Annotated in this window: 97 protein-coding genes, 6 tRNA genes and 2 other RNA genes (1 of these 105 cut by a window edge); 61 read left to right on the plus strand and 44 right to left on the minus strand. The window is 55.5% G+C overall.

Features of this window, described 5'->3' with window-relative positions; translation table 11 throughout:
• Positions 1–649, plus strand: the 3' portion of a protein-coding gene (gene pepB / locus ACMYSN_RS21425) for an aminopeptidase PepB (protein ID WP_462496094.1). It extends 638 nt beyond the left edge of the window; the window shows 649 of its 1287 coding nt (coding positions 639–1287); its start codon lies beyond the left edge, outside the window; it ends in the stop codon at positions 647–649.
• A gap of 79 nt (positions 650–728) precedes the next feature.
• Positions 729–1505, plus strand: coding sequence for an enhanced serine sensitivity protein SseB (sseB, locus tag ACMYSN_RS21430; protein ID WP_462496095.1), 777 nt, complete (start codon positions 729–731; stop codon positions 1503–1505).
• Positions 1506–1538: 33 nt separating this feature from the next.
• Here sseB and sseA read toward each other — a convergent pair whose 3' ends face one another.
• The 3 genes from sseA to ACMYSN_RS21445 all read right to left on the minus strand — a co-directional run bounded on the left by sseA (position 1539) and on the right by ACMYSN_RS21445 (position 4942).
• Entirely contained in the window at positions 1539–2387 is an 849-nt protein-coding gene (sseA, locus tag ACMYSN_RS21435) for a sulfurtransferase (protein WP_462496096.1), read from the minus strand.
• Between the two features lie 122 nt (positions 2388–2509).
• The gene (locus tag ACMYSN_RS21440) at positions 2510–3694 is read right to left on the minus strand and encodes a zinc-binding metallopeptidase family protein (protein ID WP_462496097.1); all 1185 of its coding nucleotides are present in this window, start codon (positions 3692–3694) and stop codon (positions 2510–2512) included.
• 36 nt (positions 3695–3730) lie between these two features.
• The gene (locus tag ACMYSN_RS21445) at positions 3731–4942 is read right to left on the minus strand and encodes a hypothetical protein (protein ID WP_462496098.1); all 1212 of its coding nucleotides are present in this window, start codon (positions 4940–4942) and stop codon (positions 3731–3733) included.
• A 557-nt stretch (positions 4943–5499) separates the two neighbouring features.
• Between ACMYSN_RS21445 and ACMYSN_RS21450 the strand changes: the two genes are divergently transcribed.
• The 12 genes from ACMYSN_RS21450 to ACMYSN_RS21505 all read left to right on the plus strand — a co-directional run bounded on the left by ACMYSN_RS21450 (position 5500) and on the right by ACMYSN_RS21505 (position 23633).
• A complete protein-coding gene (locus tag ACMYSN_RS21450; RefSeq protein ID WP_462496099.1) occupies positions 5500–10446 on the plus strand; it encodes an alpha-2-macroglobulin family protein in 4947 nt (1648 codons plus the stop codon).
• A complete protein-coding gene (gene pbpC / locus ACMYSN_RS21455; RefSeq protein WP_462496100.1) occupies positions 10447–12771 on the plus strand; it encodes a penicillin-binding protein 1C in 2325 nt (774 codons plus the stop codon).
• Between the two features lie 161 nt (positions 12772–12932).
• Complete coding sequence (gene ndk, locus ACMYSN_RS21460) at positions 12933–13364, plus strand: nucleoside-diphosphate kinase (protein ID WP_041146713.1); 432 nt, start codon at positions 12933–12935, stop codon at positions 13362–13364.
• A gap of 359 nt (positions 13365–13723) precedes the next feature.
• On the plus strand, positions 13724–14890 hold the full coding sequence (gene rlmN, locus ACMYSN_RS21465) for a dual-specificity RNA methyltransferase RlmN (protein WP_123755374.1): 1167 nt from the start codon (positions 13724–13726) through the stop codon (positions 14888–14890).
• Between the two features lie 272 nt (positions 14891–15162).
• Complete coding sequence (gene rodZ, locus ACMYSN_RS21470) at positions 15163–16149, plus strand: helix-turn-helix domain-containing protein (RefSeq protein ID WP_462496101.1); 987 nt, start codon at positions 15163–15165, stop codon at positions 16147–16149.
• Between the two features lie 26 nt (positions 16150–16175).
• Positions 16176–17297 (plus strand): flavodoxin-dependent (E)-4-hydroxy-3-methylbut-2-enyl-diphosphate synthase, encoded by a 1122-nt coding sequence (ispG, locus tag ACMYSN_RS21475; RefSeq protein ID WP_123755372.1) that lies wholly within the window; start codon positions 16176–16178, stop codon positions 17295–17297.
• 91 nt (positions 17298–17388) lie between these two features.
• The gene (gene hisS / locus ACMYSN_RS21480) at positions 17389–18663 is read left to right on the plus strand and encodes a histidine--tRNA ligase (protein WP_462496102.1); all 1275 of its coding nucleotides are present in this window, start codon (positions 17389–17391) and stop codon (positions 18661–18663) included.
• A 34-nt stretch (positions 18664–18697) separates the two neighbouring features.
• Positions 18698–19318 (plus strand): YfgM family protein, encoded by a 621-nt coding sequence (locus tag ACMYSN_RS21485; RefSeq protein ID WP_174507706.1) that lies wholly within the window; start codon positions 18698–18700, stop codon positions 19316–19318.
• Between the two features lie 10 nt (positions 19319–19328).
• Positions 19329–20507, plus strand: a complete 1179-nt coding sequence (gene bamB, locus ACMYSN_RS21490; RefSeq protein WP_123755369.1) for an outer membrane protein assembly factor BamB — start codon at positions 19329–19331, stop codon at positions 20505–20507.
• Between the two features lie 161 nt (positions 20508–20668).
• The gene (der, locus tag ACMYSN_RS21495) at positions 20669–22147 is read left to right on the plus strand and encodes a ribosome biogenesis GTPase Der (protein ID WP_123755368.1); all 1479 of its coding nucleotides are present in this window, start codon (positions 20669–20671) and stop codon (positions 22145–22147) included.
• A 131-nt stretch (positions 22148–22278) separates the two neighbouring features.
• Positions 22279–23364 carry a Gfo/Idh/MocA family oxidoreductase gene (locus tag ACMYSN_RS21500; RefSeq protein WP_462496103.1) on the plus strand — a complete coding sequence of 362 codons (1086 nt, stop codon included), beginning with the start codon at positions 22279–22281 and terminating at the stop codon, positions 23362–23364.
• A gap of 50 nt (positions 23365–23414) precedes the next feature.
• Positions 23415–23633 (plus strand): zinc ribbon domain-containing protein, encoded by a 219-nt coding sequence (locus tag ACMYSN_RS21505; protein ID WP_462496104.1) that lies wholly within the window; start codon positions 23415–23417, stop codon positions 23631–23633.
• Positions 23634–23646: 13 nt separating this feature from the next.
• Here the strand turns inward: ACMYSN_RS21505 and xseA are convergent, their stop codons facing one another.
• On the minus strand, positions 23647–25017 hold the full coding sequence (gene xseA, locus ACMYSN_RS21510; RefSeq protein WP_462496105.1) for an exodeoxyribonuclease VII large subunit: 1371 nt from the start codon (positions 25015–25017) through the stop codon (positions 23647–23649).
• A gap of 158 nt (positions 25018–25175) precedes the next feature.
• Here xseA and guaB point away from each other — a divergent pair, with 158 nt between their 5' ends.
• Together guaB and guaA are read left to right on the plus strand one after the other, a co-directional pair.
• Positions 25176–26642 carry an IMP dehydrogenase gene (gene guaB, locus ACMYSN_RS21515; RefSeq protein WP_462496106.1) on the plus strand — a complete coding sequence of 489 codons (1467 nt, stop codon included), beginning with the start codon at positions 25176–25178 and terminating at the stop codon, positions 26640–26642.
• A 65-nt stretch (positions 26643–26707) separates the two neighbouring features.
• Positions 26708–28285, plus strand: a complete 1578-nt coding sequence (gene guaA / locus ACMYSN_RS21520; RefSeq protein ID WP_462496107.1) for a glutamine-hydrolyzing GMP synthase — start codon at positions 26708–26710, stop codon at positions 28283–28285.
• Positions 28286–28719: 434 nt separating this feature from the next.
• On the opposite strand, the gene ACMYSN_RS21525 is transcribed toward guaA, so the two are convergent.
• Positions 28720–29820 (minus strand): MFS transporter, encoded by a 1101-nt coding sequence (locus ACMYSN_RS21525; protein WP_462498308.1) that lies wholly within the window; start codon positions 29818–29820, stop codon positions 28720–28722.
• A gap of 191 nt (positions 29821–30011) precedes the next feature.
• Here ACMYSN_RS21525 and ACMYSN_RS21530 point away from each other — a divergent pair, with 191 nt between their 5' ends.
• Complete coding sequence (locus tag ACMYSN_RS21530) at positions 30012–30905, plus strand: LysR family transcriptional regulator (RefSeq protein ID WP_462496108.1); 894 nt, start codon at positions 30012–30014, stop codon at positions 30903–30905.
• A gap of 40 nt (positions 30906–30945) precedes the next feature.
• On the opposite strand, the gene ACMYSN_RS21535 is transcribed toward ACMYSN_RS21530, so the two are convergent.
• Positions 30946–31119 (minus strand): YfgG family protein, encoded by a 174-nt coding sequence (locus tag ACMYSN_RS21535; RefSeq protein WP_174507711.1) that lies wholly within the window; start codon positions 31117–31119, stop codon positions 30946–30948.
• Positions 31120–31486: 367 nt separating this feature from the next.
• Here ACMYSN_RS21535 and ACMYSN_RS21540 point away from each other — a divergent pair, with 367 nt between their 5' ends.
• On the plus strand, positions 31487–33724 hold the full coding sequence (locus tag ACMYSN_RS21540) for a sensor domain-containing phosphodiesterase (RefSeq protein WP_462496109.1): 2238 nt from the start codon (positions 31487–31489) through the stop codon (positions 33722–33724).
• Between the two features lie 47 nt (positions 33725–33771).
• Here ACMYSN_RS21540 and ppx read toward each other — a convergent pair whose 3' ends face one another.
• The 4 genes from ppx to purM form a co-directional block, all read right to left on the minus strand.
• Entirely contained in the window at positions 33772–35304 is a 1533-nt protein-coding gene (ppx, locus tag ACMYSN_RS21545; protein ID WP_462496110.1) for an exopolyphosphatase, read from the minus strand.
• A 2-nt stretch (positions 35305–35306) separates the two neighbouring features.
• On the minus strand, positions 35307–37367 hold the full coding sequence (gene ppk1, locus ACMYSN_RS21550; RefSeq protein ID WP_462496111.1) for a polyphosphate kinase: 2061 nt from the start codon (positions 37365–37367) through the stop codon (positions 35307–35309).
• 275 nt (positions 37368–37642) lie between these two features.
• On the minus strand, positions 37643–38284 hold the full coding sequence (gene purN, locus ACMYSN_RS21555; RefSeq protein WP_462496112.1) for a phosphoribosylglycinamide formyltransferase: 642 nt from the start codon (positions 38282–38284) through the stop codon (positions 37643–37645).
• Positions 38281–39318 (minus strand): phosphoribosylformylglycinamidine cyclo-ligase, encoded by a 1038-nt coding sequence (gene purM / locus ACMYSN_RS21560; protein WP_434583570.1) that lies wholly within the window; start codon positions 39316–39318, stop codon positions 38281–38283. Before purM ends, purN begins: the two co-directional genes overlap by 4 nt.
• A 237-nt stretch (positions 39319–39555) precedes the next feature.
• Between purM and ACMYSN_RS21565 the strand changes: the two genes are divergently transcribed.
• The 4 genes from ACMYSN_RS21565 to ACMYSN_RS21580 all read left to right on the plus strand — a co-directional run bounded on the left by ACMYSN_RS21565 (position 39556) and on the right by ACMYSN_RS21580 (position 44102).
• Positions 39556–40986, plus strand: coding sequence for a 6-phospho-beta-glucosidase (locus ACMYSN_RS21565; protein ID WP_462496113.1), 1431 nt, complete (start codon positions 39556–39558; stop codon positions 40984–40986).
• Between the two features lie 306 nt (positions 40987–41292).
• Positions 41293–41919 (plus strand): uracil phosphoribosyltransferase, encoded by a 627-nt coding sequence (gene upp / locus ACMYSN_RS21570; protein WP_123755352.1) that lies wholly within the window; start codon positions 41293–41295, stop codon positions 41917–41919.
• 97 nt (positions 41920–42016) lie between these two features.
• On the plus strand, positions 42017–43306 hold the full coding sequence (gene uraA / locus ACMYSN_RS21575; RefSeq protein WP_123755351.1) for a uracil permease: 1290 nt from the start codon (positions 42017–42019) through the stop codon (positions 43304–43306).
• Between the two features lie 94 nt (positions 43307–43400).
• A complete protein-coding gene (locus ACMYSN_RS21580; protein ID WP_123755350.1) occupies positions 43401–44102 on the plus strand; it encodes a DnaA inactivator Hda in 702 nt (233 codons plus the stop codon).
• Between the two features lie 48 nt (positions 44103–44150).
• Here ACMYSN_RS21580 and arsC read toward each other — a convergent pair whose 3' ends face one another.
• The gene (gene arsC / locus ACMYSN_RS21585; RefSeq protein WP_462496114.1) at positions 44151–44510 is read right to left on the minus strand and encodes an arsenate reductase family protein; all 360 of its coding nucleotides are present in this window, start codon (positions 44508–44510) and stop codon (positions 44151–44153) included.
• Between the two features lie 9 nt (positions 44511–44519).
• Complete coding sequence (bepA, locus tag ACMYSN_RS21590) at positions 44520–45983, minus strand: beta-barrel assembly-enhancing protease (RefSeq protein WP_123755348.1); 1464 nt, start codon at positions 45981–45983, stop codon at positions 44520–44522.
• A 226-nt stretch (positions 45984–46209) separates the two neighbouring features.
• On the opposite strand from bepA, the gene ACMYSN_RS21595 reads away from it, so the two are divergent.
• Complete coding sequence (locus ACMYSN_RS21595) at positions 46210–47277, plus strand: AI-2E family transporter (protein ID WP_462496115.1); 1068 nt, start codon at positions 46210–46212, stop codon at positions 47275–47277.
• 81 nt (positions 47278–47358) lie between these two features.
• Here the strand turns inward: ACMYSN_RS21595 and bcp are convergent, their stop codons facing one another.
• Both bcp and ACMYSN_RS21605 read right to left on the minus strand, forming a co-directional pair.
• Positions 47359–47829, minus strand: a complete 471-nt coding sequence (gene bcp / locus ACMYSN_RS21600) for a peroxiredoxin (RefSeq protein ID WP_462496116.1) — start codon at positions 47827–47829, stop codon at positions 47359–47361.
• A gap of 3 nt (positions 47830–47832) precedes the next feature.
• The gene (locus ACMYSN_RS21605) at positions 47833–48402 is read right to left on the minus strand and encodes a glycine cleavage system transcriptional repressor (RefSeq protein WP_462496117.1); all 570 of its coding nucleotides are present in this window, start codon (positions 48400–48402) and stop codon (positions 47833–47835) included.
• Positions 48403–48555: 153 nt separating this feature from the next.
• Here ACMYSN_RS21605 and dapA point away from each other — a divergent pair, with 153 nt between their 5' ends.
• From dapA to ypfH, 6 genes are all read left to right on the plus strand, one after another.
• Complete coding sequence (gene dapA / locus ACMYSN_RS21610; protein WP_462496118.1) at positions 48556–49434, plus strand: 4-hydroxy-tetrahydrodipicolinate synthase; 879 nt, start codon at positions 48556–48558, stop codon at positions 49432–49434.
• 16 nt (positions 49435–49450) lie between these two features.
• A complete protein-coding gene (gene bamC, locus ACMYSN_RS21615) occupies positions 49451–50485 on the plus strand; it encodes an outer membrane protein assembly factor BamC (RefSeq protein ID WP_123755343.1) in 1035 nt (344 codons plus the stop codon).
• Positions 50486–50696: 211 nt separating this feature from the next.
• Positions 50697–51410 (plus strand): phosphoribosylaminoimidazolesuccinocarboxamide synthase, encoded by a 714-nt coding sequence (purC, locus tag ACMYSN_RS21620; RefSeq protein ID WP_123755342.1) that lies wholly within the window; start codon positions 50697–50699, stop codon positions 51408–51410.
• A 120-nt stretch (positions 51411–51530) separates the two neighbouring features.
• A complete protein-coding gene (gene ypfJ / locus ACMYSN_RS21625; protein ID WP_462496119.1) occupies positions 51531–52403 on the plus strand; it encodes a neutral zinc metallopeptidase in 873 nt (290 codons plus the stop codon).
• Positions 52404–52415: 12 nt separating this feature from the next.
• Positions 52416–54416, plus strand: coding sequence for a tRNA(Met) cytidine acetyltransferase TmcA (locus ACMYSN_RS21630; protein WP_462496120.1), 2001 nt, complete (start codon positions 52416–52418; stop codon positions 54414–54416).
• Positions 54417–54492: 76 nt separating this feature from the next.
• Entirely contained in the window at positions 54493–55191 is a 699-nt protein-coding gene (gene ypfH, locus ACMYSN_RS21635) for a hydrolase (protein WP_462496121.1), read from the plus strand.
• 81 nt (positions 55192–55272) lie between these two features.
• Here ypfH and ACMYSN_RS21640 read toward each other — a convergent pair whose 3' ends face one another.
• The 3 genes from ACMYSN_RS21640 to ACMYSN_RS21650 are packed head-to-tail and all read right to left on the minus strand — an operon-like array spanning position 55273 to position 56990.
• Positions 55273–55473, minus strand: a complete 201-nt coding sequence (locus ACMYSN_RS21640) for a YpfN family protein (protein WP_123755338.1) — start codon at positions 55471–55473, stop codon at positions 55273–55275.
• A gap of 29 nt (positions 55474–55502) precedes the next feature.
• Positions 55503–56630: a succinyl-diaminopimelate desuccinylase gene (dapE, locus tag ACMYSN_RS21645; RefSeq protein WP_462496122.1), complete on the minus strand. Its 1128-nt coding sequence runs from the start codon at positions 56628–56630 to the stop codon at positions 55503–55505.
• A gap of 3 nt (positions 56631–56633) precedes the next feature.
• Positions 56634–56990 carry an arsenate reductase gene (locus ACMYSN_RS21650; RefSeq protein ID WP_462496123.1) on the minus strand — a complete coding sequence of 119 codons (357 nt, stop codon included), beginning with the start codon at positions 56988–56990 and terminating at the stop codon, positions 56634–56636.
• Positions 56991–57397: 407 nt separating this feature from the next.
• On the opposite strand from ACMYSN_RS21650, the gene ypfM reads away from it, so the two are divergent.
• Positions 57398–57457 carry a protein YpfM gene (gene ypfM / locus ACMYSN_RS21655; RefSeq protein ID WP_100181659.1) on the plus strand — a complete coding sequence of 20 codons (60 nt, stop codon included), beginning with the start codon at positions 57398–57400 and terminating at the stop codon, positions 57455–57457.
• A gap of 130 nt (positions 57458–57587) precedes the next feature.
• On the opposite strand, the gene acrD is transcribed toward ypfM, so the two are convergent.
• Positions 57588–60701 carry an efflux RND transporter permease subunit gene (acrD, locus tag ACMYSN_RS21660; RefSeq protein WP_462496124.1) on the minus strand — a complete coding sequence of 1038 codons (3114 nt, stop codon included), beginning with the start codon at positions 60699–60701 and terminating at the stop codon, positions 57588–57590.
• A gap of 381 nt (positions 60702–61082) precedes the next feature.
• Here acrD and aegA point away from each other — a divergent pair, with 381 nt between their 5' ends.
• The 3 genes from aegA to ACMYSN_RS21675 all read left to right on the plus strand — a co-directional run bounded on the left by aegA (position 61083) and on the right by ACMYSN_RS21675 (position 64852).
• Entirely contained in the window at positions 61083–63065 is a 1983-nt protein-coding gene (gene aegA / locus ACMYSN_RS21665) for an oxidoreductase FeS-binding subunit (RefSeq protein ID WP_462496125.1), read from the plus strand.
• A 57-nt stretch (positions 63066–63122) separates the two neighbouring features.
• Positions 63123–63719, plus strand: a complete 597-nt coding sequence (gene nudK, locus ACMYSN_RS21670; protein WP_426617470.1) for a GDP-mannose pyrophosphatase NudK — start codon at positions 63123–63125, stop codon at positions 63717–63719.
• A gap of 65 nt (positions 63720–63784) precedes the next feature.
• Positions 63785–64852: a DUF1176 domain-containing protein gene (locus tag ACMYSN_RS21675; RefSeq protein ID WP_462496126.1), complete on the plus strand. Its 1068-nt coding sequence runs from the start codon at positions 63785–63787 to the stop codon at positions 64850–64852.
• Here the strand turns inward: ACMYSN_RS21675 and tkt are convergent.
• Positions 64821–66815, minus strand: coding sequence for a transketolase family protein (gene tkt, locus ACMYSN_RS21680; RefSeq protein ID WP_462496127.1), 1995 nt, complete (start codon positions 66813–66815; stop codon positions 64821–64823). The two genes, ACMYSN_RS21675 and tkt, sit on opposite strands and share 32 nt — an antisense overlap.
• Positions 66816–67102: 287 nt before the next feature.
• On the opposite strand from tkt, the gene maeB reads away from it, so the two are divergent.
• Entirely contained in the window at positions 67103–69382 is a 2280-nt protein-coding gene (maeB, locus tag ACMYSN_RS21685; protein WP_123755332.1) for an NADP-dependent oxaloacetate-decarboxylating malate dehydrogenase, read from the plus strand.
• Between the two features lie 29 nt (positions 69383–69411).
• On the opposite strand, the gene hemF is transcribed toward maeB, so the two are convergent.
• Positions 69412–70311: an oxygen-dependent coproporphyrinogen oxidase gene (gene hemF, locus ACMYSN_RS21690; protein ID WP_123755331.1), complete on the minus strand. Its 900-nt coding sequence runs from the start codon at positions 70309–70311 to the stop codon at positions 69412–69414.
• The gene (amiA, locus tag ACMYSN_RS21695) at positions 70308–71183 is read right to left on the minus strand and encodes an N-acetylmuramoyl-L-alanine amidase AmiA (RefSeq protein ID WP_154144176.1); all 876 of its coding nucleotides are present in this window, start codon (positions 71181–71183) and stop codon (positions 70308–70310) included. The genes hemF and amiA overlap by 4 nt, the downstream gene beginning before the upstream one ends.
• Positions 71184–71394: 211 nt before the next feature.
• Between amiA and ACMYSN_RS21700 the strand changes: the two genes are divergently transcribed.
• The 10 genes from ACMYSN_RS21700 (at position 71395) to cysM (ending at position 80216) form a co-directional block, all read left to right on the plus strand.
• Positions 71395–71820, plus strand: coding sequence for a GNAT family acetyltransferase (locus ACMYSN_RS21700; RefSeq protein WP_123755329.1), 426 nt, complete (start codon positions 71395–71397; stop codon positions 71818–71820).
• Positions 71807–72256, plus strand: a complete 450-nt coding sequence (locus ACMYSN_RS21705; RefSeq protein ID WP_462496128.1) for a DUF2919 domain-containing protein — start codon at positions 71807–71809, stop codon at positions 72254–72256. The genes ACMYSN_RS21700 and ACMYSN_RS21705 overlap by 14 nt, the downstream gene beginning before the upstream one ends.
• Before the next feature lie 61 nt (positions 72257–72317).
• On the plus strand, positions 72318–72893 hold the full coding sequence (locus tag ACMYSN_RS21710; protein ID WP_462496129.1) for a DUF1131 domain-containing protein: 576 nt from the start codon (positions 72318–72320) through the stop codon (positions 72891–72893).
• 157 nt (positions 72894–73050) lie between these two features.
• Entirely contained in the window at positions 73051–73950 is a 900-nt protein-coding gene (locus ACMYSN_RS21715) for a Dyp-type peroxidase (protein ID WP_462496130.1), read from the plus strand.
• Between the two features lie 277 nt (positions 73951–74227).
• The gene (gene traT, locus ACMYSN_RS21720; protein ID WP_462496131.1) at positions 74228–74959 is read left to right on the plus strand and encodes a conjugal transfer complement resistance protein TraT; all 732 of its coding nucleotides are present in this window, start codon (positions 74228–74230) and stop codon (positions 74957–74959) included.
• Between the two features lie 398 nt (positions 74960–75357).
• Entirely contained in the window at positions 75358–76374 is a 1017-nt protein-coding gene (locus ACMYSN_RS21725; RefSeq protein ID WP_462496132.1) for a sulfate ABC transporter substrate-binding protein, read from the plus strand.
• Positions 76374–77207 (plus strand): sulfate/thiosulfate ABC transporter permease CysT, encoded by an 834-nt coding sequence (gene cysT, locus ACMYSN_RS21730; RefSeq protein ID WP_123755322.1) that lies wholly within the window; start codon positions 76374–76376, stop codon positions 77205–77207. Before ACMYSN_RS21725 ends, cysT begins: the two co-directional genes overlap by 1 nt.
• Positions 77207–78082, plus strand: coding sequence for a sulfate/thiosulfate ABC transporter permease CysW (cysW, locus tag ACMYSN_RS21735; RefSeq protein WP_123755321.1), 876 nt, complete (start codon positions 77207–77209; stop codon positions 78080–78082). The genes cysT and cysW overlap by 1 nt, the downstream gene beginning before the upstream one ends.
• Positions 78072–79166 (plus strand): sulfate/thiosulfate ABC transporter ATP-binding protein CysA, encoded by a 1095-nt coding sequence (cysA, locus tag ACMYSN_RS21740; protein ID WP_123755320.1) that lies wholly within the window; start codon positions 78072–78074, stop codon positions 79164–79166. Before cysW ends, cysA begins: the two co-directional genes overlap by 11 nt.
• Before the next feature lie 138 nt (positions 79167–79304).
• Positions 79305–80216, plus strand: coding sequence for a cysteine synthase CysM (gene cysM, locus ACMYSN_RS21745; RefSeq protein WP_174507728.1), 912 nt, complete (start codon positions 79305–79307; stop codon positions 80214–80216).
• Here cysM and ACMYSN_RS21750 read toward each other — a convergent pair.
• Together ACMYSN_RS21750 and ptsJ are read right to left on the minus strand one after the other, a co-directional pair.
• On the minus strand, positions 80213–80614 hold the full coding sequence (locus ACMYSN_RS21750) for a YybH family protein (RefSeq protein ID WP_462496133.1): 402 nt from the start codon (positions 80612–80614) through the stop codon (positions 80213–80215). The genes cysM and ACMYSN_RS21750 overlap by 4 nt on opposite strands.
• 65 nt (positions 80615–80679) lie before the next feature.
• Positions 80680–81975, minus strand: a complete 1296-nt coding sequence (gene ptsJ / locus ACMYSN_RS21755) for a transcriptional regulator PtsJ (RefSeq protein ID WP_462498309.1) — start codon at positions 81973–81975, stop codon at positions 80680–80682.
• Between the two features lie 82 nt (positions 81976–82057).
• Here ptsJ and pdxK point away from each other — a divergent pair, with 82 nt between their 5' ends.
• Positions 82058–82915 (plus strand): pyridoxine/pyridoxal/pyridoxamine kinase, encoded by an 858-nt coding sequence (pdxK, locus tag ACMYSN_RS21760; protein WP_462496134.1) that lies wholly within the window; start codon positions 82058–82060, stop codon positions 82913–82915.
• Between the two features lie 55 nt (positions 82916–82970).
• Here pdxK and crr read toward each other — a convergent pair whose 3' ends face one another.
• The 5 genes from crr to cysZ all read right to left on the minus strand — a co-directional run bounded on the left by crr (position 82971) and on the right by cysZ (position 87864).
• Entirely contained in the window at positions 82971–83480 is a 510-nt protein-coding gene (crr, locus tag ACMYSN_RS21765) for a PTS glucose transporter subunit IIA (protein WP_003861316.1), read from the minus strand.
• Between the two features lie 42 nt (positions 83481–83522).
• Positions 83523–85250, minus strand: a complete 1728-nt coding sequence (gene ptsI / locus ACMYSN_RS21770) for a phosphoenolpyruvate-protein phosphotransferase PtsI (protein WP_123755315.1) — start codon at positions 85248–85250, stop codon at positions 83523–83525.
• 44 nt (positions 85251–85294) lie between these two features.
• Complete coding sequence (gene ptsH / locus ACMYSN_RS21775; protein ID WP_000487600.1) at positions 85295–85552, minus strand: phosphocarrier protein Hpr; 258 nt, start codon at positions 85550–85552, stop codon at positions 85295–85297.
• A gap of 379 nt (positions 85553–85931) precedes the next feature.
• Positions 85932–86903 (minus strand): cysteine synthase A, encoded by a 972-nt coding sequence (cysK, locus tag ACMYSN_RS21780; RefSeq protein WP_462496135.1) that lies wholly within the window; start codon positions 86901–86903, stop codon positions 85932–85934.
• 199 nt (positions 86904–87102) lie between these two features.
• A complete protein-coding gene (gene cysZ / locus ACMYSN_RS21785; protein WP_462496136.1) occupies positions 87103–87864 on the minus strand; it encodes a sulfate transporter CysZ in 762 nt (253 codons plus the stop codon).
• A 230-nt stretch (positions 87865–88094) separates the two neighbouring features.
• On the opposite strand from cysZ, the gene zipA reads away from it, so the two are divergent.
• The 3 genes from zipA to ACMYSN_RS21800 all read left to right on the plus strand — a co-directional run bounded on the left by zipA (position 88095) and on the right by ACMYSN_RS21800 (position 91419).
• Entirely contained in the window at positions 88095–89108 is a 1014-nt protein-coding gene (gene zipA / locus ACMYSN_RS21790; RefSeq protein ID WP_462496137.1) for a cell division protein ZipA, read from the plus strand.
• 75 nt (positions 89109–89183) lie between these two features.
• Entirely contained in the window at positions 89184–91199 is a 2016-nt protein-coding gene (gene ligA / locus ACMYSN_RS21795) for an NAD-dependent DNA ligase LigA (protein WP_462496138.1), read from the plus strand.
• A gap of 1 nt (position 91200) precedes the next feature.
• Complete coding sequence (locus ACMYSN_RS21800) at positions 91201–91419, plus strand: DUF3820 family protein (RefSeq protein WP_013878164.1); 219 nt, start codon at positions 91201–91203, stop codon at positions 91417–91419.
• Here ACMYSN_RS21800 and ACMYSN_RS21805 read toward each other — a convergent pair.
• Positions 91416–92414, minus strand: coding sequence for a bile acid:sodium symporter family protein (locus tag ACMYSN_RS21805; RefSeq protein ID WP_462496139.1), 999 nt, complete (start codon positions 92412–92414; stop codon positions 91416–91418). The two genes, ACMYSN_RS21800 and ACMYSN_RS21805, sit on opposite strands and share 4 nt — an antisense overlap.
• A gap of 89 nt (positions 92415–92503) precedes the next feature.
• Between ACMYSN_RS21805 and ACMYSN_RS21810 the strand changes: the two genes are divergently transcribed.
• Positions 92504–93430 carry a LysR family transcriptional regulator gene (locus tag ACMYSN_RS21810; RefSeq protein ID WP_462496140.1) on the plus strand — a complete coding sequence of 309 codons (927 nt, stop codon included), beginning with the start codon at positions 92504–92506 and terminating at the stop codon, positions 93428–93430.
• 30 nt (positions 93431–93460) lie between these two features.
• On the opposite strand, the gene ACMYSN_RS21815 is transcribed toward ACMYSN_RS21810, so the two are convergent.
• Positions 93461–94225 carry a nucleoside-specific channel-forming Tsx family protein gene (locus tag ACMYSN_RS21815; protein ID WP_462496141.1) on the minus strand — a complete coding sequence of 255 codons (765 nt, stop codon included), beginning with the start codon at positions 94223–94225 and terminating at the stop codon, positions 93461–93463.
• Between the two features lie 273 nt (positions 94226–94498).
• Here ACMYSN_RS21815 and xapA point away from each other — a divergent pair, with 273 nt between their 5' ends.
• The 4 genes from xapA (at position 94499) to ACMYSN_RS21835 (ending at position 97812) form a co-directional block, all read left to right on the plus strand.
• Positions 94499–95332 (plus strand): purine-nucleoside phosphorylase, encoded by an 834-nt coding sequence (xapA, locus tag ACMYSN_RS21820; protein WP_462496142.1) that lies wholly within the window; start codon positions 94499–94501, stop codon positions 95330–95332.
• A 70-nt stretch (positions 95333–95402) separates the two neighbouring features.
• The gene (locus ACMYSN_RS21825; RefSeq protein ID WP_462496143.1) at positions 95403–96659 is read left to right on the plus strand and encodes a nucleoside permease; all 1257 of its coding nucleotides are present in this window, start codon (positions 95403–95405) and stop codon (positions 96657–96659) included.
• Between the two features lie 55 nt (positions 96660–96714).
• Entirely contained in the window at positions 96715–96873 is a 159-nt protein-coding gene (locus ACMYSN_RS21830; protein ID WP_462496144.1) for a DUF1427 family protein, read from the plus strand.
• Positions 96874–96927: 54 nt separating this feature from the next.
• The gene (locus tag ACMYSN_RS21835) at positions 96928–97812 is read left to right on the plus strand and encodes a LysR family transcriptional regulator (RefSeq protein ID WP_462498310.1); all 885 of its coding nucleotides are present in this window, start codon (positions 96928–96930) and stop codon (positions 97810–97812) included.
• A 62-nt stretch (positions 97813–97874) separates the two neighbouring features.
• Here ACMYSN_RS21835 and ACMYSN_RS21840 read toward each other — a convergent pair.
• The 6 genes from ACMYSN_RS21840 to ACMYSN_RS21865 all read right to left on the minus strand — a co-directional run bounded on the left by ACMYSN_RS21840 (position 97875) and on the right by ACMYSN_RS21865 (position 98584).
• A non-coding RNA gene (locus tag ACMYSN_RS21840) (RtT sRNA) lies at positions 97875–98000 on the minus strand.
• 31 nt (positions 98001–98031) lie between these two features.
• Positions 98032–98157: non-coding RNA, RtT sRNA (locus ACMYSN_RS21845), on the minus strand.
• 31 nt (positions 98158–98188) lie between these two features.
• Positions 98189–98264 (minus strand) — tRNA-Lys (locus tag ACMYSN_RS21850).
• A gap of 4 nt (positions 98265–98268) precedes the next feature.
• Positions 98269–98344, minus strand: a tRNA-Val gene (locus ACMYSN_RS21855).
• A gap of 46 nt (positions 98345–98390) precedes the next feature.
• Positions 98391–98466: transfer RNA gene (locus ACMYSN_RS21860), tRNA-Val, on the minus strand.
• Positions 98467–98508: 42 nt separating this feature from the next.
• A tRNA-Val gene (locus ACMYSN_RS21865) sits at positions 98509–98584 on the minus strand.
• 258 nt (positions 98585–98842) lie between these two features.
• On the opposite strand from ACMYSN_RS21865, the gene gltX reads away from it, so the two are divergent.
• A complete protein-coding gene (gene gltX / locus ACMYSN_RS21870; RefSeq protein ID WP_462496145.1) occupies positions 98843–100261 on the plus strand; it encodes a glutamate--tRNA ligase in 1419 nt (472 codons plus the stop codon).
• A gap of 48 nt (positions 100262–100309) precedes the next feature.
• Here gltX and ACMYSN_RS21875 read toward each other — a convergent pair whose 3' ends face one another.
• Positions 100310–100702: a MerR family transcriptional regulator gene (locus tag ACMYSN_RS21875; protein ID WP_462496146.1), complete on the minus strand. Its 393-nt coding sequence runs from the start codon at positions 100700–100702 to the stop codon at positions 100310–100312.
• Between the two features lie 4 nt (positions 100703–100706).
• Complete coding sequence (locus ACMYSN_RS21880) at positions 100707–101060, minus strand: YfeC-like transcriptional regulator (protein WP_123755307.1); 354 nt, start codon at positions 101058–101060, stop codon at positions 100707–100709.
• Positions 101061–101279: 219 nt separating this feature from the next.
• Here ACMYSN_RS21880 and ACMYSN_RS21885 point away from each other — a divergent pair.
• The 3 genes from ACMYSN_RS21885 (at position 101280) to ACMYSN_RS21895 (ending at position 103861) form a co-directional block, all read left to right on the plus strand.
• Positions 101280–101355 (plus strand) — tRNA-Ala (locus ACMYSN_RS21885).
• 39 nt (positions 101356–101394) lie between these two features.
• Positions 101395–101470 (plus strand) — tRNA-Ala (locus ACMYSN_RS21890).
• Positions 101471–101680: 210 nt separating this feature from the next.
• A complete protein-coding gene (locus ACMYSN_RS21895; protein ID WP_462496147.1) occupies positions 101681–103861 on the plus strand; it encodes a sensor domain-containing phosphodiesterase in 2181 nt (726 codons plus the stop codon).
• Between the two features lie 40 nt (positions 103862–103901).
• Here ACMYSN_RS21895 and ACMYSN_RS21900 read toward each other — a convergent pair whose 3' ends face one another.
• The gene (locus ACMYSN_RS21900) at positions 103902–105104 is read right to left on the minus strand and encodes a NupC/NupG family nucleoside CNT transporter (protein ID WP_123755305.1); all 1203 of its coding nucleotides are present in this window, start codon (positions 105102–105104) and stop codon (positions 103902–103904) included.
• 308 nt (positions 105105–105412) lie between these two features.
• On the opposite strand from ACMYSN_RS21900, the gene ACMYSN_RS21905 reads away from it, so the two are divergent.
• A complete protein-coding gene (locus tag ACMYSN_RS21905; RefSeq protein ID WP_419144713.1) occupies positions 105413–105469 on the plus strand; it encodes a hypothetical protein in 57 nt (18 codons plus the stop codon).
• On the plus strand, positions 105450–106688 hold the full coding sequence (locus tag ACMYSN_RS21910; RefSeq protein WP_462496148.1) for a divalent metal cation transporter: 1239 nt from the start codon (positions 105450–105452) through the stop codon (positions 106686–106688). Before ACMYSN_RS21905 ends, ACMYSN_RS21910 begins: the two co-directional genes overlap by 20 nt.
• A 48-nt stretch (positions 106689–106736) precedes the next feature.
• Here the strand turns inward: ACMYSN_RS21910 and ACMYSN_RS21915 are convergent, their stop codons facing one another.
• Both ACMYSN_RS21915 and mgrA read right to left on the minus strand, forming a co-directional pair.
• Positions 106737–107093 (minus strand): DUF2502 domain-containing protein, encoded by a 357-nt coding sequence (locus ACMYSN_RS21915; protein WP_462496149.1) that lies wholly within the window; start codon positions 107091–107093, stop codon positions 106737–106739.
• 152 nt (positions 107094–107245) lie between these two features.
• Entirely contained in the window at positions 107246–108238 is a 993-nt protein-coding gene (mgrA, locus tag ACMYSN_RS21920; RefSeq protein WP_462496150.1) for an aldo-keto reductase family protein, read from the minus strand.
• 176 nt (positions 108239–108414) lie between these two features.
• Between mgrA and ACMYSN_RS21925 the strand changes: the two genes are divergently transcribed.
• A complete protein-coding gene (locus tag ACMYSN_RS21925; RefSeq protein WP_462498311.1) occupies positions 108415–110076 on the plus strand; it encodes an alpha-keto acid decarboxylase family protein in 1662 nt (553 codons plus the stop codon).
• On the opposite strand, the gene ACMYSN_RS21930 is transcribed toward ACMYSN_RS21925, so the two are convergent.
• A complete protein-coding gene (locus ACMYSN_RS21930; RefSeq protein WP_462496151.1) occupies positions 110073–111308 on the minus strand; it encodes an ion channel protein in 1236 nt (411 codons plus the stop codon). The genes ACMYSN_RS21925 and ACMYSN_RS21930 overlap by 4 nt on opposite strands.
• A gap of 263 nt (positions 111309–111571) precedes the next feature.
• On the opposite strand from ACMYSN_RS21930, the gene glk reads away from it, so the two are divergent.
• Positions 111572–112537: a glucokinase gene (gene glk, locus ACMYSN_RS21935; protein ID WP_462496152.1), complete on the plus strand. Its 966-nt coding sequence runs from the start codon at positions 111572–111574 to the stop codon at positions 112535–112537.
• Positions 112538–112596: 59 nt separating this feature from the next.
• On the opposite strand, the gene ACMYSN_RS21940 is transcribed toward glk, so the two are convergent.
• Both ACMYSN_RS21940 and ACMYSN_RS21945 read right to left on the minus strand, forming a co-directional pair.
• Positions 112597–113340, minus strand: a complete 744-nt coding sequence (locus ACMYSN_RS21940; protein ID WP_462496153.1) for a LytR/AlgR family response regulator transcription factor — start codon at positions 113338–113340, stop codon at positions 112597–112599.
• Between the two features lie 11 nt (positions 113341–113351).
• On the minus strand, positions 113352–115031 hold the full coding sequence (locus ACMYSN_RS21945; protein WP_462498312.1) for a LytS/YhcK type 5TM receptor domain-containing protein: 1680 nt from the start codon (positions 115029–115031) through the stop codon (positions 113352–113354).
• Positions 115032–115343 lie beyond the last annotated feature (312 nt).

Consider the following 115343-nt stretch of genomic DNA (forward strand, 5'->3'; position numbering starts at 1 on the left):
CTCCATGAAGTCCGACATGGGCGGCGCAGCGACGGTCACCGGTGCGCTGGCATTCGCGATTACCCGCGGTCTGAACAAGCGCGTGAAGCTGTACCTGTGCTGCGCTGACAACCTGATCAGCGGTAACGCCTTCAAACTGGGCGACATTATTCGCTATCGTAACGGTAAGACCGTCGAGATCATGAATACCGACGCCGAAGGCCGTCTGGTCCTGGCCGATGGCCTGATCGATGCCTGCGCGCAGAAACCAGCGCTGATCATCGACGCGGCGACCCTGACCGGTGCGGCGAAAACCGCGCTCGGGAACGACTACCACGCGCTGTTCAGCTTCGATGACGAGCTGGCTAACCGTCTGCTGGCGAGCGCGCAGGCAGAAAATGAAGCCTTCTGGCGTCTGCCGCTGGCGGAATTCCACCGTGGTCAGCTGCCGTCTAACTTTGCCGAACTGAATAATACCGGCAGCGCCGCTTACCCGGCTGGCGCCAGCACGGCGGCAGGTTTCCTGTCTCATTTCGTTGAGAACTATCATCAGGGCTGGCTGCACATTGACTGCTCGGCAACCTACCGTAAATCCGCCGTTGAACAGTGGTCCGCTGGCGCGACCGGCCTCGGTGTACGTACGATTGCCAATCTGTTAACCGCTGAGTAAAAGTGCCGGGGCGATTGCCCTGACTCGTAGCCCCGGCCAGCGTTGCCGGGGCCATTTCGATTCTGATGTTGTGAGCATTATGTCCGAAACTAAAAATGAATTAGAAACCCTGCTGGAACAGGCGGCGATCGAACCGGGCCACCGTCCGGCATTTTTCCGTGTGCTGCTGGAATCCACCGTGTGGGTGCCCGGTGCGGCGGCGGAAGGCGAGGCGGTGGTTGAAGAGAGCGCCGTGGACTTACAGCATTGGGAGAAAGACGACGGGGCTTCGGTCATTCCGTTTTTCACCTCGCTGGAGGCCTTGCAGCAGGCGGTCACCAACGAGCAATCCTTTGTGGCGATGCCGGCACGTACGCTGTTTGCCATGACGCTTGGCGAAACGCTGTTCCTCAATGCCAGGCTGCCTACCGGCAAAGAGTTTATGCCCAATGAGATCAAGCATCTGCTGGAAGAAGAGGGCACACCGCTCAGTACGCAGACGGTGATTGAAGGCGGCGAATCGTTGCTGCTGTCAGAGGTTGCCGAGCCACCGGCGCAGATGATCGACTCATTGACGACGCTGTTTAAAACGCTCAAGACCGTCAGACGCGCGTATCTTTGTTCGATCAAGGACAGTGCAGAGGCACCGGCAAACCTGCTGATCGGCATTGAAGTGGAAGGCGACATTGAGGCGGTGATTCAGGCCACCGGCAGCGTGGCGACCGATACCTTACCTGGCGATGAGCCGGTTGATATCTGTCAGGTTGTCGAGGGCGAGAAAGGCATCAGCCATTTTATGATGGCCCATATCACGCCGTTTTATGAAAAGCGCTGGGGCAGCTTCCTGCGCGACTTCAAACAGAACCGCATTCTCTAAGATAACGGGGGCATCGCGCCCCCGTGATACTGTCTATTGCGCCGGCTCGATCGGCAGATCGCTCCGCGCACCCCATTCGCTCCATGAGCCGTCGTACAGGCAGACGCCGTTGACTCCCAGCGTGGTCAGCGCCAGCACGACCACCGCCGCCGTGACGCCCGAGCCGCAGCTGGCGATAATCGGTCGATCAAAATCCACGCCCTGGCGCAGGAAAATATCATTCAGCTCATCAACGGTTTTGAGCTCGCCGTTAATTACCAGATCGCCCCACGGCACGTTGAGCGCCCCGGGAATATGGCCGCGACGCAGCCCCGGGCGAGGTTCATCGGCCTGACCATTAAAGCGGGGGGCCGGACGCGCATCGACGATCTGCGCCGATCCCTCATGGCTAACCAGCAGCACATCGGTCAGACGTTTGATCACCAGTGGATCGAAGCGCCCGTCAAATTCACCTTCCGCCCGTTCAGGGATCCCTTGTTCCAGCAGGCGTTCCTCGCGCTGCCAGCCGGCCAGGCCGCCGGCAAGAATCGAGACGTTTGCCACACCAAAGGTGCGCAGCATCCACCACGCTCGCGGCGCTGAGAAGAGGTTGCCTTCGTCGTACACCACCAGATGTTTATCGCTGCTCACGCCCAGTTCACGCATGGCGACGGCGAATGCTTCCGCTCGCGGCATCATATGCGGCAGCGGGCTGGTGTGATCGGACAGGGCTTCAATATCGAAAAAGAGCGCTCCGGGAATATGGCCGGCGCGGTATTCCGCATCCATATCGCGCAACGCGTCCTGACCCGGCGGGGCCATTCGTGCATCGATTATTTGGATTTCCGGGTCATCAAGATGTTCCGCTAACCAGTCAGCGGCGACAAAAAACGAAGTGGACATGGCTGCCTCCGTGTCATCAATAATAGATAGATTGTTGATGTTTTTACGCTGACCGACAAGGCATTTTCACCGGAAGGCTACGGGAATGTGATACGCCCCCGAAGCGCTCCGGGGGCGGAATATCAAAACGCCTGCTGATGCAGATAGCGCCAGGCGTATTGCGCGTACAGCTCAGCGCCGTGTTTCATCACCTGCTCATCGATATTGAAGCAGCCGTGGTGGTGAGCGTAATCGCTGCCTTTCTCTGTATTGCCGCAGCCGAGCAGGGCAAAGCAGCCAGGGATATTCTGCATATAAAAGCTGAAATCCTCCCCGCCGGTGGTGGGGCGCTCGCTGAAAAGCGCCGTCTCGCCAAACGCATCACGGATCACCGACTGCGCCAGCAGGGCGCTGCGCGCCTCGTTGATCACCGGCAGCGTGCCGTAGTGGTAGTCGACCTGGACGGTCGCGCCATAGATTGCAGCGGTATGCTGGGCGTAGCGGGTAATCGCGTCTTCGAGCCGCTGGCGGGCTGCGAGACTGAAACAGCGTACCGTGCCTTCCAGCACCGCATTTTCCGCGATGACGTTAAAGCGTGTGCCGACCGTCATTTTGCCGATCGTGACCACCGCCGCGTCGAGCGGTGAAGTTTCGCGCGCCACGATGGCCTGCACATTCATCACGAACGCCGAGGCGACCACCGCGGCATCGACACAGGCCTCCGGCATTGAACCGTGGCCGCCGCGACCGCGAAAGGTGACGGTGAGTAAATCCGCGGAGGCGAACGACGATCCCACGTTGCAGGAGATGTTACCGGAGGGCGTACCGGACCAGATATGCAGACCAAAAATGTTATTGACGTTATCGAGCGCGCCCTGATCGATCATCGCTTTGGCACCTTCGGCGATCTCTTCCGCGGGTTGAAAAATCAACCGTACGTTACCGGGCATCTGCTCGCGAACGGTGTACAGCGCGCGGGCGGCGGTGAGCAGCATCGCGGTATGGGCATCATGCCCGCAGGCGTGCATTTTCCCTGGGGTCTGCGATCGATAGCTGAGCTTCTCGTTCAGCTCCAGCACCGGGAGCGCATCCATGTCGGCCCGTAAGGCGACCGTGTGGCCCGGTTTGCCGCCGCTAATGTCGGCAATCACCCCGGTTGGTACGGTACGACGGCAGGCGATGCCGATGGCCTGCAGTTCGTCGATGACGCGTTCGGTTGTCCGCTGCTCTTCCCAGGGCAGTTCCGGGTGAGCGTGCAAATCGCGACGCAGTGCAATCATGGCCTGCTCTTCGCGGGCGACGATTGCGGTAATATCAGGGTTAATCATAACGATACTCCATAAGCATAGTGATAATGGCCGGGCTTAGCCGATAGCAGGCGTCAGATAGCCCACCAGTAAGCCGGCCAGAATGACGGAGACGATGGTGACGGAGATAAACCCGCCGACCAGCATGGGACCCAGCATGTGTTGCGTGAGGATCTGGCGCTCTTTTTCATCCTGGGTGAGGGCGTTAATGGCTTCGTTGGTGATGATGTAATCCGCCGGGAAGCCATACAGCGCGGTCAGCGAGATGGCAAAGGACATGGCGCCGCTCACGCCGAGCGCTTTGCCCACCAGCCAGGAGACGATATACATGCCGACTATCGCGGTCGCGATCAGTGCTAGCATCGGATAAAGCAGGCGCAGCAGCATCTCCGGGGTCGCTTTGTTCAAGGAATCAAAGATAAACAGCATCAAGGCCATGACCGCGAAGCCGAAGCCGTTGGCCTTGTGCAGCGTATGCTTTTCGAGGAACCCCAGCGAGGTGAAGACCACGCCAAAAAACAGGCTCAGGACGAACGGACTGATGCTGACCCACGGTTTGGCCAGGTCCGACACGAACCAGGCCAGGCAGGCCACTATCGCCAGGCGCAGGAATTTAAAATAGGCGGTGTTGTAGCTGGTGGGAATACGGCGAAACAACCGCGGCATGGTCTCCTCACCGGGGGCGAGGAGCGTCGGGTCTCCGTCAGCGTGCGCGGGACGATAGTCGCCGCTACGGTAGCGCGCCAACAGCGCTTTCCCTTCGCGCTGCAGCATAATGGCGGTCAGGGGATAGCCGGCAAAGCCCTGCATGACGTACATCAGAATAGCCAGCACCGACAGGTCGACCAAACCGGCATTGCTGGCGCCCTGCGACATGATCAGCGAAGAGACCACGCCACCCACCAGCGGCGGAATGGTCACCAGCGCGGTGTTGTGATCGAACAGCATCAGGCTCACCGCAAAGACGGCCACCGTTATCCCGGCAATGCCGGCAAGCGAGATGATCACCGTTTTCCACTGCCGCATCAGCTCCCTCAGCGAGAGCAGCGTGCCCATATTGGTGATCAGCAGATACATCATCAGTAGCGCGACGGAGGTATTGATCCCCGCCTGGCTAATAATATCGGCGGGGAAAAAGGTCCAGTAGCCGGTGAGAAACAGCACCGCGCAGACAAAAACGGAGGGGATCCAGGCTTTCGTGCGGGTAGAAATAACATCGCCCGCATATAAAATAAAAATAATAAGAAAAAGTGCGACCATTTGTGGCATAAATAAATCTCGTGTTATTTATTTCATTTATTAATATGGAGCAGCGTGATGTTGCGCCATTTATTTCGCCCGCGGAACGTGCGGCAGGTTTCATCACTACCGAATGTATTACGGGGCATCGGTATTCCGGAATACCTGCACTCTTTCAGGCTACCGTGCAGATATCACCATGGGGCATGTGGTGCTTGCACGTAGCAACGCCGTTCTGCGCTCGGGTAACCAGCAATAAGAAGTATGACGGTATAGCATTGAAATAAGATAATGCTGCAATATTGTCAAATTATATTCACGTGCAGTCGTTAATTTCAGAATTAATCTTTCTGTTATCAGGAATGAAATTAACGGGACATCACCCGGCAGCGGTGGATTATTTAATTATGCTGTTTATCGCCGTGGGCATTATCAGGCTGTTCTTTGCTGGCGAGGCGTCACCTGTTTGCGGGGGCACTGGCTGTTGAACCGGCTGAAGAAAGTGTCCCCGATTGGTAATTCTGTCGCCGACGCATGATAATGAATGCACGATAGGTATCTGGCTGTTTGGGCCAAGGGGTTAAAGGATGAAACCATTTCGTTTAGCGGCAGTGTCGCTGGCGCTGCTGACCGCACTCTCACTCACCGGGTGTGACGACAGCAGTAAAACAGAGGCCGTCGCGCCTGCGGCGTCGCCCGCGGCGAAGGAAGAAGGGACTAAACTTGATAGCACCCAGCTGGCGGCGCTGGCGGAAAAAAGCAAAGGCAAGGCGCTGACCCTGCTCGATGCCTCGGAGCTCCAGCTGGATGGCGCCGCGGCGCTGGTGCTGACATTTTCCGTGCCGTTGAAGCCGGATCAGGATTTCTCTCGCAGCGTGCACCTGGTCGATAAAAAAAGCGGCAAGGTTGACGGTGCCTGGGAACTCTCGCCTGACCTGAAAACGCTGCGGCTGCGCCACCTTGAGCCCAAACGCGAGCTGATTGTCTCTGTCGATCCGACGCTGGTGGCCCTGAATGCGGCAACCTTCGATACTTCATTTGAAAAAACCATCACCACCCGCGATATTGCTCCCAGCGTAGGCTTTGCCAGCCGCGGTTCGCTGCTGCCGGGTAAAGTGGTGGCCGGGCTGCCGGTGATGGCGCTGAACGTGGATAACGTCGACGTTAATTTTTACCGCGTCAAACCTGAATCGCTGTCGGCGTTCGTCAGCCAGTGGGAGTACCGCAATTCGTTGAGTAACTGGGAATCCGACGAACTGCTGAAAATGGCCGAGCTGGTTTACACCGGGCGCTTCGACCTTAACCCGGCGCGTAATACCCGCGAGAAACTGCTGCTGCCGCTGGCGGATATTCAACCGTTACAGCAGCCAGGCGTCTATGTGGCGGTGATGAACCCGGCGGGGCGCTATAGCTATAGCAATGCCGCGACCCTGTTTACGCTGAGCGATATCGGCGTGTCGGCGCACCGCTACCATAACCGGCTGGACGTCTTTACCCAGAGCCTGGAAAACGGCGCGGCGCAATCCGATATCGAGGTACAGCTGCTGAATACCAAAGGGCAGACGCTGGCCCAGGCGAAAAGTGACGGCCAGGGTCACGTGACGCTGCAAACCGATAAAGACGCGGCGCTGCTGCTGGCCCGCAAAGAGGGCCAGACGACGCTGCTGGATCTCAAGCTTCCCGCGCTGGATCTGGCCGAGTTCTCGATTGCCGGTGCGCCAGGATTCAGCAAACAGTTCTTTATGTTTGGCCCGCGCGATCTCTACCGCCCGGGTGAGACGGTTATCCTCAACGCGCTGCTGCGTGACGGCGACGGTAAACCGCTGGCCGAGCAGCCGGTAAAACTGGAAGTGGTTCAGCCGGATGGCCAGGTAATCCGTTCGCAGGTCAGCAAGCCGGTCAACGGCCTGTATCAGTTTACTTACCCGCTCAGTAGCGATGCGGCTACCGGCATGTGGCACGTTCGCGCCAGCACCGGCGACAACCAGCCGCGCGAATGGGATTTCCACGTCGAAGACTTTATGCCGGAACGCATGGCGTTGAATCTGACGCCGCAAAACGCGCCGCTCGCCCCGAATGCCGACGTCCGCTTTGCGGTGGCTGGAGCCTATTTGTACGGCGCCCCGGCAAGCGGCAACCAGCTGCAGGGCAAGCTGTTCCTGCGTCCGTTGCGTGACGCGGTGAGCGCTCTGCCGGGCTTCCAGTTTGGCGATATTGCGGAGGAAAACCTCTCCCGGAGCCTCGATGAAGTCCAGATGACGCTGGACGAAAAAGGGCATGGTGAAGTGACCACCGCCAGCCAGTGGCAGGAGAGCCATTCACCGTTGCAGGTGATCCTCCAGGCCAGCCTGCTGGAATCCGGCGGTCGTCCGGTCACCCGTACCGTGCAACAAGCGATCTGGCCTGCGGATACCCTGCCGGGGATCCGTCCCGAATTTACCCTCAAAGATGTCTATGACTACCGCACCGACAGCACCGTGAAACAGTCGGTGGTGGATGAAAACAGCTTCGCCGCGTTTGACGTTGTCTATGCCGACGCCAAAGGCGAGAAAAAAGCGGTCTCCGGCCTGCAGGTTCGCCTGATTCGCGAGCGTCGCGACTACTACTGGAACTGGTCAGACAGCGAAGGCTGGCAGTCGCAGTTTGATCAAAAAGATCTGCAGGAAGGCGAAACCTCGCTGGATATTCCGGCCGGGCAAACCGCGAAGGTGAGCTTCCCGGTGGAATGGGGCTCTTATCGACTGGAGGTCAAAGGCCCGAATGATTCGGTCAGCAGCGTGCGTTTCTGGGCAGGCTACAGCTGGCAGGATAACAGTGACGGTACCGGGGCGGCGCGTCCGGATCGGGTCACCATGAAGCTGGATAAAGCCGCCTACAAACCCGGCGATACCATCAAGCTGCAGATCGCCGCGCCTGCCGCGGGCAAAGGCTATGCCATGGTTGAATCCAGCGAAGGCCCGCTGTGGTGGCAGGAGATCGACGTTCCGGCAAGCGGAATGGCGCTGTCGATTCCGGTTGATAAAACCTGGAACCGTCACGACCTTTATCTCAGCACGCTGGTGATTCGTCCCGGAGATAAATCCCGTTCCGCAACGCCGAAACGGGCGGTTGGCCTGCTGCATCTGCCGTTGGGCGACGAAAACCGTCGTCTGAACCTGGCGCTGGAGGCTCCTGAAAAGATGCGTCCGAATCAGCCGCTGACGGTGAAAGTCAAAGCCAACGTGCAGCAGGGCGACGTGCCAAAACAGGTGAACCTCCTGCTCTCTGCCGTGGATAGCGGCGTGTTAAATATTACCGATTACGCGACGCCGGACCCGTGGAATGCCTTCTTCGGTCAGAAACGCTATGGCGCGGATATTTATGATATCTACGGCCAGGTCATTGAGGGTCAGGGGCGTCTTGCCAGCCTGCGCTTCGGCGGCGACGGCGACGAGCTTAAACGCGGCGGTAAACCTCCGGTGAACCACGTCACTATTATTGCCCAGCAGGCGCAGCCGGTGGTGCTTAATGAGCAGGGCGAAGGTGAGGTCACGCTGCCGATTGGCGACTTTAACGGTGAACTGCGGGTTATGGCGCAGGCGTGGACCGCCGATGACTTTGGCAGCAGCGACCAGAAGGTGGTGGTCGCCGCGCCGGTGATCGCGGAGCTAAACACGCCACGCTTCCTCGCCAGCGGCGACACGACCCGGCTGGCGCTGGATCTCAGTAACCTGACCGACCGGCCGCAAACCCTGAACGTTGCACTGAACGCCGGCGGTCTGCTACAGCTCGATGGCGGGGCCATCCCACCGGTACAGCTGGCTCCCGGCGCCCGCAGCACATTGTTTATTCCGGTGAGCGCGCGGGAAGGTTTCGGCGATGGTCAGGTGAACGCCACCATCGACGGTCTGAATCTGCCGGGCGAGACGTTCGCTGCCATCCAGAAACAGTGGAAGATTGGTGTGCGTCCGGCTTTCCCGGCACAAACGGTAAACAGCGGCGTGGTGCTGCAGCCGGGAGAGCAGTGGCTGGTTCCGGCCACGCAAACCCAGGGCTTCTCGCCGGCGACCCTCCAGGGGCAGTTGGTGCTTAGCGGCAAGCCGCCGCTTAACCTGGCACGCTATATCCGCGAGCTGAAAGCTTACCCGTATGGCTGCCTGGAGCAGACCGCCAGCGGGCTGTTCCCGTCGCTTTACACCAATGCCGCGCAGCTAAAAACGTGGGGTATTGTCGGTGACAGCGATGAGAAACGCCGCGCGGCGGTGGAGATCGGCATCTCCCGCCTGCTGAATATGCAGCGTGCTGACGGGGGTTTCGCCCTGTGGGACAAAGAAGGGCCGGAGGAGTATTGGCTGACCGCCTATGCGATGGATTTCCTCGTACGCGCGGGCGAGCAGGGCTATAGCGTGCCGACTCAGGCGTTGAATAACGGTAATCAGCGGATGCTGCGTTACCTGCAGGAGCCGGGTCTGATGACCGTGCGTTACAGCGATGATACCGCGGCCAGCCGTTTCGCCGCCCAGGCCTATGCGGCGCTGGTGCTGGCGCGTCAGCAAAAAGCTCCACTGGGTGCACTGCGTGAAATCTGGAACCGGCATGAGCAGGCGCGTTCCGGCCTGTCGCTGTTGCAGCTGGGGATCGCCCTGAAAGCGATGGGGGATGCCCCGCGCGGCGATCGGGCGCTGGAGCTGGCGATGACCACTCCGCGTGAGGATCAGAACCGCTGGCTTGGCGATTATGGCAGCGCGTTGCGCGACGATGCGCTGAAGCTGTCGCTGCTGGAGGAGAACAAGCTGTTGCCGGAAGCGCAGACCCGCTTGCTGAGCACGCTGGCAGAAGAGGCCTACGGTCAGCGCTGGCTCTCCACCCAGGAGACCAACGCCCTGTTCCTCGCAGGCCGGACGCTGCAGAATTTGCCCGGCAACTGGCAGGCGCAGACCTCGCTGCAGGCGCAGCCGCTCTCCGCGGATAAACCGCTGACCCAAAACCTGAGCGCCGATCGTCTGGCAACCCTGCAGGTCAGCAACACCGGGAATCAACCACTGTGGCTGCGCGTTGACAGCAGCGGTTATCCGCTTAGCGCGCCGCAGCCGGCGGGGAACGTGCTGGGCATCGAGCGCCATATTTTCGATACCCATGGTCAGCAGAAATCGCTGAGCTCGCTACGCAGCGGTGAACTGGTGCTGGTGAAACTTGAAGTGACTGCCAGCAGAAACGTGCCGGATGCGCTGGTGGTGGATCTGCTGCCGGCGGGGCTGGAGCTGGAAAACCAGAACCTGGCGAACAGCAGCGCCAGCCTGCAGGAGAATGGCGAAGGGGTGCAGAACCTGCTGAACCAGATGCAGCAGGCGGATATTCAGCATATCGAATTCCGCGACGATCGCTTTGTCGCCGCGGTGGCTATTAATGAAGGGCAGCCGGTCACGCTGGTGTATCTGGCCCGGGCGGTAACGCCAGGAACATATCAGGTCCCGCAACCGCAGGTGGAATCCATGTATGTTCCGCAATGGCGGGCAACCGGCGCGGCCAGCGGCCCGCTGGTTATTACACCGTAAATGCGCTGGTGGTTGCGCATATCCCGCCGCTGGCGCTGGCTGGCGGCGGGCATCGTTATGCTTTGGCTGGCGGTACTGGCCGCCGACCGTCTGTGGCCGCTACCGCTCAATGAGGTGGTGCCGGCCCGGGTGGTGGTGGCAGAAGACGGCACGCCACTGTGGCGGTTCGCCGATAGCCAGGGCGTCTGGCGCTATCCGGTGACCCTGAAGGATGTGTCACCGCACTATCTTCAGGCGCTGATCCAGTATGAAGATCGCTGGTTCTGGCGTCATCCGGGCGTTAACCCGTTGTCGGTGCTGCGCGCCGCCTGGCAGGATATGCACGCCGGGCGGGTGATCTCCGGCGGCAGTACGCTGACCATGCAGGTCGCCCGTCTGCTCGACCCTCATCCCCGTACTTTCGGCGGCAAGCTGCGCCAGCTATGGCGTGCGCTGCAGCTGGAGTGGCACCTGTCAAAAAGCGATATTCTGACCCTGTACCTGAATCGTGCCCCCTTTGGCGGTACGCTTCAGGGGATTGGTGCCGCCAGCTGGGCCTATCTCGGGAAACCACCGGCGCAGCTGAGCTATGGCGAGGCGGCGCTGCTGGCGGTGCTGCCGCAGGCGCCGAGCCGCTTACGTCCTGATCGCTGGCCGCAGCGGGCTCAGGCTGCCCGGGATAAGGTTCTGGAGAGACTACGCACTCAAGGCATCTGGCCTGACAGCGCGGTGCGGGAAGCGAAAGAAGAGCCGGTCTGGCTGTTCCCGCGGCAGATGCCGCAGCTGGCGCCGCTTTTCTCGCGTCGTATGCTGGCGAGTAGCCGCGAGGAAAAAGTGGTGACCACCCTGGATGCCGGGCTTCAGAGGCAGCTGGAAGATCTGGCCCTCAACTGGAAATCACGGCTGCCGCCGCGCAGCTCGCTGGCGATGGTGGTGGTCGACCATACCAACATGCGCGTGCGTGGTTGGGTGGGGTCGGCGGATATCACCGACGATAGCCGTTTCGGCCATATCGACATGGTGTCGGCGGTTCGCTCCCCGGGTTCGGTATTAAAACCTTTTGTCTACGGTATGGCGCTGGATGACGGGCTGATTCATCCGGCCTCGCTGTTGCAGGATGTTCCGCGGCGTTTTAGCGATTATCGCCCGGGAAATTTTGACAGCGGCTTTCATGGCCCGGTCAGCGCCAGCGACGCGTTGGTGCGCTCGCTGAATTTGCCGGCGGTGCAGGTGCTTGAAGCCTACGGGCCGAAGCGCTTTGCCGCTACCTTACGCAACGCCGGTCTGCCGCTGATGCTACCGACGGGCGCTGAGCCAAACCTGTCGCTGATCCTCGGTGGGGCGGGGGCGAGGCTGGAGGATATCGTTGCGGGCTACAGCGCCTTCGCCCGCCACGGCAAGGCCGCGCGGCTGCGGATGACGCCGGATGCGCCGTTGGTGGAAAGGCCACTACTGTCGCCGGGCGCGGCGTGGATCGTCCGACGGATCCTGGCCGGTGAAGCGCAGCCGGTGCCGGATGCCTCTTTGCCACAGGTGGTGCCGCTGGCGTGGAAAACCGGCACCAGCTACGGCTATCGCGATGCCTGGGCGATTGGCGTGAACGCCCGGTATCTGATCGGTATCTGGACCGGCAGGCCGGACGGTACGCCGGTGGTGGGGCAGTTTGGTTTTGCCAGTGCGGTGCCGTTGTTAAATCAGGTCAATAATATGCTGCTGGCGCGGCCGATGAAGGGGCGCGGCGGGTTGCCCGTCGACCCGCGACCTGAGTCGGTTAGCGCGGCGACGATCTGCTGGCCGGGCGGGCAGAGCCTGGCGGCGGGAGACAACAACTGCCGTCGGCGGCTGGCGACATGGCTGCTGGACGGCAGCCAGCCGCCGACGCTGTTGCTTCCGGGTCAGGAGGGAACTCGCGGCATTCGCTTCCCGGTATGGACTGATGAGCAAGGACGACGCGTGGCGGCAGACTGCCCCGGCGCCGTCGAGCGGCGGGTCGATGTCTGGCCGCTGCCGCTTGAACCCTGGCTGCCGGCGAGCGAGCGGCGTGCTGCCCGGCTGGGGCCGGTCTCTGCGAGTTGTCCGCCGCCGCAGGTCTCGGATGTCGCCCCGCTGGTGCTGACCGGCGTGGGGGATGGCGCGGTGATCAAACGCCTGCCGGGGGCAGCTCGGGTGATGCTGTCGTTGCAGACAAGCGGTGGAGAAGGGCGGCGCTGGTGGTTCCTGAATGGTGAACCGCAGACGGCGTCCGGCACCAGTGCAACCTTGCCATTGGAACAACCCGGCCGCTATCAGCTGGTGGTGATGGAGGAAAGTGGCCAGATCGCTACCGCCAGTTTCACGCTGCAATAAGTGGAATTTGCATTTATTGGCTGGATTTGTTGTTTAAGGTCGCTTTTTTTTAAAAAAATGTTACCTAAACACATAGGCAACGGCGGCAGATGATGATTATAATTCGCGCCGTATTTATCGGTCTCATCTGCGAAACAGAACAACATATATAAGAGGTTATCATGGCTATTGAACGTACTTTTTCCATCATCAAACCAAACGCGGTGGCAAAAAACGTTATTGGCGGCATCTTTTCTCGCTTTGAAGCTGCAGGGTTTAAAATTGTCGGCACCAAAATGCTGCATCTGACCGTTGAGCAGGCTCGTGGCTTCTATGCTGAGCACGAAGGTCGCCCGTTCTTCGACGGTCTGGTTGAGTTCATGACCTCTGGCCCGATCGTTGTTTCCGTCCTGGAAAGCGAAAATGCCGTGCAGCGTCACCGTGACCTGCTGGGCGCTACCAACCCGGACAACGCTCTGGCGGGCACCCTGCGCGCTGACTACGCGGACAGCTTCACCGAGAACGGCACCCACGGTTCCGATTCTGTTGAGTCTGCGGCTCGCGAAATCGCGTTCTTCTTTGCTGAAGGCGAGGTTTGCCCGCGCACTCGCTAATCCTCGTCGTCTTTTCGGCCGTCGCTGTGTTGGCTTCGCGCGTTCACCCCGGTCACATAGTTATCTATGTTCCCGGGGATTTACTTGCTCGCCGCCTTGCGACAATCGAAAAGCCATAGAGGATTAAGTCTGCGGCAGCAGACTTTTTTATCTCCTCGTCGTCTTTTCGATAATCGGAGAGGCGTAGAGGATTAAGTACGCCGTAACAGATTTTTTCATCATTGCCGCGTGCAAACGTGGTATTGATACGCCAGAATTTGTACAATGCAGCGCCCCTGAACGAGCACTCGTTCTCAGGGGCGTTTCTTTTTTCAACCCTCCTGGGGCCATAACGTGTAACAACGAGGCCGGAATCGATTATGTCTGAACATATTGTCACACCTGATAACGCCGCTCTGCCGGTGCCGAACAAAGATGCCAAAATCAACCTGCTGGATCTGAACCGCCAGCAGATGCGCGAGTTTTTCAAAAACATGGGCGAAAAGCCTTTCCGCGCCGATCAGGTGATGAAATGGATGTATCACTATTGCAGCGATGATTTTGATGATATGACCGATATCAACAAAGTGCTGCGCAACAAACTCAAAGAAGTCGCGGAGATCCGCGCGCCGGAAGTCGTCGAAGAGCAACGCTCCAGCGACGGCACCATCAAATGGGCGATTGCCGTTGGCGATCAGCGCGTTGAGACGGTCTATATTCCGGAAGACGATCGCGCCACTCTGTGCGTCTCGTCGCAAGTCGGATGCGCATTAGAGTGTAAATTCTGCTCGACGGCACAGCAGGGCTTTAACCGTAACCTGCGGGTGTCGGAAATCATCGGCCAGGTCTGGCGCGCGGCGAAAATCGTCGGTGCGGCCAAAATTACCGGCCAGCGCCCGATTACTAACGTGGTGATGATGGGGATGGGCGAGCCGCTGCTGAACCTGACCAACGTGGTACCGGCGATGGAAATCATGCTTGATGACTTCGGTTTTGGCCTGTCAAAACGTCGCGTCACGCTGTCTACCTCTGGCGTCGTGCCGGCACTGGATAAGCTTGGCGATATGATCGATGTGGCGCTGGCGATCTCCCTGCACGCGCCAAACGATACGATTCGCGATGAGATCGTGCCGATCAACAAAAAGTACAACATTGAGACTTTCCTGAACTCGGTTCGCGGCTATATTTCTAAATCCAACGCCAACCAGGGTCGCGTCACCATTGAGTACGTAATGCTCGATCACGTAAACGATGGCACCGAGCATGCGCATGAACTGGCTGCGCTGTTGAAAGATACGCCGTGCAAGATCAACCTGATCCCATGGAACCCGTTCCCGGGCGCGCCGTATGGCCGTAGCTCCAACAGCCGTATCGACCGTTTCTCCAAGGTCCTGATGGATTATGGTTTCACCACCATCGTCCGTAAAACCCGCGGAGACGACATCGATGCCGCCTGCGGTCAGCTGGCCGGCGACGTTATCGACCGTACCAAACGTACGATGCGTAAACGTATGCAGGGTGAAGCGATTGAAGTGAAAACGGTCTGATAAATAACGCAGCGCGCGTGATAAAGCGCGTGCTGCGTATTTAAGCCTAATCGCCAGGCGAAATACGCCAGTTCAGGCAATAATTACGGTGCGTTTCTGTCGACTTTGAGGCAGTATGTAGCGGCACTACAACCGCTTAGCATGCAGTATTGATAAGTATATGTGAGAGTTAGCCAGGCGGATTTATACTCATTGTATGTCGTTTAGCAGATGTTTCGCGGCGCGGGTCTGACCGGCGCTGAACTTTAAATTCACGAACCAGTAGTTGTCGAATGAATACTGAAGCCACTCAAGACCATCAAGAAGCAAATACCACGGGCGCGCGTCTGCGTAATGCCCGCGAACAACTCGGACTCAGCCAGCAAGCGGTGGCTGAGCGCTTATGCCTGAAAGTGTCCACGGTTCGTGACATCGAAGACGATAAGGCGCCTGCCGATCTGGCTTCCACCTTCCTGCGCGGTTATATCCGCTCCTATGCGCGTCTTGTCCACATCCCGGAAGAAGAACTGTTGCCGATGATGGCAAAACAGGCCCCGATCCGTGCGGCAAAAGTTGCGCCGATGCAGAGCTTCTCGCTGGGCAAGCGCCGTAAAAAGCGTGACGGCTGGCTGATGAGCTTCACCTGGCTGGTACTGTTCGTGGTGATTGGCCTCAGCGGCGCCTGGTGGTGGCAAGACCATAAAGCGCAGCAGGCAGAGATTACGTCTATGGCCGACCAGTCGACCGCGGAGTTAAACGCCGGCGACAGCAACCAGAATATTCCGCTGGATACCGGAGCAAGTAGCACTGCGCCGGACAACGCAGGTGACATCGCCAATAGCGCACCGGTTGATACCACCCCAGCGCCAGCGGCCACCGCCCAGGCGCCGGTAGACAACAACGCTGTAGTGGCGCCGTCTCAGGCCAATGTGGATACTGCCGCAGCGACACCGGCTCCGACCACGCCGCTGCCAACTAACCCGGCTGATGCTACCGCAACCGCGGCAACCGCGGCAGCCGCTCAGGACCTGGTGCTGAACTTTTCCGCTGATTGCTGGCTGGAAGTCAGCGATGCGACCGGCAAAAAACTGTTCAGCGGTTTACAGCGTAAGGGCGGTAATCTGAACCTCAGCGGTCAGGCACCTTACAAACTGAAAATCGGTGCTCCGGCAGCCGTACAGATTCAGTATCTGGGTAAACCCGTCGATTTAAGTCGTTTTATCAGAACTAACCAGGTTGCGCGTCTGACCCTTAGTGCCGAACCAACTGCGGCGCAGTAACAGACGGGTAACGCGGGAGATTTTTCATGCATAACCAGGCTCCGATTCAACGTAGAAAATCGAAACGTATTTACGTTGGGAATGTGCCGATTGGCGATGGTGCCCCCATCGCCGTCCAGTCGATGACCAATACGCGCACCACCGATGTGGAAGCGACAGTAAATCAAATCAAAGCATTAGAACGCGTTGGCGCGGATATTGTCCGCGTCTCGGTGCCGACGATGGATGCGGCAGAAGCGTTCAGGCTCATCAAACAACAGGTCAATGTACCGCTGGTCGCCGATATCCACTTTGATTACCGTATCGCCCTGAAAGTGGCGGAGTACGGTGTGGATTGCCTGCGTATCAACCCGGGCAACATCGGCAACGAAGAGCGTATCCGCACGGTAGTGGATTGTGCTCGCGATAAAAATATTCCGATCCGTATCGGCGTCAACGCCGGTTCGCTGGAAAAAGATCTGCAGGAAAAATACGGTGAACCGACGCCGCAGGCGCTGCTGGAATCAGCGATGCGCCACGTCGATCATCTCGATCGTCTGAACTTCGATCAATTCAAGGTCAGCGTGAAGGCGTCGGATGTGTTCCTGGCCGTTGAATCGTATCGTCTGCTGGCGAAGCAGATCGATCAGCCGCTGCACCTCGGGATCACCGAAGCCGGTGGCGCGCGCAGTGGCGCGGTGAAGTCGGCGATCGGTCTCGGTCTGCTGCTCAATGAAGGGATCGGCGACACGCTGCGCGTTTCGCTGGCGGCGGATCCTGTTGAAGAGATCAAGGTTGGATTCGATATCCTGAAATCTCTGCGCATTCGCGCCCGCGGCATTAACTTTATCGCCTGCCCAACCTGCTCCCGTCAGGAATTTGACGTGATCGGCACCGTCAATGCGCTGGAACAGCGCCTGGAAGACATCATCACGCCGATGGATATTTCAATTATCGGCTGTGTGGTGAACGGTCCTGGCGAAGCGCTGGTATCGACGCTCGGGGTGACCGGCGGCAATAAAAAAAGCGGCCTGTATGAAGACGGTGTGCGCAGAGACCGACTGGATAACGACGATATGATCGATCAGCTGGAAGCGCGTATCCGTGCCAAAGCCTCGATGCTCGATGAAGCGCGTCGTATCGACGTTCAGCAGGTCGAAGAGAAATAATCTGGGGCGGTATATCACTTCCCGTGTATGATTGAACCTGCAGACGCGCGGCGTCGGGGTTCATTTTTGTATATATATAAAGAGATTAAACGTGGCAAAGAACATTCAAGCCATCCGTGGCATGAACGATTATCTGCCGGGCGAGACCGCTCTCTGGCAGCGCATTGAAGGCTCACTGAAACAGGTACTCGGCAGCTACGGTTACAGCGAAATCCGTTTGCCGATTGTAGAGCAGACCCCGTTATTCAAACGCGCGATCGGTGAAGTCACCGACGTGGTTGAAAAAGAGATGTATACCTTCGAAGACCGCAATGGCGACAGCCTGACGCTGCGTCCGGAAGGGACGGCGGGCTGCGTACGTGCCGGCATCGAACATGGTCTCCTGTACAATCAAGAACAGCGCCTGTGGTACGTCGGGCCGATGTTCCGCCACGAACGTCCACAAAAAGGGCGTTATCGTCAGTTCCACCAGATGGGTGTTGAAGTCTTTGGCCTGCAGGGTCCGGATATTGACGCTGAGCTGATCATGCTGACCGCTCGCTGGTGGCGTGAACTGGGGATTGCCGATCACGTCGCGCTGGAGCTGAACTCTATTGGTTCGCTGGAAGCTCGCGCCAACTATCGTGATGCGCTGGTCGCCTATCTTGAGCAGTTTAAAGATAAGCTCGACGAAGACTGCAAACGCCGCATGTACACCAACCCTCTGCGTGTTCTGGATTCCAAAAATCCGGAAGTGCAGGCGCTGCTGAACGACGCACCTGCGTTAGGCGACTATCTGGATGAAGATTCTAAAGCGCATTTCGCCGGGCTGTGTGCTCTGCTGGATGACGCCGGTATTCGCTACACCGTGAACCAGCGCCTGGTGCGCGGACTGGATTACTACAACCGTACCGTGTTTGAGTGGGTGACTACCAGCCTCGGCTCGCAGGGAACGGTGTGTGCTGGCGGTCGTTACGATGGCCTGGTGGAGCAACTGGGCGGGCGTGCAACGCCGGCTGTGGGCTTCGCGATGGGTCTGGAACGTCTTGTTTTACTGGTCCAGGCAGTTAATCCGGAATTTAAAGCCGATTCCGTTGTCGATATATACCTGGTAGCCTCCGGAACCGACACCCAGTCCGCCGCAATGCGTCTGGCTGAGCGGGTTCGCGATGCGCTGCCCGGCGTTAAGCTGATGACTAACCACGGCGGCGGCAACTTTAAGAAGCAGTTTGCCCGCGCGGACAAATGGGGCGCTCGTGTTGCTCTGGTGGTCGGCGAGTCAGAAATTGCTGACGGAAACGTGGTGGTGAAGGATTTACGCTCAGGTGAGCAAACTACCGTAACGCAGGATAGCGTTGCTGCGCATTTGCGCGCACTACTGGGTTAATCTCCCGGGAATCATTAGTCAGGAGAAGGACTGCGTGGAAACGTATAACAACGAAAACGATCAGGTCGATGCGCTCAAGCGTTTCTTTGCCGAAAATGGTAAAGCGCTGGCCGTTGGTGTGATTTTAGGGATTGGTGCGTTGGTTGGCTGGCGCTACTGGAGCTCTCATCAGCAGGATACGGCGAGAGAGTCGTCTTTATCCTATGAGAATGCGATTTCTGGGCTCAAATCAGACAAGCCTGAAGCGCTGACGACGGCAGAGAAATTTGCGGCTGACAACAAAAATACCTACGGTGCGTTCACCTCACTGGAACTGGCGCAGCGTTTTGTTGACAAGAACGATCTGCAAAATGCCGAAAAGCAGCTTCAGCAGGGCCTCGCCGCGGCGCCAGATGATAACCTGAAATCGGTTATCAATATGCGTCTCGCGCGTGTACAGCTGCAGCTGAAGAAACCAGATGAAGCGCTGAAAACCCTTGATGGTATTAAAGGCGAGGGCTGGGTTGCTATCGTTGCCGATCTCCGTGGTGAGATTCTGCTCGATAAAGGCGATAAGCAAGGCGCGCGCGCAGCCTGGGAAGCTGGCGTGAAAAGCGATGCTTCACCAGCGCTCAGCGAAATGATGCGTATGAAAATAAATAATCTGTCCATCTGAGAGGGACTCGATGCAATTGCGTAAATTACTTTTGCCAGGGCTGCTTTCCGTTACCTTATTAAGCGGTTGTTCGTTGTTTAACAGCGAAGAAGATGTGGTGAAAATGTCGCCACTGCCGACGGTGGAAAATCAGTTTACGCCGTCCACGTCCTGGAGCACCTCTGTTGGCGATGGTATCGGCGAATTCTATTCTAACCTGCACCCGGCTTTTGCGGACGGCGTGGTGTATGCGGCCGATCGTAAAGGCACCGTCAAAGCGCTGAATGCTGACGATGGTAAAGAAGTCTGGTCAATTAACCTGGCTGAGAAAGACGGCTGGTTCTCACGGACCCCGGCGCTGCTTTCCGGTGGTATCGCGGTCTCCGGCGGCCATGTCTATATCGGTAGCGAAAAAGCCCAGCTGTACGCTCTGAATACCAGCGATGGTACCGTGGCGTGGCAGGCGCGTGTTGCCGGTGAAGCGATTTCTCGTCCGGTCATCAGCGACGGCATGGTGCTGGTGCATACCAGCAACGGCCAGCTGCAGGCGCTGAACGAAACGGATGGCGCGGTCAAATGGACCGTCAACCTGGATATGCCGGCGCTGTCTCTGCGCGGTGAATCTGCCCCGGCGACCGCCTATGGCGCAGCCATCGTTGGTGGTGATAACGGTCGCGTGAGCGCTGTGCTGATGCAACAAGGGCAGATCATCTGGCAGCAGCGTATCTCCCAGGCAACCGGCCCGACCGAAATCGATCGTCTGAATGACGTCGATACCACTCCGGTTATCGTTAATGGCGTGGTTTATACCCTGGCGTATAATGGTAACCTGACGGCGCTGGATCTGCGTAGCGGCCAGATCATGTGGAAACGTGAGCTGGGCTCCGTGAACGACTTTATCGTTGACGGCGATCGTATCTACATGGTCGATCAGAATGACCGTATCCTGGCGCTCTCCACTGAAGGTGGTGTCACGCTGTGGACGCAAAGCGATCTATTACATCGCCTGTTAACGGCGCCGGTGTTGTATAATGGCAACCTGGTCGTTGGCGATAGCGAAGGCTATATGCACTGGATTAACCCAGAGGATGGTCACTTTGTGGCCCAGCAGAAAGTGGATAGCTCCGGCTTCCGTACCGACGCGGCAGTAGCCGATGGTCGACTGCTGATCCAGGCAACAGACGGCACGCTGTATTCCATTACGCGTTAGTCGTAGCGACATACCCAGTTGACCCGGGTTGCTTCGTGCGACCGGGATACAGCGGTATAGTGCATATTGATAAACGGCCCCTTGCACACAGGGGCCGTTTTGACTTTTTTTAAAACGTCGTTAAAACGACGTTGCATAGCAATTTGTAAGAGGCATTTAACATGATACCTGTGGTCGCGCTTGTCGGGCGCCCTAATGTTGGAAAATCCACGCTTTTCAACCGTTTGACGCGCACTCGTGATGCGTTGGTCGCGGATTTCCCGGGGCTGACTCGTGACCGTAAGTACGGTCGTGCTGAAGTTGAAGGTCGCGAATTTATCTGTATCGATACCGGCGGTATCGATGGCACAGAAGATGGCGTTGAAACGCGGATGGCGGAACAATCCCTGCTGGCGATTGAAGAAGCGGACGTGGTGCTGTTTATGGTTGATGCCCGTGCGGGTCTGATGCCGGCGGATACGGCGATCGCGAAACACCTCCGTTCTCGTGAAAAACCAACCTTCCTGGTGGCGAACAAAACTGACGGCATCGATGCCGATCAGGCGATTGCTGATTTCTGGTCGCTGGGGCTGGGTGATATTCACCCGATCGCGGCGTCTCACGGTCGCGGTGTTACCAGCCTGCTGGAGCACGTCCTGCTGCCATGGGCAGAAGAAATCGACCCTTCGGAAGAAGTCGATGAAGATGCGGCGTACTGGGCGCAGTTTGAAGCCGAGCAAAACGGCGAAGAAATTGAAGAGCCGGAAGATGACTTCAACCCGCAGGATCTGCCGATCAAACTGGCGATTGTCGGCCGTCCGAACGTCGGTAAATCAACGCTGACCAACCGTATTCTTGGCGAAGACCGCGTCGTGGTCTACGACATGCCGGGCACCACCCGTGACAGCATCTACATTCCGATGCAGCGCGATGAGCGTGAATACGTGCTGATCGACACCGCGGGCGTGCGTAAGCGCGGAAAAATTACCGATGTAGTCGAAAAGTTCTCGGTGATCAAAACCCTGCAGGCGATCGAAGACGCAAACGTCGTGATGCTGGTTATCGATGCCCGTGAAGGCATCTCCGACCAGGACCTCTCTCTGCTGGGCTTCATCCTCAACAGCGGGCGTTCGCTGGTGATTGTGGTCAACAAATGGGACGGCCTGAGCCAGGAAGTCAGAGAGCAGGTCAAAGAGACCCTGGACTTCCGTCTGGGCTTCATCGACTTTGCCCGTATCCACTTTATCTCCGCCCTGCACGGTAGCGGCGTGGGTAATCTGTTTGAATCCGTACGCGAAGCCTATGACAGTGCAACCCGTCGTGTCGGGACGGCGTTGCTGACCCGCATCATGACCATGGCCGCCGAAGATCACCAGCCGCCGCTGGTGCGCGGTCGCCGCGTGAAGCTGAAATATGCTCATGCCGGTGGTTATAACCCACCGATCGTGGTTATTCACGGTAACCAGGTGAAAGACCTGCCGGATTCTTACAAACGCTATTTGATGAACTACTTCCGCAAATCGCTGGAAGTCATGGGGACGCCGATCCGTATCCAGTTCAAAGAGGGTGAGAACCCGTTTGCCAACAAACGTAATACCCTGACGCCGAACCAGATGCGTAAGCGTAAGCGCTTAATTAAACACATCAAGAAAAGCAAATAATGGAAAACCCGCCGCTGGCGGGTTTTTTTTATCCCTCAGGAACGCATCCTGCCGCCGAATGAATCCGCAACGGACGCCGGCGCGGCGTGTATAATAACCGCATATTTTTTACTGATTATCTGGCAATCACGATGCAAGTAGGATTTATTGGACTGGGTGCGGTGGTCGAAACAGCCTATCTTCCGGCTCTCGGGCGTCTGGCGATGCCGCTCACGGCGTGCTGGGGCTTCGATGCCAATGCCGGGAGAAAACTGCCGGGCATCACCTGCTGTGAGTCGCTGGCGGCGCTGCTCGACAAACCGCTGGATCTGCTGTTTATCACCACCGCTTCACTACAGCATCTGCCGGTGCTGGAAGCGGCGCTGGCCTCAGACTGTCCGCGCATTGTGGTGGAAAAGCCGGTTGTTGCTACCCTGGAACAGATTGCCCTTCTGCGAACACGGCTTAGCGATCCGCATACCGCGCGGCGGGTTCTGGCGCTCGATCACTGGATGGCGCGTGATGGCGCGCTGAAGCTGGCCTTAGGTGAGCTGGATGCCCGTTGGGAAGGTCCGACGCTAAGCCGCCAGCCGCTGGTCTCTTCAATACGCGACATCGTCCGTATCGACGGCTTTTTGCAGGAGCCTAGCGGTTTTAACGCAAACGGCGAGCCGGCGGCGCTCAACTTTGCCACCGGTGAAGCGGACACCCGTCAGCTGCGTCATCCCGATGGCGTGATCCTCGATATCGGTACCCACGTGCTGGCCATGCTGCGCGAAACCATTCGCTACTGTGGCGGGGACGATGACATTCATCTCGCGGTCCGGCAGGCCAGCGACCGGCTCGGTCACGCCATCGCGCCAGGCGATTTTCACACTGCAGAAGGCAGCGCCCACCTGACGGGGGAGATCAGCGGCCTTGCGCTTAATATCTGGCTCAACAAATATGCCGGGCCTTCCGGAGGCCAGAAAGGGCTTCGCCTGTGGCTGCGTGACGGGCGGATTATCAGCCAGGATCGCCGCGATAACTGCGAAGTGGTGTCGTTGATTGACGGGGAGAGCGTCGATAGCTGGCAGCGCGCCGGTGCCATCTACGACCACTGCCTGGGAGAGCATATTCTGGGCGACAACAGCCTGTTTGTCCGCGCGCCCGATGAGGTCGCCCGCTTAACCCAGCGGCGGATCAACGAGGTGGCGCTGCTGCTGGAGCTACAGCAGCAATTACGCGGGCCGCACTGAAGCTGATGTCATGATAAACTGGGCAGACAAACCTTCAGTAAGGAATCACCATGGAACTTGCCTGTCCTGTTTGTCATGCGCCGCTGGAACTACAGGGGCAGAGTGCGCACTGTCGCCACTGTGCAACAGACTTTGCGCCGGAGGCTCGCTGTCCGGATTGCCACCAACCGCTCGAGGTATTAAAGGCGTGCGGGGCGGTGGATTATTTTTGTCAGCACGGACACGGGCTGATCTCGAAAAAGCGTGTGGAGTGGGTTCTGCCTGAGTAAGGCGGATGCGCCGTCAGGCTTTCTTCGCCCGTGTTTTCTTCACGGGCGTGACCGCGGTAACTTCGCTTTCTACCCAGCCGTCATTCAGGCGAGTGGAGAGCCGATCGCCGGCCTTCACCTGTTTGGTTTGTTTCAGCACTTTGCCATCGCTGGCTGAAGTGACGCTATAGCCGCGCGCCAGCGTCGCCAGCGGGCTGACGGCTTCGAGATGGGTCACCATGCTGCCAAAACGTTCGCGTTGCTCGCTCAAGCGCGCGTGCATGTTCTCGGCAAGACGATATTCCAGCTGTTGAATCCGTGACTGAATGCGATGAATGCGCGGCTGCGGGTTCTGCATATTCAGGCGTTGTACGACGCGCTGTTGACGCTGATCGGCACGCTTCATCTGCGTTTCAAGCGCCTGACGCATACGCTCACGCAGGCGTTCCAGAGTAGTTTGCTGGCGCACCAGGCGCAGCTGAGGATGCTGCTGCTGAAGGCGGTGGAACAGCTGGGTAAAGCGACGATGACGGTTGGCGATGAAATAGTCCATCGCCATTTCCAGGCGCTGCTGACCGGACTGCAGCTGACGTAACAGCTCCTGCTGATTGCGGCTGACAATTTCCGCAGCAGCAGAAGGGGTTGGCGCCCGCAGGTCAGCGACAAAATCGGCGATGGTCACGTCGGTTTCATGCCCGACGGCGCTGACGACCGGAATACGGCTGGCAAAAATCGCCCGCACAACCCGTTCATCGTTAAAACTCCATAAGTCTTCCAGCGAACCGCCGCCGCGACCCACGATCAGTACGTCACACTCTGCACGTTGGTTGGCTAAGGCGATGGCGCGAACGATCTGCGCTGGCGCGTCGTCACCTTGCACCGCGGTCGGGTAGATAACCACCGGCAGCGACGGATCGCGGCGTTTGAGCACCTGCAAAATGTCGTGCAGCGCAGCGCCGGTTTTCGAGGTGATCACCCCGACGCAGTGGGCCGGAGAGGGGAGCGCTTGCTTATGCTGTTGCTCAAACAGGCCTTCCGCCGCCAGCAAAGCTTTTAGCTGCTCATACTTCTGCTGCAGCAAGCCTTCACCGGCGGGCTGCATGCTTTCAACAATAATCTGATAATCGCCGCGCGGCTCATACAGGGTGATATTGGCGCGAACCAGCACCTGCTGCCCGTGCTGCGGGCGGAAGGTGACCCGGCGGTTGCTGTTGCGGAACATCGCGCAACGCACCTGGGCGTTATCGTCTTTTAAGGTGAAGTACCAGTGACCGGAGGAGGGCTGGCTGAAGTTTGAGATCTCGCCGCTGATCCAGACCTGACCCATTTCCTGTTCCAGCAGCATACGAACCGTCTGATTAAGGCGGCTGACGGTGAAAATGGAGGGAGATTTAGATGGCAACATGTGAGCAAGATCAAATTTTAAATCAGCAGGTTATTCAGTCGATAGTAACCTGCTGAGGGGCAATCGCAAGTATTATTTTCAAAAAAGGGTGGATGCAATCGGTTACGCTCTGTATAATGCCACGGCAATATTTATCCACCCAGGTCGAGATATTGCCCATGCTACGTATCGCTAAAGAAGCTCTGACGTTTGACGACGTCCTCCTCGTTCCCGCTCATTCTACCGTTCTGCCGAATACTGCCGATCTCAGCACTCAGCTGACGAAAACCATTCGTCTGAATATTCCAATGCTCTCCGCAGCCATGGATACCGTAACGGAAGCGCGCCTGGCAATTGCCCTGGCACAGGAAGGCGGCATCGGCTTTATTCACAAAAACATGTCAATCGAACGCCAGGCGGAGGAAGTTCGCCGCGTGAAGAAACATGAATCCGGCGTGGTTTCTGACCCACAGACCGTCCTGCCGACCACCACTCTGCGTGAAGTGAAAGAACTGACCGAACGTAACGGTTTTGCCGGTTATCCGGTGGTGAACGAAGACAACGAACTGGTGGGGATTATCACCGGCCGTGACGTGCGCTTCGTGACCGATCTCAACCAGCCGGTCAGCGTTTACATGACCCCGAAAGAGCGTCTGGTCACCGTGCGTGAAGGCGAAAGCCGCGACGTCGTGTTTGCTAAAATGCACGAAAAACGCGTTGAAAAAGCGCTGGTCGTGGACGCCGGTTTCCATCTGCGTGGCATGATCACGGTTAAAGACTTTCAGAAAGCGGAACGTAAACCGAACGCTTGTAAAGATGAGCACGGTCGTCTGCGCGTTGGTGCAGCGGTTGGTGCTGGTGCAGGAAACGAAGAGCGTGTTGATGCGCTGGTTGCTGCAGGTGTTGACGTGCTGCTGATTGACTCCTCCCACGGCCATTCCGAAGGCGTTCTGCAGCGCATCCGTGAAACCCGTGCTAAATACCCGGACCTGCAAATCATCGGCGGTAACGTCGCGACGGGTGCCGGTGCTCGTGCCCTGGCTGAAGCCGGCGTGAGCGCGGTGAAAGTGGGTATCGGCCCTGGCTCTATCTGTACGACCCGTATCGTGACCGGCGTGGGTGTACCGCAGATTACCGCGGTGTCTGATGCTGTCGAAGCCCTGGAAGGAACCGGTATTCCGGTTATCGCCGACGGCGGTATTCGTTTCTCCGGTGATATTGCCAAAGCGATCGCCGCTGGCGCCGCGGCCGTCATGGTTGGTTCCATGCTGGCAGGTACCGAAGAATCTCCGGGTGAAATCGAACTCTACCAGGGGCGTTCTTACAAATCTTACCGCGGTATGGGTTCTCTGGGCGCGATGTCCAAAGGCTCTTCAGACCGTTATTTCCAGAGCGATAACGCGGCAGACAAACTGGTACCGGAAGGTATTGAAGGCCGTGTTGCCTATAAAGGCCGCCTGAAAGAGATCATTCACCAGCAGATGGGCGGCCTGCGCTCCTGTATGGGACTGACCGGTTGTGGTACCATCGACACCCTGCGTACTAAAGCGGAGTTCGTGCGTATCAGCGGGGCTGGTATCCAGGAAAGCCACGTTCACGACGTGACGATCACCAAGGAATCCCCGAACTACCGCATGGGCTCCTGATTTTCATCGCCCGGCCATGCGCCGGGCGATTTTATTTAATCGCTACTGCTCTGGAATAAACGTCAATGACGGATAACATTCATAAACATCGCATTCTAATCCTGGACTTCGGTTCTCAGTACACCCAGCTGGTTGCACGTCGCGTACGTGAATTAGGGGTTTATTGCGAGCTGTGGGCCTGGGACGTGACAGAAGCTCAAATTCGTGAGTTCAACCCAAGCGGCATCATTCTTTCCGGCGGCCCGGAAAGCACCACCGAGCATAACAGCCCGCGCGCACCGCAGTATGTGTTCGACGCTGGCGTGCCGGTATTTGGTGTGTGCTACGGCATGCAGACCATGGCAATGCAGCTGGGCGGTCACGTTGAAAGCTCTACCGAGCGTGAATTTGGCTACGCACAGGTCGAAGTTAAAACTGACAGCGCGCTGGTTCGCGGCATTGAAGACTCCCTGAACGCTGCTGGTCGTCCGCAGCTCGACGTGTGGATGAGCCACGGTGACAAAGTTACCGCTATCCCGTCTGACTTCGTGACCGTTGCCAGCACCGAGACCTGCCCGTTTGCCATTATGGCCAACGAAGAAAAACGTTTCTACGGCGTGCAGTTCCACCCGGAAGTGACCCATACCCGTCAGGGCCAGCGTCTGCTGGAGCGTTTTGTTCTGGACATCTGCGGCTGCGAAGCGCTGTGGACCCCGGCAAAAATCATCGAAGATGCGATTGTTCGCATCCGCGAGCAGGTTGGTAACGACAAAGTTATCCTCGGCCTGTCCGGCGGCGTTGACTCCTCGGTCACCGCGATGCTGCTGCACCGCGCTATTGGTAAAAACCTGACCTGCGTCTTCGTCGACAACGGCCTGCTGCGTCTGAATGAAGCCGCTCAGGTAATGGATATGTTCGGCGATCACTTCGGCCTGAATATCGTTCACGTTGAAGGCGAAAACCGCTTCCTGACCGCGCTGGCGGGCGAAAACGACCCGGAAGCCAAGCGTAAAATCATCGGCCGCGTATTCGTTGAGGTGTTCGACGAAGAAGCGCTGAAACTGGAAGACGTTAAGTGGCTGGCACAGGGCACTATCTACCCTGACGTTATCGAATCTGCCGCTTCCGCGACCGGTAAAGCGCACGTCATCAAATCTCACCACAACGTGGGCGGTCTGCCGAAAGAGATGAAGATGGGTCTGGTTGAACCGCTGCGTGAGCTGTTCAAAGATGAAGTGCGTAAGATTGGTCTGGAGCTGGGCCTGCCGTACGACATGCTGTACCGTCACCCGTTCCCGGGTCCAGGTCTGGGTGTTCGCGTGCTGGGCGAAGTGAAGAAAGAGTACTGCGACCTGCTGCGTCGCGCGGATGCTATCTTCATCGAAGAGCTGCACAAAGCTGACCTGTACAACAAAGTGAGCCAGGCGTTCACCGTGTTCCTACCGGTCCGTTCCGTTGGCGTCATGGGCGATGGCCGTAAATACGACTGGGTTGTCTCCCTGCGTGCGGTCGAAACCATCGACTTTATGACCGCCCACTGGGCGCACCTGCCATACGATTTCCTTGGCCGCGTGTCCAACCGCATCATCAACGAAGTGAACGGTATCTCCCGCGTGGTGTATGACATCAGCGGCAAACCGCCAGCAACGATTGAGTGGGAATAATCTCCCGGCGTGATTAAACAAAACCCTCTGTTTTTACAGAGGGTTTTTTCGTTTTATGGGTTCCCAATCACTCAATCGGAAGTGAGAAAGCGGCATCTTGTTGGTGGTCTAAAAGTGGTCAATATTAAAACCATTGTATGATTATTCGGTGAAGCCATCATGAAAGTAGAGACTATCAGCTACGTTAAAAAAACGCAGAGAGGCTTGATCTGTCGGAGAAGGATAAATCTGACGGGCGCTTGTTCTCAAAAGACCAACTGCTGGATGGAATTGCGGATTAAACCCAGAGCACGCAGCGTAAAGGGATTTCCATTGAGCCGCTGGTCACCTTTGAATACACGCTTACTGTAAAGCACTGCATCGACACCATTGCGTGGCAGTTATTCCCCCAACCCCCTCAGTAAAAGCAGAGGGGGGGCGTTTTAGACCGAGTATTAAGGTGGGCTAAGCGCTGGTGATGGACGCAGAGTCTTGCCGCGGGCAATGGTCAGTGCCAATCCGGCGACCACCAGCGCCAGTCCGGCGGACACCCCTAAACTCCCCTGAATCCCGAGATGTTGATTAAGCCAGGCATAGGCAAATGGTGAGGCCGCAGCCAATAGCTGGGCCGGGATCAGCAGGATGCCGGTGCGGCGGGCGTAATCCTGGGTGGCAAACAGCTGTAGCGGCAGCGTTGCCTTAAACACTGTCGTCAGTCCGTTGATTGCGCCATACCCCAGCACAAACCCTGCGGCAGCCCACGCAACGCTGGGGGCGCTCAGGCCGAGGGCGAAACACAGCGGCATCAGGAAAGTGGTCAGCAGGGTAAGCTTCAGCGGCGTGAGCGCAGAGCCGGACGCGACCTCCAGAAATCGCGCGCCGGTTTGCCCCACGCCCCACAGCATTCCCACCGCCACCGGCAGCCCGTAGCTGGCAATAAATTCTGGCAGATGAGTGGAGGTGCCATTGGAGACAAAGGTGACCAAGGCGATCAGCGTGGCATATAGCAGGCCCATACGCTTTTCATGGTGCGAAGCAGGAAGGCGCTCGTGCTGGCGTATCGCGACAGGCTGGGTGTGATTGGGCATCCGCCAGAGCAGGAGCGCACTCAGCAGACCCAGCAGACCGTAGACCAGCAGCGCGTGTCGCCAGTCCGTCACCGTCAGCAAAGCGGCCCCCAGCGGCCAGAACAGGGCTGATGCTAGCCCGCCCGCCAGCGTGACCCGGGAGATCGTTCGTCTCGCCTGCTGGCCGTAAAGATTCACCAGCGCGGCGAACAGGGCGTCATACAGTGCCAGACGCATGCCGATACCGGTGAGCAGCCAGATGCCCAGCCAGCCGCTCAGGGAATGGACCGTGGCCATCATGAAACATCCCGCCGCTATCGTCAGCGTGCCGCAAAGCACCACCCGCTGGCCGCCAGCTCGCGCCAGAAGCGGGGAGACGAAAGGGGAGAGCAACGCCATTATCAGCATGGCTAGGGTCAGGCCGAGGTAGATGTGGGTCGCGGGCCAGCCGGTGTCCTGGTGGATGGCACGGGCAAAGGTGCCCGGCATATAAAATGAAATCCCCCAGTTAATCAGCTGATTGCACCCGACAGCCAGCGTGAGTAAAGCGGTAGGGTGGCGTGTTTGTTCAGTCACTTTTGTGGTGTTCCAGTCAGTTATGCGGTTGTCGGCAGCATAACCCGCACGCTATTGTGCTGGCAGACCGGTTTGTTTATGACCCTTATAAGAGAAACTTTGCAATGACGACGCTTAATCTGGGATATCTGGCGACCTTTCGGCTGGTGGTCCAGCGCGGGAGCTTTTCTGCCGCTGCCGATGTGCTGGGGCTATCGCAGCCTGCGGTCAGCCTGCAGGTGCGCCAGCTGGAACAGTTTCTCCAGACCCGCTTGATTGAGCGAACCGGACGAGGCATTAAAGCCACGTCTGCCGGAGAAGCGCTGTTAGGTCACAGTGAGCATATCGACCGTGCGGTCAGCGCCGCGCTGCAGTCGGTCAACGAGTGTAGCCATGAGATCAGCGGCTCGATAACGCTAGGGACGGGAGCGACGGCCTGCATTCACCTTTTACCTCCGTTGTTACAGCAGCTGCGGCTGGCACATCCGCTGCTGACGGTGGGCGTCACGACCGGCAATACGGTTGATATCGTGCGGGCCGTGGAAGAGAACCGGCTCGATCTGGGGCTGGTGACGCTCCCAGCCAGCGGGCGTAGCCTGGTCGTCACTTCGCTACTGGATGAGGAGTTTGTTTTTATCTTTGCCCGCGATGGCGACGAGTTGCCATCGCCGCTGACGCCAGAACGGTTACAGGCGCTGCCGTTGATTGCCTTTGAGGCAGGAAGTGGAACCCGGGAGCTCATCGACGGCTGGTTCCGTGCCGCCGGGCTGCTGGTGGCACCGGTCATGCAGTTGGGCAGCATCGAGGCCATTAAACGCATGGTACGCGCCGGGTTGGGGTATAGCATTGTCCCGCGCATGGCGGTTGAGCAGCCTGAAGACCGGCACGGATTATCTGTTCAGTCGCTGACGCCGTCTCTGCACCGACAGTTAGGTGTGGTCATGCGTCAGGATAAAATTCTCAGCAAAGGGATCGGTGAAATACTGCGTCTGCTACGCGGTGTGCGCTTCCCTGTTTAAGGCGATGCGACCGGCATGCGGCTGACACGACAGTGTCGGCTTATTCCCGCGGGGGAGTATCAACAGTAATCGTAGACTGCTGAGACTGGAGCTTGTCCTGATGATGGTACCAGGCGCCGATGGAGGAGTAGACGAATCGTCCAAAGAAAAAGATAAAGCTGATAAGCAGTACGATACGGGTCATGCGACGGTTAAATCGATGTCGTTTACGCATACTGGGTGCCTGACTCACAAAAGGTTCCTTAAAGTATACCCACAAGTGGGCGATATGGGTATTAAGGCACAGGAAGGGCGCAGGGTCAATTGATGGGGATGTAAAAATCCGTGGCTCAGACATTACTTAATGTTATGTAAGGTGCTCATCACATTTACATGGTTTCTCATTCGGCGGTTCAATGCCAAAAAAATAAGATTTATTAATGTTAGAGTATAATTTATTTGATTTAAATCAACTGTGCGCGGCTGTTGGTCACTAAAATCTTCTGCTCGTTCCGCATCGTTATTATTTCGCGGTCAGGATGGTTGGGTTGGATGCCTGCCTGAATATACCCTGCTGGAATCTGGGTTATCATAGAGCATCAATGACAATAATTAAACAATATAAACAGTATCGGGATAAATGGTGGGCGTTGCCGCTTATCTTACCTACGCTTTTACTGCCTCTGGCAAGAGAGGCAAATACCTACGCTGAGCTCAACGGTAGTGAAGTTTCTCTTTACTATTTACCGTTAGCGTTGGTCCTCAGCCTGATGCTTTTTTTTGGCTGGGCGGCATTGCCAGGTATTATCATTGGCCTGCTGTGCACTATTGCGCGCGGAATGAGTCCAGAGAACGCGGTCAGCGTTATTTTCCATTTCCTGATCCCTGTCGTGCTGTGCTGGGGTGGATACCGAATCTTCGTGCCACACCGGCAGCATATTGCGCATGGCAATGTGAGCCTGATGCCGCACCGATTGTTCTGGCAAATGTTTCTGCCATCACTCATTTTTCTGGTGATTTCCCAACTGGCTGAGTACCTGGGGATGCATCCGCGGCGGGCGGATCTGATTGGCGTGGATCCGTTAAGCCTGCGAACGTTAGTGACTTTTCAGGCTTTGATGGTGGGTTGTTTAACCGGCGTGCCGCTATGCTATTTGCTGATTCGTATTATCCGTAATCCATGGCATATCCGTGGGTTTATTTCACAAGCGAATCTACAGGTTGACCCAAAAATAAAATATGTCGAATTTGTGCTATGGGCTGCGTCATTGTTAATGTTATTGGCACTATTATTTATGCCACTGAATAGCAGAAGTACGATATTTAGCACAAATTATACATTATCATTACTTATGCCGGTGATGTTATGGGGAGCGATGCGTTTTGGCTATCGCTATATCTCGCTGATCTGGTCGCTGGTGCTGATTTTAATTATTCATTTTCACGAGCGCTATTTACCCTCTTCAATGGTTTATCATAATCAGATAGCCATCACCTCCTCGAGCTATCTGGTGTTCTCTTTTATTATTGCTTATATGGCCATGCTGGCGACCCAACAGCGCATGATTCACGCCCGGGTTCGGCGGATGGCATTTCTCGACCCGGTAGTCCATATGCCCAATTTACGGGCGCTGAGCCGCTCGTTAGATAACTCAATCTGGTCAGTGCTGTGCTTTTTGCGGATACCGGAGCTGGAACTGCTTGGCCGTCATTATGGCGTTCTGTTGCGTATCCAATATAAACAGCAGCTTGCCGAGCATTTAGGCGACGTTTTACAACCGAATGAAGCCGTCTACCATCTTTCCGGCCATGACCTGGTGATCCGCCTGAACAGCGGCGAGCATAAGGCACGAATTGCAACACTGGCTGAACACATCAGACGCTTCCGCCTGGTCTGGGACGGGATACCTCTGCAGCCCACCGTTGGGATCAGCTACTGCAGCGTTCGTTCGCCGGTTCAGCATCTCTATTTGTTGTTAGGCGAGCTCAACAACATTGCCGATATGTCGCTGACCAGCGGCCAGCCGGAAAATCTGCAGCGCCGCGGCGCCGTGCATATCCAGTCCGGACTGAAAGATAAAGTGGCGATGATGAACCAGATCCAGCATGCGCTGGAAAACAATCAGTTTCAGCTGGCGGCTCAGCCTATCGTCGGCATTCGCGGCGATAGCTATCATGAAGTGCTGCTGCGAATGGTGGGGGAAGACGGGGCGCTGATTTACCCGGAAACCTTCCTGCCGGTGGCGCAAGAGTTTGGCCTCGCATCGCGTGTCGACCTGTGGGTGCTGGAGCACACCATCGCCTTTATGAACCGGCACCGGCAGACGCTCCCGGGGCTGCGGCTGGCGATGAACCTTTCACCGGTTTCCGCCAGCAGAAGCCAGTTCCCCGGCGAAGTGGAGATCCTGCTGGCGCACTACGATGTTGAGCCCTGGCAGTTAATCTTTGAGCTGACGGAAAACCACGCGCTCACCAATCCGGAGCTTGCGCGGCAAACCGTGGCACAGCTGCAGACGTTAGGCTGCCGCGTGGCCATCCGCGATTTTGGTACGGGTTCCGCCAGCTATGCTCGCCTGAAAAGTCTGGATGTCGATTTACTGCGCATTGACGGCAGCTTTATCCGCAATCTGCCTTCCAGCAGCCTCGATTACCAGGTGGTGGCCTCGATTTGCCATCTGGCGCGGATGAAAAATATGCAGGTGGTGGCGGAGTATGTTGAGACGCCGGAGATTCGACAGGTGGTGCAGTCTCTGGGGATTGACTACCTGCAGGGTAGCGACATTGGTGTACCGGTTCCGCTGGATTCTCTGGCAAACAAGGAAATGGCCGAGGCTGGCTGACGGGTAAGATAAGAAAGCGGCCGGGTTGTTTCAACCCGGCCTGCGGATTAGTTGTCGGGCTCTTCCTCGGCAATCTTCAGCAACCAGTCGGGCACACCTTCCCAGTACTGCTGCTCTTTTTCCAGATCGAGCAGCACCAGTGCATTCTGGCTGAACCAGTCGTGCGGGAAGACCAGCGTCCAGTGGTTAGCTTCCGTTTGCAGACGTAGCGTAGGCGGCGTGGTGGTCGCCTGGCGCTGGTTATTCAACAAGATGCCCAAACGCAAAAGCTGAATCAGCGGCAGGAACTGCTTTTTCTTAAACAGCGTAAAGCGCGGCAAATCGTCGAGCTTGATGGCTTTACGATGATAGCGAACCAGCGTTGCCATCAGCATTTGCTGCTCCTGATTGAAGCCGGGCAAATCGCTGTTCTGCAGGATATACGCCGAGTGGCGATGCATCCCGCTATGGTTAATATTTAGCCCCACTTCGTGCAGCATAACCGCCCATTTGAGCAGTGCAGACAGGTGCGGGTTGGCAAGCTTGGGATTCTGCTCCTGCCACTGTTCGAACATGTGGGTGGTGGTTTCCAGCACCCGACGCGCCTGCTCACGGTCAATATTGTACTGATTCGCCAGGCTTTGCGCGGTGCGGCTACGGATATCCTGATGGCGGAAACGTCCTTCCATTTCGTACAGCACGCCTTCACGCAGCGCGCCGTCGGATAAACGCAGCTCTTTGATCGCCAGCGCGTCAAAAACGCCGCTCAGAATCGCCAGCCCGGGCGCGAAAACTGCTTTGCGCTCCTCTGACAGCCCCGGCAGACTGAGAGCATCGAAGTTTTTATACTTCAGCACTTCATCCACCAGCATTTCCAGACGTTCCGGGGTAATAAAGCCGTCTTTTTCTCCCATCGCCACCAGCACTTCCTGCGCGGCTTTGATGGTGCCAGAGGCACCCAGCGCCACGTTCCAGCCCTGGATACGGAATTGCCATGCCAGCGTTTCCAGCTTCTGCACGGCCGACAGGCGCGCGCGCTGGAAATTCTCTTTGTTAATGGTGCCGCCAGGGAAGTAGATCTGCGAGAAGCTGACGCAACCCATGCGCCGGCTTTCAACCAGCCGCGGTTCGAAATCCTCGCCAATCACCAGCTCCGTCGAACCACCGCCGATATCGATGACCAGCTTACGGCCCCTTTCCGGCTGCGTATGCTCAACGCCCATAAAAATCAGGCGTGCTTCTTCATTCCCCGAGATTATCTCAATCGGATAGGGAATCACTTTTTCCGCACGCTTGAGAAACTCAGCGGCGTTTGCCGCCTGGCGTAAGGTATGGGTCCCGACGATGCATACGCTGGAGGGGGAAAAACCCTGCAGGCGTTCGGCGAACAGCGACAGGCAGTTAAGCCCGCGAGCGATCGCTTCTTCGCTAAGCACGGAGTTTTCATCCAGGCCATCGGCCAGGTGAACCCGTTGTTTCAGGCGGCCGATGATCTGCATCGCGCCGTCGACGACACGCGCGATCACCATATGAAAACTGTTTGAACCAAGGTCGACCGCAGCAAACTCCTGAGGACGAGGGGTTTTTTCGTTTATTGGCATAGTTAGTCGGGCTGTTCGAGTGATTTGAGATAGTCGTAGATCGCCAGCTGTGCGCGTACCTTACGGCGGTTGCCGCGCGGTACATAGCGATTACTCAGTTCTTTATCAAGATAGCGTGCTTTGACCGTGTCGTTGAACAACAGATCAAAAATATCCAGTACGCGCTGTTTCAGGCGCGGATCCAGCAGCGGGGCGGCCACTTCAATACGGTAGTCAATATTGCGTGTCATCCAGTCTGCGGAAGAGAGCCAGACCTGCTTGTCGCCGCCGTTTTCAAAGACATAGACGCGATCGTGCTCCAGGAAGCGGTCAACGATACTGGTCACGCGAATGTTTTCGCTGATGCCTTCCAGGCCGGGGATCAGCGAGCACATGCCGCGTATCAACAGATTAACCGGAACCCCGGAACTTGAGGCCGCATACAGGCGATCCACCAGTCCCTTATCCACCAGGTTGTTCAGCTTCAGCGTGATGCCGGAAGGCTGTCCGTTCTGGGCGTTGGCAATCTCTCTGTCGATCATTTCATACAGCAGGCGGCGCGAGTTCTGTGGCGAAACCAGCAGATAATCGAAGTTTACCGGGCGGTATGGGTTTTCGATAAAGTTAAAGACGCGACGCACTTCATTGGTAATACGCGCATCGGCGGTCAGCAACGAATAGTCGGTATACAAGCGGGCGGTTTTTTCGTTGAAGTTGCCGGTACCGATATGGGCATAGCGGACGACTTCATCACCCTCTTTACGCGACACCAGGAACAGCTTGGCGTGAATTTTCAGGCCCGGCGCGGAGAAGATAACGTGCACGCCCGCTTCGGTCAGGCGTTTTGCCCAATGAATGTTGGCTTCTTCATCAAAGCGCGCCTGCAGTTCGACCACGACGGTAACTTTTTTACCATTATGGGCGGCATGGATCATCGAGTCGATGATGCGTGAATCTTTGGCAACGCGATAAATATTGATTTTGATGGCCAGCACGCTCGGGTCGAACGACGCCTGACGCAGCAGTTCCAGCACGTGCTCAAAGGTATGGTACGGATAGTACAGCAGCACGTCGCGCTCGCGAATCGCGTCAAACCCGTTACGGAATTTATCGAACCAGGTGTGGCGAAGGCGCGGCAGTGGCTTGTTGACCAGATTGGCCTTCCCGACGTTCGGGAAGCCGATAAAGTCTTTGAAATTATGATAGCGGCCGCCCGGCAGCATCGAGTCGTAGCGCGAAATAGAGAACATCTCACGCAGCATTTCGACCATGGTGTCCGGCATGTCGCGCTGATAGACAAAGCGTACCGGCTCCGCCGTCAGACGCTGTTTCAGGCTGGAGGACATCAGCTCCATCAGGCTCGATTCCATCTCGTGTACCAGGTCGTACTCGGCATCACGGGTCATTTTCATCGAGTAGGCGTTGAGCGCATCGTAATCAAAGAAGCCTTTAAAAATATCATCCAGGCAGTAGCGCAGGATGTTATCAAGCAAAATCATTGGTTTGCGGCGACGTGGTGCTTCCGGCGGCAGGTTCACAAAGCGCGGGACTTTATCTGACGGAATTTCCAGCAGGGCGTAATTGATGGTCTCGCCGCGGATGATTTCGACCGCCAGATAGGTGTAATCGTCTTTCAGAAACTGGATCAGGTCCGTTTCAGGGTTAATCAGAATAGGGGTGATATGCTGGCGCAGGTAGTGTTTGAAGTAGTTGCGTAGCCAGGACTGCTGATTGACCGAGAGCTGGCGTTCGTTGATCAGGAAGATTTGGTTACGCGCCATCTCCAGCAGCAGCTCGTTGTACAGGCTGTCAAACTCCTGGTCAGCTTTGAGGACCCGGGCCTGGATTTTACCTAATAAATGGCGAGAATGGGCGGTACTGCCTTGTTCTTCGCTAATAATGATGCGGCGCTTAAGTTCAGCGAAGCGCACTTTATAGAATTCGTCGAGATTGTTGGAGTAGATTCCCAAAAAGCGCATGCGCTCAATCAGTGGGTTGCTTTTATCCGCCGCTTCCTGAAGTACGCGTTCGTTAAAGGACAACCAGCTGAGTTCTTTCTCGATATATAGCTTTTCCTGGCCCATTACAACTCACACTCCGGTTGATTGATGTTGCTTTTTCATTATGGCGAGCTTTGCCATTGAATGTCCAACTATGTCAAAGAAGTATGACAGTTTTCTTTCAATATGCTGTGAAGAAAAAAGGTGCTGCGCGTTTGCTGATATTGTAGACAAAACCAGGTTCTTCCCGGGCGTCGACGCGCCATAAACGGCCATGGGATGAGGGTGGAGAAGACGGTATGACCAGCGAAATAATGCACCAAAAAAAACGCCTCTGAGTAAGGCAGAGGCGTTGATATTTATTCTTCGGCGGCATATCCCTGCGCCGGCAGAGGAACATTATCAAGCCATGCCTGATTGCCCTCCATGCGCAGACGACCGTCGACAAACCAGCTCACGACCAGCGGATAAATCGCATGCTCCTGAGCCTGTACGCGGGCGGTGATATCGTCTTCGCTGTCATCGGCGAAAACCGGCACTTTGGCTTGCAGAATGACCGGGCCGCCGTCGAGCTCATCGGTGACGAAATGCACCGATGTCCCGTGCTCTTCATCACCGTTTTCCAGCACCTGGCGGTGCGTATGCAGCCCCGGGTATTTTGGCAACAGTGACGGGTGGATATTCAGCAGGCGCCCCTGATAGTGGGCGACAAACGCCGGACTAAGGATCCGCATATAGCCCGCCAGCACCACCAGATCCGGTGCGTAAGCATCGATCTCTTGCATCAGCTCGCGATCGAAAGCTTCACGGTTGGCAAACTGGCTGGCCGTCAGCGCGTGGGCCGCAACATGGGCTTCACGTGCACGTTCAAGGCCGAACGCGTCGGCCTTATTACTGAATACCGCTCGCAGGGTGCCGTTGATCTGTTTCCGGGCGCAGGCGTCGATAATCGCCTGCAAATTACTGCCGTTACCGGAAATCAGCACCACGATGTTTTTCATTCAATGACCACACGCTGTTCGGAATCTGAAGCTTTGATATAGCCTATTTTCCACGCGTTTTCACCTTTCTCGCTCAGCAGCGCAATGGCGCTGTCGGCGACATCGGCCGGCAGGGCGATAACCATACCGACACCGCAGTTGAAGGTACGGTACATTTCATGGCTGCTGACGTTACCGGCAGTTTGCAGCCAGTTGAAGACTTCCGGCCATTGCCAGGAAGACTCATCGATGACCGCCTGGGTGTTGTCCGGCAGCACGCGCGGAATGTTTTCCCAGAAGCCGCCACCGGTCAGGTGAGCGATAGCATGCACGTCAACGTTGGCAATCAGGTCCAGCACCGACTTAACGTAGATGCGGGTCGGCGCCAGCAGGTGGTCCGCCAGCGGGGTACCGTTCAGGTCAGTGGTCTGAGGATCGACACCGCTGACTTCGATAATTTTACGCACCAGCGAGTAGCCGTTGGAGTGCGGGCCGCTGGATGCCAGTGCCACCAGCACATCACCATCGGCAACTTTGCTGCCATCGATGATTTCTGATTTTTCTACTACGCCGACGCAGAAACCGGCCACGTCATAGTCATCTCCGTGGTACATCCCCGGCATCTCTGCCGTTTCGCCGCCAACCAGCGCACAGCCGGACTGCAGACAGCCTTCGGCGATACCGCTGATGACGCTGGCTGCCGTATCGACATCCAGTTTGCCAGTGGCATAGTAGTCGAGGAAAAACAGTGGCTCTGCGCCCTGGACCACCAGGTCGTTGACGCACATCGCCACGAGATCGATACCGATAGTATCGTGGCGCTTCAGATCCATCGCCAGACGCAGCTTGGTACCGACGCCATCAGTGCCGGAAACCAGAACCGGTTCGCGGTATTTTTGCGGCAATGCGCACAGTGCGCCGAATCCGCCCAGTCCACCCATCACTTCCGGGCGACGGGTTTTCTTCACCACACCCTTAATACGGTCGACGAGAGCGTTGCCTGCATCAATATCTACGCCGGCATCTTTATAGCTGAGAGAGGTTTTATCGGTCACTGCGAAATCTCCACACATTTGCGGTAGCAAGAAAAATCGGCGCAATTCTAACAGGGATAGCAAACGTTTGCGAGCCTGCTTTACAGTCGGCGTGAATCAGCCGCAATATGCACAAATTTGATACTGTTCACGAAAATGAAACCGGGTACATTCTTGTGCTTGCCTCTGTCTGTGGGAATCGCCATCATGCCACTGAAACCGGTTTCTTTTTTGTGTTCAGGATAAAAGGAAGAGAACATGTCTGGATTTAAAGAAGGTTTTCTGTGGGGCGGCGCTGTGGCGGCGCATCAGCTTGAAGGGGGCTGGCAGGAAGGGGGGAAGGGCATCAGCGTGGCTGATGTGATGACCGCCGGAGCGCACGGCGTGCCGCGTGAAATCACCGATGGCGTGGTGGCGGGGAAAAACTATCCCAACCATGAGGCGATTGATTTTTACCATCGTTATAAAGACGATATTCAGCTGTTTGCAGAAATGGGCTTCAAATGTTTCCGCACCTCGATTGCCTGGACACGTATCTTCCCACAGGGCGATGAGCTGACGCCAAACGAAGCCGGCTTACAATTCTATGACGACCTGTTCGATGAGTGCCTGAAGCACGGCATTGAGCCGGTGATTACGCTCTCCCACTTCGAAATGCCGTACCATCTGGTGACGGAGTATGGCGGCTGGCGTAACCGTAAACTGATCGATTTCTTCGTGCGCTTTGCGAAAGTGGTATTCCACCGCTATCAGCATAAAGTGAAGTACTGGATGACCTTCAATGAGATCAACAACCAAGCAAACTATCACGAAGACTTCGCGCCATTCACGAACTCAGGCCTGAAGTACCAGCCGGGTGAAGACCGTGAGCCGGTGATGTATCAGGCGGCGCATTACGAGCTGGTTGCCAGCGCCCTGGCGGTGAAGGCCGCACGTGAGATTAACCCGTCGCTGCTGGTGGGCTGCATGATTGCAATGTGCCCAATCTACCCGCTCTCCTGCGCCCCGAACGATATGATGATGGCGATGAACGCCATGCATCGCCGCTACTGGTTCACCGATGTGCATGTCCGTGGCCGCTATCCACAGCATCTGCTGAACTACTTTGCCCGTCGCGGGTTTGAGCTGGATATCACCGACGCGGATAGCCAGGCGTTGAGCGAAGGCTGCGTCGACTATATTGGCTTTAGCTACTATATGTCCTTCGCGACCAAAGCGACCGATGATAACCCGCAGCTGGATTATGACGAGACGAAAAGTTTGGTCTCCAACCCGTACGTCCAGAAATCAGACTGGGGCTGGCAGATTGACCCGGTGGGCCTGCGTTACTCCCTGAACTGGTTCTGGGATCACTATCAGCTGCCGCTGTTTATTGTTGAGAACGGCTTTGGCGCCATCGACGTGCGCGAAGCGGACGGCACGGTAGACGATCGCTACCGCATCGATTATCTTTCTGCGCATATTGCCGAGATGAAAAAAGCGGTGGTTGAGGACGGCGTGGATCTGATGGGCTATACCCCATGGGGATGTATCGATCTGGTGTCCGCCGGCACCGGCGAAATGAAAAAACGCTATGGCTTTATTTACGTTGATAAAGATAATGAAGGTAACGGTACGCTGGACCGTAGCCGTAAGGCATCATTCACCTGGTATCAACAGGTTATTAGTACCAACGGTGATGCGTTGTAGTTGACCGTTCATTTCATCCAACCCCGCTTGTGCGGGGTTTTTTTTATTCTGTTTTATACCCGTCATACTTCAAGTTGCAGGTGCGTTGGCTTCCTCGCTCACCCCAGTCACTTACTTCAGTAAGCTCCTGGGAATTCCCTCTGTCGCCGCCTTCCTGCGACTCGAATTATTTAGGGTATATACTGGTTCAGGCAGCGTAAAGCATTTTGGTTGATCCCGGTCAAACATATCGGCTATGGCGCAAATGGAAAAAAGCGGTATAATCCCGCGATTTTTTTTGTGGCTGCCCCTCAGAGGAGAAAGAGAATGAAGATTGTGGAAGTGAAACACCCGCTCGTCAAACACAAGCTGGGCCTGATGCGTGAGCACGACATCAGCACCAAACGCTTCCGTGAACTTGCCTCAGAAGTAGGGAGCTTGCTGACTTATGAAGCGACCGCCGACCTGGAAACAGAAAAAGTCACCATCGAAGGGTGGAATGGTCCGGTAGAAGTCGAGCAGATCAAAGGTAAGAAAATCACCGTTGTGCCGATTCTGCGTGCGGGTCTGGGCATGATGGAAGGGGTTCTGGAGCACGTACCGAGCGCGCGTATCAGCGTGGTGGGTGTTTACCGTGACGAAGAAACCCTGGAGCCGGTTCCTTACTTCCAGAAGCTGGTGTCAAACATCGATGAGCGTATGGCACTGGTGGTTGACCCGATGCTGGCAACTGGCGGTTCGATGATCGCCACAATCGATCTGCTGAAAAAAGCAGGCTGCTCCAGCATTAAGGTGCTGGTGCTGGTGGCGGCGCCGGAAGGTATTGCCGCACTCGAGAAAGCGCACCCGGATGTGGAGATGTACACCGCTTCCATTGACCAGGGCCTCAACGACCACGGATACATTATTCCGGGACTCGGCGATGCCGGCGATAAGATTTTTGGTACCAAGTAATTGAATGAATAATAAGAAGCCGACTTTAAGAGTCGGCTTTTTTTTGAATAAAACAAAATCACAGCAACTAATCACACGACTCTCAGAGGAAAACGTTATGACGCGCCGCGCAATCGGGGTGAGTGAAAGACCGCCGCTTTTACAGACAATTCCACTTAGTTTACAGCATCTGTTCGCTATGTTTGGCGCAACGGTCCTGGTCCCGGTACTGTTTCATATCAACCCGGCCACCGTTCTGCTGTTTAACGGCGTCGGGACTCTGCTGTATCTCTTCATCTGTAAGGGCAAAATCCCGGCCTATCTGGGCTCGAGCTTTGCGTTTATCTCGCCGGTACTGCTGCTGCTGCCGCTGGGTTATGAAGTCGCGCTCGGTGGCTTTATTATGTGCGGCGCGCTGTTCTGCGTGGTCTCCTTTATTGTCAAAAAAGCGGGAACCGGCTGGCTGGACGTGATGTTCCCGCCTGCCGCAATGGGGGCGATTGTCGCGGTCATTGGTCTGGAGCTTGCGGGCGTGGCGGCCAACATGGCCGGTCTGTTACCGGCTGACGGCCAATCACCGGATAGCACAACCATTATTATCTCGATGGTCACGCTGGGCGTCACGGTGTTTGGTTCGGTGCTGTTCCGTGGCTTTATGGCGATTATCCCGATTCTGATTGGCGTGCTGGTTGGCTACGCGCTCTCCTTCGTGATGGGCGTTGTCGACACCACGCCGATTGCACAAGCGCACTGGTTTGCTCTGCCAACCTTCTACACCCCGCGCTTTGAGTGGTTTGCGATCTTCACCATTCTGCCGGCGGCGTTGGTGGTCATTGCTGAGCACGTCGGTCACCTGGTGGTAACGGCTAACATCGTTAAAAAAGATCTGATCCGCGATCCTGGCCTGCATCGTTCGATGTTTGCCAACGGTTTGTCGACGATGATCTCCGGCTTCTTTGGATCGACGCCAAACACCACCTACGGTGAAAACATCGGCGTTATGGCTATCACCCGCGTGTACAGCACCTGGGTCATCGGCGGCGCGGCTATCTTCGCGATTCTGCTCTCCTGCGTGGGCAAGCTGGCGGCGGCCATTCAAATCATCCCGCTGCCGGTGATGGGCGGCGTGTCGCTGCTGCTGTACGGCGTGATTGGCGCATCCGGTATTCGGGTGTTGATCGAATCGAAAGTGGATTACAACAAGGCGCAGAATTTGATTCTGACCTCGGTGATTCTGATCATTGGCGTGAGCGGCGCGAAGGTGCACATTGGCGCGGCGGAGCTGAAAGGTATGGCGCTGGCGACGATTGTCGGCGTTGGCCTGAGCCTGATCTTCAAATTGATCAGCGTCCTGCGTCCGGAAGAGGTGGTTCTGGATGCAGCAGACAGCGAAGATGTAAAACATTGATCCTTCAACCGGGTGGCGATCCCACCCGGTTCTCACCTGGCCTTCTTCGTGCTAAACTCTTCGCGTTTTTCTGTAAGCCTATGATGAGGTCCATCTGAACGCACCGGCACAGCTCTCTTTGCCACTGTATCTTCCCGATGATGAAACTTTCGCGAGTTTTTGGCCGGGTGATAATCCCTCTCTTCTTGCTGCGTTACAGAACGTGCTGCGGCAGGAACATAGCGGGTACATCTATATCTGGTCACGTGAAGGCGCGGGGCGCAGTCATCTCTTACATGCCGCCTGTGCGGAGCTTTCCCAGCGCGGCGATGCGGTGGGCTATGTTCCACTGGATAAGCGTACGTGGTTTGTTCCGGAAGTGCTCGATGGAATGGAGCAGCTGTCGCTGGTCTGTATTGATAACATCGAGTGCGTGGCCGGCGATGAGCTATGGGAAATGGCGATCTTCAATCTGTACAACCGGATCCTCGAGTCGGGAAAAACCCGTCTGTTGATTACCGGTGATTGTCCGCCGCGACAGCTGAACCTTGGGCTGGCAGATCTGGCGTCACGCCTTGACTGGGGGCAGATCTACAAACTGCAGCCGTTGTCAGATGAAGACAAACTGCAGGCGCTACAGCTGCGTGCGCGCCTGCGTGGTTTCGAGATGCCGGAAGACGTCTGCCGTTTTCTGCTTAAACGCCTCGATCGTGAAATGCGCTCGCTCTTTATGACGCTCGATCAGCTCGATCACGCGTCTATCACCGCCCAACGTAAACTGACCATTCCTTTCGTGAAAGAGATCCTCAAGCTGTAGCGGTCTCTCTTTAATGCTTGCGCCATCGTTGCGATGGCGCTTGGCCTGTTAGCTGACGATTTCCAGAACCTGCTCCGGCGGCCGGCCGATACGCGCCTGACCATGGCTGACGACCACCGGTCGTTCCATCAGCTTTGGATTGTCGACGATGGCCTGAATCAGCGCATCTTCACTCAGCTGCGGGTCGGCAAGATCCAACGATTTATACAGATCCTCTTTCTGACGCATCAGTTCGCGGGCGCTGACCATGCCGAGCATTTTCAGCAGCTGGCGCAGGGTGGCAGCATCCGGCGGCGTCTCCAGATAGAGCACCACTTCAGGATCGATGCCGTTAGCTTTCAGCAGGCTTAAGGTATCACGGCTCTTGGAGCAGCGAGGGTTATGGTAGATTTTTACCGCGTCAGACATCGGGTCTCCTTACATTTTTTGATAGGGGCGGAATCGTTCCTGCAGCTGACGTAGCTGGTCGATACGTGCATCGTAACGAGCCTGCTGCAAACTGCCCAGTTTCACCTGTGAGCTGGCGCTGCTCAGCAGCGTAATCGCCTGGTCGAGCTGGCCGACCAGCGCCATGCCTTCCGCACGCGCCGCCAGCTCCTGATCGCGATGGCCGAGCGCCGCTTCAGACTGGGCCAGCAGATCCCACCCGTTGGTGTCGTCTTTGTAGTTAAAGGTGTAGCGGTTGAGGATGGTCGCCGCCTGCGCCGGCTGAGCGCCCTGCAGGTAAGCGTTGGCGAGGTTCAGCTGCAACACCGGATTGGTGCGAATTTCTTTGGCGTTTTTCAGCCGGTTGATGGCATCGGCCGTTTTCTTCTGCCCAAGGTCGATATCGGTCGCCAGGTCGAGATACCAGGCATTTTGCGGATCGGCGCTCAGCAACGGCTGTAGCGTTTTGCGTGCCAGATCGTAATTGTTGCTTCCCATCGCCAGCAGCGCCCGCCCGTACTGGGCAGCATGCTGTTCACGAATATTGCCTTTGGCCCACGCGTTGAGTAAATCATCCCCGAGCTTATTGGCCCCGGAGTTATACATTCCCAGGGTTCTGGCCTTAGCCAGGTAGAAATCGGCGGAAGACTGAACCACCACCGGTCGCATCTGGTTCGCACGGTTACGGGCGTCCGACAGACGGCTTTCCGGCAAGGGGTGAGTCAGCAGCATTTCAGGCGGGCGGGTGGAATAGCGCGACTCATCGAGCAGTTTGCCCATAAAGGCTGGCATCGCTTGCGGATCAAAGCCGGAACGCTGTAGCACCTGAATCCCGATGCGGTCGGCTTCTTCTTCGTTCTGACGGGTAAAGCTGATCATCCCCTGCTGGGTGCCTGCCAGCGTGCCGGTAAGGGCTGCCATACCCGCCTGTGGGCTGGCCATCGCCAGCAGGATAGAGCCCAGTGCGCCGACCCACGTCAGCGGGGCATTGCGTTTTTGGTCTTCCATCGCGCGCGCCAGGTGGCGCTGGGTGACGTGTGAGATTTCGTGCGCCATGACCGACGCCAGCTCGCTTTCGGTATCCGAATAGCGGAACAGGGCGGAGTGCAGCACGACGTTGCCCCCGAAGAAGGCGAAGGCGTTAATCTGGTCGTTATTGATCAGGTAAAAGTGAAATGGGGTCCGCACGGAGTTAGCGTGTGACACCAGGCGCATACCTAAGCCATTGATATATTGCACCAACAGGGGATCGTTAATCAGCGGCGCGCTACCGCGCAGCTGACGCACATAGTAATCCCCCATTTGCAATTCCTGGCCAATGGAGAGGGTGCTTCCAGCAGAGGTGCCCATATCTGGCAGGGTATCTGCGGAGTCCGCAAAAGCCGGCAAAATTGAACCCAGCGTCAGTGACGCTATGACGGTTGCCACCAGCGTTTTCTTTAACTGCCTGAACATAACCTCTGTCCTGTAATGTGGGTGTGCCAGTTTGACCGATAGGGCGGCGTAATGTTCCGTATCCGCGCGTCCTGCGAGTTTAGCTGGCGCAGAGGCTATTGAAAATATGATCTTCGTGCGAGCGTGAATGTTTGTGGCTTTGCTAATAAAAGCGAAGTCTTTCAGGTGACATTTAGATACAATTCCCTCGGTTTTTTTGCCGCTATGCGCTTCAGGGAAGGGTTTTATGCTTGAGATGTTAATGCAGTGGTATCGTCGCCGGTTCAGCGATCCGGAAGCGATAGCGCTGCTGGTTATTTTGTTGGCTGGTTTCGGCATCATGTTCTTTTTCAGCGGCCTGCTGGCGCCCTTACTGGTGGCGATTGTGCTGGCGTATTTGCTGGAATGGCCGACCGTCAGACTGGAGCGTGTCGGGTTTTCGCGCACCTGGGCGACCTCGTTTGTCCTGATCCTGTTCGTTGGCGTGCTGCTGCTGATGGCGTTTGTGGTGATGCCGGTGGCCTGGCAGCAGGGGATCTATCTGATCCGTGATATGCCCGGGATGCTCAATAAACTCTCCGACTTTGCCGCCACGGTCCCTCGCCGTTATCCGGCGCTGATGGATGCCGGCATTCTCGACGCCATGGCGGACAATATGCGCAGCCGCGTGCTGACCATGGGCGATTCAGTGGTCAAATACTCTCTGGCCTCGCTGGTTGGTTTGCTGACCCTGGCGGTCTATCTGGTGCTGGTGCCGCTGATGGTTTTCTTCCTGCTGAAAGACAAAGAGCAGATGCTGAATGCCGTGCGTCGCGTGCTGCCACGCAACCGCGGTCTGGCAGGGCAGGTGTGGAAAGAGATGAACCAGCAGATTACCAACTATATCCGCGGTAAAGTGCTGGAGATGATCGTTGTCGGCGTGGCAACCTGGATCGGCTTTATTCTGTTTGACCTCAACTACTCGCTCTTGCTGGCGGTGCTGGTGGGTTTCTCGGTGTTGATCCCCTACATTGGCGCCTTCGTGGTGACCATTCCGGTGGTCGGTGTGGCGCTGTTCCAGTTTGGCGCAGGCCCGGAGTTCTGGAGCCTGTTTGCGGTCTATCTGATTATTCAGGGGCTGGACGGTAACCTGCTGGTTCCGGTGCTGTTTTCCGAAGCCGTGAACCTGCACCCGCTGGTGATTATTCTCTCGGTGGTCATCTTTGGGGGATTGTGGGGCTTCTGGGGCGTGTTCTTTGCGATTCCGCTGGCGACGCTCATCAAAGCGGTGGTACACGCCTGGCCAGATGGCCTGGTGGTGGAAGAAGAGAAGTAGGGCTTTACGCGGGATAACCGTGGTTAAAATAGACGCCGGAACGATGAATCGCGGTCCGGCGTCCTGATATCAGGTGAACGGTTAGCCGTTTTCTTTCAGCCAGTTCAGTACGATATCGTGGTGATTACTGGTTTTAAAGTTATCAAACACGTGCTCGACTTTACCGCTGGTGTCGATCAGGAAACTGATGCGGTGGATGCCATCGTAAGTTTTCCCCATAAACGTTTTTTCGCCCCAGACGCCAAACTGCTCACATACCTGATGATCTTCATCAGACAACAGCGTGAAGTTCAGCAACTCTTTTTCGGCGAAACGGGAGAGTTTTTCCGGTTTATCAGTACTGATCCCCAGAATCTCAACGCCCGCTTTCTTTAAGTCATCCATGTTATCGCGCAGGCCACAGGCCTGAACGGTACAACCCGGGGTCATGGCTTTCGGGTAAAAATAAACCAGAACACGCTGTCCCTGGAAGTCGGTCAAATTTACTTCCTCGCCGTCCTGGTCCGGTAAGCTAAATTTCGGTGCAATATCACCGGCTTTCAGTGGATTCATTACTCAAACTCCATCCTGTTCATCATGCTGTGAATAATTAACGATATTAATACTGCCTTGTGCATTCAATTCTGTACATAGGGCTTTGAACGCTTGTTCGATATTTGATGCATTTTGTGTTGCGGGACTGTGAGCGGTTATCTGAATAAACAACTGCGCTGACTCGTCATCACCGCTGACCTGGGTACGAGAAACCAGCTCGGCGATATTCATATTCCACGCATCGAACAGGGCAGTGAAACGTTCGATAATGTGTGGTGAGTCCGGTACCTCAACCTGGACCCAGACGGTGTTTGGCATGGCTTGCGGAGGACGCGCGGTTGTACGCTTCATTACGATCAGCAAATCCAGCTCGGCGCCTTTTAATGGCAGGGTCGACTCGATAAGCGTAATCGCGTTCCATGAACCTGAAAGCAGCATGATAAACGTAAACTCGTCACCAAGCATGGCCAGCCGGCTGTCTTCGATATTACAGCCGCAGCTGCTGACGTGGCGGGTGATAGTGTTCACGATGCCGGCACGGTCAACGCCCAAAGCGGTAATAACCAGATAGTGTTGTAATGAGGCGGTCAAACCTGTTCTTCCTTTAAAAAGGTGAGGTAACATTAGGAAAGCATAAAAAAAACCGGCATACAACATCCCTGATGGCGTCGGGTCTCTTGCTTTTATTACGGCACCAAACGTAACATTGAGAATCTTGTTGCACTTCTGCTCTGAGGATGGCCCATGTTCACGGGAAGTATTGTAGCGCTTGTCACGCCGATGGATGAAAACGGTAACGTCTGCCGGTCAAGCCTGAAAAAACTGATTGATTACCATGTCGCCAGCGGAACCTCGGCGATCGTTTCGGTAGGGACTACCGGAGAATCCGCAACCCTGAGCCATGAAGAGCATGGCGATGTCGTCATGACGACGCTTGAACTGGCTGACGGACGTATCCCGGTTATCGCGGGTACCGGTGCAAATGCAACCGCAGAGGCTATCAGCCTGACCAAACGTTTTAACAATAGCGGTGTTGTAGGTTGCCTGACGGTCACCCCTTATTACAACCGTCCGACCCAGGAAGGGCTGTTCCAACACTTTAAAGCTATCGCAGAACACACCGACCTGCCGCAAATTCTGTATAATGTGCCGTCCCGTACTGGCTGCGATATGTTGCCGGAAACCGTCGGTCGCCTGGCGGAAGTAAAAAATATTATCGGTATTAAGGAAGCGACGGGGAACTTAAGTCGTGTTCATCAGATCAAAGAGCTGGTTTCAGATGACTTTATTCTGTTGAGCGGCGATGATGCCACCGGAATGGACTTTATGCAGCTTGGCGGTCATGGCGTGATTTCCGTTACGGCGAACGTGGCGGCTCGCGACATGGCTGATATGTGCCGTCTGGCAGCTGAAGGCCAGTTCGCGCAGGCTCGTGTAATAAACCAGCGTCTGATGCCATTGCATACAAAATTATTTGTCGAACCCAACCCGATTCCCGCTAAGTGGGCATGTAAGGCGTTGGGTCTTGTGGCAACCGATACGCTGCGCCTGCCGATGACGCCGATTACCGAAAATGGTATTAAGGCCGTCACTGCAGCGCTGAAGCATGCCGGTTTGCTGTAAAGTTTAGGGAGATTTGATGGCTTACTCAGTACAGAAGTCGCGCCTGACGAAGGTTGCGGGCGTTTCATTGGTCCTGCTTCTCGCGGCTTGTAGTTCCGATTCACGCTACAAGCGTCAGGTTGGAGGCGACGAGGTCTACCTGCAAGCTGCGCCGCTCAGTGAAATTCACGCACCTGCTGGCATGATTCTGCCGGTTCAGGTGAGTGATTATAATATTCCGGTCGCGACCAGCACAGGCGCCGTGGGTAAAGCGCTGGACATTCGTCCACCTGCTCAGCCTCTGGCACTGGTGAGCGGTGCTCGCACTCAGTTTAACGGTGATACCGCGACGCTGATGGTTGAGAACGGTCGTAGCGGTTCGCTGTGGGCCCAGGTGACCAGCATCGTACAGTCAAAGAACTATGTCATCACCAAACGTGACGATGCCAGCCAGACGCTGAATACCGACTGGGTGGAGTGGTCTCGCCTCGATGAAGACCAGCAGTACCGTGGTCGCTATCAAATCTCAGTGAAACCGCAGGGCTATCAGCAGGCGGTGATTGTGAAGCTGGTGAATCTGGAACAGGCTGGCAAACCGATCTCCGATCCGGCATCGCTGCAGCGCTACAGCACCGCGATGCTGAACGTCATCTCCGAAGGTCTGGATATGAACGCCACCAGCGCGCAGAACGCGGCGCAGAAAAATGCCGGCGCGACATTCGACGTGCAGAGCGCTGCCGACGATACTGGTCTGCCGATGCTGGTTGTGCGCGCACCGTTTAACATGGTGTGGCAACGTCTGCCGGGTACCCTGGAAAAAGTGGGCATGAAGGTTACCGACAGCACCCGTTCGCAGGGTAGCATGGCGCTGACCTACAAGCCGCTGTCTGACAGCAGCTGGCAGGAACTGGGCGCTCGCGACCCAGAGCTGGTTTCTGGTGACTACAAACTGCAGGTCGGTGACCTCGATAACCGCAGTAGCCTGCAGTTCATCGATCCGAAAGGCCATACGTTGACCCAGTCGCAGAACGACGCGCTGGTTGCCGTATTCCAGGCAGCATTCGCTAAGTAATAAACAAGGGCTGGAGTAATCCGGCCCTTTTTCATGTATAGTGACGCAAACGTGTGCGTATACACTAAATCCTGCAATTTGCTTCGTAGTTGGTCGCTTTCGTTGTTGACGAAGTTGTCGTTCCATTGCCGCGTCGAGGTAACCTGAATGATTTGGTGTATAGGCGAAAAGCGCAATTTTTATCGTCTATATCTTCACTGGAGTAACAAAGATGCAAAAGCAAGCTGAGTTGTATCGTGGTAAAGCGAAAACCGTTTACAGCACCGAGAATCCGGATCTGTTGGTACTCGAATTCCGTAACGATACATCAGCAGGTGATGGCGCGCGCATTGAGCAGTTCGACCGTAAAGGCATGGTGAACAACAAGTTTAACCATTTCATTATGAGCAAACTGGAAGAAGCCGGCATCCCGACCCAAATGGAAGCCCTGCTCTCTGATACCGAATGCCTGGTGAAAAAGCTGGATATGGTTCCGGTGGAGTGCGTTGTCCGTAACCGTGCGGCTGGTTCGCTGGTGAAACGCTTGGGCATTGAAGAAGGGATTGAGCTGTCGCCACCGTTGTTTGACCTGTTCCTGAAAAACGATGCGATGCACGACCCGATGGTCAACGAATCCTATTGTGAAACCTTCGGCTGGGTCAGCAAAGAGAACCTGGCGCGCATGCAGGAACTGACCTTCAAAGCCAACGACGTGCTGAAAAAACTGTTTGATGACGCCGGTCTGATCCTGGTCGACTTCAAGCTGGAGTTTGGTCTGTTCAAAGGCGAAGTGGTGCTGGGTGATGAATTCTCCCCGGACGGCAGCCGCCTGTGGGACAAAAATACCCTCGACAAAATGGACAAAGATCGCTTCCGTCAGAGCCTCGGCGGCCTGATCGAAGCCTATGAAGAAGTGGCCCATCGTCTGGGTGTGAAGCTGGACTAAATATCTCTCCGCCAGAAGACCGTCCGGTCTTCTGGCGTCTTCCTGTTGTTTCCTGTGGTAATTTTCCGCTTAACGGCCTACGATCTCTTCTATTCGAGAATGAAAGAGATAGAGGTTCCTATGCGTTGGCAAGGGCGTCGTGAAAGCGATAATGTTGAAGACAGGCGAAATAGTTCAGGCCCATCAATGGGCGGCGGCGGTGGCGGTTTTCGTCTGCCCACGGGTAAGGGCGGGATCGTACTGCTGATTATCGTGCTGGTGGCCGGCTACTACGGCGTGGATTTAACCGGCATGTTGACGGGCGAGCCGATCGGCCAGCAGCAAACGACCTCCCAGCATTCTGTCAGCCCGCAAGACGATGAAGCCGCTAAATTTACCTCGGTGATCCTGGCGACCACCGAAGACACCTGGGGGCCGCTGTTTGAAAAGATGGGGCGTCAGTATGTCAAACCGAAGCTGGTGCTCTATCGCGGCGCCACGCGGACCGGATGCGGAACCGGCCAGTCGGTAATGGGACCGTTCTATTGCCCGGCGGACAGCACCGTCTATATCGACCTGTCGTTCTACGACGAAATGAAGAATAAGCTCGGTGCGGATGGCGACTTCGCACAAGGGTATGTCATTGCGCACGAAGTAGGCCACCACGTGCAAAAGCTGCTGGGGATTGAGCCTAAAGTTCGCCAGATGCAGCAGCAGGCATCGCAGACCGAAGTGAACCGCCTGTCGGTTAAGATGGAGCTTCAGGCCGACTGCTTTGCTGGCGTCTGGGGCCACAACATGCAGAAACAGGATATCCTGGAAACCGGCGATCTGCAGGAAGCGCTGAATGCCGCAGAAGCCATCGGCGACGATCGTCTGCAGCAGCAGAGCCAGGGTCGCGTGGTGCCGGACAGCTTCACTCACGGTACCTCTGAACAGCGTTACACCTGGTTTAAGCGCGGCTTTGATAGTGGCGAACCGGCACAGTGCAATACTTTCGGTAACTCGCTCTGATCGCGACAGTACATGGATAAGCTGCTTAACCTGACGGCGCAGATGGTGCAAACCGGTATTCGTCGCCTGCTGGTGCTCAGCGGCGAGAACGCGTGGTGTCTGCAACAGGCGCTCGAGCTACGTGAACGCCTGGGTGGCGATGGCCTGTGGGTCGGCAGCGAGCCGCAGGCACAGCCCGCTATCTTGCCGGGCGCCTTAAAATCCTTACTCGGGCGTGAATATCATCACGCCTTCTTCGACGCCCGTCATGGGTTTGACGTGGCGGCCTTCGCGGCGCTGAGCGGTACCCTGCGCGCCGGAAGCTGGCTGATACTGCTGACGCCAGATTTTGTGCGCTGGCCAACGCTGCCTGACGCAGACTCTCTACGCTGGAGCGATGCGCCAGCACCGATCCCAACCCCACATTTTGTCCACCGCTTCTGCCAGCAGGTCAGCGCCAGTCGCGACACGGTGATCTGGCGACAGGGTGAGACTCTGACCTTACCGGACAGCGTCCCCCGGCCAGAGTGGCAGCCGGCAGATGGTTATCCTCAGGCCGGGCAGGCCGCACTTCTTGAGCGGTTGGCCGCGCTCCCGCCAGGTATCGCCGTTGTGACCGCCGAACGCGGGAGGGGGAAATCCGCGCTGGCGGGGATGCTGATACGCCAGCTGGCTGGCGATGCCATCGTCACCGCCCCGGCGCGCGGTGCCACCGAGGTGATGGCTGCCTTTGCTGGCGAAGATTTTCACTATATGGCTCCCGATGCGCTACTGGCCAACGATGTGCAGGCCGGGTGGCTGATCGTGGATGAAGCGGCCACCATTCCCGGGCCGTTGCTGCGCCAGCTGGTTGCCCGCTTCCCCCGGACCTTGCTGACCACCACCGTCCAGGGTTATGAAGGAACCGGGCGCGGGTTTATGCTCAAGTTTTGCGCCAGCTTTGAGCACCTGTGGCAGTTCCAGCTATCGACCCCTATTCGCTGGGCACCCGGTTGCCCGCTGGAAGCGCTGGTCAGCGATCTGCTGTTGTTCGGCGACGAGAGTTTTGCCCAGGCGCCCACGGGTGACGTCGAGGTGAGCGCCGTGGATCAGGCCAGTTGGCAGCAGCGCAACGGACTGGCTCCGGCGATGTACCAGCTGCTTTCCGGCGCCCATTACCGGACATCGCCGTTGGATTTACGGCGGATGATGGATGCCCCGGGTCAGCACTTTACCTGCGCACGCACGCAGGACGGAGTTGCTGGGGCATTGTGGTGCGTGGAGGAGGGCGGGCTGGCCCCCGCGCTGAGTAAAGCGGTGTGGGCGGGCTTTCGTCGTCCACGCGGTAATTTGGTGGCGCAGTCGCTGGCGGCCCATGGCGGCAGTCCGCTGGCGGCGACCTTAAACGGGCAGCGCATCACCCGCATTGCCGTCCATCCGGCCCGGCAGCGGGAGGGGCTAGGGCAGGCGCTGGTCGCCAGGGCGGTCGCGCACTCTCGCGCTCTCGATTATCTGTCGGTGAGCTTTGGGTATACCCCTGAGCTCTGGCGTTTCTGGCAGCGCTGCGGTTTTACCCTGGTGCGCTTAGGCACCCATCGTGAGGCCAGCAGCGGTTGCTATACGGCGATGGCGCTGTATCCGTTAACCGCAGCGGGTGGTGAACTGGTTCAACAGGAGTCACAGCGGCTGGCACGGGATGAGTTCTGGCTGCGGGAGTGGCGTGACACCACGTTGCCGCTGCCAACGGTGCAAGCAGCTATGCTTACGGAAGAGGACTGGCTCGATATCGCCGGCTTTGCCTTCGCCCATCGACCATTGCTGGCGGCAATCGGCGCTCTGAATCGCCTGGTGCTGCAGAGCGAATGCGCGCTTGTTGCTCTGCGTGCACGCCTGCAACGCCAGGATGAAGCGCTGATTTGCACGGAATTACGCCTGGCCGGGCGCAAAGCGCTGCTGGTCAGGATGCGTGAGGAGGCGCAACAGGCGTTGTTCAGCCTGGATGCATCGCGGGCTGAGGCGTTGCGCCAGCAGGTTGAAGAACTGCAATTTTTTTAACTAACTCATTCAGTTAAATGTCATGGTCATATTCCACGTGCGGCGTAAACTGCCCACGTACACTAAGGAGACCGCCATGAAACACGACCATTTTATTGTTCAAAGCCCGGCGACACCTGCCCAACAGCTGCTGTTGCTGTTTCATGGCGTCGGGGATAACCCCGTTTCAATGGGGCAGATCGGCAGTTTGTTCGCACCGCAGTTTCCGGATGCGTTGATTGTCAGTATCGGCGGGGCCGAGCCTTGTGGTCCTCCTCCGGGCCGGCAGTGGTTTTCCGTTCAGGGAGTCACTGAGGAAAATCGTCAGTCGCGAATCGACGCGATTATGCCGACCTTTATTGAGACGGTTCGTTACTGGCAGAAACAGAGCGGTGTGAGTCCGCAGGCCACGGCGCTGATTGGTTTCTCTCAGGGCGCGATTATGTCGCTGGAGAGTATCAAAGCCGAGTCGGGACTGGCCTCGCGGGTTATCGCGTTTAACGGGCGTTACGCGACGCTTCCTCAGTCAGCGACGACGGCGACGACGATTCACCTGATTCACGGTGGCGAAGATCGCGTTATCGACCTGGCATGGGCGGTGTCGGCGCAAGAGGCGCTGTTACAGGCTGGTGGCGATGTGACGCTGGATATCGTTGAGGATCTGGGACACGCGATTGACGATCGTAGCATGCAGTTTGCGCTTGAGCGTCTGCGCTATACCGTACCGAAGCACTATTTCGATGAAGCGCTAAGCGGCAGCACGCCGAAAGATGACGATATTATCGAACTGTTGTGATGAGGTGGTAGATCCCGGATAACATCTTTACACCGTCATCCGGGAATGCCCCGGCAGCGCAGCGCTGACCGGGGGCTGGACTTATTTCTTCGGCTGGTCGTGCTTCGGCCAGTCGTCGTCATCGTCCCACTTATCGTTGCAATCACGATGGGGGGGCAGGTCTGGCTTGTTGGCGAGAAATTTTTTGTGGTCAACACGATTAAGATCTTTGATGACGTTAATCATGACGCCCACTAAAAAGACCAACACCAGAATCCACCAGTGGCTGATAAGCCATTCCATGTGCGCTTCCTCTTATTACATCGCGGCCGTCAGGCGAGCAGTTGTTCCATGATGCGTTGATACATCCGTGCCAGCAGCTGCAGGTCGGCGGCATTAACACATTCATTGATTTTGTGAATTGTCGCATTCACCGGTCCCAGCTCGACGACCTGGGCACCCATTCGGGCGATAAAGCGGCCGTCAGAAGTACCGCCATTCGTCAGCAGCTGAGGTTTAATTTCATTATAGTGCTCTATCGCGTTCACCACCGCCTCGACCAGTTTGCCGCGGCTGGTCAGGAACGGCTGACCAGACAACCACCAGTCCAGGGTATAGCGCAGCTGGTATTTATCCAGCAGCTCGATCACCCGGGCTTTGATCATGTCGTCGGTCAATTCGGTGCTAAAGCGGAAGTTGAACTGAACGTACATGTCGCCAGGGATCACGTTATTGCTGCCGGTTCCGGCCTGCACGTTGGCAATCTGCATGCTGGTCGGCGGGAAGAACGCATTGCCTTGATCCCACTCGATACCCACCAGCTCCGTCAGCATTGGCGCCGCGCGGTGAACCGGGTTATCGGCGAGATGCGGGTAAGCTACATGCCCTTGTACGCCATGAATAGTCAGGTTGCAGGTTAATGAACCGCGGCGACCGTTTTTGACCACGTCGCCCACCACTTCGGTGCTGGACGGCTCGCCCACCAGGCAGTAATCCAGGCGTTCGTTACGGGCCATCAGCGCTTCAACGACCTTTACGGTACCGTTGTGGGCGCTGGCTTCTTCATCGGAGGTGATCAGAAACGCCAGACGGCCCTGGTGATTCGGGTACTGGGCGACAAAGCGCTCAGCGGCAACCACCATGGCGGCCAGCGAACCTTTCATATCCGCAGCGCCGCGACCAAACAGCATGCCGTCGCGAATCGTCGGCTCAAAGGGCGGGTTAATCCAGCGGTCGGCATCGCCGGCCGGGACCACGTCAGTATGGCCGGCAAAGGCCAGCGTTTCACCGTGTCCACGCCATGCCCAAAAGTTTTGGGTATCCCCGAAATCCATCGGTTCAACGGTAAAGCCAATCGCACGCAGGCGTTCAATCATGAGCGCCTGACATCCCGCATCATCGGGGCTGAGGGAAGGGCGGCGAATAAGCTGCTGAGCCAGCTCAATGACCGGGCAAGACATAGACTATACCTCGTTAACAAGCTTCTTATAAGTGAGTTCACTGAAGCCCAGCAGCATAGGCTGCCCGGGCGCGCAGAGCAATGGGCGTTTGATAATTGCCGGCATTTCCAGCATCAACGTCGCGGCGGCATCGGCGTTGGTGATGAGATCGCGGCGGCCTTCATCCAGTTTACGCCAGGTGGTTCCGCGGGTGTTGAGCAGGGCTTCCCAGCCCAGTTCGGCGATAAATGTGTTTAATAATTCACGGTCCAGGCCATCGGTACGATAATCATGAAAGCGATATTCAAGCTGATTCGCTTCCAGCCAGCGGCGGGCCTTTTTTATCGTGTCGCAGTTTTTGATCCCGTACATGGTCAGCATGATTAAACCTTTTACGTTTTACATTGAATTGAGCTATAAACTCAGGAATATTCGAATATACCCAAAAAAGTACTACCTGAAATAATACGTTAATCAGGTTCATAAATATAACTTTTTACCGTGTCTGCATCGCCTGGTTAAATATTAACCAGCGTATTTAATCATGGGCTGTATGTAGCCCCTCACCGGGTGTACAGCCGGCAGCGAGAACAATCTGAAAAAGTGGCTATTGTTGCAAAATGTTGCTACTGGTCACATTAAATCAACATACTCAGGTCCATAGTAGCGCCAGGTCAACGAAGGCAGCAGCGTACGATGCAAACCAGCAATCACAGCGATAACTTCAATGAACTTTCTATCGGCAACAGATTTACTTAAAATCACCCATAATAATAAGAGAGGATATTATGATTGAACATGAATTAGGGAACTGGAAAGATTTTATTGAAGGCATGCTTCGTAAATAAATTCCACAATGTGAGCAGGGTAATCGCATCACGCTAATAATGCTAATGCGGCTGTGAACAGATAAAAAAGGCGACTGTGATAGTCGCCTTTTTTGTTATTTCAGCACAGGACATTTGATCCCGTTGTGAATTATTGCGGTCGCTCCTTGCGCGGGAAGCGTCGACGTACCAGCACAAAGAACAGCGGTACGAAGAAAATGGCCAGGAACGTCGCGGAGATCATCCCGCCCATGACGCCGGTGCCGACCGCATGCTGGCTGCCTGAACCGGCGCCGGTGCTGGTTGCCATCGGCAGAACTCCGAAAATAAAGGCCAGCGAGGTCATCAGGATCGGGCGTAGACGTTGCCGACAAGCCGACAGGGTGGCGGCGAGCAAATCTTCTCCCTTCTCATTCAGTTCATTGGCGAACTCGACGATTAAGATGGCGTTTTTCGCCGACAGGCCGATGACCGTCAACAGGCCTACCTGGAAGTAAACGTCATTCTCAAGGCCCCGCAGCCAGGTGGCGAGGAGCGCGCCAATCACCCCCAAAGGCACCACCAGCATGACCGAGAAGGGGATTGACCAGCTTTCATACAGTGCCGCCAGGCACAGGAACACCACCAGCAGCGATATGGCGTACAGCGCCGGAGCCTGAGCGCCAGACAGCCGCTCCTGATAGGACATCGCCGTCCAGTCGATCCCGAAGCCGTTTGGCAACTGTTGGGCCAGCTCTTCCATAATATTCATTGCCGTACCGGTACTGACGCCCGGTGCCGCTTCCCCGATAATCTCCACCGCTGAATAGCCGTTATAGCGTTCAAGGCGCGGGGAGCCGGTTTGCCAGCGCGAGGTGGCAAACGCCGAGAAGGGCACCATCGTGCCGCTGCTGTTGCGTACGTACCACTGATTAATATCGTCCGGTAACATGCGGTATGGGGCGGCGGACTGAACGTAGACCTTCTTCACGCGACCGCGATCCATAAAGTCATTGACGTAGCTTGAGCCCCAGGCGGTTTGCAGGGTGTCGTTGATATCGTCAATGTCGACGCCCAGCGCCTGGGCTTTACGCTGATCGATATCAACCTGCAGCTGCGGACTATCATCAAGACCGTTATGGCGCACCCGGGTAAGCCGATCGTCTTTTGCCGCCAGATCAAGCAGCGTATCGCGCGCTGCCATCAGCGCCTCATGGCCGTTGCCGGCATGGTCTTCCAGCTCCATATCAAAACCGGCAGAGCTGCCCAGACCGCTGATGGCCGGCGGGTTGGTCGCAAACACGCGCGCTTCGTTAATCTGGTTAAAGGCTTTCGTCGCCCGCTCGATAATCGCAAATGATGTCCCGGTTTTGGCATCACGTTCGTCCCAGTCTTTCAACCGGACGAACATGCGCGCGACGTTCTGCCCGTTACCGCCGGGGCCTGAGCCGACGGTGGCGAAAATCGAAGCAACATTAGCTTGCTCGTGGCTGAAGAAATAGTCCTCAACCTTTTGCACCACTTTCAACGTTTGCTGCTGGGTGGAACCGCTCGGCAGCTGCACGGAGGTGAGGAACATCCCGCGATCTTCCTGCGGCAGGAACGAGGTAGGCAGGTGCAGGAACAGCAGCACCATACCGCCCAGCAACAGCACGTAGAGCATGATCCAGCGCAGCGTGCGGTGAAGAATTTTGCCGACCGCCGTCTCGTAACTGCGGGCGCTGCGGTTAAACATGCGGTTAAACCAGCCAAAGAAGCCGGTCTTACCGTGCTCTTCCCCTTTTTTAATCGGTTTGAGCAAGGTTGCACACAGCGCCGGGGTGAGGATCAGGGCAACGAGAACGGATAGCACCATCGCAGAAACGATAGTGATTGAGAACTGGCGATAAATGGCCCCGGTGGTGCCGCCGAAGAAGGCCATCGGGATAAATACCGCCGACAGCACCATGGCGATGCCCACCAGCGCGCCCTGAATCTGCCCCATCGATTTGCGCGTCGCCTCGCGAGGGGAGAGCCCCTCTTCGCTCATGATGCGCTCAACGTTTTCCACCACCACGATGGCATCGTCCACCAGCAGGCCTATCGCCAGCACCACCGCGAACATCGTCAGGGTGTTAATGCTGTAGCCGCAGGCATACAGAATGGCGAAGGTGCCCATCAAAACCACCGGAACGGCAATGGTGGGGATCAGCGTGGCGCGAATATTTTGCAGGAACAGGTACATCACCAGGAATACCAGCGCAATCGCTTCCAGCAACGTCTTCACCACGTCGTGGATCGAGGCTTTCACGAAAGAGGTGGTTTCGTAGGCGATTTTATACTCAAGGCCGTGCGGGAAATACTGTGACAGCTCGTTTAAGCGGTTGAGCACCAGCTCCGCGGTCTGCATTTCGTTGGCCCCGGAGGCTAACTGAACGCCAAGACCCGACGCCGCATTGCGGTTATAGCGGCTGAGGTAATCGTAATTTTCCGCCCCCAGCTCGACTTTTGCCACATCGCCAAGGGTGACCAGCGACCCATCCTGATTCACCCGCAGCGTAATATCGCGGAACTGTTGCGGCGTTTGTAACAGCGACTGGGCGTTAATGGTGGCGTTCAGGGTCTGGTTATTGATCGATGGGGTGCCGCCAAGCTGGCCTACGGCAATCTGCGCATTCTGGGACGAAATGGCATCGGTGACATCTTTCGCGGTCATTTGCACGCCGGTGAGTTTGGCCGGATCCAGCCAGATGCGCATGGAATATTGCGAACCATAGGCAGTGATATCGCCTACGCCATTGACGCGGCTGAGCGGCTCCTGGATGTTACTGGCAACGTAGTCGGCGATGTCCTGCTTATCCATGCTGCCGTCGGTGGAGACAAACGCAATGGTCAGGATGTTGGTATCACCGGTTTTGCGAACCGTGACCCCCTGATTTTGCACCGCCTGCGGCAGCTTTTTCATCGCCGATTGCAGCTGGTTTTGCACCTGCTGCATGGCTTCGTTCGGATCGGTGCCGGCGGTAAATGTCAGAGTGATGGTCGCCTGCCCGGAGGAGGAACTTTGCGATGACATGTACATCATATTATCGAGCCCGGTCATATTCTGCTCGATAACCTGAGTGACGGTATTTTCCAGCGTTTGCGCCGAAGCGCCCGGGTAGTTGGCGGTAATTCGCACGTTAGGTGGTGCGAGATCGGGATATTGCTCTACGGGCAGCGACAGGATTGCAAGCGTTCCGGTCAGGCATAACAGAATCGCCAGCACCCACGCAAAAATGGGGCGATCGATGAAAAAATTCGCCATCAGAATTGAGACCTCATTGTGTACATGCTCTGTTGTTTCACAGTCTGTGACACTCTATAGCTAACCCCCCAGTCAATCGTGGAGAAATTAAGGAGATAGTGTAATTTATCTTATGTCTTTTGCGACACGACCCGTCGCGGTCCACTGCCTCAGTGGAACTGCGCGCTGAGCGGCACCAGGTTGCTCACGGTGATCTCATTTTCTTCTCATATCAGTCTAAATAAAACGCAATTTCATTTAAGTCAAAAAAACTTGATCCAGACCGGATTATCGCGAGAAAAAAAGTAATCTGGGCAAATGAACATTGTTCCGAACCTGTTTTGTCGGGTAATAAATAATCATGCGAATTGAGGGGTTATTCACCGAAGACCGAAGGATACCATGAACCACTTTATTATCAGCGACAGTCGCAAATGCATCGGGTGTAAAGCCTGTGAAGTGGCCTGTGTGATGGCACATAACGACGAACAGCACGTGCTGACCCCACAGCGCTTTTTACCGCGCATTAGCGTGATTAAACACGAGCACAAACGTAACGCCATTACATGTCGGCATTGTGAAAGCGCGCCTTGCCTGCGCAGTTGCCCGAATGACGCCATCAGGCAGGTCAACGACAGCGTGCAGGTCAATGAAGAGAAATGTATCGGCTGTAAATCCTGCATGGTGGCCTGCCCGTTTGGGGTGATGGAGATCGTGCTGCTCCCGGCGGCCGAGGGCAAAGTGAAGGCGACGGCGCACAAATGCGATCTGTGCAACGGGCGCGAAGCGGGGCCGGCTTGCGTGCAGAACTGCCCGGCAGAGGCGTTACAGCTGGCCACCGACGAGACGCTGTTCAGCATGGTCAAACAGCGGCGTCAGCGCACGGCGCGGCTGGATGCCCGGCCGTGGCATGCGCATCCGGGCGACATTAGCGTGCCCGCGGAAGGTGCCAAAGTTCGCCAGATGGCAGCAACGCCGCCTCGCAGCGAGGCGGATAAACGTGCCGCCCTGGAGCGTAAAACGGATTTCGCCGAGATCTATCTGCCCTTTAACGCCGGACAGGCGCAGCAGGCGACAGAACGCTGTTTACAATGCGGCGAGCACAGCGTCTGCGAGTGGACCTGTCCGTTGCACAACCATATTCCTCAGTGGATTGAGCGGGTGCAGGCGGGGGATATCTCCGGCGCCGTAGAACTCTCTCATCAGACGAACTGCCTGCCGGAAATTACCGGCCGTGTTTGTCCGCAGGATCGCCTGTGCGAAGGCGCCTGTACCCTGCGCGATGACAAGGGCGCGGTCACTATCGGCAACATTGAACGCTATATTTCGGACCAGGCACTGGCCCAGGGCTGGCGTCCGGATCTTTCCCAGGTTGTCGATAGCGGTAAAAAAGTGGCTATTATCGGCGCCGGCCCGGCGGGTCTGGCCTGTGCCGACCGCTTAATTCGTCATGGCGTGAAGTCCGTGGTCTTTGACCGTCATCCGGAGATCGGCGGTCTGCTGACCTTTGGCATCCCCGCCTTCAAGCTTGATAAATCCCTGCTGGCCCGGCGCCGGGAAATCTTCAGCCAAATGGGGATTCATTTCGAGTTAGGCTGCGAAGTCGGCAAGGATATTGCCTTAACGTCGCTGCTGGAGGATTACGACGCGGTGTTTATCGGCGCCGGCACCTATCGCTCGATGAAAGCGGATTTGCCCAATGAAGAAGCTCCGGGGGTATATGACGCGTTGCCGTTCCTGATCGCCAATACCAAAAAGGTGATGGGGCTCAGCGAGCTGCCAGAAGAGCCTTACATCGACACCCACGGCCTGAATGTCGTGGTGCTGGGCGGCGGCGACACTGCCATGGATTGCGTGCGTACCGCGCTCCGCCACGAGGCGAAACAGGTAACCTGCGCCTATCGTCGCGATGAGGCCAATATGCCGGGGTCGAAAAAAGAGGTCAAAAACGCCCGCGAAGAGGGGGCAGTATTTGAATTTAACGTGCAGCCGGTGACGCTGGAGCTGGACGGTGACGGCCGGGTCAATGGCGTGCGCTTTCTGCGAACCCAGCTGGGTGAACCGGACGCCCAGGGGCGACGTAGCCCGTCGCCAATACCGGGCAGCGAGTTTGTGATGCCTGCCGACGCGGTGATCATGGCCTTTGGTTTCCATCCGCACGGCATGCCGTGGCTGGAGTCCGTCGGCGTACAGCTTGATAGCCGCGGGCGAATCAAAGCCCATGTGGAGAGCCGCTATCGCTATCAGACCAGCCACAGCAAAATCTTTGCTGGCGGAGACGCCGTACGCGGTGCCGATCTGGTGGTGACGGCAATGGCCGAAGGCCGCCATGCCGCGTTGGGCATCATGGATTATCTCGGTGTAACATCAGCGTCGCTTCACTAACGACAAACCCGGTCCCGCAGCGTAGTATGGCATGGTTATTCCATGCTGCGGGGCCGTATGTCACTCAACATCAACGTTATTAAAGATAAACTCCTCTCCGAAAACTACTTCATTTTACGCAATATCACCTACGAGCTGACGCGCCGTGACGGCAGCGTCGTGCGCCATAAGCGTGAGGTCTACGATCGCGGCAATGGCGCGACGGTGTTGCTGTATAACCGCCGCAAGTGCACGGTGGTGCTGGTCCGCCAGTTTCGCGTCGCCACATGGGTCAACGGCAATGAAGACGGGATGCTGATCGAGACCTGCGCCGGTCTACTGGATAACGACGAGCCGGAAGCCTGCATCCGCAAAGAAGCCATTGAAGAGACCGGCTACGAAGTCGGCGAAGTGCGCAAACTGTTCGAGCTGTTTATGTCTCCCGGCGGGGTGACCGAGATCGTCCATTTCTTTATTGCCGAGTACAGCGACGCTCAGCGAAAGACCCGCGGCGGTGGCGTTGAAGATGAAGACATTGACGTGCTGGAGCTACCGTTCAGCCAGGCGCTGCAGATGGTCGCCAGCGGCGAGATCCGCGACGGTAAAGCGGTCATCCTGCTGCAGTACCTGCAAACCTCGGGCCTGATGGCGGGGATATCTGATAAATCCGATTGAGTAACATGGCGCGGCTGGTGAAGATGGCGACTGTTTTGAGCGTTTTCTCTGGGGTTGTGCCGCGCATGCTTTATCGGGTTCTCTTTTTTCTGCTTTTTACCGTCCTGCCGTCGTCGCTGGCATGGGCGGCGCCTGCGCAGCAGCTCTTCAATGACTGGTTGGTGACTTGTAATAACCAGAATTTCTGCGTTGCCCGCAACGTCGGTCTGCATCACGGACTGGTGATGACGCTGAGCCGCAGCGCCGGCGCGGTCACCGATGCCAACTTGCGTATTGAGCTGGGTGGTATCGGCAACCCGGTCGCTACGCTGGCCCCAGTGGCGCCGCGCCTGCTGCTTGACGGTAAACCGCTGGCCTTGGTTGATAAACACTGGCAGGTTGCCGACAAACTGGTGAAAACCGGCGACAGCGTCACCATCGATGCCTTTTTACAGCAGGTGCAGGAAGGGCAGGCGATAACCCTGGTCAACGGGCTACAGACCATCTCTCTGCAGGGGCTGAAGGCCGCGCTGCTGTTTATCGATAATCATCAGAAACGCGTCGGTAGTGAAACCGCCTGGGTGGGTAAAGGCGAAGAGCCGCCGCTCAGCGTTCCCCCGGCACCGGCGCTGCGCGCGGTAGGCAAGGTCGATCTGACCCAATCGCCCCTTAGCCGGGATGAACTCAATGATCTGATGGATTATGGCAACGAGCGGATAGACAACAGCTCGTGCTCCCTGGATCCGTTCCGCCGTGAGATCCGGGTCACCGCGTTAACGGATGAAAAAGTGTTGTTGATGGTCAGCTGTGAAGCGGGCGCTTACAACACCATCTGGCGGGCGTGGCTGGTGTCGCGCCGGCCGCCGTATATGGCGCGCCAGCTGCGTCTGAGCTTACCTTTCCAGCCGCCAGCCAACGCGGCCCGTGAGATTGAACTGATTAACGCCGGCTTCGATGAGCAGCGTCACGAGCTGGTGACGCTGGATAAAGGCCGCAGCCCCGGCGATTGCGGGATCCAGACCCGCTGGCGCTATGATGGCCAGCGGTTTAGCCTGGTACGCTATGCGCAGCAACCGCAGTGCGATAACTGGCAGGGGCCAGATGCCTGGCCCACGCTATGGGTTACCCGTTACATAGCTCATCCGCTAGATTGACGATGTGCTCGACGGTGAAGCCAAAGTACGGAAAGAGCTTGTCAGCCGGCGCTGACTCCCCGTAGCTGCGCATGCCAACGATTTTCCCCTTCAGCCCGACATACTTATACCAGTAGTCGGCAATCCCGGCCTCGACGGCAATGCGGGCGCTGACGTCGCCGGGCAGGACCGACTCCCGGTAGGCTTCATCTTGCGCATCAAAGACATCGGTTGAGGGCAGGGAAACCACCCGTACGTTAACGCCTTTGGCAAGCAGTTGCTCTGCCGCCAGCACGGCGATCTCAACTTCTGAACCGGTGGCAATCAGGATCAAGTCCGGCTTGCCACCGGCATCTTTCAGCACGTAGCCGCCGCGGGCGATATCCTGCACCTGCTGCGGAGTACGCGCCATTTGCGCCAGGTTTTGCCGCGACAGAATCAGCGCGGTGGGGCCGGTGTGACGCTCAATGGCTGCCCGCCAGGCAACCGCCGTTTCCACCTGATCGCAGGGGCGCCAGGTGCTGAAGTTGGGCGTCAGGCGCAGACTGGCCAGTTGCTCCACCGCCTGGTGGGTGGGACCATCTTCCCCCAGCCCAATCGAGTCGTGGGTATAGACCATAATCTGTCTGGCTTTCATCAACGCCGCCATGCGCGCCGCGTTACGGGCATACTCGACAAACATCAGGAAGGTGGAAGTGTAGGGGATAAAGCCGCCGTGCAGGGCAATCCCGTTGGCGATCGCCGTCATCCCGAATTCGCGCACGCCGTAGTGAAGATAGTTGCCCGCCAGATCCTCTTTGATGGAGTGCGAACCGGACCAGATAGTAAGGTTGCTGGGCGCCAGATCCGCCGAACCGCCCAATAGCTCCGGCAGTACTGGCCCGTAAGCGTTAAGCGCATTTTGTGACGCTTTGCGGCTGGCAATTTTCGCCGGTTCGGCCTGCAGTTGGGCAATATAGTCGTGCGCCATTTGCTCCCAGCTTCCCGGCAGTTCTCCCTCCATCCGGCGTTTCAGCTCGGCTGCCAGCTCGGGATACTGCTGCTGCCAGGCGCTGAACTGCTGATTCCACGTCTGTTCCGCCTTTTCGCCGCGTGGCCGGGCATCCCACTGCTGATAAATATCTTTAGGGATCTCAAAGGGCGGGTATTTCCAGCCCAGCTTCTCGCGGGTCAGCGCCACCTCTTTTTCGCCCAGCGCTGCGCCGTGGGACTCTTCCGAACCGGCTTTGTTCGGTGAACCAAACCCGATCACCGTCCGGCAGATTATCAGCGACGGTTTGTCCGTTACGCTCTGGGCCTCAAGAATCGCCTGCTTCACCGCCTGTGGGTCGTGGCCGTCGATATCGCCAATGACGTGCCAGTGGTAAGCGCGAAAACGTGCGGCGGTATCGTCGGTAAACCAGCCCTCGGTTTTACCATCGATAGAGATGCCGTTATGGTCGTAGAAGCCGATAAGTTTGCCGAGACCTAAGGTGCCCGCCAGCGAACAGGCCTCATGAGAAACCCCCTCCATCAGGCAGCCGTCCCCCATAAACACCCAGGTGTAGTGATTGATAATATCGTGGCCGGGGCGGTTGAATTGCGCCGCCAGGGTGCGCTCGGCAATCGCCATACCGACGGCGTTAGCCAGGCCCTGACCGAGCGGTCCGGTGGTGGTTTCGACGCCGGGGGTATAGCCGTGCTCCGGGTGACCGGGGGTTTTCGAGTGCAGCTGGCGGAAGTTTTTCAGCTCATTAAGTGGCAGGTCGTAACCGGTCAGGTGCAGCAGACTGTACAGCAACATGGAGGCGTGACCGTTGGAGAGCACAAAGCGGTCGCGATCGTACCAGCCCGGGTGGCCCGGATTGTGTTTAAGGAAATCATTCCACAGGACTTCGGCGATATCTGCCATCCCCATCGGAGCGCCGGGGTGGCCGGAGTTGGCTTTTTGTACTGCGTCCATGCTGAGGGCGCGAATGGCGTTGGCAAGTTCTCTTCGGGACATAATTGACTCCTGAAACAAGATGTTGCATGAGTTTTTGCTGATTGTCAGTCGAGGTGTTTTTGGGGTAGATAACTAAAAAGCATAGCAGACCGGACTATCATTGCTTTCGAAATAAAGTTACATAAATGTTATAAATCGATAACAAATATACCTTTGTGATGGCCAGAGTATGGCGGCGTTCAAAGTTTAAAAAGCCGTCAGGCGAGATACTAGGCCCACCTCAGGGTGGGCACCTGGAAGCCATTACGCACCACCCCCTACGACTGATACGTGAAAGGAACCATAAAATGGATGAGCAGTTGAAACAAAGCGCCCTCGATTTTCATGAGTTTCCCGTTCCTGGGAAAATTCAGGTAGTCCCGACCAAACCTCTCGCGACGCAGCGGGACCTGGCGCTGGCCTACTCACCTGGCGTGGCCGCGCCGTGCCTGGAAATCGAGAAGGACCCGCTGGCCGCCTATAAATACACCGCGCGCGGCAATCTGGTTGCCGTTGTCTCTAACGGCACCGCCGTGCTGGGGCTGGGGAACATCGGCGCGCTCGCCGGGAAACCGGTGATGGAAGGCAAGGGTGTTTTGTTTAAGAAATTCGCCGGTATTGATGTTTTCGATATCGAAGTCGATGAGCTGGATCCGGATAAATTTATCGATGTCGTGGCGGCGCTCGAGCCGACTTTCGGCGGCATTAACCTTGAAGATATCAAAGCGCCGGAGTGCTTCTACATCGAGCAAAAGCTGCGCGAGCGCATGAACATTCCGGTATTCCATGACGATCAGCACGGTACGGCAATTATCAGCACCGCCGCGATCATTAACGGCCTGCGGGTGGTAGAGAAGAACCTCTCCGACGTGCGGATGGTGGTCTCCGGCGCCGGTGCAGCGGCCATCGCTTGTATGAACCTGCTGGTGGCGCTGGGGATGCAGAAACACAATATCGTGGTCTGCGACTCCAAAGGCGTTATCTATAAAGACCGTGAGCCGAATATGGCGGAAACCAAAGCGGCCTACGCGGTGGACGATGACGGTAAACGCTCGCTGGATGATGTGATCGACGGGGCCGATATTTTCCTCGGCTGCTCGGGTCCGAAAGTCCTGACCCCTGAGATGGTGAAGAAGATGGCTCGCGCGCCGCTGATCCTCGCGCTGGCAAACCCGGAACCGGAGATCCTACCGCCGCTGGCGAAGCAGGTTCGCGAAGATGCGATTATCTGTACCGGTCGTTCTGACTACCCGAACCAGGTGAACAACGTCCTGTGCTTCCCGTTCATTTTCCGCGGTGCGCTGGACGTCGGCGCGACGGCCATTAACGAAGAGATGAAGCTGGCGGCGGTCCATGCTATCGCCGAACTGGCCCACGCGGAGCAGAGCGAGGTGGTGGCCTCTGCCTATGGCGACCAGGATCTGAGCTTTGGCCCGGAATACATTATTCCGAAACCTTTCGATCCGCGTCTGATCGTCAAGATCGCGCCGGCGGTGGCGAAAGCCGCGATGGACTCCGGCGTGGCAACTCGTCCAATTGCCGATTTCGATGCCTATATCGAGAAGCTCAGCGAGTTTGTCTACAAAACCAACCTGTTCATGAAGCCGATCTTCTCCCAGGCGCGCAAAGAGCCTAAACGCGTGGTGCTGGCGGAAGGGGAAGAGACTCGGGTCCTGCATGCCACCCAGGAGCTGGTATCGCTGGGGCTGGCCAAACCTATCCTGATCGGTCGTCCGAGCGTGATCGAAATGCGTATCCAGAAGCTTGGTCTGCAGATCAAAGCCGGCGTTGATTTTGAGATCGTTAATAATGAATCCGATCCGCGCTTCAAAGAGTACTGGAGTGAGTACTACCAGCTCATGAAACGCCGTGGCGTAACCCAGGAGCAGGCGCAGCGGGCGGTGATTGCTAACACCTCGGTGATTGGTGCGATCATGGTTCATCGTGGGGAAGCGGATGCGATGATCTGCGGCACCATCGGCGACTACCATGACCACTATTCGGTGGTGCAGCCGCTGTTCGGCTACCGCGATGGCGTCAGCACCGCAGGGGCGATGAACGCGCTGCTGCTGCCGAGCGGCAACACCTTTATTGCTGACACCTACGTCAACAACGATCCGACGCCGGAGCAGCTGGCAGAAATCACCCTGATGGCGGCGGAAAGCGTGCGTCGTTTCGGGATCGAACCGCGGGTGGCGCTGCTGTCGCACTCGAACTTCGGGTCGTCAAACTGCCCGTCAGCCAGCAAAATGCGTGAAGCGCTGGAGCTGGTGAAGGCGCGGGCGCCGGAGTTGATGATTGACGGTGAAATGCACGGCGATGCCGCGCTGGTGGAGAGCATTCGCCACGAGCGGATGCCGGACAGCCCGCTGAAAGGCTCAGCTAACATTCTGGTGATGCCGAATATGGAAGCCGCACGGATTAGCTACAACCTGCTGCGCGTCTCCAGTTCCGAAGGGGTGACCGTTGGTCCGGTACTGATGGGCGTGGCAAAACCGGTGCATATACTGACGCCGATTGCCTCCGTTCGTCGTATCGTCAACATGGTGGCGTTGGCGGTCGTGGAAGCACAAACTCAGCCGTTATAATGCAGAAAGCCCCATCATCGGGGCTTTCGTTAAATCCATGCTTTGACTTTGATGAAGTCACTCAGGGCAGCCTCCGGGCTGCCTTCTTCTGGCTGGTAGTCATACTCCCAGCGCACCAGCGGCGGCATCGACATCAGAATCGACTCCGTACGCCCGCCGGTCTGCAGACCAAACAGCGTTCCACGATCCCACACCAGATTGAACTCCACGTAACGCCCGCGACGGTAAAGCTGGAAATTGCGCTCGCGTTCGCCGTAGGGCAGGGCCTTACGCCGTTCGACAATCGGCAGATAGGCCGCCGTGTAGCCATCGCCCACCGCCTGCATAAAGGCGAAGCAGTGGTCAAAGTTCGGCGTGTTTAAATCATCAAAGAACAGGCCGCCAATCCCGCGCTGTTCATGGCGATGTTTAATAAAGAAGTAGTCATCGCACCATTTTTTATAGCGCGGATAGACCTCATCACCGAAGGGGGCGCATAAATCGAAGGCGGTGCGGTGCCAGTGAACGGCATCTTCTTCAAAGCCGTAGAAGGGGGTTAGATCGAACCCGCCGCCAAACCACCACACCGGATCGGCACCGGGTTTTTCGGCGATGAAAAAGCGCACGTTGGCGTGGCTGGTTGGCACGTATGGATTGCGCGGATGTACCACCAGCGATACGCCCATGGCTTCAAAGCTGCGACCGGCCAGCTCCGGGCGGTGTGCTGTCGCCGAGGCCGGCATTGCGTCGCCATGTACGTGGGAGAAATTGACGCCCGCCTGCTCAAACACGCCGCCATCGCGCAGCACCCGACTGCGACCGCCGCCGCCGCCTTCACGCTGCCAGCTGTCCTCGGCAAATTTACCGCCATCAACCGCGCTAAGCTGCTGGCAAATATGGTCCTGCAGCTGGAGGAGATAGCGCTTTACCAGCTCTACGTCGGGCTTCATTTACGTCTCTTTGAGTGGGCTTTCTGGTTATCGAACCAGTGGAAGTAGTTGATAATACCCGAAGCGATTGCATTGGCGATTTTCTGTCGAAACGCGGCGGTACCCAGCAGTTTTTCTTCGCCCGGGTTGGTAATAAACGAGGTTTCGACCAGCACCGACGGTATCGACGGTGATTTCAGCACGACGAAGGCGGCCTGTTCGGTGTTGCGGCTATGCAGCTTATGCACCGGTTTAATGTTTTTCAGGATATGCGAGCCCAGCGTCAGGCTGTTTTTAATGGTATCGGTCTGTACCAGGTCAAACAGCACCTGCTGTAACAGATGGTCTTTCGCCGTGGTTTTTTTACCGGCGACCTCATCGGCGCGGTTTTCGCGATCGGAGAGGTATTTCGCCATGGCGCTACTGGCGCCGCGGTTGGAGAGCGCAAACACCGATGCACCCGCCGCGCTTGGGTTAGTAAAGCCATCGGCGTGGATCGACATAAACAGGTCTGCGCCGTGCTGGTGGGCGATTTCGACGCGATCGTACAGCGGAATAAAGGTATCGCCGGTACGCGTCAGACGCGCATCGATGCCGTTGCTGCGCAGGATGCTGCGTACATTTTTGGCAATCGCGAGGACAACGTGTTTCTCTTTCGAACCGTTGTGACCGATAGCGCCGGTGTCGATGCCGCCATGGCCGGGATCGAGCATGACGATACGTTTAGCGCCCGCTTTTTTCGCCGCGGGTTTGCTGTGCCCATTGGACGTCGTCAACGGCTGTTCTTTGGCAGTAACCTGCGATGAAATCCCGGAAAGGGTCATGGCAGCCAGCCCTGCTTTCAGCACCTGGCGGCGCGAAGCAAGTATTTTTAATGGTTTAAAAGTGCTCATTCGGCCTGAATTGCAAACAAGTGGTACCCGGTGTTATATCGTATCGCGTTTTCCGTTACGACCATTCAAAACAAGAATTGTTTTACTTTTCATTTCAATACATGACAAGGTCATAGTATGACATTTTTTCCGGTTCATTTCGCCTGATATTGGCTATCGGGTAAAATCACGCCATAATCGCTGTTTTTAAGCCTAAATAATGGGGAATACCATGGAGATACGCGTCTTTCGCCAGCAGGACTTCGAAGAAGTGATTACGCTGTGGGAGCGCTGCGAGCTGCTGCGCCCATGGAATGACCCGGAAATGGACATCGAGCGTAAGGTTCATCACGACGTCAGCCTGTTTCTGGTCGCGGAAGTGAACGGCCAGGTGGTCGGAACGGTAATGGGTGGCTATGACGGTCATCGCGGTTCTGCTTATTACCTTGGCGTGCACCCGGAATATCGTGGTCGCGGTATTGCCAACGCGCTGCTGAACCGCCTCGAGAAAAAGTTGATTGCCCGCGGCTGCCCGAAAATTAATATCATGATTCGCGAGGATAACGACGTGGTGCAGGGCATGTACGAACGTCTTGGTTACGAATATGCGGACGTGCTCAGCCTGGGCAAGCGTTTAATTGAAGATGAAGAATACTGAGTTTATCCCCTCCGATTTTGATGCTCATGGGCGGCTCAGATTACCGTTTCTGTTCTGGTGCGTTTTATTGCTGCAGGCGCGAACCTGGGTGCTGTTCATCATGGCAGGCGCTTCGCGGCAGCAAGGGGATGCACTGCTCAATCTTTTCTATCCCGACCATGATAATTTCTGGCTAGGATTGTTACCCGGCATACCGGCGGTGCTGGCGTTTATCGTCAGTGGACAGCGGCAGCGTTTTACTCGCCTCTGGCCGCTGATGCGCTGGCTGCTGGTGCTCTCTCAGGCTCTGCTGCTGCTCTGGCAGCCACTGTTATGGTTAAGCGGTGAGTCGCCTTCCATGTTGACTATCGGGCTGCTGTTAATCGACCTGTACGCTTTCTGGTGGCTGCTAGCCAGCCGTCGGCTGAAAGCCTGTTTCCTGGAAGCGCACCTCTGACGGCACTTTTTGCCGATCCTGCACTCCAACATGGGTCAAATAAACAAGAAAGGACTGTGTCATGAAATCGCTACGTTTACTTCTTTGCGCCTTACCGTTGGCATTAACCGGCTGTTCCACCATGAGTGCCGTTAACTGGTCTGCGGCCTATCCATGGAACTGGTTTGGTTCTTCAATGGAAGTGACCGAGCAAGGCGTAGGTGGCCTGACGGCGGCAACGCCGCTGAATGAACAAGCTATCGGCGATGCCATCGGCGGGAGCTATCGTCTGCGTAGCGGTATGAAAACCGCCAGCGGCAATATCGTTCGTTACTATGAAGCGCTGAAAGGCGACAACGTTGCCATGACGATTAATGGCGACGCCGGAACCGTGAGCCGTGTCGAAGTGCGCGATAGCGAGATTAAAACCGCGAGCGGCGTGCAGGTCGGTACGCCATTTAGCGATCTGTACAGCAAAGCCTATGGCAACTGTCAGAAGGGCGCGAACGATAATGGCCCGGTCGTTGAATGTAAAGCAGATGGCAGCCAGCACATCAGCTACGCCTTTACCGGCCACTGGAACGGTCCGGAAGAGCTGATGCCTTCAGACGATACGTTGAAAAACTGGAAAGTCAGCAAAATTATCTGGCAACGCTAAATTGATCTGAAGAGACATGGCGCTGATAAAAAACGGGTACAATAGGGCGATAAAGCCTGAATACTTCGCGTTGTAGAACGCCATTGTGCAGGCAACGTGAAGTATGACGGGTAAAAAAGTCCCACAGCGTTGGGGTTGTATCATTTCAGGAGGAGCGATGTCTCAGGTTCAGAGCGGCATTTTGCCGGAACATTGCCGTGCGGCGATTTGGATTGAAGCCAATGTCAAAGGGGATATCAACGCCCTGCGCACAGCCAGCCGCGCGTTTGTTGATAAATTAGCGAATTTTCAAACGCAATACCCGGATGCCCAACTGGGTGCGGTAGTGGCGTTTGGCCATAACGTCTGGCGTGAGCTGAGCGGCGGGATCGGTGCCGAAGAGCTGAAAGATTTTCCGGTATACGGCAAAGGCCTGGCACCATCCACCCAGTACGATGTGCTGATTCATATTCTCTCCGCACGCCATGAGGTAAATTTCTCTGTGGCGCAGGCTGCGATGGCCGCTTTCGGCGACCTGCTGGACGTGCAGGAAGAAGTTCACGGTTTCCGCTGGATTGAAGAGCGTGATCTGAGCGGTTTTGTCGACGGTACCGAAAACCCGGCAGGCCTTGAGACCCGCAGCGACGTGGCCATCATCAAAGACGGTGTGGACGCCGGCGGTAGCTACGTATTTGTGCAGCGCTGGGAACATAATCTGACGCAACTGAACCGGATGAGCGTCCCGGATCAGGAGATGATGATTGGCCGCACCAAAGAAGCCAACGAAGAGATTGATGGCGACGAGCGCCCGGCCACGTCGCACCTGAGCCGCGTTGACTTAAAAGAAGACGGCAAAGGGCTAAAAATCGTGCGTCAGAGCCTGCCGTACGGTACCGCCAGCGGGACTCATGGCCTCTATTTCTGCGCTTACTGCGCGTGTATTCACAACATTGAACAGCAGTTGCTGAGCATGTTTGGCGATACCGACGGCAAGCGTGATGCCATGCTGCGCTTTACCAAACCGGTGACCGGCGGTTACTACTTCGCTCCGTCTCTGGATCGTCTGCAGGCGCTGTAATCTGCGTGCACCTTCTCCCGTTCGTCTGCTCGAACGGGAGATTTTTCATTTAAATGCTGAATTTATCCTCACAATATTATTCACAACAAATAACCACAGAGCCGCTCTTCTTAAATTATATTTTTAGTTATTTTTGGCTCTAAATACTGTCGGGTAATATTGGCTGCGATCCTTTTTATTTTCACTCCGCACGTTATTCGTTATAGTGAGTCCGCATTTATGCAATAACAAATAAATACATTCACCTCTTTTATTAATTGAAGTGCAAGGATTCAGTATGAAGCTTAATAAATTTATGGCTGTGCTGGCTATGGGTTCGGTATTGTTTATTTCCGGATGTGGGGCGTTGAGTACCACTATTAAAAAACGCAATCTGGAAGTGAAAACTCAGATGAGTGAGACAATCTGGCTCGAGCCGACAAGTAATCGTACGGTATATTTACAGATCAAAAATACCTCGGATAAAGATATGAGCGGGCTGCAGAGCAAAATTGCCAGTGCGGTGACCGCGAAAGGCTATCAGGTGGTGACTAATCCCGATACCGCCGGCTACTGGATTCAGGCCAACGTGCTGAAAGCCGATAAAATGGACCTTCGTGAATCCCAGGGGTGGTTAAATCGGGGGTACGAAGGCGCCTTGACCGGCGCAGCGTTGGGCACAGGTATTGCCGCCTATAATACCGGTTCAGCTGGTGCGACCTTGGGTATTGGCCTGGCTGCCGGTCTGGTGGGAATGGCAGCCGATGCCATGGTGGAAGATGTCAATTACACTATGATTACCGATGTTCAAATAGCGGAAAGAACCAAGGTCAAAGTGCAGACGAATAATGTTGCGTCATTGCGTCAGGGGACGTCAGGTGTGAAAGTTCAGACCAGTACTCAGCACGGCGATCGGCATAAATATCAAACGCGTGTTGTCTCCAGTGCTAATAAAGTTAATCTGAAATTCCCGGAAGCCCAACCTGTTCTGGAAGATCAACTGGCTAAATCAATTGCTAATATTCTGTAATGACGTTGGCCCGTGGTTGTGAGTCATGATTATTATATATAAAGCCCAATAAATTTATTCGTTGGGCTTATTTCTTAAGTTTACCGTTGCTCCTTTCTGAGGTCATTGATACTTTAAATCATTAACTGTCGGCAAGTCTCCGGAATGGACGACCCCGAGTAAGGCGCTGCCCGACAGAAGTGAAAGCTCCGGCATTCTCAGTACCGCAACACCAGGCTCCTCGCCGCATCTGAGGCACGGATTACCACCGGTTACTCCCTGGCCATTTGATACGAAAGTGGGCCTTATTCCCTTTTCGACTTCCAAATCGCCAAACGGTATATAAAACCGTTACTCCTTTCATACCCGTTATAAATATTATGGCTATAAGAAAGTCATCAAACTGATAAGGGTGCGCAATGGCGGTTAAATCACTGAACAAAGGATATCTGGCACTGGCTGCTTCCATGCTGCTGGTTGCTCAGGCTCAGGCGACGGAACTGCTGAACAGTTCGTACGATGTGTCTCGCGAGCTGTTTGCGGCCCTGAACCCTCCGTTTGAGCAGCAGTGGGCGAAAGATAACGGCGGCGATAAGCTGACCATTAAGCAGTCCCATGCTGGCTCCTCCAAACAGGCGCTGGCGATCCTGCAGGGATTAAAAGCCGACGTGGTGACCTACAACCAGGTGACGGACGTGCAGATCCTGCATGACAAAGGCAATCTGATTTCCGCCGACTGGCAAAGCCGCCTGCCGAACAACAGCTCGCCGTTCTACTCCACCATGGCATTCCTGGTGCGTAAGGGGAACCCGAAAGGGATCCACCAGTGGAGCGACCTGGTGCGCCCGGACGTGAAGCTGATTTTCCCGAACCCGAAAACCTCCGGTAACGCGCGCTATACCTATCTGGCTGCCTGGGGTGCCGCGGACAAAGCCGACGGTGGCGATAAAGCCAAAACCGAACAGTTTATGACCCAGTTCCTGAAAAACGTCGAAGTGTTTGATACCGGCGGTCGCGGTGCGACGACGACCTTCGTGGAACGCGGACTGGGCGATGTGCTGATTACGTTTGAATCGGAAGTGAACAATATCCGTAAACAGTATGAAGACCAGGGCTTCGAAGTCGTGGTGCCGAATGTCAACATTCTGGCGGAGTTCCCGGTCGCGTGGGTGGATAAAAACGTGAAGGCGAACGGTACCGAGAAAGCGGCGAAAGCCTACCTGAACTGGCTCTACAGCCCGCAGGCCCAGACCATCATTACCGATTACTACTATCGCGTGAACAACCCGAAAGTGATGGACTCGCTGAAGGATAAGTTCCCGCAGACCGAGCTGTTCCGTGTTGAAGATCAGTTTGGCTCCTGGCCGCAGGTGATGAAAACGCACTTTGTCAGCGGCGGTGAGCTGGACAAACTGCTGGCGGCGGGGCGTAAGTAATGTTTGCAGTTGCTTCTAAGCGCGTGCTGCCGGGGTTTACCCTTAGCCTCGGCACTAGCCTGCTGTTTGTGTGCTTGATTCTGCTGCTCCCCTTGAGCGCGCTGGTGATGCAGCTGGCGCAGATGACCTGGGGACAGTACTGGGAAGTGGTGACCAACCCGCAGGTGGTCGCAGCCTATAAAGTCACGCTGCTGTCAGCGTTTGTGGCGTCCATTTTTAACGGCGTGTTTGGCCTGCTGATGGCCTGGATCCTGACCCGCTATCGTTTCCCAGGCCGTACGCTGCTGGATGCGTTAATGGACCTGCCGTTCGCGCTGCCGACGGCGGTTGCGGGCCTGACGCTGGCTTCGCTGTTTTCGGTCAACGGCTTTTACGGCGAGTGGCTGGCGAAGTTTGATATCAAAGTGACCTATACCTGGCTCGGTATTGCGGTGGCGATGGCCTTTACCAGCATTCCGTTCGTGGTGCGTACGGTACAGCCGGTGCTTGAAGAGCTGGGCCCGGAATACGAAGAAGCGGCGGAAACGCTAGGCGCAACGCGTCTGCAGAGTTTCCGTAAAGTAGTACTGCCGGAACTCTCACCGGCGCTGCTGGCGGGGATTGCGCTGTCGTTTACCCGCAGCCTGGGTGAGTTTGGCGCGGTTATTTTCATCGCCGGCAACATCGCGTGGAAAACCGAAGTGACCTCGCTGATGATTTTCGTGCGTTTGCAGGAGTTTGATTACCCGGCGGCGAGCGCCATTGCTTCGGTGATCCTCGCGGCGTCGCTGCTGCTGCTGTTTTCCATCAACACCCTGCAAAGTCGCTTTGGTCGACGTGTGGTAGGTCATTAATGGCGGAAGTGACTCAATTGAAGCGTTATGACGCGCCCCGTATTAACTGGGGTAAATGGTTTCTGATTGGTACCGGGATGCTGGTGTCCGCCTTCATTCTGATTGTGCCGATGGTGTACATCTTTGTTCAGGCTTTCAGCAAAGGGCTGATGCCAGTTCTGCACAATCTGGCCGACCCGGACATGCTCCATGCTATCTGGCTTACGGTGATGATTGCGCTGATTACCGTGCCGGTAAACCTGGTATTCGGTACGCTGCTGGCGTGGCTGGTGACGCGTTTTACCTTCCCAGGCCGCCAGCTGCTGCTGACGTTGCTGGATATCCCGTTTGCCGTCTCGCCGGTGGTTGCCGGCCTTGTGTACCTGCTGTTTTACGGCTCGAACGGTCCGCTGGGCGGCTGGCTGGATGAGCACAACCTGCAGGTGATGTTTGCCTGGCCTGGCATGGTGCTGGCGACCATTTTCGTTACCTGTCCATTTGTGGTGCGCGAGCTGGTGCCGGTGATGATGAGCCAGGGAAGTAATGAAGATGAAGCGGCGATTTTGCTCGGCGCTTCCGGCTGGCAGATGTTCCGTCGGGTTACCCTGCCGAATATCCGCTGGGCGCTGTTATACGGTGTGGTGCTGACCAACGCCCGCGCTATCGGGGAGTTTGGCGCGGTATCGGTCGTATCAGGTTCGATCCGCGGTGAAACCCTGTCCCTGCCGCTGCAAATTGAACTGCTCGAGCAGGATTACAACACCGTAGGTTCCTTTACCGCCGCAGCTTTGCTGACGTTAATGGCTATTTTGACCTTGTTTTTAAAGAGTATGTTGCAATGGCGTCTGGCCAATCAGGAAAAACGCGCGCAACTGGAGGGGAATCATGAGCATTGAGATCGTTAATATTAAGAAATCTTTCGGCCGCACTCAGGTGCTGAACGATATCTCTTTGGACATTCCTTCCGGGCAGATGGTCGCGCTGCTGGGGCCATCCGGTTCCGGGAAAACCACGCTGCTGCGGATCATCGCCGGGCTGGAGAATCAGTCCAGCGGCCATATTCGTTTCCACGGTACCGACGTGAGCCGGGTACACGCCCGCGACCGTAAAGTGGGCTTCGTGTTCCAGCACTACGCGCTGTTCCGTCATATGACGGTGTTCGAAAATATCGCTTTCGGCCTGACGGTGCTGCCGCGTCGTGAACGTCCAAACGCCGCTGGGATCAAAGAGAAAGTTACCCGTTTGCTGGAAATGGTACAGCTGGCCCATCTGGCTGACCGTTACCCGGCACAGCTGTCCGGCGGGCAGAAGCAGCGCGTGGCCCTGGCGCGCGCGCTGGCGGTGGAGCCTCAGATTCTGTTGCTGGATGAGCCTTTCGGCGCGCTGGATGCGCAGGTGCGTAAAGAGCTGCGCCGCTGGCTGCGCCAGCTGCATGAAGAGCTGAAGTTTACCAGCGTGTTTGTAACCCACGACCAGGAAGAGGCGATGGAAGTCGCTGACCGCGTGGTGGTCATGAGCCAGGGCAATATTGAACAAGCCGATGCGCCTGAACGAGTCTGGCGCGAGCCGTCCACCCGTTTTGTGCTGGAGTTTATGGGCGAAGTAAACCGCCTGAAAGGCACTATCCGTGGCGGCCAGTTCCATGTAGGCGCCCATCGCTGGCCGCTGGGCTATACGCCGAGCTATCAAGGGCCGGTCGATCTGTTCCTGCGTCCCTGGGAAGTGGATATCAGCCGTCGAACCAGTCTGGATTCCCCGTTACCGGTACAGGTACTGGAAGCCAGCCCGAAAGGCCACTACACCCAATTAGTGGTGCAGCCGTTAGGCTGGTACGACGAACCGCTGACCGTGGTACTGCCAGGCGAAGACGCACCTTCTCGCGGCGAACGTTTGTTCGTTGGTTTACAGAATGCGCGACTCTATAACGGTAACGAGCGTATCGAACCGCGTGAGGCGCTTGCTCTGGCGGAATCAGCCTGATAGCTTAATCGCTAGTTTATCGCTGTTCCGACAACGGCAGGGTGTGGTAGTCCGGATAAGACGTCCTGCGTCGAACTCCGGAGATAATTGCAGGCCGGGTAAGCACAACGTACCCGGCCTTTTTATTGGGTAAAAACCGTGAATACATTAGAGCAAACCATCGGCAATACTCCTCTGGTGAAGTTGCAACGACTGGGGCCGGATAACGGCAGTGAAATCTGGGTCAAACTGGAAGGCAATAATCCGGCGGGTTCCGTGAAGGATCGTGCCGCGCTTTCGATGATTGTTGAAGCGGAAAAACGGGGTGAGATAGCCCCCGGCGACGTCCTGATCGAAGCCACCAGCGGCAACACCGGCATTGCGCTGGCGATGATCGCGGCGCTGAAAGGCTACCAGATGAAGCTTCTGATGCCGGACAACATGAGCCAGGAGCGCCGTGCGGCCATGCGTGCCTATGGTGCAGAGCTGATTCTGGTGACCAAAGAGCAGGGCATGGAAGGCGCGCGTGACCTGGCGCTGGAGATGGCGCAGCGTGGCGAAGGTAAATTGCTGGATCAGTTTAACAACCCAGACAACCCGTATGCCCATTACACCACCACCGGGCCGGAAATCTGGCAGCAAACTCACGGACGTATAACCCATTTTGTTTCCAGCATGGGCACCACCGGTACCATTACCGGCGTGTCTCGCTTTCTGCGCGAGCAGGATAAGCCGGTGAGCATTGTGGGGCTGCAGCCGGAAGAGGGCAGCAGTATTCCGGGGATCCGTCGCTGGCCGGCAGAATATATGCCAGGGATTTTTAATGCGTCGCTAGTTGATGCGGTGCTCGATATTCACCAGCAGGAGGCGGAAAGCACCATGCGCATGCTGGCGGTGCGGGAAGGTATTTTTTGCGGCGTCAGCTCCGGCGGCGCGGTGGCCGGTGCCCTACGTATCGCGCGTGAAAACCCCGGCGCGGTAGTGGTGGCGATCGTCTGCGATCGCGGCGATCGCTACTTGTCCACCGGCGTTTTCGGCGAGGAGCACTTCAGCCAGGGCGCGGGCATTTAACTGACTGGCGTATCCAGCAGGTCGGTACCGTAGGAGTTATCGACGGTGCACAGCCAGCGTTCCCCCTCCTGGCGAAAAACATAGGTTGCGCGCCGCGTAACCTGTGTGGTTCCTCCCTCCGGGGTCGGGATATCCAGCCGGGTTTCCATTATCACCAGCGCATTATCGCCCCCTTCCAGAATCTCCATTCTGCCCTGCGTCACGACCAGACGGTGCTGAAAATAGTCAGCAATCGCGATAAAGGCTTTGCGGATATTCTCCTTGCCCTTGACCACCATGCCCGGTTTGACCACCAGCAGGGCATCTTCGGCGTAGTATTCCATGAGCGTGGCGTAGTCTTCCTGCGATATTGCGCGATCGCAGGCTTCAATGGTGGCTTTTAGCTGCGGGTTGACCATGTGTTATCTCCGGGGAATGGGATGGCGTGTGGCAGACCAGCTCGTCTGTTCCAATATGACCTGCGTCAGGGGCGCAGCACAAGGCGTAAATCATTGGCCAACTGGTGAATCTGAGCGTCGTTCAGGGCGCCGAGCGACAGCCGTAGCCCGTGGGATGGGGCATCAATAGCGAAAATTTCACCTTCACGAACCAGCCAGCCGGCGCGGGCTAAACGCAGAGCCACGGGTTGGGCGGGTTCGTTCAACGGTAGCCAGAAGTTGAGACCATCTCCAGCAGGGAGCGGGTCAAAACCGTGGCACGCCAGGGCTGTAGCCAGCGTTTCATTTTGCTGGCGATAATGGCGTCGGCTTCGGTCCAGTGCATCAGTAAAGGCACTGTCGCTCAGGCAGGCGAAGGCCAGATCCTGCAGCAGATGGCTGACCCACTGGCTGCCGGCATTGAGCCGCAGGCGCAACGCCGCCGAGGTGGTGCTATCGCTGGCGACAAACGCCAGTCGCAGGTCCGGCCCGAGGGTTTTGGACATAGAACGCACCAGCGCCCAGCGCTGCGTGGTCGCCGGGAGCGGCGAGTGCCAGGGCGCTGACGATAGCAGCGCGAAGTGGTCATCGATAATCACCAGCACCTGCGGATAGCGGGCCAGTACTTCCTGGATAGCCGTGGCACGGGCGTTGCTGAGGCTGCAGCCGGTAGGGTTATGCGCGCGGGGTGTGACGATGACCGCACGAGCGCCGTTGCGTAGGGCAATCTCCAGCGCTTCAGGCTGCATTCCCTGCTCATCGACCGCTACCGGGCAGGCGTTAAAGCCGGTGTAGCGCAGCATGTTGATGCTGCTGAGGAAACAAGGGTCTTCGACGACCACGCCATCGCCGGGAAGCAACAGGGCGCAGAGCAGGCGCTCCAGCGCATCGATAGCGCCGCTGGTCAGGTTAATCTCGGCATCTCTTTGCAAATCCTCGTGCATCCAGCGCTGTGCCCAGCGTCGTAGCTCAGGCTTGACGGCGTCGTCGCCATAGAGATGCGGGGTCAGGGAGAGCTGGCTCAGATAGCGGGTGAGATCGGGCAGAAGGCGTGGGTCGGGATTGCCGCTGGAGATATCGTTGAGCGGGGAAGCGGGATCTCGGCCTTCCAGCGCCAGCGGCGTGGTCTGCCCTCTGATAACCGTTCCGTTACGGCCCTGGCTGCTGGCCAGACCGGTGCTCACCAACCGTTTATACGCGGCGGCCACGGTATTGCGGTTAACCGTCAGGTCCGCCGCCAGCTCACGTACCGGAGGCAGAGAGACTCCGGGTTTCAATACTCCGCTCTGGACCAGATGGCGGATGTTATCAAAAATCTCACTGGCGGTTTTTCCAACGATCATCATTGACCTATGACAAAATGGATTTTAGCATAGGACGAATGATAATCAGGGTGTGACCCGCTGTCCAGCGGGGGGAGAAGGGATGGGCCAGCAAGACGAAATACAATCGGTGCTCTTCAATGACAAGAGCCGGGCGCTACAGGTCGATATCGTCGCTGTGCAGTCGCAGGTGGTGTACGGTAGCGTCGGCAACAGTATTGCGGTACCGGCCATTAAACAGCATGGACTGCGGGTTATGGCGGTGCCGACCGTGTTATTCAGCAATACTCCGCACTACGATACCTTCTACGGCGGGGTGATCCCGGAAGCGTGGTTTGTGGGCTATCTGCAAGCCCTTGAGGAGCGCGATGCGCTGCGTGAGTTGCGGGCGGTGACTACGGGTTATATGGGCAGTGCGATACAGATTGAACGCCTGGCGCAGTGGTTACACCGAATCCGCGAATCTCATCCTCATCTGTGTATTCTTGTAGATCCGGTGATTGGCGATGTGGATAGCGGCATCTACGTGAAGGCCGAAATCCCGGAAGCCTATCGTCGGCATCTGCTGCCGCTGGCCGAGGGTATTACGCCGAACCTGTTTGAGCTGGAAACGCTGAGCGGGATGCCATGTCATAATCAGCAGGAGGCGGTGATTGCCGCGCGTAGCCTGTTATCCGATACCTTGAAGTGGGTGGTCATTACCAGCGCGCCAGGCATCGACAACGCGACGATTAACCTGCTGGTGGTAACGGCGGATTCTGTTGAAGTGGTGGTCCATCCGCGGGTCGAAACGGATTTGAAGGGAACCGGCGATTTGTTCTGTGCCGAGCTGATTAGCGGGCTGGTTTCTGGTCTGGCGCTGGGAGAAGCGACGCACGCTGCGGCGCAACGCGTTCTGGCGGTGATGACCTGGACTGCGCAACATGGCTGCGATGAGCTGATTCTACCGCCGCTGGCGTGAGGTCTCTGCGATAAAAAAATGGCGCCGGAAGGCGCCATTTTTTCTGCGGCAAGAATTACTTCTTGATGCGAATGACCGGGGTTTCACCCACGGTTACGCTACCGGACAGTTTGATCAGCTCTTTGATCTCGTCCATGTTGGAGATAACAACCGGAGTCAGGGTAGACTTGGCTTTCTCTTCCAGCAGCGGCAGATCGAATTCGATGACCGGGTCACCGACTTTCACACGCTGACCTTCTTCGGCAATGCGTTTGAAGCCTTCGCCTTTCAGCTCAACGGTATCAATACCGAAGTGAACGAAAAGTTCGATACCACTATCAGATTCAATAGAGAATGCATGGTTGGTTTCAAAGATTTTACCGATGGTACCATCTACCGGCGCTACCATTTTGTTGCCGGTAGGTTTGATAGCAATGCCATCACCCACAATTTTTTCCGCAAAAACTACATCCGGCACGTCTTCGATGTTGACGATCTCGCCAGAGAGCGGAGCAACAATCTCAATAGTTCCGGAGTCTTTTTTGTCATCAGAAACCAGAGATTTCAATTTATCGAACAAACCCATGATCTTCTCCTAAGCAGTAATTTGGGCCGCGCATCTCGTTGATTAGCAGATTGTTTTTTCTTCAATGAACTTGTTAACCAGCGTCATTAACTCGTCCGTTGTCGGTTGAGCAAGAGCCTGCTCTGCTAATACTTTCGCATCTTCGAAGTTCGTGTTACGAATAATCTTCTTGATACGCGGGATGGAAATGGCGCTCATAGAGAATTCGTCCAGCCCCATACCCAGCAACAGAAGTGTAGCACGTTCATCGCCCGCAAGCTCACCACACATGCCAGTCCATTTTCCTTCAGCGTGAGAAGCATCAATAACTTGCTTAATCAGCGTCAGGACAGATGGTGACATTGGCTGGTAAAGATGTGAAATCATATCATTACCACGGTCAACTGCCAGAGTATATTGCGTTAAATCATTGGTTCCGATACTAAAGAAATCGACTTCTTTTGCTAAATGACGAGCAATCGTTGCCGCGGCTGGTGTTTCAACCATCACGCCGACTTCGATGGTTTCGTCGAATGCTTTGCCTTCGTCACGAAGTTCCTGCTTGTAGATCTCAATCTCTTTCTTCAGTGCACGCACTTCTTCAACAGAGATGATCATTGGGAACATGATGCGAAGTTTACCGAAAGCGGAAGCACGCAGGATGGCGCGAACCTGGTCACGCAGGATCTCTTTACGATCCATCGCGATACGCACGGCACGCCAGCCGAGGAACGGGTTCTCTTCTTTCGGGAAGTTCATGTACGGCAGTTCTTTGTCGCCGCCGATGTCCATGGTACGTACGATAACGGCCTGAGAGCCACAGGCCTCAGCAACCGCTTTGTAGGCGGCGAACTGTTCTTCTTCAGTTGGCAGCGCGTCACGGTCCATGAACAGGAATTCTGTACGATACAGGCCTACGCCTTCTGCGCCGTTGCGCTCTGCGCCATCGACGTCACGTACGGTACCAATGTTGGCACAGACTTCAACCTGATGTCCGTCCAGCGTAATCGCCGGCAGATCTTTCAGCTTAGCCAGCTCCGCTTTTTCTTCTGCGACCTGGGCCTGCAGATTGCGCAGTTCTTCGATTTGTTCGTTGGTCGGGTTAACCAGAACCTGGTTATTGACCGCGTCGAGGACCAGATAATCGCCGTTTTTCACCTGCGTGGTGACGCTACCGGTGCCCACGATGGCCGGCAGTTCAAGAGAACGCGCCATGATAGAGGTGTGGGAAGTACGGCCACCAGCGTCGGTGATGAAGCCCAGCACCTTGTTCAGGTTCAGCTGTGCGGTTTCCGACGGGGTGAGATCGGCTGCAACCAGAATCACTTCGTCCTGGATTGCGCTCAGATCGATAATTGCCAGACCGAGGATATTGCGCAGCAGACGCTTACCGATATCACGTACGTCAGCGGCACGTTCTTTCAGGTATTCATCGTCCAGCTCTTCCAGCGCAGTGGCCTGACCTTCGATAATTTCATTGGCTGCCGCGTCGGCAGTCATGTGCTTATCTTTAATCAGGGCTATGATTTCCTGCTCAAGCTCCTCATCTTCCAGCAGCATGATGTGCCCTTCGAAGATGGCTTCTTTTTCTTCACCGAAAGTTTCACCAGCTTTGGTTTTGATGACCTCCAGCTGGGCGGAGGCCTTGGTGCGGCCGCTCAGGAAACGTTCGACTTCCTGGTCAACCTTATCGGCAGAAATTTTCTTCCGGTCGATGACAATTTCGTCTTCTTTCAGCAGGAGAGCCTTACCGAAAGCGATACCCGGGGATGCTAAAATGCCTGAAATCATAACCCTACCTTACTTGTGACTGATATTAAAAAGAACCCGTGAACTTATTCGAGTTCAGCCATCAGTTTTACCAGATGCTCAACTGCTTTTTGCTCATCTTCGCCTTCAGCGGAGATGGTTACAACGGTACCCTGAGTCAGACCCAGAGTTTGCAGTTTGAACAAGCTTTTGGCGCTGGCGCTTTTGCCGTTGGAGGTCACAGTGATCTCAGAAGTGAAGCCTTTCGCTTCTTTAACAAACTGAGCAGCAGGGCGGGTGTGCAGACCGTTCGGAGCGGTAATGGTAACTTCTTGCTGGAACATTATATTTCCCCAACTTATAGGTTTAGTGTTGTGGACCTAAAGTCTAGCCTAACGGCGAGGCTTTAGCCTGTATTGTTAGCGCCGGCGTTACGTGTCTGGCTAAGGTGTCAACAGCGTGTTCGCTGTGAGGACCATCTGGCCGTTGACGTCTGGCACGTCATTAAACATTATGCAGCGAAAGGAAGACTTGAACCAAATCATAAAATCGATTCAGCACGTGGAAATCCGATTTTGAATAATTTCGCGCATCAAAATAAATGTGTTGGTTAAATACCAGACCCTACGCGGTGAATCAATGCCAGGAGGGGTAAAACTTTGACGTATGCCACAAAAAAGCACCTAAAAAGGTGCTTTTTTACACGATACTAGCCGGATGGCATCACTGTTGCAGTTCTTTCTCGGTGAAGAGATCGGCAAACAGCGCTGTGCTTAAATAACGCTCACCTGAAGACGGTAGGATAACCACAATATTCTTATTGGTAAAGGCCTCATCTTCCTGCAGTTTGAGTGCTGCGGCGACGGCCGCACCGGAAGAGATACCCGCCAGAATACCTTCTTCATCCATCAGACGACGAGCGGTGGAGATGGCTTCTTCGTTGGTGATGCCCACGACTTTATCGATCAGCTTCAGATCAAGGTTACCAGGGATAAAGCCGGCACCGATACCCTGAATTTTGTGCGGGCCTGGTTTCAGCTCCACGCCAGCCAGCGCCTGAGCGATAACCGGGGAGTCGGTCGGTTCCACCGCAACGGAGAACAGATCTGTTTTGCCTTTGGTCCCTTTGATGTAGCGGCTCACGCCGGTCAGTGTACCGCCGGTACCGACGCCTGCGATGAACACATCAACCTGACCGTCGGTATCTTCCCAGATTTCCGGGCCGGTGGTTTTTTCGTGAATTTCCGGGTTGGCCGGGTTGCTGAATTGCTGCAGCAGCAGATATTTTTCCGGGTCGCTGGCGACAACCTCTTCGGCTTTCTGGATGGCGCCTTTCATGCCTTTCGCGCCTTCGGTCAGCACCAGGTTGGCTCCCAGCGCTTTCAGCAGCTTGCGACGTTCAATACTCATGGTTTCCGGCATGGTCAGCGTCAGCTTATAGCCGCGCGCTGCCGCAACATAGGCCAGAGCAATCCCGGTGTTGCCGCTTGTCGGCTCAACTAACTCGACGCCGGCTTTCAGCACACCGCGTTTTTCGGCATCCCAAATCATATTGGCACCGATTCGGCATTTCACGCTAAAGCTCGGGTTGCGAGACTCGACTTTCGCCAGGATGCGTCCGTTACCGATTCGGTTCAGTCGTACTAACGGCGTGTGGCCGATAGTCAGGGAGTTGTCTTCAAAAATCTTACTCATGGCCCGTCCTTAACTGTATGAAATTTGGGAGTACGGCTCCAGCATACCCGCTTAAGGAATATGCGGAAGTAAGGAAATAGCATATCTATATTCGGAAGGGAAATAATGATGAGCCAGAAGGAATAAGGCCCGGCATATAGCGGTTCTGCTTCAGGCCATCGTGCCATTGGCCTGAAGCAGTTATCGAAGGGAGAGGGAGTTACTTCCACATCGCGTGTTTATCGCGATAGCAGTCGACCCACATGGCCGTTGCCCCGCAAATAGCGACCGGCAGAATCACCAGGTTCAGAACGGGGATCATCGTGAACAAGCTGGTGAGGGCGCCAAACTGCATATTGGTCACCTTACGGGTACGCAGCGCCTCGCGCATGGTTTTAAAGGGCACTTTATGGTTATCGAACGGGTAGTCGCAGTACTGGATGGCCAGCATCCACGCGCTAAACAGGAACCACAGTACCGGTGCCACGGTCTGGCCGATGCCCGGGATGAAATAGAGGATCAGCAATACGATCGCCCGTGGCAGGTACCAGGACAGCTTCTGCCATTCTCGCTTCATAATGCGCGGCACGTCTTTCATGATGCCGAAAACGCCGACGTCCGGCGGGGTGGCGCCGGTCAGGCGGGCTTCCAGTTGTTCGGCGAGCAGGCCGCTAAACGGGGCGGCAATCCAGTTTGCAATCGTTGAGAAAAAGTAACCGAACACCAGCAGGATCGAGATAACCACGATAGGCCACAGCAGATAGTTCAGCCACTGTAACCATTCGGGCACGTGACCCATCAACGACGGGATCCAGCTATCGAGGCGTGTAAACAGCCACCAGAAGGCGCCGCCCATCAGGACAATGTTGACTAATAAAGGCAAAAAGACGAAACGACGAATGCCGGGCAGAGCGATCAGTTTCCAGCCCTGTGAAAAATAGTAGACGCCACTACGCGGGGTAGATGCGGATGTTGAAACCATGGTCAGGCAATGCTCCTGTTTTGACATTCAGACTGAATGCCCGCTTATTTTATCGGGTTGCCAGACAATAACCAGTTAGGAAATGTTCGAAAAAACAGCAAAAAGCACGATTTAGTTCATCTTTATGTGGTGAAAGCGGCAGACGCACTTGCACTCGACGTAATCGACAAATACTCTTAGTAAGTAAATGTTTGCCGTGGTGGCAAGGTGTTAGAACAACAGAGAATATAATGATGCAGGATTTGCGTCTGATATTAATCATTGTTGGCGCGATCGCCATACTCGCTTTACTGGTACACGGTTTTTGGACCAGCCGTAAAGAACGTTCCTCGATGTTTCGCGATCGCCCACTGAAACGTATGAAGTCTCGCGATGACGAAGAGTCTGAGAGCGATGACGTTGATGACGATGTTGAAGGCGTGGGTGAAGTTCGCGTTCACCGGGTTAATCACGCCCCTACTGGCGTGCACGGTGAGCAAGAAGCTCCTCGTCAGGCGCCGCCGCAACACCAATATCAGCCTCCTTATGAGCGTCAGGTTCAGCAACCTGTGCGCCCGGAAGAGCCGGTACGCCAGCAGCCTGTGCAGCATCAGGTTCCACAACCTCAGGTGACGCAGCAACCGCAGCCTGCCGCGCAGCAGCCTGTACCACCGCAATATCAGCCACCGCCTCAGCAGCCCGCGGTGCAGCAGAACACGCCGTCGCATCAGCCGGTGCCTGTTCAGCCAACGCAGCCTGTCGCGCCGCCACAACCGGCCGCCGCGCAGCCTCAGCCAGCTCCTGAACCTCAGGTCGCTGAACCGGCTCCTCAGCCGAAAGAGCGTAAAGAAACGGTCATTGTGATGAACGTCTCCGCGCATCAGGGCACGCAGATTAACGGCGAAGTGCTGATCAACAGCATTCAGCAGGCGGGCTTTAAATTTGGCGACATGAACATTTTCCATCGCCACCTTAGCCCGGACGGCAGCGGTCAGGTGCTGTTCAGCCTGGCAAATATGGTTAAACCGGGTACGTTCAATCCGGATGGCATGGCGGATATGACCACGCCTGGCGTGACTATCTTTATGCAGGTCCCGTCGTTTGGTGATGAACTGCAAAACTTTAAGCTGATGCTGCAATCTGCACAGTACATTGCTGACGAAGTTGGTGGTGTCGTGCTGGACGATCAGCGTCGGATGATGACTCCGCAAAAGCTGCGCGAATATCAAGACCGTATTCGTGAAGTGAAAGAGGCCAACGCCTGATTTTTTCTCCTGGCGTTTCGTCTTCCAATCCAGAACCCCCGCCTGCCGGGGGTTTTTTATCATTGATGGTGCGATATGGAACCGATCGAACAAAAACTGACTGAACTGCGAACCACGCTTCGCCATCATGAATATCTGTACCATGTTATGGATACCCCGGAGATTCCCGATGCGGAATATGACCGGTTGATGGGCGAACTGCGTGAGCTGGAAGCCAGCCATCCGGAACTGATTACCTCTGATTCACCAACCCAACGCGTCGGGGCGACTCCGCTGGCCTCATTCAGCCAGATTCGCCATGACGTACCGATGCTGTCGTTGGATAACGTCTTTGATGAAGAGAGCTTCCTGGCCTTCAACAAGCGCGTTCAGGACCGGCTGAAGAGCAGCGATGATCTGGTCTATTGCTGCGAGCTGAAGCTGGATGGGTTAGCGGTCAGTATTCTGTATGAAAACGGCGTATTGATTCAGGCCGCAACGCGCGGTGACGGGACCACCGGCGAGGATATTACCTCCAACGTCCGAACGATTCGCGCCATCCCGCTGAAGCTGCGCGGCGACAACATTCCGGCGCGCCTGGAAGTGCGCGGTGAAGTGTTCCTGCCGCAGGCCGGCTTTGAAAAAATTAACGAGGAAGCCCGCCGCACCGGCGGAAAAGTGTTTGCCAACCCGCGTAATGCGGCGGCAGGTTCTTTGCGTCAGCTTGACCCGCGTATTACAGCGAAGCGACCACTTACTTTCTTCTGCTACGGCGTGGGCGTGCTGGATGGCGGAGTACTGCCGGAAAGCCATTCCGGCCGCCTGCAGCAGTTTAAGGCGTGGGGATTGCCGGTGAGCAACCGGGTGAAACTGTGTCACACCCCAGAGGAAGTACTTACTTACTATCATAAGGTCGAGCAGGACCGCCCGCATTTAGGCTTTGATATCGATGGCGTGGTGATCAAAGTTGACTCCCTGGCGTTACAGGAGCAGCTGGGATTTGTTGCCCGGGCACCGCGCTGGGCCGTTGCTTTTAAGTTCCCGGCACAAGAACAGATGACCTTCGTGCGTGATGTGGAGTTCCAGGTTGGGCGCACCGGGGCGATCACGCCGGTAGCACGCCTGGAGCCAGTACATGTGGCAGGCGTTCTGGTGAGCAACGCCACCTTGCATAACGCCGATGAAATTGCCCGTCTGGGTCTGCGCATTGGCGATAAAGTGGTGATTCGTCGTGCAGGCGACGTGATCCCCCAGGTCGTGAATGTTGTGCTGTCTGAACGCCCGGACGATACGCGTGAAATCGAATTTCCGACCCATTGCCCGGTCTGTAACTCGGATGTTGAACGCGTGGAAGGTGAAGTGGTTACGCGCTGTACTGGCGGGTTAATCTGCGGTGCGCAGCGTAAAGAGGCCTTAAAACATTTCGTCTCCCGTCGTGCATTAGATGTGGAAGGGATGGGGGATAAAATCATCGACCAGCTGGTGGAGAAAGAGTATGTCCACACGCCGGCCGATCTGTTCCGCTTGAGCGCCGGTAAGCTTACGGGTCTGGATCGAATGGGGCCGAAATCCGCGCAAAACGTGGTGAATGCGCTGGAAAAATCCAAACAGACCACTTTTGCGCGCTTCCTGTACGCGCTGGGCATTCGTGAGGTAGGCGAAGCCACGGCGGCGGGGCTGGCGGCCTATTTTGGCACTATCGAAGCGCTGGAGCAGGCTTCTATTGAAGAGCTGCAAAAAGTTCAGGATGTCGGGATCGTCGTCGCTACGCACGTCTTCAACTTCTTCGCTGAAGAGAGCAACCGCGATGTGATTGCTCAACTGCGGACCGAAGGCGTCAGCTGGCCTGCGCCGGTGGTGGTCAATGCCGAGGAAATCGATAGTCCGTTCGCCGGTAAAACGGTGGTGCTGACCGGCAGCCTGAGCCAGCTGTCGCGCGACGACGCGAAGGCACGGTTGGTTGCCTTGGGGGCGAAAGTGGCCGGCAGCGTATCGAAAAAAACCGATCTGGTGATCGCCGGGGAAGCGGCGGGTTCTAAGCTGGCTAAAGCGCAGGAGCTCGGTATCGAGGTGATCGACGAAGCCGAAATGCTGCGTCTGCTGGGAGATTAACATGGATAAAGCGCAGCTCATCGAGATTGCCAATACGGAAATGCCGTTTGGCAAATATAAAGGTCGTCGCCTGATTGATGTGCCGGAAGAGTATTTGCTGTGGTTTGCCCGCAAGGATCAGTTTCCTGCCGGGCATCTTGGCGAGCTGATGGCGTTAACCTTGTTGATTAAAACCGAAGGGCTGACCCAACTGGTTCAGCCCTTAAAGCAGCCGCGTTAAGCTTCAGAGGCGCGGGTTTTTTCCTGCGCCTGCAACGCTTCTGCCTGACGCTTATAACGACGTGCCAGCACGGCGCAAACCATCAGCTGAATCTGATGGAAGATCATCAGCGGCAGCACCATGATCCCCAGAATTGACGTCGGGAAGAGAATATTGGCCATCGGAATGCCGTTTGCCAGACTCTTTTTCGAACCGCAGAAGACGATTGTGATTTCATCGGCTTTATTGAACCCGCATCTGCGCGCCACAAAGACGTTGATAGCAATCACAATCGCCAATAGCACGATGCTGACAATAACAATAAACAGCAGCGAGCCAACGCCGACTTTGTGCCATATGCCGTTAACGACCGCTTCGCTGAACGCCGAGTAGACCACCAGCAGAATTGAGGTCTGATCGGTTTTTGAGATCCACTTTTTATGCCGCGCCACCCAATCGCCAATCCACGGACGAGACAGGTGTCCAAGTACAAACGGCAGCAGCAGTTGCAGCATAATTTTCCCTACCTGCTCTACGCTCCCTCCTGCACCGTGCAGGTTCATCAGCAACCCGACCAGCAACGGCGATACAAAGATCCCCAGCAGGCTCGATGCCGACGCCGAACAGACGGCCGCTGCGACGTTACCACCGGCCAGTGAGGTAAAGGCAATCGCTGACTGGACGGTGGCGGGCAGGATGCACAGATAAATAAAGCCGGTATACAGCGCCGGGTCGACGTTAATCGGCGCCCACCAGGCGAACAGTACCCCTAAAACCGGGAAGACCACAAAGGTGCTGCACATAACCCACAGGTGTAAACGCCAGTGGCTTCCCCCGGCGACGATCGCCTCGCGGGAGAGTTTGGCACCATGCATGAAAAACAGCAGCGCGATGGCGGCGGTGGTCAGATACTCAAAGAAGGGGACAAAGTTGCCGCGGGCCGGGAAAAAAGAGGCCAGCAGTACCACGGTCACGAGGGTAAGGGTAAATGGATCAAGAATGCGGAAAAGTTTCATAAACGCTCCTGAAAATCGATGTTGCTATTGTGCTTTTTCTATTTTGAGAAATAAAATTGATTTATTGCATCTATTCATGAATAAAAGAGATGAATTACTCACTACGTCAGTTAAAGGTCTTCGTCACCGTTGCGCGGGTAAAGAGTTTCAGCCGGGCAGGGGAAATTATTGGTCTCAGCCAGTCAGCGGTCAGTCATAGCGTCAAAGAGCTGGAACACCAGACCGGCGTGCGCTTGCTTGATCGTACCACCCGGGAGGTGGCGTTGACGGAAGCCGGCCAGCAACTGGCCGGTCGCCTTGAACGTCTGCTGGATGAGCTAAACAGCACGCTGCGTGATGCCGGGCGGGTAGGGCAGCAGCTTTCGGGAACCGTCCGCGTTGCGGCCAGCCAGACGATTTCAGCGCACCTGATCCCTCAATGTATCGCGCACAGCAATCAGCGTTACCCGGAGATAAGTTTTGTCCTCCACGATCGCCCCCAGCAATGGGTTCTGGAGAGTATTCGTCAGGGCGACGTGGATTTCGGCATCGTTATCGATCCCGGCGCTGCAACCGATTTACAGTGCGAGACGGTTCTTGCCGAGCCTTTTCTACTGCTTTGTCGTAGCGATCATCCTTTTGCCAGACAGGACTCGGTGAGCTGGCAGGAGCTACAGCATCAGCGGTTGGTGCTACAGGATTATGCCTCTGGTAGCCGTCCGCTAATTGATGCGGCGTTACAGCATTTTTCGATCGAACCGGCCATCGTGCAGGAGATTGGCCATCCCGCGACCCTGTTTCCGATGGTGGAGTCCGGGATCGGTATCAGTATCCTGCCCGCTCTGGCATTGCCGCTTCCGCAAGGAAGTCAGTTAGTGGTGAAACGATTGACGCCGATTGTGGAACGCCAGTTGATGCTGGCACGACGTAAAAACCGCTCATTATCTACGGCGGCAGAGGTGCTGTGGGAAGTCGTCAGAGCGCAGGCCAGCGAGCTGGCCGCAGGTCGGGCGAAGGATCCGCTCTATCAGATGTAGTCAGCCTGCCGTTCCGGCAGGCAAAAGAGGTTAAAACTGATATTTGAGGGAGTAAATAATGCCATCCTGGAGGAAGGTTTCCCCAAGCTTATTCTTCGCGTAGCGATACTGAATGCCAGCGGTCAGATTAGGCGTTACGTTCCACCACATCGCCACCGCGCCGTTAAGACCATCCTTACCGCCATTACCGGCAGCATAGCTTGCATCGCGGTCGAATTCATACTCATTCCAGTTAGTTAGTGTGAATTTCTCACTGCCCAACAGGAAGTTATATCCTGCTACCCAGCCCAGAACATAACCATTGTCACCCGTATAATAAGTCTGTTCAGTATAGCGTTTGGCAAAGAAGGGTTTAAACCAGTAACCGTTGCCGGTGACGTTATACCCAAAGCCGTAGAGGACCATATCATCATGGAAATTCCTTCGTTCAGGGGAACCATAGGTACCATAGGCGTGTAAATAGAGGTTTAACCCGGTATCACCAAGATAGATACGATTGGTATTTTTAAAGGTATAGCGCTGCTCGCTGCCAGGCCTGTCATGGCGACCGTTGTAGAAGTTTTCCCAATCGAAGAACCCGTATATTTCCCCCCAGCTAAAATTCGCCCCGCCTTCAAGTTCCAGATAGCCAAAATCATCTTTGTGGGATTTTTTAGCGGATTTCTCAGTGGTATTTGCTGTCCAGTCGAGGTAATGCAGGCCTATATCGGCAAAACCGCCTTTAAATTCCGCCTGGACGGTTTGGGGTAAAATCAATGCAGCGGCAAAACTTAATTTGATAAGCGTTTTATTCATGAGGTATTCCATCTGGCAGAAATATAAATTGAGGATAATTATTGTATTTTGCCGTGGGCCCCAGCGGACAACATCTTATGCAAAAGAAAAGATGTAAATCCAATACTAAATTATTGATAATTAATAGGGGATTGCTATGAATTCAGTTTGTGAAATCAATATAAAAGGGATATCGATCGCGATGAGAAAGTGTATTGGTAAATGATTGTCCACTATCGTTATAAAAAGAGGGTACTCAGTTTTTCTCCGATTATTCAGTTTTGAGGATCTATCATGAGCCATTCTTTTTTTTCACAGAATCCCTGGTATAGCGCAGACATCATTCGTGGTTATAAACCAGATTTTACGCCGCGTGTGGCGTTTATTCTTGGCTCTGGCTTAGGCGTGCTGGCTGAACAAATTGAAGATGCGGTGGCGATTTCTTACGAGAAGCTGCCTGGTTTTCCGGTTAGTACCGTCCATGGGCATGCTGGAGAACTGGTTCTTGGCCATTTGGCAGGCGTACCGGTTGCCTGTATGAAAGGGCGTGGGCACTTTTATGAAGGTCGCGGTATGACCATTATGACAGATGCCATTCGTACATTAAAACTATTGGGCTGCGAACTTCTTTTTTGTACCAATGCAGCAGGTTCTCTGCGTCCTGAAGTGGGGCCAGGCAGCCTGGTGGCGCTTAACGACCATATTAACACCATGCCGGGTACGCCGATGGTTGGAGTGAATGATGAGCGCTTTGGCGATCGCTTCTTCTCTCTGGCCAATGCCTATGATACGGACTATCGAGCCGTACTTCAGACCGTTGCAAAAGAAGAGGGCTTTCAGCTTACAGAGGGCGTGTTTGTTTCCTATCCTGGACCGAACTTTGAAACGGCGGCGGAAATCCGCATGATGCAGATTATCGGCGGTGATGTGGTGGGAATGTCGGTAGTGCCGGAAGTGATTACTGCACGCCATTGCGGCCTGAAAGTGGTGGCGGTCTCTGCTATCACCAATTTGGCTGAAGGCCTGGGCGATGTGAAATTATCCCACGCGCAAACCCTTGCCGCGGCTGAACTTTCTCGTCAGAACTTTATAAACCTTATCTGCGGCTTCTTACGTAAGTTGGACTGAAATTCATAATAAAAATGACCCCGTACACGGGGTCTTTCTTTTACTCTATCTCTACGACAAGGAACGAAAAATGGGTATTGCGTCCCGATTAAAGGTCATGTCGTTTTTGCAATATTTTATCTGGGGAAGCTGGCTGGTAACCCTGGGGTCTTACATGATAAACACTCTCGACTTTACTGGTGCAAATGTTGGGATGGTTTATAGCTCCAAAGGGCTGGCGGCCATTATTATGCCCGGCATTATGGGGATTATTGCCGACAAATGGCTACGCGCCGAACGCGCATATATGCTTTGTCATTTGGTCTGCGCTGGGGTGCTGCTGTATGCCACCACCGTCACCGACCCGGATACGATGTTCTGGGTGATGCTGATTAACGCAATGGCTTATATGCCGACAATCGCGTTATCTAACAGCGTCTCTTATTCTTGTCTTGCGCAATCCGGGCAGGATCCGGTTACCGCATTCCCGCCCATTCGTGTGTTTGGCACCATTGGCTTTATTGTTGCTATGTGGACGGTAAGCCTGATGGGACTGGAGCTGAGCAGCGCGCAGCTCTATATTGCGTCCGGCGCTTCACTGGCTCTGGCAATGTATGCATTCACGTTACCGAAGATCCCGGTGGCTGAGAAGAAAGCTGTCACAACGCTTACCAGCAAGCTGGGATTGGATGCATTTGTACTGTTTAAAAATCCGCGCATGGCGATTTTCTTTCTGTTTGCGATGATGCTCGGGGCCGTGCTGCAAATTACCAACGTCTTTGGTAACCCCTTCCTGCACGATTTTGCCCGCAATCCAGAGTTTGTCGACAGCTTTGTCGTCAGGTATCCCTCCATTTTGCTTTCTGTTTCGCAAATGGCAGAAGTGGGTTTTATCCTTACCATACCGTTCTTCCTTAAACGCTTTGGCATCAAAACGGTGATGCTGATGAGCATGCTGGCGTGGACTTTACGCTTTGGTTTCTTTGCTTTTGGCGATCCGTCACCACTTGGTTTCGTGTTGCTACTGATGTCGATGATTGTTTACGGCTGCGCATTCGACTTCTTTAACATTTCTGGCTCAGTTTTCGTTGAGCAGGAAGTGAGTTCTAATATTCGCGCCAGTGCTCAAGGGTTGTTCATGACCATGGTTAACGGGGTTGGCGCATGGGTCGGATCGATTTTAAGCGGCATGGCGGTGGATTATTTCTCTGTTGACGGAGTGAAAGATTGGCAAACCATCTGGCTACTGTTTGCTGCCTATTCATTGGCGCTGGCGGTTATTTTTGCACTGTTCTTTAAGTATAAACATGAACCAGAAAAAATAGCGATGAAGCCTCTGACTCATTAATTCTCTTCAGCTGGCGAGGGGATGCTCGCCAGTCTTTTTTCTGCAAGGATAGGTAATGAAAGATATTATTTTCTCATCAGGTATTGGTTTTGGCATTGGTGCTCTATTTACACTGTGCCGCCTGCCGATCCCCGCGCCAAATGTACTGCCAGGCGTACTTAGCATCGTGTTCATGTACATTGGGTACCTCGTCGTTAAATTCATTTTTCACTAGGCGGTGTGGTAAATTCCATACATTACCCTCTCTTGTTTATGGAGTGCAGTTGTGATGGAGCGAACTCACCGTATCGATCTTAAGTTGCTGCGTTACTTTCTCGCCGTTGCTGAAGAACTGCATTTTGGACGGGCTGCGGCACGTTTGAATATGTCCCAACCCCCGTTAAGTATTCATGTTAAGGAACTGGAACAGCAGCTTGGCACGCTATTGTTTGTCCGCCATTCTCGCAGCGTGGTACTAACGCATGCGGGTAAAATCCTGATGGAAGAGTCACGTCGCCTGTTGGCCAACGCGAACCAGGCACTGGCAAGGGTCGAGCAAATTGGACGCGGTGAAGCAGGCCGCATTGAGCTTGGCGTTGTGGGGACTGCAATGTGGGGGAAAATGCGGCCTGCAATGCGACGCTTTTTAAAGGACAATCCCAATGTTGATGTGCATTTTCGTGAAAAGATGCCAACGATGCAGATGGCGCTGCTTGAGCGGCGTGAGTTGGATGCGGGGATCTGGCGGATGGCCGTTGAACCGACAGAAGGGTTTATCGCCTTACGCTTACATGAGTCATCTTTTTTGGTCGCCATGCCGGATGATCATTTTCTGGCTGCCTGTGATGCGGTGCCGCTTGAAGCGCTGCGGGATGAATATTTTGTGACCATGCCCTCAATTCATACTGACTGGGCGTTTTTGCAGCGTGTCTGCCAGAGCGCCGGGTTTTCACCGATGATCGTTCGTGAAGTGACTGAGCCGCAAACCGTGCTGGCGATAATCAGTATGGGGATTGGCATTACGCTAATTGCGGATAGCTACGCGCAGATGAACTGGCCAGGCGTGGTGTTTCGTCCATTAAAAGAACGTATTCCGGCAGACTTATATATTGTGTATGAGCAGCAGCAGGCGACGCCTGCGCTGACAAAGTTGGTGGAGGCTCTGACGGGGTAATTGCCGGCCAGGCTTGTATATTGCAGATAGCAAAAAGGCGCCTTTAGGGCGCCTTTCTACATTGGTGGGTCGTGCAGGATGACTCGCTTCACTCGCCCTGCGGGCCGTCGCCGCAAGCGGCTCCGTTGTCTCACTTCGTTCGACTCGAACCTGCAGCAGGTTCTCATCCTACACGAATTGCATATAGCAAAAAGGCGCCTTTAGGGCGCCTTTCTACATTGGTGGGTCGTGCAGGATGACTCGCTTCACTCGCCCTGCGGGCCGTCGCCGCAAGCGGCTCCGTTGTCTCACTTCGTTCGACTCGAACCTGCAGCAGGTTCTCATCCTACACGAATTGCGCATAGCAAAAAGGCGCCTTTAGGGCGCCTTTCTACATTGGTGGGTCGTGCAGGATTCGAACCTGCGACCAATTGATTAAAAGTCAACTGCTCTACCAACTGAGCTAACGACCCGAAGTGGTGGGTGATGACGGGATCGAACCGCCGACCCCCTCCTTGTAAGGGAGGTGCTCTCCCAGCTGAGCTAATCACCCACTTCGGTACTTCAAATTTTAACAAGAAATCCAGCTGGCGAGAAAGTGGTGGGTGATGACGGGATCGAACCGCCGACCCCCTCCTTGTAAGGGAGGTGCTCTCCCAGCTGAGCTAATCACCCACTTCTCAATTTCTTGTTACACGGCGGAGACTACCTAAGTAGTGGTGGGTGATGACGGGTTCGAACCGCCGACCCCCTCCTTGTAAGGGAGGTGCTCTCCCAGCTGAGCTAATCACCCCCGCTGTGTGGAGTCGCATTATAGGGAGAGTTGAAAATGAGTCAACGCCTTTTCTAAATAATTTGTTTGTTCGTCGTAAAATTAGCCAATGCGATCGTTAATGCGGCTGTGGCGCATGATTTATAAACAAAAATAGCAAAGCGTGACGTTCAGACCTGAACAACATTGAGGAATCAGCCCACAGTGTTAGAATAATCACCCATAAATACCCACGGACTCTGCCGGTTGTCGGCATCTTTATAAACGTAAGGCCAATTCATGAAAATCAAAACTCGCTTCGCGCCCAGCCCGACAGGCTATCTGCACGTTGGCGGCGCGCGTACTGCTCTCTATTCCTGGCTTTTTGCTCGTCACAACGGCGGTGAGTTTGTACTGCGTATTGAAGACACCGATCTTGAGCGCTCAACGCCGGAAGCAATTGAAGCCATCATGGATGGGATGAACTGGCTGAACCTGGAGTGGGACGAAGGTCCGTACTTCCAGACAAAACGTTTTGACCGCTACAACAGCGTTATTGATGAGATGCTGGAAGCGGGCACGGCGTATAAATGCTACTGCTCCAAAGAGCGTCTGGATGCGCTGCGTGAAGAGCAGATGGAGAAGGGCGAGAAACCGCGTTATGACGGGCGCTGCCGCCACGGCCACGAACATCATGCTGATAACGAGCCGTGCGTCGTGCGTTTTGCTAACCCGCAGGACGGTTCGGTCATTTTTGATGACCAGATCCGTGGGCCAATCGAGTTTAGCAACCAGGAACTGGACGATCTGATCATTCGTCGTACCGATGGTTCCCCGACCTACAACTTCTGCGTGGTTGTGGATGACTGGGATATGGAGATCACCCACGTGATCCGTGGCGAAGACCATATCAACAACACCCCGCGTCAGATCAACATCCTGAAAGCGCTGAATGCACCTGTCCCGGTGTATGCCCATGTGTCGATGATTAATGGCGATGATGGTAAAAAACTCTCCAAACGCCACGGTGCGGTCAGCGTCATGCAGTATCGTGATGATGGCTATCTGCCGGAAGCACTGCTGAACTACCTCGTGCGTCTGGGCTGGTCCAGCGGCGATCAGGAGATCTTCAGCCGTGAAGAGATGATCAAGTTGTTCTCACTGGGTGCAGTAAGCAAATCTGCCAGCGCGTTCAATACCGACAAACTGCTGTGGCTGAACCATCACTACATCAATTCGATGGCGCCGGAATATGTGGCGACCTACCTGCAGTGGCACATTGAGCAGGCAAATATCGATACCCGTACCGGTCCGCAGCTGTCTGAGCTGGTTACTCTGCTGGGCGAACGTTGCAAAACGCTGAAAGAGATGGCAGCAAGCTGCCGTTACTTCTATGAAGAGTTTGCCGAGTTTGATGCCGACGCGGCGAAGAAACACCTGCGTCCGGTTGCGCGTCAGCCGCTGGAAGTGGTGCGCGATAAACTCGCTGCCCTCAGCGACTGGACGGCAGAAAACGTCCACCACGCCATTCAGGCAACGGCTGATGAGCTGGAAGTGGGGATGGGTAAAGTCGGGATGCCGCTGCGCGTGGCGGTAACGGGCGCTGGTCAGTCACCGGCTCTTGACGTAACGGTCCATGCTATCGGTAAAACCCGTAGCGTAGAACGTATTAACAGAGCGCTGGCATTTATTGCTGAACGCGAAAGCCAGCAATCCTGATTGCAGGCTTAACAAAACGGCGGGTTCTCTCCTGCCGTTTTTTTTTGCTTATTTTTGGCTGGCAATGCCCAGACGTGACAAAAAGCCGCTGATCCCTTCACGGACAAGTAGATCCCGCAGGTGCTGTTGTTCTTCCGCCGTCATCAAATGCAGGATTTCGGTGATCTGCCGCCAGATGGCATCGGTTTCACTTACGACATAATGGCCGGAAGGTTCTGCCAGCTGATAGTCGGTAAGCAGATGCCGCAGTGCCGGTATGTTGGCCAGAAAATCGAGGACCGGCTTATCAATCACGATAAGACGTGCGCGACCACCTTTCACACCGGGAATGGCTTCCGTGCGCCAGTGTTGTTCTCTGACCCAACGATTAATCGTCTGTCTGGCAAGGCCAAGACAATCCGCCAACTCTGCTGGGGTCATTTTATCTTTTAATTTCATCATGATGTTACTGGTCACGAATATCCAGACGCTGGAGTAGCCCGGTAATGCCTTCACGCAAAAGTAATGACATCAGCTGTTTTTGTTCGCCAGGAGTCATCTCTTTACTGAGCGTCAGGAGCAGGGGTTCAAGGTCGCTTTCGACGGTAGAATAAGAAGGAGCTGGCTCTGCCACACGCTGGGCGCTGCGAATAAACGCTTTTACTTGCTCATTTACGTGCACGAGACGAGCCTTTCCACCTTGTACTCCTGGACGAGGGGAGGTTTGCCACCCCTCTTTACGTACCCATTTATTGATCGTCTGCCGACTGAAGCCGGTGAGGTGGGCGATTTCTTCAGGTGTCATTCGTTCCTTGAGCATACTATTTCCTGAGTAAATATGTGGGAATTAGTTGTCCATGTTATAGCATCCTTTTACATGAAAGGGTGACATGTTTAACGTCTCCCTGCGATAAGGCTCGCAATGTCAGCGTGTTGCCTGCTTTTTCAGCGATCAAATAGCGAGGGGTCATTTTGCCGTTGACACCAGATGAAGGAATTCATATTATGCCGCCCGTCAACACGACACGTTTTACGGTTAGGGGCTATAGCTCAGCTGGGAGAGCGCTTGCATGGCATGCAAGAGGTCAGCGGTTCGATCCCGCTTAGCTCCACCAAACTCTGTTCCCATCAGGTTTGGTTCGTAAAACATCTGTGGGGCTATAGCTCAGCTGGGAGAGCGCTTGCATGGCATGCAAGAGGTCAGCGGTTCGATCCCGCTTAGCTCCACCAAAATTCGAAACCCTCGCTACGGCGGGGGTTTTTTGTTTTCTCCCGTCACTGTAAGCCTTTTTCAGATTTGGTCAGTATTTCACAACCTTTAGAAGAAAATGTAATTTAAGATTTTTCATCAGGTAAATTACTTGCCTGGTATAATTATTCATTTTAATATTTCTATTGGCGAAATAATGTTCCCGAGTGCTGGAGTTTTGATTAACAATAATGATTGATAAATTTAACATTAATATCAAGAAAACTTTACTCGCGCTCATTGTTTGTTTAATCTCTATTCCATTAGCCCGATTTATTTCACCTGTAGCCCTCGTTGATGGAAATGAAGTATTCCTCGCCTGGCTGCCATTAAGCATGATGTACGCTGTTATATTTATTTTCGGCCGCTATGCTGTCGCCCCATTAATTATCGCCTTTGCCATTACCAACCACTTTATTCTTTCAATGACGCCGCTGCAGGCGGTGCTCATATTATTCTGTCAGCTGTTTTCAGTACTGGTGTCGTGCCTGATTGTCCGGGCGCTTGTGGGCAAACGCTGGCGTGCAGGCTTCTCTGCCAGGCTGATGGGGATGAGGATCTTCTGGGGCGGCTTTTTTGCCCCGATACTGATGAAATTAACGATGTATCTGGTGGGCGTCTATTTCTCGTTCCCATTAAGCATATCCAGCTATTTCAAAGGGATGCCGGCAGTTTATACAATAATTGATATTCAGAGTTTGATTGGCGCGGCATTAATATTTACGACGTTTTTCTATTATCCAATGCGGATGGTTATCAATCCACATTATGCCAAAGTATTCTGGCATCGACATTGCCAACCGTGGTTTACCCGGAAACACCGGGCCTTTACGCTGTATTGGTTTATGGCGCTGGCGGCAATATTACTGGTGCTCTGCGCACCTTATAATTCTGACTATATAGCCGGTTATTTAGTGCCGCTGATCTTCATTCTGTATTTTATTGGCATTCGGCATCTTGGAAATGTATTAATTCGCATTTCGTGGTCGGTGTCGGCCTTTTTGCTGGTGGTCTATAACCGCAATTTTCTCCAGGGCGTACAGACTGAGTATTCAATATCGTTCGTGCTGTCCGTGCTGATCTCCTTCACCATCTGTTTGTTTTATATGGTTGATATTTATGGGCAGAATGAAAGAATCAAGGTCAAATGGCGTGACCAGGCGCAGGAGGACCCGTTAACCGGATTACCCAATCTGCGTGCGCTGGAGTGCTATTTGCGCCAGGAGGGCGATTTCGTCATCAGCAGCCTGCGGATCGCAAACCTCGACTTCCTCAGCCGCCATTACGGCATGATGATGCGGGTGCATTGCAAACGGCAGATTGCCAGTAAGGTACAGCCGTTGCTGGGGGAGAAAGACGACCTGTTTCAGCTACCCGGTAGCGAGCTACTGCTGGTGCTAAGCGGCCCTGATCCTGTGGCGCGGCTGGCCCACATTGTCGCCATGCTCAATCACAAGAAATACAGCTGGCACAACCAGATGCTGGAATTAGAGTTTGGCGCCGCCTGGGGGCAATACCGTGGCGTAGAAGAAGAGCTTCATCCGATGTTGGGTCAACTGAGCTGGCTGTCGGAGCAGGCCGGGAGCGGTCGCCAGGTGCTGGCGCTGGATGCGGCGCAAGAGCATGTGTCCGACCAGACCAGCGAACAAGTGCGGATGCTCACCCTGGTGAAGCGTGCGCTCAATGAACGCGGTCTGGTGCTGTATGCCCAGCCTATTCAGAATGCGGCCGGGGAAGGGTATTACGAAATTCTGACGCGCATGCAGTGCGGCAGCGTGATGATCGCCCCGGACCAGTTCATTCCCTTGATAGTTCAGTTCAACCTGAGCCAGCGTTTTGACATGCTGGTGCTGGAGACGCTCTTCAGTACCTTACACCAGCACCCAGGGCAGCACTTCTCCGTCAATTTACTGCCTTATACGCTGATGCAAAACAATAGCTCAGCGCAGATTATCGCCCTGTTTAAACGTTATCAGCTGTCGCCGGAGGCCATCACCATCGAGATCACCGAAGAGCAGGCGTTCAGCGATGCAGGGGAAAGCATGCATAACATTCAGCAGCTGCGGGACTTTGGCTGTGCCATCGCCATTGATGACTTTGGTACCGGTTATGCCAACTTCGAACGGTTAAAGCGGCTGCAGGCGGATATCGTGAAGATTGATGGCTGCTTCGTACGCGACCTCGGACGCGACCCGCTGGATGCCATCATGATTAAATCCATCATTGACGTGGCGAAAGTCAAAAACCTGTCGGTGGTCGCGGAGTTTGTGGAGACGGAACAGCAGAAAGAGACGCTACTGGCCTTAGGCGTCGACTATTTGCAGGGGTATTTAATCGGTAAGCCACGTCCGCTCAGCGATCTACGGGCGTAAAAAAGCCGGGGCAAGCCCGGCTTTTCGGTATTGATTGAGATTACAGAACCAGCGCCGCGATAGAAGCAGAGAGCACGCTCACCAGCGTGGAACCGTACACCAGCTTCAGACCAAAGCGGGAAACGACGTTACCCTGCTCTTCGTTCAGGCCTTTAATCGCCCCGGCAATAATCCCGATAGAAGAGAAGTTGGCGAAGGAGACCAGGAAGATAGAGATAATGCCTTCAGCGCGTGGAGAAAGCGTGCTGGCAATTTTCTGCAGATCCATCATCGCGACGAACTCATTCGAAACCAGCTTGGTCGCCATGATACTGCCCACCTGGAGCGCTTCACCGGCCGGAACACCCATCACCCATGCAACCGGATAGAAGATGTAGCCCAGAATCCCCTGGAAGGAGATGCTGTAGCCGAACCAACCGGTCACGGTAGCGAACAGGGCGTTCAACGCGGAAATCAGGGCGATAAAACCGATCAGCATAGCAGCAACGATAATCGCTACTTTAAAGCCCGCCAGAATGTATTCCCCCAGCATTTCAAAGAAGCTCTGACCTTCGTGCAGGTTGGACATCTGCAGGTTTTCTTCGCTTTCTTCTACGCGATACGGGTTAATCAGCGACAGCACGATAAAGGTACTGAACATGTTGAGCACCAGCGCAGCAACAACATATTTTGGCTGCAGCATGGTCATGTATGCGCCGACGATAGACATGGAAACGGTCGACATTGCGGTCGCGGCCATGGTGTACATGCGGTTGCGTGACATTTTGCCCAGGATATCTTTATAGGCGATAAAGTTTTCCGACTGGCCCAGAATCAGCGAGCTGACGGCGTTGAAGGATTCCAGCTTGCCCATGCCGTTAATTTTAGACAGCACGGTACCAATCGCACGAATGACGATAGGCAGGATACGGATGTGCTGCAGAATACCGATCAGCGCGGAGATAAAGACGATAGGGCACAGAACCTTCAGGAAGAAGAAGGCCAGGCCTTTGTCATTCATGTTACCGAAGACGAAGTTGGTCCCTTCGTTGGCAAAGCCGAGCAGCTTTTCGAACATCTCGGAGAAGCCTTTCACAAAACCCAGACCAACATCGGAGTTCAGGAAGAACCATGCCAGCAAGACTTCAATAACAAGTAATTGAATAACATAACGAATGCGAATTTGCTTACGGTTATGGCTGACCAAAAGGGCCAGTATAGCCACCACTACGATCGCGAGAATAAAATGCAAGACGCGGTCCATATTTGCTCCAAATATGAGGCAGGTTAAATTTCTTTGCACATTCTATGTAACAGCAGCAAAGAAAACGAGATCAAATCCACACTATTGCAAGGAACTGTGACCAGTGGTGGAAATAGTGATCAAACATACATTTTTGTTATGTTGCGTAAAGGTTTTAAAAGTTGCTTAGATTGTACTACTCTGTGATCTGGCGAGATGCAATTCCATCCATACCCGTTTTTCGTTGTTAGCCGCTATCGTTCCCCCCTATCAGAGCAATAATGACTATCTTTACAAATGAACTTGATAATCATTCGCATTTTGATAGCATGAAACATAGCAAAGGCTATATTTCAGAGGCAGAAAATGACAGGCACTCGCGTTGAGAATAGCAGCGGTCGCGCAGCGCGCAAGATGAAGCTCGCATTGATGGGGCCTGCGTTCATTGCTGCCATTGGCTATATCGATCCCGGTAACTTTGCCACCAATATCCAGGCCGGGGCCAGTTTTGGCTATCAACTGCTGTGGGTCGTGGTGTGGGCCAATTTAATGGCGATGCTGATCCAGGTGCTGTCGGCAAAACTTGGGATTGCGACCGGTAAAAATCTGGCGGAGCAGATCCGCGATCACTACCCGCGTCCGGTGGTGTGGTTTTATTGGGTGCAGGCGGAAATCATCGCCATGGCTACCGATCTGGCTGAATTTATCGGCGCGGCGATCGGCTTCAAGCTGATACTCGGTATATCGCTGCTGCAGGGGGCCGTACTCACCGGGGTTGCCACCTTCCTGATCCTGATGCTTCAGCGCCGCGGGCAAAAGCCGCTGGAGAAAGTCATCGGCGGATTACTGCTGTTTGTTGCCGTCGCCTATATTGTTGAGCTGATCTTCTCGCGACCGGCGCTGGCGCCGCTGGCGAAAGGGATGATTGTCCCAGGCCTGCCCAATAATGAAGCGGTGTTCCTGGCGGCCGGTGTGCTGGGCGCAACGATTATGCCGCACGTCATCTATCTGCACTCTTCATTAACTCAGAATCTGCACGAAGGCACGCGCAAAGATCGTTACCATGCCACGCGTTGGGATGTCGCGATTGCCATGACTATCGCCGGGTTTGTTAATCTGGCGATGATGGCCACGGCGGCTGCGGCCTTTCACTTTAACGGGCATACGGGCATTGCCAATCTTGATGAGGCCTACCTGACGCTGGAGCCGCTGTTAAGTCATGCGGCGGCAACCATATTTGGCCTGAGTCTGGTGGCCGCTGGTCTGTCATCGACCGTGGTGGGCACGCTGGCAGGGCAGGTGGTGATGCAGGGGTTTATCCGCTTCCATATTCCGCTGTGGTTCCGCCGTCTGGTGACCATGCTGCCATCCTTTATTGTGATTATGATCGGCCTGGACCCCACTCGTATTCTGGTGATGAGCCAGGTGCTGCTCAGCTTTGGTATTGCACTGGCGCTGGTTCCGCTGCTGATTTTCACCAGCAATGCGCAGTTAATGGGTGAGCTGGTGAATACGCAGTGGATTAAACGGCTGGGCTGGCTGATTGTCGCCATTGTAGTGTTACTGAACGGCTGGTTACTGGTGGGAACGGTACTTGGATTGTAATGGTCGTGGTGGAAATAATTCGGGGAGCCCTGTGGCTCCCCGAAATGTTTAATGATGGCCATGACCGTGGCCGCGGCCACCGCCACCGCCTGGACCTCGTCCCCAACCGTCGTGACGGTCGCGACGATCGTTCCAGCCTTCGCGATAACCTCGCTCGTAAGCTTTGCGCTTATCCCAGCCGCGATGGCGCCCGTTGTCATGGTGGTGCCAGCGATTATCACGCCATTCATAATTACGGCGCCAGTAATCGCGGTCTCGCCAACCGCCGCCGTCCCAGTAGTTACCGTAATTATCACGATCGCCTATTTGTAATTTTACAGATGGCAGCAGGGTGATTTCTCCGGCGTTGGCAACCAGTGGCGTTGAAGCCAAAAGCACTGCTGCCAGAATCAGTGACCTGAACATACTCTTCTCCTTCACGATCGGGGCCTGAGAGCCTGATAAATAGGCTCTCATTGGGCCTGTTAACGTGATATTACGGGGCGGTAAAGCGCCGTAGCATTGGAGGAACTCCTAAATCACGGATAAGAGCACTTTTTGCTAAAGGAAAATTTGCTTTACGCCGCCAGGATCGCGCCAATTTTCGCGCACTCTTCCGCGCTAAAAAGCCGGTTACCCAGCATGCCGACAGCATCATCAAGCTGTGCGGTTTTACTGGCGCCAATCAGTACCGAAGTCACTTTTTCTTCCCGCAATACCCAGGCAAGCGCCATCTGCGAGAGCTTTTGTCCACGGGCCTGAGCAAGCGCGTCCAGCTGGCGCACTTTCTCCAGCTTCGCGTCGGTCAACTGATCTGCTTGCAGGAAACGACTGCCGCTGGCGGCACGGGAATCGGCCGGTATACCGTGTAAATAACGATCCGTCAGTTGACCTCCGGCCAGCGGTGAAAACGCTATGCTTCCCACCCCTGCGGTCTGCAGAAAATCAAGCAGTCCGTCCTCAACCCAGCGTTCGAGCATCGAATATTTCGGCTGATGAATCAGGCACGGCGTGCCGAGGTCGTTGAGAATGCTCACCGCTTCAGCGGCCTGCTCAAGAGGATAGTTGGAGAGCCCGACATACAGCGCTTTACCCTGGCGGACAAGGTGGTCCAGCGCGCGCATGGTTTCCTGCAGCGGTGTTTCCGGATCCGGGCGGTGATGATAGAAGATATCGACGTACTCCAGCCCCATTCGCCTCAGGCTTTGGTCGAGGCTGGACACCAGATATTTACGTGACCCCCAGTCGCCGTAAGGCCCGTCCCACATGGTATAGCCGGCTTTGCTGGAGATAATCAACTCATCGCGATAGGGCAAAAAATCTTCCCGCAGGATACGGCCGAAATTGCTCTCTGCCGAGCCCGGAGGCGGCCCGTAATTATTGGCTAAATCGAAATGGGTGATGCCGAGATCAAAAGCATGACGAAGCAGCTGGCGGCTGGTTTCCACCCGCGTTTCGTCACCAAAGTTGTGCCACAGACCGAGTGAAATTGCCGGCAGCTTTAAGCCGCTGCGGCCACAACGGCGGTATTCCATCGTCTGGTATCGCGCCGAATTTGCCTGGTAAACCATACTTCCTCCGTAGACAGAACAGCTAGTGTATACGTTTACACTAAAGAATGTTCTGCGCAGAGTACACTCCCCACTGGCGTAAATTTTGCTTTCCACTGTGAATATTGATCACAATCTGGACAGTTCGATCGCTTATTCAATACTCAAATTACCTGCAACGGGATTGGAGTATGGAAATGCAACCGACTTACACCATTGGTGATTATCTGCTGGATCGTCTCGTAGATTGCGGCATAGACCGCTTGTTTGGCGTACCCGGAGATTACAATTTACAGTTCCTCGACTGCGTTATTGCCCATGATGCGTTGGGATGGGTTGGTTGTGCGAATGAGCTGAACGCCGCCTATGCCGCTGACGGATATGCACGAATTAAAGGTGCTGGCGCATTGCTGACGACCTATGGCGTCGGCGAGCTGAGCGCCCTTAACGGCGTGGCCGGCAGCTATGCCGAACATGTTCCGGTCCTACATATCGTCGGGGCGCCCTGTACCGGCTCACAGCAGCGGGGGGAGCTTCTGCACCATACCCTTGGGGATGGCGATTTCACGCACTTTGCCCGCATGAGCGAGCAGATCACCTGTACCCAGGCCACCCTGACGGCCGAGAACGCCTGCCATGAAATCGACCGCGTGCTGAGCGAGATGTTAACGCACCATCGTCCCGGTTATTTGATGCTGCCGGCCGACGTGGCCAAAGCGAAAGCCACGCCGCCGGCACGTCGTTTGACAATAGAAGGGCCGCCTGCCGATGAAAACCAGCTGGCTGGCTTCCGTGAACACGCCGGGCAGATGCTGCGCAGCAGTCGCCGGGTATCGCTGCTGGCTGATTTCCTCGCTCAGCGTTATGGCCTGCAGGATACGCTGCGAGCGTGGGTGGCGAAAACGCCGATGGCGTGTGCCACCATGCTGATGGGCAAAGGGCTGTTTGATGAACAACAGCGCGGTTTTGTTGGTACCTACAGCGGGATTGCCAGCGCGGTATCCACACGCGAAGCTATCGAAAATGCCGATACCATCATCTGTGTCGGGACGCGCTTTACCGATACCATCACCGCCGGATTCACCCAGCATTTACCGCAGGAGCGGACGATCGAGATCCAGCCTTTCGCCGTCCGAGTCGGTGACCATTGGTTCAGCCGTATCCCGATGGACCAGGCGCTTGGGGTGTTGATGACCCTATCCAGCAGCCTGGCCGCAGAGTGGTCGATGCCGGCCTGTAGCGCGCCGGAAGTGGCCTGCGCGGCGAGTGGGCCTCTCACCCAGGAGAATTTCTGGAGTACCGTTCAGGAACAGCTGCGCCCGGGCGATATTATTCTGGCCGATCAAGGCACCGCGGCGTTTGGCGTTGCGGCGCTGAAACTGCCCTCTGATGCCACCTTGCTGGTCCAGCCGCTATGGGGCTCCATCGGATTTACCCTGCCGGCCGCCTACGGCGCGCAGACCGCAGCGCCGGGCAGGCGAGTGGTGCTGATTGTGGGCGACGGGGCGGCGCAGCTGACGATTCAGGAGCTGGGATCCATGCTGCGGGATAAACAAAACCCGTTGATTCTGCTGCTCAATAACGAAGGCTACACCGTTGAGCGCGCGATACACGGGCCGGAGCAGCGTTATAACGATATCGCGCTGTGGGACTGGAACCGTCTGCCAGAGGCGTTTGCTCCGGATGTTCCTTCCCGGTGCTGGCGCGTGACGGATACTCAAGGCCTGGAGGACGCGATAGCCGACAGCGTTGGCTCAGACAAGCTGACGCTGGTGGAAGTCATGCTGCCGAAAATGGACATCCCTGATTTCCTGAGGGCGGTGACCCAGGCGCTGGAGGAGCGAAACAGCCGCGTTTAGTCGTTCCGGTGTCTGGCGATCATTAACGGCTTCCCGGCCAGCAGCAGCCAGGCCGGGAGCATCACGATGCACAGCAGCGGCAACAGCGTGGTATCCGGCACCACCACTGCGGCCATAAAAAGGCTCAGCCAACCATCGCGGGTCACTACCAGCGTCATGCCAAGGATCGCGCAGGAGACGGTAATGGCCGCCGGTACCGCATCAACGTGCGCGTGTAGCATTAAGCCCAGCGCCACGCCGACGAATACTGCAGGGAAAATCCGCCCACCGCGAAAACCACTGGCGGACGCAATCACCAGCGCCGCCAGTTTCACCAGCGCAATCAGCAAAAAGTCGCCTGAGGTCAACGTCTGGCTCACGGCAATCTGCTGCATTTCATCCAGCCCTTTGAACAGTGTGATATGCCCGCCCAGCGCGCCGAGGATCCCCAGCAACAAGCCGCCGAGGCCGAGGACTAATACCGGGTTTTTCAGGCGATTCATTAGCGTGTGCAGTCGCGGTAAACACCAGACGGCCACCATACCGACGGCGATGGCGATAAGAGTCACAATCGCGCCGCTGAAGATATCGACCAGATGCATTTGTGCATACACGGGGATCGGCAACGAGAAATTGGGGAGGAAGAACAAATCGGTGGTCAGGGCGCCAGCAGCGGCCGCCAGCAGCGGGGCGAACAGCCGGTCCCACAATGGCACGTCGTTGCTGCTATTGAGGGTTTGCGAAAAGATCAGCGCGGCGGCCACCGGCGTGCCAAACAGGGAGCCGATAGTGCCGGAGGCGGCAAGAATCGTCCAGTCCAGCGAACTCACGCGGGGGAACAGGCGGGAGCCTACGGCCACCGCCAGCGCAATGTTCATCACCATAATCGGATGTTCCGGCCCGAGGCTGACACCACCGGCGAGGCCAAGCACCAATGCCGCCACCAGGCCCGGCAGCGCACCGGTGTTGATGGGCTCGCCAATTAACGCTTCGGTGGCCGGGTCCGGCCCGGCATGTCCGGGGCTAAAGCGCACGATCAGGCCGACGGCGATACCGGTCAGCGTCAGGATGGCGATGATCCACAGCGGGCTGCTGGCGTCGATACCTAAACCCGACGGGACGCTGAACCACAGGAAATGCTGCAGGATAGCCGCAATCTTCATCGTTACAATCAATACCAGGCTGGAAGCGATACCAATAATGACGGCCGGTATCGCTAACAACAGCATTGTTCTTGCACGCGGATGCAGCATGAAACGTTTCCTTTTAAAGTCGTAAAGTACGATTTTGCACTCGCGCCCAGGGGGCGTAGATGCAAATGGTGCTGAAACGATAAACTTAAGGTGGTGCCTGACGATCCCGGAAGATGAACGGAATCATATTGCACAGATTACAACCTAAATGTGATGTAGGTCGCTAAACTGTGGGCACTTATACGTTGGTCGTTGTTGTTAGGGCATCATGAATTTACAGTGTGCCAAAAGAATCATTTTGACTTTAGTGGAGCCGTAACGGAATGACAAAATTTGCTTTAGTAGGAGACGTCGGCGGGACCAATGCCCGACTGGCATTATGCGACATGGCCAGCGGGGAAATTTCCCAGGCAAAAACCTATTCCGGGCTCGATTATCCCAGCCTTGAGGCCGTGGTTCGCGTCTATCTGGACGAGCAGGGCGTAGCCGTTGAAGATGGCTGCATCGCAATTGCCTGTCCGATCACCGGTGACTGGGTGGCGATGACCAACCATACCTGGGCGTTTTCGATCGCCGAAATGAGAGAGAACCTCGGCTTTTCGCACCTGGAAATCATCAACGATTTCACCGCAGTCTCTATGGCTATCCCGATGCTCAAGGCTGAACACCTGATTCAGTTTGGCGGCACCGCGCCGGTCGAAGGCAAACCCATTGCGGTCTACGGTGCTGGTACCGGCCTTGGTGTTGCCCACCTGGTCCACGTCGACAAGCGCTGGGTGAGCCTGCCGGGTGAAGGCGGCCACGTTGATTTCGCGCCAAACAGCGAAGAAGAGGGCATTATTCTGCAGGAATTGCGCGCTGAACTCGGGCACGTCTCCGCCGAGCGCGTGTTGTCTGGTCCGGGGCTGGTCTATCTGTATCGCGCAATTGTGAAAGCGGATGGCCGCCTGCCGGAAAATCTCCAGCCGAAAGACGTCACCGAACGCGCGCTGGCCGACGCCTGTATTGATTGCCGTCGTGCGCTGTCGCTGTTCTGCGTCATCATGGGGCGTTTCGGCGGCAACCTGGCGCTGAACCTGGCGACCTTTGGTGGGGTGTATATTGCCGGCGGTATTGTGCCTCGTTTCCTTGAGTTCTTTAAGGCTTCTGGCTTCCGCGGTGGTTTTGAAGACAAAGGGCGCTTTAAAGCTTTTGTTCAGGATATTCCCGTCTACCTGATCGTCCACGATAATCCAGGCCTGCTGGGTTCCGGGGCGCATCTGCGCCAGACGCTGGGGCAGATTCTCTAACCCTGTCTCAGATAGCCCGTTCCGGCAAGATAACGCCCGGGCGGGCTATACGCTGCTCACTACAGATGCATCAGCTGGCGAAACTCTTTGACCTTGCTGCGGCTGACCGGGACCTGAAATTCCAGATCGCGTAAGCGCAGAATGTAGGTATTGTTGAACCACGGCTCAATCTCGCGAATTTTATTCAGGTTAACGCAGTAGGAGCGGTGGCAACGGAAGAAGTGCGCTGGCGGTAGCTTGCTGCAGAATTCCGTAATGTTCATTGGCATTACGAACGATTCCCGCCGGGTATAGACAAACGTCATTTTTTCGTGCGCTTCGGCGTAATAAATATCGTGGATACTGGTCACGATAATCCGCTCGTCTTTGATCAGATTGATCGTGTCATTTTCACGCTGCGGATTGGGCGCAGTACCGGCACCGCTGGCCGTTTGCTGCTGTTGCTGCCAGGCGCTGCTCAGCTTCTGCAGCATGTTAATAATCCGCGATTCCTGGTACGGCTTGAGAATATAGTCGAACGCTTCCAGCTCAAAGGCCTCCACCGCATGCTCTTTCCAGGCGGTGATAAACACGATAAACGGTTTATGCGCGAACTGACTGATGTTCTGCGCCAGCAGAACGCCGTCCAGCGAGGGAATATTGATGTCGAGAAAAATGGCATCGACCTTGTTGTGCTGCAGGAATTTCAGGACGTCCAGCCCGTCATCAAAGGTGGCGACAATCTCCATCTGGCTATGGGTGTTAATCAGCCAGGTGAGCTCCTGCTGCGCCGGAAATTCATCTTCAACAATGATAACTTTCATTTTTTCTCCGCTCATGGCAACAGGGACACCGGAGTCGGCTCAGAGACGAGCTTGTTGGGCACATAGAACGCAATCTCCGTTCCGGGGGTCATGCGGCGGATATGCAATCCTTCGCCATACAGCAATTTTACGCGATGATGCACGTTCAGCAGGCCAATCTTATTGCCCGGCATTTCATCGGCTTCCACTCGGGCAACCACGTCCGGATCGATGCCATTACCGGTATCGCGCACGCTAATACGCACCCGGTTGCCGCATTCGGTGATGCCAATAGTGACCACGCCCTTACCTTTGCACGGCTGGATCCCGTGGACGATAGCATTCTCCACCAGGGGTTGAATCAGCAGGCTTGGGATCACGCAGCTGACTTCATCATCAATATCGTAGATAACGGTCAGCTTATCGCCGAAGCGCGCCTGCTCGATGGCAATATAATCCTTGATTTGGTACAGCTCTCTTTTGATATCAATCTGCTCGTCGTCTTTTAATTCAATGTTATAGCGCAAATAGCGCGACAAATTAAAAATGAGCTGGCGCGCGGTGTCCGGATTCATGCGGATTGAAGATGAAATCGCATTGAGGGCATTAAACAGAAAATGCGGGTTGATTTTGCTCTGTAGGGCGCGAAGTTCAGCTTTGTTGGCCATTTCCCGCAGCTGCTCAGCGCGCGAAACCTCCAACTGGGTGGAGATGATCTGTGACAGCCCGATGGCCATCTCCTGCAGTGACGAGGTGATGCGATGGGCATGGCAGTAATAGATTTTCAGCGTGCCGGTAACGATGCCTTTCTCCCGCAGGGGGATCACCAGCATGGAGTGGATTTCCGGGGTGCGGTGCGCTTCATCATTGTTCTTAATGATGATTTTCCCGCTTTCGATAGCCTGACGGGTGGTAGGGCTGATGCTATTGTCATGGTCGTGATAGTTGCTTTCGCCAAATCCGACATAGGCCAGCACCCGGTCGGTGGTGGTGATCGCGACGGCGTCAGCATTAATATCGCGGCGAATAATATCGCAGACCTGACGCAGCGATTCGCTGTTCACATGGCGAAAGAGCGGCAGCGTTTTATTGGCGATATCCAGCGCCAGTTTTGCCTGACGCGCCGCGCTGGCCTCTTTTTCCCCCTCGACGCTCTGCACCAGCAGAACGATAAAGCCGATGCAGACGCTGCCAAGGATCATCGGGATCCCGATTTTGGAGACGATATCGATACCCAGTGAGAGCGAAGGCGCCCACAGTATCACGAGGATCATGGTTAGCGTTTCGCAGAGCATGCCGGCGAGGATCCCGACCTTCCAGCGCTGTGCTTTCGGGACCTTACGGCTAATCAGCCCTGACAACAGCCCGGCGACAATACTGGTGATAAAGCAGGGCACGGCGGTAACGCCGTCGATATCGATGAGATAGCGGTGAACCCCGGCAATCACGCCGACGATGGCCCCGACCCAGGGGCCAAACAGGATACCGCCGGACATCACGGCAATAATGCGCACGTTGACCAGGGAGCCTTCTACTGGCACCCCGGACCAGGTGCTGAACAGCGCAAACAGGGAAAAGATGGCGATAACCGCCAGCAGCTCTTTCGGCGTATGCGCCGATTTATGCAGCAGCTCGCGGAACAGACGCAGGCGAATCAGGAAAAAAAGACAAATCAGCATCAGCGCCGCGCGGTCAAATACCGCCAGCAGCATAGTGAATATTTCGTGCATGAGTGCGCCGTATCTATCGCGGGAAAGCGACATGATAAAAAACCTGAGGTCAGAAGGCCAGCCGAAGAGGCCAGCGGAGTGGGGAATGAGGAAAAGTTGCACAAATAAAAGGGGATTAATGCCAAAGCCTGAGGATGGGCGAGGCGAACATTCGGAATGATAAAAACAGGTAAATTAATAGATATTAATATGTTGCAGTCAATTTTCCTCCCGGCTAAATCGAGGAGCGCCCCTGCCACATTTTTGGGAGACGATACCCGTTTTTGTTTGCCAGATATTATTTTTTGTCCACCC

The sequence above is a fragment of the Klebsiella sp. R445 genome (assembly GCF_051131755.1).
Lineage (GTDB): Bacteria > Pseudomonadota > Gammaproteobacteria > Enterobacterales > Enterobacteriaceae > Klebsiella > Klebsiella lignicola.

Excerpts from the sequence above, each read along its gene's own strand:
- sseB (WP_462496095.1), top strand. The coding sequence starts at position 729 with ATGTCCGAAACTAAAAATGAATTAGAAACCCTGCTGGAACAGGCGGCG.
- sseA (WP_462496096.1), bottom strand. The coding sequence starts at position 2,387 with ATGTCCACTTCGTTTTTTGTCGCCGCTGACTGGTTAGCGGAACATCTT.
- ACMYSN_RS21440 (WP_462496097.1), bottom strand. The coding sequence starts at position 3,694 with ATGATTAACCCTGATATTACCGCAATCGTCGCCCGCGAAGAGCAGGCC.
- ACMYSN_RS21445 (WP_462496098.1), bottom strand. The coding sequence starts at position 4,942 with ATGCCACAAATGGTCGCACTTTTTCTTATTATTTTTATTTTATATGCG.
- ACMYSN_RS21450 (WP_462496099.1), top strand. The coding sequence starts at position 5,500 with ATGAAACCATTTCGTTTAGCGGCAGTGTCGCTGGCGCTGCTGACCGCA.
- pbpC (WP_462496100.1), top strand. The coding sequence starts at position 10,447 with ATGCGCTGGTGGTTGCGCATATCCCGCCGCTGGCGCTGGCTGGCGGCG.
- ndk (WP_041146713.1), top strand. The coding sequence starts at position 12,933 with ATGGCTATTGAACGTACTTTTTCCATCATCAAACCAAACGCGGTGGCA.
- rlmN (WP_123755374.1), top strand. The coding sequence starts at position 13,724 with ATGTCTGAACATATTGTCACACCTGATAACGCCGCTCTGCCGGTGCCG.
- rodZ (WP_462496101.1), top strand. The coding sequence starts at position 15,163 with ATGAATACTGAAGCCACTCAAGACCATCAAGAAGCAAATACCACGGGC.
- ispG (WP_123755372.1), top strand. The coding sequence starts at position 16,176 with ATGCATAACCAGGCTCCGATTCAACGTAGAAAATCGAAACGTATTTAC.
- bamB (WP_123755369.1), top strand. The coding sequence starts at position 19,329 with ATGCAATTGCGTAAATTACTTTTGCCAGGGCTGCTTTCCGTTACCTTA.
- der (WP_123755368.1), top strand. The coding sequence starts at position 20,669 with ATGATACCTGTGGTCGCGCTTGTCGGGCGCCCTAATGTTGGAAAATCC.
- ACMYSN_RS21500 (WP_462496103.1), top strand. The coding sequence starts at position 22,279 with ATGCAAGTAGGATTTATTGGACTGGGTGCGGTGGTCGAAACAGCCTAT.
- ACMYSN_RS21505 (WP_462496104.1), top strand. The coding sequence starts at position 23,415 with ATGGAACTTGCCTGTCCTGTTTGTCATGCGCCGCTGGAACTACAGGGG.
- xseA (WP_462496105.1), bottom strand. The coding sequence starts at position 25,017 with ATGTTGCCATCTAAATCTCCCTCCATTTTCACCGTCAGCCGCCTTAAT.
- guaB (WP_462496106.1), top strand. The coding sequence starts at position 25,176 with ATGCTACGTATCGCTAAAGAAGCTCTGACGTTTGACGACGTCCTCCTC.
- guaA (WP_462496107.1), top strand. The coding sequence starts at position 26,708 with ATGACGGATAACATTCATAAACATCGCATTCTAATCCTGGACTTCGGT.
- ACMYSN_RS21525 (WP_462498308.1), bottom strand. The coding sequence starts at position 29,820 with ATGCCGGGCACCTTTGCCCGTGCCATCCACCAGGACACCGGCTGGCCC.
- ACMYSN_RS21530 (WP_462496108.1), top strand. The coding sequence starts at position 30,012 with ATGACGACGCTTAATCTGGGATATCTGGCGACCTTTCGGCTGGTGGTC.
- ACMYSN_RS21535 (WP_174507711.1), bottom strand. The coding sequence starts at position 31,119 with ATGCGTAAACGACATCGATTTAACCGTCGCATGACCCGTATCGTACTG.
- ACMYSN_RS21540 (WP_462496109.1), top strand. The coding sequence starts at position 31,487 with ATGACAATAATTAAACAATATAAACAGTATCGGGATAAATGGTGGGCG.
- ppx (WP_462496110.1), bottom strand. The coding sequence starts at position 35,304 with ATGCCAATAAACGAAAAAACCCCTCGTCCTCAGGAGTTTGCTGCGGTC.
- ppk1 (WP_462496111.1), bottom strand. The coding sequence starts at position 37,367 with ATGGGCCAGGAAAAGCTATATATCGAGAAAGAACTCAGCTGGTTGTCC.
- purN (WP_462496112.1), bottom strand. The coding sequence starts at position 38,284 with ATGAAAAACATCGTGGTGCTGATTTCCGGTAACGGCAGTAATTTGCAG.
- ACMYSN_RS21565 (WP_462496113.1), top strand. The coding sequence starts at position 39,556 with ATGTCTGGATTTAAAGAAGGTTTTCTGTGGGGCGGCGCTGTGGCGGCG.
- upp (WP_123755352.1), top strand. The coding sequence starts at position 41,293 with ATGAAGATTGTGGAAGTGAAACACCCGCTCGTCAAACACAAGCTGGGC.
- uraA (WP_123755351.1), top strand. The coding sequence starts at position 42,017 with ATGACGCGCCGCGCAATCGGGGTGAGTGAAAGACCGCCGCTTTTACAG.
- arsC (WP_462496114.1), bottom strand. The coding sequence starts at position 44,510 with ATGTCTGACGCGGTAAAAATCTACCATAACCCTCGCTGCTCCAAGAGC.
- bepA (WP_123755348.1), bottom strand. The coding sequence starts at position 45,983 with ATGTTCAGGCAGTTAAAGAAAACGCTGGTGGCAACCGTCATAGCGTCA.
- ACMYSN_RS21595 (WP_462496115.1), top strand. The coding sequence starts at position 46,210 with ATGCTTGAGATGTTAATGCAGTGGTATCGTCGCCGGTTCAGCGATCCG.
- bcp (WP_462496116.1), bottom strand. The coding sequence starts at position 47,829 with ATGAATCCACTGAAAGCCGGTGATATTGCACCGAAATTTAGCTTACCG.
- dapA (WP_462496118.1), top strand. The coding sequence starts at position 48,556 with ATGTTCACGGGAAGTATTGTAGCGCTTGTCACGCCGATGGATGAAAAC.
- bamC (WP_123755343.1), top strand. The coding sequence starts at position 49,451 with ATGGCTTACTCAGTACAGAAGTCGCGCCTGACGAAGGTTGCGGGCGTT.
- purC (WP_123755342.1), top strand. The coding sequence starts at position 50,697 with ATGCAAAAGCAAGCTGAGTTGTATCGTGGTAAAGCGAAAACCGTTTAC.
- ypfJ (WP_462496119.1), top strand. The coding sequence starts at position 51,531 with ATGCGTTGGCAAGGGCGTCGTGAAAGCGATAATGTTGAAGACAGGCGA.
- ACMYSN_RS21630 (WP_462496120.1), top strand. The coding sequence starts at position 52,416 with ATGGATAAGCTGCTTAACCTGACGGCGCAGATGGTGCAAACCGGTATT.
- ypfH (WP_462496121.1), top strand. The coding sequence starts at position 54,493 with ATGAAACACGACCATTTTATTGTTCAAAGCCCGGCGACACCTGCCCAA.
- ACMYSN_RS21640 (WP_123755338.1), bottom strand. The coding sequence starts at position 55,473 with ATGGAATGGCTTATCAGCCACTGGTGGATTCTGGTGTTGGTCTTTTTA.
- dapE (WP_462496122.1), bottom strand. The coding sequence starts at position 56,630 with ATGTCTTGCCCGGTCATTGAGCTGGCTCAGCAGCTTATTCGCCGCCCT.
- ACMYSN_RS21650 (WP_462496123.1), bottom strand. The coding sequence starts at position 56,990 with ATGCTGACCATGTACGGGATCAAAAACTGCGACACGATAAAAAAGGCC.
- acrD (WP_462496124.1), bottom strand. The coding sequence starts at position 60,701 with ATGGCGAATTTTTTCATCGATCGCCCCATTTTTGCGTGGGTGCTGGCG.
- aegA (WP_462496125.1), top strand. The coding sequence starts at position 61,083 with ATGAACCACTTTATTATCAGCGACAGTCGCAAATGCATCGGGTGTAAA.
- nudK (WP_426617470.1), top strand. The coding sequence starts at position 63,123 with ATGTCACTCAACATCAACGTTATTAAAGATAAACTCCTCTCCGAAAAC.
- ACMYSN_RS21675 (WP_462496126.1), top strand. The coding sequence starts at position 63,785 with ATGCTTTATCGGGTTCTCTTTTTTCTGCTTTTTACCGTCCTGCCGTCG.
- tkt (WP_462496127.1), bottom strand. The coding sequence starts at position 66,815 with ATGTCCCGAAGAGAACTTGCCAACGCCATTCGCGCCCTCAGCATGGAC.
- maeB (WP_123755332.1), top strand. The coding sequence starts at position 67,103 with ATGGATGAGCAGTTGAAACAAAGCGCCCTCGATTTTCATGAGTTTCCC.
- hemF (WP_123755331.1), bottom strand. The coding sequence starts at position 70,311 with ATGAAGCCCGACGTAGAGCTGGTAAAGCGCTATCTCCTCCAGCTGCAG.
- amiA (WP_154144176.1), bottom strand. The coding sequence starts at position 71,183 with ATGAGCACTTTTAAACCATTAAAAATACTTGCTTCGCGCCGCCAGGTG.
- ACMYSN_RS21700 (WP_123755329.1), top strand. The coding sequence starts at position 71,395 with ATGGAGATACGCGTCTTTCGCCAGCAGGACTTCGAAGAAGTGATTACG.
- ACMYSN_RS21705 (WP_462496128.1), top strand. The coding sequence starts at position 71,807 with ATGAAGAATACTGAGTTTATCCCCTCCGATTTTGATGCTCATGGGCGG.
- ACMYSN_RS21710 (WP_462496129.1), top strand. The coding sequence starts at position 72,318 with ATGAAATCGCTACGTTTACTTCTTTGCGCCTTACCGTTGGCATTAACC.
- ACMYSN_RS21715 (WP_462496130.1), top strand. The coding sequence starts at position 73,051 with ATGTCTCAGGTTCAGAGCGGCATTTTGCCGGAACATTGCCGTGCGGCG.
- traT (WP_462496131.1), top strand. The coding sequence starts at position 74,228 with ATGAAGCTTAATAAATTTATGGCTGTGCTGGCTATGGGTTCGGTATTG.
- ACMYSN_RS21725 (WP_462496132.1), top strand. The coding sequence starts at position 75,358 with ATGGCGGTTAAATCACTGAACAAAGGATATCTGGCACTGGCTGCTTCC.
- cysT (WP_123755322.1), top strand. The coding sequence starts at position 76,374 with ATGTTTGCAGTTGCTTCTAAGCGCGTGCTGCCGGGGTTTACCCTTAGC.
- cysW (WP_123755321.1), top strand. The coding sequence starts at position 77,207 with ATGGCGGAAGTGACTCAATTGAAGCGTTATGACGCGCCCCGTATTAAC.
- cysA (WP_123755320.1), top strand. The coding sequence starts at position 78,072 with ATGAGCATTGAGATCGTTAATATTAAGAAATCTTTCGGCCGCACTCAG.
- ACMYSN_RS21750 (WP_462496133.1), bottom strand. The coding sequence starts at position 80,614 with ATGGTCAACCCGCAGCTAAAAGCCACCATTGAAGCCTGCGATCGCGCA.
- ptsJ (WP_462498309.1), bottom strand. The coding sequence starts at position 81,975 with ATGATCGTTGGAAAAACCGCCAGTGAGATTTTTGATAACATCCGCCAT.
- pdxK (WP_462496134.1), top strand. The coding sequence starts at position 82,058 with ATGGGCCAGCAAGACGAAATACAATCGGTGCTCTTCAATGACAAGAGC.
- crr (WP_003861316.1), bottom strand. The coding sequence starts at position 83,480 with ATGGGTTTGTTCGATAAATTGAAATCTCTGGTTTCTGATGACAAAAAA.
- ptsI (WP_123755315.1), bottom strand. The coding sequence starts at position 85,250 with ATGATTTCAGGCATTTTAGCATCCCCGGGTATCGCTTTCGGTAAGGCT.
- ptsH (WP_000487600.1), bottom strand. The coding sequence starts at position 85,552 with ATGTTCCAGCAAGAAGTTACCATTACCGCTCCGAACGGTCTGCACACC.
- cysK (WP_462496135.1), bottom strand. The coding sequence starts at position 86,903 with ATGAGTAAGATTTTTGAAGACAACTCCCTGACTATCGGCCACACGCCG.
- cysZ (WP_462496136.1), bottom strand. The coding sequence starts at position 87,864 with ATGGTTTCAACATCCGCATCTACCCCGCGTAGTGGCGTCTACTATTTT.
- zipA (WP_462496137.1), top strand. The coding sequence starts at position 88,095 with ATGATGCAGGATTTGCGTCTGATATTAATCATTGTTGGCGCGATCGCC.
- ligA (WP_462496138.1), top strand. The coding sequence starts at position 89,184 with ATGGAACCGATCGAACAAAAACTGACTGAACTGCGAACCACGCTTCGC.
- ACMYSN_RS21800 (WP_013878164.1), top strand. The coding sequence starts at position 91,201 with ATGGATAAAGCGCAGCTCATCGAGATTGCCAATACGGAAATGCCGTTT.
- ACMYSN_RS21805 (WP_462496139.1), bottom strand. The coding sequence starts at position 92,414 with ATGAAACTTTTCCGCATTCTTGATCCATTTACCCTTACCCTCGTGACC.
- ACMYSN_RS21810 (WP_462496140.1), top strand. The coding sequence starts at position 92,504 with ATGAATTACTCACTACGTCAGTTAAAGGTCTTCGTCACCGTTGCGCGG.
- ACMYSN_RS21815 (WP_462496141.1), bottom strand. The coding sequence starts at position 94,225 with ATGAATAAAACGCTTATCAAATTAAGTTTTGCCGCTGCATTGATTTTA.
- xapA (WP_462496142.1), top strand. The coding sequence starts at position 94,499 with ATGAGCCATTCTTTTTTTTCACAGAATCCCTGGTATAGCGCAGACATC.
- ACMYSN_RS21825 (WP_462496143.1), top strand. The coding sequence starts at position 95,403 with ATGGGTATTGCGTCCCGATTAAAGGTCATGTCGTTTTTGCAATATTTT.
- ACMYSN_RS21830 (WP_462496144.1), top strand. The coding sequence starts at position 96,715 with ATGAAAGATATTATTTTCTCATCAGGTATTGGTTTTGGCATTGGTGCT.
- ACMYSN_RS21835 (WP_462498310.1), top strand. The coding sequence starts at position 96,928 with ATGGAGCGAACTCACCGTATCGATCTTAAGTTGCTGCGTTACTTTCTC.
- gltX (WP_462496145.1), top strand. The coding sequence starts at position 98,843 with ATGAAAATCAAAACTCGCTTCGCGCCCAGCCCGACAGGCTATCTGCAC.
- ACMYSN_RS21875 (WP_462496146.1), bottom strand. The coding sequence starts at position 100,702 with ATGATGAAATTAAAAGATAAAATGACCCCAGCAGAGTTGGCGGATTGT.
- ACMYSN_RS21880 (WP_123755307.1), bottom strand. The coding sequence starts at position 101,060 with ATGCTCAAGGAACGAATGACACCTGAAGAAATCGCCCACCTCACCGGC.
- ACMYSN_RS21895 (WP_462496147.1), top strand. The coding sequence starts at position 101,681 with ATGATTGATAAATTTAACATTAATATCAAGAAAACTTTACTCGCGCTC.
- ACMYSN_RS21900 (WP_123755305.1), bottom strand. The coding sequence starts at position 105,104 with ATGGACCGCGTCTTGCATTTTATTCTCGCGATCGTAGTGGTGGCTATA.
- ACMYSN_RS21910 (WP_462496148.1), top strand. The coding sequence starts at position 105,450 with ATGACAGGCACTCGCGTTGAGAATAGCAGCGGTCGCGCAGCGCGCAAG.
- ACMYSN_RS21915 (WP_462496149.1), bottom strand. The coding sequence starts at position 107,093 with ATGTTCAGGTCACTGATTCTGGCAGCAGTGCTTTTGGCTTCAACGCCA.
- mgrA (WP_462496150.1), bottom strand. The coding sequence starts at position 108,238 with ATGGTTTACCAGGCAAATTCGGCGCGATACCAGACGATGGAATACCGC.
- ACMYSN_RS21925 (WP_462498311.1), top strand. The coding sequence starts at position 108,415 with ATGCAACCGACTTACACCATTGGTGATTATCTGCTGGATCGTCTCGTA.
- ACMYSN_RS21930 (WP_462496151.1), bottom strand. The coding sequence starts at position 111,308 with ATGCTGCATCCGCGTGCAAGAACAATGCTGTTGTTAGCGATACCGGCC.
- glk (WP_462496152.1), top strand. The coding sequence starts at position 111,572 with ATGACAAAATTTGCTTTAGTAGGAGACGTCGGCGGGACCAATGCCCGA.
- ACMYSN_RS21940 (WP_462496153.1), bottom strand. The coding sequence starts at position 113,340 with ATGAAAGTTATCATTGTTGAAGATGAATTTCCGGCGCAGCAGGAGCTC.
- ACMYSN_RS21945 (WP_462498312.1), bottom strand. The coding sequence starts at position 115,031 with ATGCTGCTGGCGGTATTTGACCGCGCGGCGCTGATGCTGATTTGTCTT.